The 115,343-nt window shown below is 72.4% G+C and carries 98 protein-coding genes and 1 pseudogene (1 of these 99 only partly in view); 48 read left to right on the top strand and 51 right to left on the bottom strand.

Translation table 11 applies throughout. From position 1 onward, the window contains the following. Positions 1-1,228 carry the 3' portion of a hypothetical protein gene (locus tag ACIBG6_RS12470; RefSeq protein WP_399222697.1) on the top strand. 98 nt of this gene lie to the left of the window's left edge, so the window shows 1,228 of its 1,326 coding nt (coding positions 99-1,326); the start codon falls outside the window, past its left edge; the stop codon is at positions 1,226-1,228. A gap of 147 nt (positions 1,229-1,375) precedes the next feature. Then, a complete protein-coding gene (locus tag ACIBG6_RS12465) occupies positions 1,376-1,600 on the top strand; it encodes a zinc ribbon domain-containing protein (RefSeq protein ID WP_399222539.1) in 225 nt (74 codons plus the stop codon). On the opposite strand, the gene ACIBG6_RS12460 is transcribed toward ACIBG6_RS12465, so the two are convergent. From ACIBG6_RS12460 to ACIBG6_RS12450, 3 genes are read right to left on the bottom strand one after another with little or no spacing between them, the layout of a single operon-like run. Continuing rightward, the gene (locus ACIBG6_RS12460; RefSeq protein ID WP_399222538.1) at positions 1,597-2,472 is read right to left on the bottom strand and encodes an HAD family hydrolase; all 876 of its coding nucleotides are present in this window, start codon (positions 2,470-2,472) and stop codon (positions 1,597-1,599) included. The two genes, ACIBG6_RS12465 and ACIBG6_RS12460, sit on opposite strands and share 4 nt — an antisense overlap. Before the next feature lie 26 nt (positions 2,473-2,498). Continuing rightward, the gene (locus ACIBG6_RS12455; protein ID WP_399222537.1) at positions 2,499-5,030 is read right to left on the bottom strand and encodes a phosphoribosyltransferase; all 2,532 of its coding nucleotides are present in this window, start codon (positions 5,028-5,030) and stop codon (positions 2,499-2,501) included. Between the two features lie 18 nt (positions 5,031-5,048). Continuing rightward, entirely contained in the window at positions 5,049-6,233 is a 1,185-nt protein-coding gene (locus ACIBG6_RS12450; protein WP_399222536.1) for an HpcH/HpaI aldolase/citrate lyase family protein, read from the bottom strand. A 186-nt stretch (positions 6,234-6,419) separates the two neighbouring features. Here ACIBG6_RS12450 and ACIBG6_RS12445 point away from each other — a divergent pair, with 186 nt between their 5' ends. Next, complete coding sequence (locus ACIBG6_RS12445; RefSeq protein WP_399222535.1) at positions 6,420-7,310, top strand: TerD family protein; 891 nt, start codon at positions 6,420-6,422, stop codon at positions 7,308-7,310. Positions 7,311-7,400: 90 nt separating this feature from the next. On the opposite strand, the gene ACIBG6_RS12440 is transcribed toward ACIBG6_RS12445, so the two are convergent. The 6 genes from ACIBG6_RS12440 to ACIBG6_RS12415 all read right to left on the bottom strand — a co-directional run bounded on the left by ACIBG6_RS12440 (position 7,401) and on the right by ACIBG6_RS12415 (position 11,802). Then, positions 7,401-8,138 (bottom strand): Tellurium resistance, encoded by a 738-nt coding sequence (locus ACIBG6_RS12440; protein WP_399222534.1) that lies wholly within the window; start codon positions 8,136-8,138, stop codon positions 7,401-7,403. 108 nt (positions 8,139-8,246) lie between these two features. Further along, positions 8,247-9,395 carry a DUF475 domain-containing protein gene (locus tag ACIBG6_RS12435; protein ID WP_399222533.1) on the bottom strand — a complete coding sequence of 383 codons (1,149 nt, stop codon included), beginning with the start codon at positions 9,393-9,395 and terminating at the stop codon, positions 8,247-8,249. A 29-nt stretch (positions 9,396-9,424) separates the two neighbouring features. Further along, positions 9,425-10,000 carry a TerD family protein gene (locus ACIBG6_RS12430; protein WP_399222532.1) on the bottom strand — a complete coding sequence of 192 codons (576 nt, stop codon included), beginning with the start codon at positions 9,998-10,000 and terminating at the stop codon, positions 9,425-9,427. Between the two features lie 83 nt (positions 10,001-10,083). After that, positions 10,084-10,659, bottom strand: a complete 576-nt coding sequence (locus tag ACIBG6_RS12425; protein ID WP_317594642.1) for a TerD family protein — start codon at positions 10,657-10,659, stop codon at positions 10,084-10,086. Positions 10,660-10,796: 137 nt separating this feature from the next. Continuing rightward, on the bottom strand, positions 10,797-11,255 hold the full coding sequence (locus ACIBG6_RS12420; RefSeq protein ID WP_399222530.1) for a peroxiredoxin: 459 nt from the start codon (positions 11,253-11,255) through the stop codon (positions 10,797-10,799). Positions 11,256-11,379: 124 nt separating this feature from the next. Further along, complete coding sequence (locus ACIBG6_RS12415) at positions 11,380-11,802, bottom strand: DUF3052 domain-containing protein (RefSeq protein WP_329623697.1); 423 nt, start codon at positions 11,800-11,802, stop codon at positions 11,380-11,382. A gap of 438 nt (positions 11,803-12,240) precedes the next feature. Here ACIBG6_RS12415 and aceE point away from each other — a divergent pair, with 438 nt between their 5' ends. Beyond that, the gene (gene aceE / locus ACIBG6_RS12410; protein WP_399222529.1) at positions 12,241-14,973 is read left to right on the top strand and encodes a pyruvate dehydrogenase (acetyl-transferring), homodimeric type; all 2,733 of its coding nucleotides are present in this window, start codon (positions 12,241-12,243) and stop codon (positions 14,971-14,973) included. A gap of 94 nt (positions 14,974-15,067) precedes the next feature. Beyond that, the gene (locus tag ACIBG6_RS12405; protein ID WP_399222528.1) at positions 15,068-15,892 is read left to right on the top strand and encodes a potassium channel family protein; all 825 of its coding nucleotides are present in this window, start codon (positions 15,068-15,070) and stop codon (positions 15,890-15,892) included. Here the strand turns inward: ACIBG6_RS12405 and ACIBG6_RS12400 are convergent. Together ACIBG6_RS12400 and ACIBG6_RS12395 are read right to left on the bottom strand one after the other, a co-directional pair. Then, complete coding sequence (locus ACIBG6_RS12400) at positions 15,873-16,271, bottom strand: peptidase inhibitor family I36 protein (protein WP_329623694.1); 399 nt, start codon at positions 16,269-16,271, stop codon at positions 15,873-15,875. The two genes, ACIBG6_RS12405 and ACIBG6_RS12400, sit on opposite strands and share 20 nt — an antisense overlap. 141 nt (positions 16,272-16,412) lie before the next feature. Beyond that, complete coding sequence (locus tag ACIBG6_RS12395; protein ID WP_399222696.1) at positions 16,413-17,906, bottom strand: MFS transporter; 1,494 nt, start codon at positions 17,904-17,906, stop codon at positions 16,413-16,415. Positions 17,907-18,203: 297 nt separating this feature from the next. On the opposite strand from ACIBG6_RS12395, the gene ACIBG6_RS12390 reads away from it, so the two are divergent. The 7 genes from ACIBG6_RS12390 (at position 18,204) to ACIBG6_RS12360 (ending at position 25,841) form a co-directional block, all read left to right on the top strand. Next, positions 18,204-18,890, top strand: coding sequence for a TetR family transcriptional regulator (locus ACIBG6_RS12390; protein WP_399222527.1), 687 nt, complete (start codon positions 18,204-18,206; stop codon positions 18,888-18,890). Between the two features lie 75 nt (positions 18,891-18,965). Then, on the top strand, positions 18,966-20,180 hold the full coding sequence (locus tag ACIBG6_RS12385) for an alpha/beta hydrolase (protein WP_399222526.1): 1,215 nt from the start codon (positions 18,966-18,968) through the stop codon (positions 20,178-20,180). A 74-nt stretch (positions 20,181-20,254) separates the two neighbouring features. Further along, the gene (locus tag ACIBG6_RS12380; protein WP_399222525.1) at positions 20,255-21,187 is read left to right on the top strand and encodes a DUF4429 domain-containing protein; all 933 of its coding nucleotides are present in this window, start codon (positions 20,255-20,257) and stop codon (positions 21,185-21,187) included. 67 nt (positions 21,188-21,254) lie between these two features. Beyond that, positions 21,255-22,652: a sensor histidine kinase gene (locus ACIBG6_RS12375; RefSeq protein WP_399222524.1), complete on the top strand. Its 1,398-nt coding sequence runs from the start codon at positions 21,255-21,257 to the stop codon at positions 22,650-22,652. Positions 22,653-22,749: 97 nt separating this feature from the next. Next, on the top strand, positions 22,750-23,430 hold the full coding sequence (locus tag ACIBG6_RS12370; protein ID WP_317594663.1) for a response regulator transcription factor: 681 nt from the start codon (positions 22,750-22,752) through the stop codon (positions 23,428-23,430). Positions 23,431-23,625: 195 nt separating this feature from the next. Then, a complete protein-coding gene (locus tag ACIBG6_RS12365) occupies positions 23,626-24,615 on the top strand; it encodes an alpha/beta hydrolase (RefSeq protein ID WP_399222523.1) in 990 nt (329 codons plus the stop codon). Further along, positions 24,612-25,841, top strand: coding sequence for an acyltransferase (locus ACIBG6_RS12360; RefSeq protein ID WP_399222522.1), 1,230 nt, complete (start codon positions 24,612-24,614; stop codon positions 25,839-25,841). Before ACIBG6_RS12365 ends, ACIBG6_RS12360 begins: the two co-directional genes overlap by 4 nt. A gap of 8 nt (positions 25,842-25,849) precedes the next feature. Here the strand turns inward: ACIBG6_RS12360 and ACIBG6_RS12355 are convergent, their stop codons facing one another. Both ACIBG6_RS12355 and ACIBG6_RS12350 read right to left on the bottom strand, forming a co-directional pair. Next, positions 25,850-26,878, bottom strand: coding sequence for an aldo/keto reductase (locus ACIBG6_RS12355; protein ID WP_399222521.1), 1,029 nt, complete (start codon positions 26,876-26,878; stop codon positions 25,850-25,852). Then, positions 26,875-27,282, bottom strand: a complete 408-nt coding sequence (locus ACIBG6_RS12350; protein ID WP_399222520.1) for a MerR family transcriptional regulator — start codon at positions 27,280-27,282, stop codon at positions 26,875-26,877. Before ACIBG6_RS12350 ends, ACIBG6_RS12355 begins: the two co-directional genes overlap by 4 nt. Before the next feature lie 66 nt (positions 27,283-27,348). Between ACIBG6_RS12350 and ACIBG6_RS12345 the strand changes: the two genes are divergently transcribed. Next, positions 27,349-28,167, top strand: a complete 819-nt coding sequence (locus ACIBG6_RS12345; RefSeq protein ID WP_399222695.1) for a serine hydrolase domain-containing protein — start codon at positions 27,349-27,351, stop codon at positions 28,165-28,167. A 38-nt stretch (positions 28,168-28,205) separates the two neighbouring features. Here the strand turns inward: ACIBG6_RS12345 and ACIBG6_RS12340 are convergent, their stop codons facing one another. From ACIBG6_RS12340 to ACIBG6_RS12320, 5 genes are read right to left on the bottom strand one after another with little or no spacing between them, the layout of a single operon-like run. After that, positions 28,206-28,871: a hypothetical protein gene (locus ACIBG6_RS12340; RefSeq protein ID WP_399222519.1), complete on the bottom strand. Its 666-nt coding sequence runs from the start codon at positions 28,869-28,871 to the stop codon at positions 28,206-28,208. 20 nt (positions 28,872-28,891) lie between these two features. Continuing rightward, positions 28,892-30,418, bottom strand: coding sequence for an ATP-binding protein (locus tag ACIBG6_RS12335; RefSeq protein WP_399222518.1), 1,527 nt, complete (start codon positions 30,416-30,418; stop codon positions 28,892-28,894). Positions 30,419-30,426: 8 nt separating this feature from the next. Then, the gene (locus ACIBG6_RS12330) at positions 30,427-31,110 is read right to left on the bottom strand and encodes a response regulator (RefSeq protein WP_399222517.1); all 684 of its coding nucleotides are present in this window, start codon (positions 31,108-31,110) and stop codon (positions 30,427-30,429) included. Between the two features lie 54 nt (positions 31,111-31,164). After that, positions 31,165-32,838, bottom strand: coding sequence for a murein biosynthesis integral membrane protein MurJ (gene murJ / locus ACIBG6_RS12325; RefSeq protein WP_399222516.1), 1,674 nt, complete (start codon positions 32,836-32,838; stop codon positions 31,165-31,167). Continuing rightward, a complete protein-coding gene (locus tag ACIBG6_RS12320; RefSeq protein WP_399222515.1) occupies positions 32,835-34,025 on the bottom strand; it encodes a lipid II:glycine glycyltransferase FemX in 1,191 nt (396 codons plus the stop codon). The genes murJ and ACIBG6_RS12320 overlap by 4 nt, the downstream gene beginning before the upstream one ends. 206 nt (positions 34,026-34,231) lie before the next feature. On the opposite strand from ACIBG6_RS12320, the gene ACIBG6_RS12315 reads away from it, so the two are divergent. Next, positions 34,232-35,437, top strand: coding sequence for an Ig-like domain-containing protein (locus ACIBG6_RS12315; RefSeq protein WP_399222514.1), 1,206 nt, complete (start codon positions 34,232-34,234; stop codon positions 35,435-35,437). A 4-nt stretch (positions 35,438-35,441) separates the two neighbouring features. Here the strand turns inward: ACIBG6_RS12315 and ACIBG6_RS12310 are convergent, their stop codons facing one another. Beyond that, the gene (locus ACIBG6_RS12310) at positions 35,442-36,140 is read right to left on the bottom strand and encodes a pirin family protein (RefSeq protein WP_399222513.1); all 699 of its coding nucleotides are present in this window, start codon (positions 36,138-36,140) and stop codon (positions 35,442-35,444) included. Between the two features lie 199 nt (positions 36,141-36,339). Between ACIBG6_RS12310 and fasR the strand changes: the two genes are divergently transcribed. From fasR to fabF, 5 genes are all read left to right on the top strand, one after another. Beyond that, positions 36,340-37,521: a fatty acid biosynthesis transcriptional regulator FasR gene (gene fasR, locus ACIBG6_RS12305; protein ID WP_317594685.1), complete on the top strand. Its 1,182-nt coding sequence runs from the start codon at positions 36,340-36,342 to the stop codon at positions 37,519-37,521. A gap of 89 nt (positions 37,522-37,610) precedes the next feature. Next, complete coding sequence (locus ACIBG6_RS12300; RefSeq protein ID WP_399222512.1) at positions 37,611-38,528, top strand: ACP S-malonyltransferase; 918 nt, start codon at positions 37,611-37,613, stop codon at positions 38,526-38,528. Positions 38,529-38,546: 18 nt separating this feature from the next. Then, on the top strand, positions 38,547-39,578 hold the full coding sequence (locus ACIBG6_RS12295) for a ketoacyl-ACP synthase III (protein WP_399222511.1): 1,032 nt from the start codon (positions 38,547-38,549) through the stop codon (positions 39,576-39,578). Between the two features lie 57 nt (positions 39,579-39,635). After that, positions 39,636-39,884 carry an acyl carrier protein gene (locus ACIBG6_RS12290; RefSeq protein ID WP_399222510.1) on the top strand — a complete coding sequence of 83 codons (249 nt, stop codon included), beginning with the start codon at positions 39,636-39,638 and terminating at the stop codon, positions 39,882-39,884. Between the two features lie 79 nt (positions 39,885-39,963). Continuing rightward, entirely contained in the window at positions 39,964-41,250 is a 1,287-nt protein-coding gene (gene fabF, locus ACIBG6_RS12285) for a beta-ketoacyl-ACP synthase II (RefSeq protein WP_399222509.1), read from the top strand. Between the two features lie 74 nt (positions 41,251-41,324). Here fabF and ACIBG6_RS12280 read toward each other — a convergent pair whose 3' ends face one another. Both ACIBG6_RS12280 and ACIBG6_RS12275 read right to left on the bottom strand, forming a co-directional pair. Next, entirely contained in the window at positions 41,325-41,561 is a 237-nt protein-coding gene (locus ACIBG6_RS12280) for a hypothetical protein (RefSeq protein WP_399222508.1), read from the bottom strand. A gap of 31 nt (positions 41,562-41,592) precedes the next feature. Further along, the gene (locus ACIBG6_RS12275; protein ID WP_384561553.1) at positions 41,593-42,087 is read right to left on the bottom strand and encodes a DUF3145 domain-containing protein; all 495 of its coding nucleotides are present in this window, start codon (positions 42,085-42,087) and stop codon (positions 41,593-41,595) included. A 259-nt stretch (positions 42,088-42,346) separates the two neighbouring features. Here ACIBG6_RS12275 and ACIBG6_RS12270 point away from each other — a divergent pair, with 259 nt between their 5' ends. Then, positions 42,347-43,267 carry an SGNH/GDSL hydrolase family protein gene (locus tag ACIBG6_RS12270; protein ID WP_399222507.1) on the top strand — a complete coding sequence of 307 codons (921 nt, stop codon included), beginning with the start codon at positions 42,347-42,349 and terminating at the stop codon, positions 43,265-43,267. Positions 43,268-43,325: 58 nt separating this feature from the next. On the opposite strand, the gene ACIBG6_RS12265 is transcribed toward ACIBG6_RS12270, so the two are convergent. Next, positions 43,326-45,812, bottom strand: a complete 2,487-nt coding sequence (locus ACIBG6_RS12265) for a glycoside hydrolase family 3 protein (protein ID WP_399222506.1) — start codon at positions 45,810-45,812, stop codon at positions 43,326-43,328. A 140-nt stretch (positions 45,813-45,952) separates the two neighbouring features. On the opposite strand from ACIBG6_RS12265, the gene ACIBG6_RS12260 reads away from it, so the two are divergent. After that, positions 45,953-46,528, top strand: coding sequence for a TetR/AcrR family transcriptional regulator (locus ACIBG6_RS12260; RefSeq protein ID WP_399222505.1), 576 nt, complete (start codon positions 45,953-45,955; stop codon positions 46,526-46,528). Positions 46,529-46,730: 202 nt separating this feature from the next. On the opposite strand, the gene ACIBG6_RS12255 is transcribed toward ACIBG6_RS12260, so the two are convergent. Then, complete coding sequence (locus tag ACIBG6_RS12255; RefSeq protein WP_399222705.1) at positions 46,731-47,135, bottom strand: hypothetical protein; 405 nt, start codon at positions 47,133-47,135, stop codon at positions 46,731-46,733. Here ACIBG6_RS12255 and ACIBG6_RS12250 point away from each other — a divergent pair. Both ACIBG6_RS12250 and ACIBG6_RS12245 read left to right on the top strand, forming a co-directional pair. Beyond that, complete coding sequence (locus tag ACIBG6_RS12250) at positions 47,049-47,858, top strand: LysR substrate-binding domain-containing protein (RefSeq protein ID WP_399222694.1); 810 nt, start codon at positions 47,049-47,051, stop codon at positions 47,856-47,858. The two genes, ACIBG6_RS12255 and ACIBG6_RS12250, sit on opposite strands and share 87 nt — an antisense overlap. Positions 47,859-47,865: 7 nt before the next feature. After that, positions 47,866-48,579, top strand: coding sequence for a carbon-nitrogen hydrolase family protein (locus ACIBG6_RS12245; RefSeq protein WP_399222503.1), 714 nt, complete (start codon positions 47,866-47,868; stop codon positions 48,577-48,579). A gap of 114 nt (positions 48,580-48,693) precedes the next feature. Here ACIBG6_RS12245 and ACIBG6_RS12240 read toward each other — a convergent pair. The 5 genes and pseudogenes from ACIBG6_RS12240 to ACIBG6_RS12220 all read right to left on the bottom strand — a co-directional run. Beyond that, positions 48,694-49,752, bottom strand: a pseudogene (locus tag ACIBG6_RS12240) (RNA-guided endonuclease InsQ/TnpB family protein); the annotation flags it as partial. A gap of 303 nt (positions 49,753-50,055) precedes the next feature. Continuing rightward, on the bottom strand, positions 50,056-50,871 hold the full coding sequence (locus ACIBG6_RS12235) for a pectate lyase (RefSeq protein ID WP_399222502.1): 816 nt from the start codon (positions 50,869-50,871) through the stop codon (positions 50,056-50,058). 12 nt (positions 50,872-50,883) lie between these two features. Beyond that, complete coding sequence (locus ACIBG6_RS12230) at positions 50,884-51,735, bottom strand: EI24 domain-containing protein (protein ID WP_399222501.1); 852 nt, start codon at positions 51,733-51,735, stop codon at positions 50,884-50,886. Positions 51,736-51,820: 85 nt separating this feature from the next. Further along, positions 51,821-52,243 carry an organic hydroperoxide resistance protein gene (locus ACIBG6_RS12225; RefSeq protein WP_399222499.1) on the bottom strand — a complete coding sequence of 141 codons (423 nt, stop codon included), beginning with the start codon at positions 52,241-52,243 and terminating at the stop codon, positions 51,821-51,823. 63 nt (positions 52,244-52,306) lie between these two features. Beyond that, positions 52,307-53,326, bottom strand: a complete 1,020-nt coding sequence (locus ACIBG6_RS12220; RefSeq protein WP_399222498.1) for an NADP-dependent oxidoreductase — start codon at positions 53,324-53,326, stop codon at positions 52,307-52,309. A 106-nt stretch (positions 53,327-53,432) separates the two neighbouring features. On the opposite strand from ACIBG6_RS12220, the gene ACIBG6_RS12215 reads away from it, so the two are divergent. Next, on the top strand, positions 53,433-53,873 hold the full coding sequence (locus ACIBG6_RS12215; protein WP_317594711.1) for a MarR family transcriptional regulator: 441 nt from the start codon (positions 53,433-53,435) through the stop codon (positions 53,871-53,873). 25 nt (positions 53,874-53,898) lie between these two features. Here the strand turns inward: ACIBG6_RS12215 and ACIBG6_RS12210 are convergent, their stop codons facing one another. Continuing rightward, positions 53,899-54,813 (bottom strand): hypothetical protein, encoded by a 915-nt coding sequence (locus ACIBG6_RS12210; RefSeq protein ID WP_399222497.1) that lies wholly within the window; start codon positions 54,811-54,813, stop codon positions 53,899-53,901. Positions 54,814-55,209: 396 nt separating this feature from the next. Here ACIBG6_RS12210 and ACIBG6_RS12205 point away from each other — a divergent pair, with 396 nt between their 5' ends. The 4 genes from ACIBG6_RS12205 (at position 55,210) to ACIBG6_RS12190 (ending at position 60,850) form a co-directional block, all read left to right on the top strand. Further along, the gene (locus tag ACIBG6_RS12205) at positions 55,210-56,271 is read left to right on the top strand and encodes a rod shape-determining protein (RefSeq protein WP_399222495.1); all 1,062 of its coding nucleotides are present in this window, start codon (positions 55,210-55,212) and stop codon (positions 56,269-56,271) included. A 70-nt stretch (positions 56,272-56,341) separates the two neighbouring features. Further along, positions 56,342-58,036, top strand: a complete 1,695-nt coding sequence (locus tag ACIBG6_RS12200) for a GAF domain-containing protein (protein WP_399222693.1) — start codon at positions 56,342-56,344, stop codon at positions 58,034-58,036. 122 nt (positions 58,037-58,158) lie between these two features. After that, positions 58,159-59,343: an MFS transporter gene (locus ACIBG6_RS12195; RefSeq protein WP_399222692.1), complete on the top strand. Its 1,185-nt coding sequence runs from the start codon at positions 58,159-58,161 to the stop codon at positions 59,341-59,343. Between the two features lie 61 nt (positions 59,344-59,404). Beyond that, positions 59,405-60,850 carry an acyl-CoA synthetase gene (locus ACIBG6_RS12190; RefSeq protein ID WP_399222494.1) on the top strand — a complete coding sequence of 482 codons (1,446 nt, stop codon included), beginning with the start codon at positions 59,405-59,407 and terminating at the stop codon, positions 60,848-60,850. Between the two features lie 89 nt (positions 60,851-60,939). Here ACIBG6_RS12190 and ACIBG6_RS12185 read toward each other — a convergent pair whose 3' ends face one another. From ACIBG6_RS12185 to ACIBG6_RS12170, 4 genes are all read right to left on the bottom strand, one after another. Then, a complete protein-coding gene (locus tag ACIBG6_RS12185; protein ID WP_399222493.1) occupies positions 60,940-64,638 on the bottom strand; it encodes a S8 family serine peptidase in 3,699 nt (1,232 codons plus the stop codon). A 164-nt stretch (positions 64,639-64,802) separates the two neighbouring features. After that, positions 64,803-66,065, bottom strand: a complete 1,263-nt coding sequence (locus ACIBG6_RS12180; protein ID WP_399222492.1) for an MFS transporter — start codon at positions 66,063-66,065, stop codon at positions 64,803-64,805. Beyond that, complete coding sequence (locus ACIBG6_RS12175; protein WP_399222491.1) at positions 66,062-66,508, bottom strand: GNAT family N-acetyltransferase; 447 nt, start codon at positions 66,506-66,508, stop codon at positions 66,062-66,064. Before ACIBG6_RS12175 ends, ACIBG6_RS12180 begins: the two co-directional genes overlap by 4 nt. A 35-nt stretch (positions 66,509-66,543) precedes the next feature. After that, on the bottom strand, positions 66,544-69,846 hold the full coding sequence (locus ACIBG6_RS12170; protein ID WP_399222490.1) for a BTAD domain-containing putative transcriptional regulator: 3,303 nt from the start codon (positions 69,844-69,846) through the stop codon (positions 66,544-66,546). Positions 69,847-69,970: 124 nt separating this feature from the next. Here ACIBG6_RS12170 and ACIBG6_RS12165 point away from each other — a divergent pair, with 124 nt between their 5' ends. The 3 genes from ACIBG6_RS12165 to ACIBG6_RS12155 are packed head-to-tail and all read left to right on the top strand — an operon-like array spanning position 69,971 to position 72,882. Beyond that, positions 69,971-70,747 carry an SDR family oxidoreductase gene (locus tag ACIBG6_RS12165; RefSeq protein ID WP_399222489.1) on the top strand — a complete coding sequence of 259 codons (777 nt, stop codon included), beginning with the start codon at positions 69,971-69,973 and terminating at the stop codon, positions 70,745-70,747. 45 nt (positions 70,748-70,792) lie between these two features. After that, positions 70,793-71,398 (top strand): NAD(P)H oxidoreductase, encoded by a 606-nt coding sequence (locus ACIBG6_RS12160; RefSeq protein ID WP_399222488.1) that lies wholly within the window; start codon positions 70,793-70,795, stop codon positions 71,396-71,398. Continuing rightward, positions 71,395-72,882 (top strand): MFS transporter, encoded by a 1,488-nt coding sequence (locus ACIBG6_RS12155; RefSeq protein ID WP_399222487.1) that lies wholly within the window; start codon positions 71,395-71,397, stop codon positions 72,880-72,882. The genes ACIBG6_RS12160 and ACIBG6_RS12155 overlap by 4 nt, the downstream gene beginning before the upstream one ends. A gap of 36 nt (positions 72,883-72,918) precedes the next feature. On the opposite strand, the gene ACIBG6_RS12150 is transcribed toward ACIBG6_RS12155, so the two are convergent. Further along, complete coding sequence (locus ACIBG6_RS12150) at positions 72,919-73,419, bottom strand: wax ester/triacylglycerol synthase domain-containing protein (protein ID WP_399222486.1); 501 nt, start codon at positions 73,417-73,419, stop codon at positions 72,919-72,921. Positions 73,420-73,539: 120 nt separating this feature from the next. Here ACIBG6_RS12150 and ACIBG6_RS12145 point away from each other — a divergent pair, with 120 nt between their 5' ends. From ACIBG6_RS12145 to ACIBG6_RS12135, 3 genes are read left to right on the top strand one after another with little or no spacing between them, the layout of a single operon-like run. Beyond that, the gene (locus ACIBG6_RS12145; RefSeq protein WP_399222485.1) at positions 73,540-74,820 is read left to right on the top strand and encodes a cytochrome P450; all 1,281 of its coding nucleotides are present in this window, start codon (positions 73,540-73,542) and stop codon (positions 74,818-74,820) included. Continuing rightward, a complete protein-coding gene (locus tag ACIBG6_RS12140) occupies positions 74,817-75,317 on the top strand; it encodes an NUDIX domain-containing protein (protein ID WP_399222484.1) in 501 nt (166 codons plus the stop codon). The genes ACIBG6_RS12145 and ACIBG6_RS12140 overlap by 4 nt, the downstream gene beginning before the upstream one ends. A gap of 41 nt (positions 75,318-75,358) precedes the next feature. Continuing rightward, a complete protein-coding gene (locus ACIBG6_RS12135; protein ID WP_399222483.1) occupies positions 75,359-77,011 on the top strand; it encodes a prenyltransferase/squalene oxidase repeat-containing protein in 1,653 nt (550 codons plus the stop codon). Between the two features lie 293 nt (positions 77,012-77,304). On the opposite strand, the gene ACIBG6_RS12130 is transcribed toward ACIBG6_RS12135, so the two are convergent. Then, positions 77,305-77,787 (bottom strand): MarR family winged helix-turn-helix transcriptional regulator, encoded by a 483-nt coding sequence (locus ACIBG6_RS12130; RefSeq protein ID WP_399222691.1) that lies wholly within the window; start codon positions 77,785-77,787, stop codon positions 77,305-77,307. A gap of 138 nt (positions 77,788-77,925) precedes the next feature. On the opposite strand from ACIBG6_RS12130, the gene ACIBG6_RS12125 reads away from it, so the two are divergent. The 4 genes from ACIBG6_RS12125 to fxsT all read left to right on the top strand — a co-directional run bounded on the left by ACIBG6_RS12125 (position 77,926) and on the right by fxsT (position 85,670). Beyond that, positions 77,926-78,342, top strand: coding sequence for an organic hydroperoxide resistance protein (locus tag ACIBG6_RS12125; RefSeq protein WP_399222482.1), 417 nt, complete (start codon positions 77,926-77,928; stop codon positions 78,340-78,342). Between the two features lie 115 nt (positions 78,343-78,457). Next, positions 78,458-80,014, top strand: a complete 1,557-nt coding sequence (locus ACIBG6_RS12120; protein ID WP_399222481.1) for a hypothetical protein — start codon at positions 78,458-78,460, stop codon at positions 80,012-80,014. Then, on the top strand, positions 80,011-81,117 hold the full coding sequence (locus ACIBG6_RS12115; protein ID WP_399222480.1) for an AAA family ATPase: 1,107 nt from the start codon (positions 80,011-80,013) through the stop codon (positions 81,115-81,117). Before ACIBG6_RS12120 ends, ACIBG6_RS12115 begins: the two co-directional genes overlap by 4 nt. After that, positions 81,117-85,670: an FxSxx-COOH system tetratricopeptide repeat protein gene (gene fxsT, locus ACIBG6_RS12110; protein ID WP_399222479.1), complete on the top strand. Its 4,554-nt coding sequence runs from the start codon at positions 81,117-81,119 to the stop codon at positions 85,668-85,670. The genes ACIBG6_RS12115 and fxsT overlap by 1 nt, the downstream gene beginning before the upstream one ends. A gap of 66 nt (positions 85,671-85,736) precedes the next feature. Here fxsT and ACIBG6_RS12105 read toward each other — a convergent pair whose 3' ends face one another. After that, entirely contained in the window at positions 85,737-87,074 is a 1,338-nt protein-coding gene (locus tag ACIBG6_RS12105; protein WP_399222478.1) for a cation:proton antiporter, read from the bottom strand. 293 nt (positions 87,075-87,367) lie between these two features. On the opposite strand from ACIBG6_RS12105, the gene ACIBG6_RS12100 reads away from it, so the two are divergent. From ACIBG6_RS12100 to ACIBG6_RS12065, 8 genes are all read left to right on the top strand, one after another. Beyond that, complete coding sequence (locus ACIBG6_RS12100) at positions 87,368-88,438, top strand: hypothetical protein (RefSeq protein ID WP_399222476.1); 1,071 nt, start codon at positions 87,368-87,370, stop codon at positions 88,436-88,438. Then, on the top strand, positions 88,435-89,535 hold the full coding sequence (locus ACIBG6_RS12095; RefSeq protein ID WP_399222475.1) for a caspase family protein: 1,101 nt from the start codon (positions 88,435-88,437) through the stop codon (positions 89,533-89,535). Before ACIBG6_RS12100 ends, ACIBG6_RS12095 begins: the two co-directional genes overlap by 4 nt. An 84-nt stretch (positions 89,536-89,619) precedes the next feature. Beyond that, positions 89,620-89,799 carry a hypothetical protein gene (locus tag ACIBG6_RS12090; RefSeq protein WP_399222474.1) on the top strand — a complete coding sequence of 60 codons (180 nt, stop codon included), beginning with the start codon at positions 89,620-89,622 and terminating at the stop codon, positions 89,797-89,799. A gap of 21 nt (positions 89,800-89,820) precedes the next feature. Further along, positions 89,821-91,857 (top strand): HEXXH motif domain-containing protein, encoded by a 2,037-nt coding sequence (locus ACIBG6_RS12085; protein WP_399222473.1) that lies wholly within the window; start codon positions 89,821-89,823, stop codon positions 91,855-91,857. 162 nt (positions 91,858-92,019) lie between these two features. After that, on the top strand, positions 92,020-94,077 hold the full coding sequence (locus tag ACIBG6_RS12080) for a phosphocholine-specific phospholipase C (RefSeq protein ID WP_399222472.1): 2,058 nt from the start codon (positions 92,020-92,022) through the stop codon (positions 94,075-94,077). Positions 94,078-94,527: 450 nt separating this feature from the next. Next, positions 94,528-94,983 (top strand): hypothetical protein, encoded by a 456-nt coding sequence (locus ACIBG6_RS12075; RefSeq protein ID WP_399222471.1) that lies wholly within the window; start codon positions 94,528-94,530, stop codon positions 94,981-94,983. Positions 94,984-95,030: 47 nt separating this feature from the next. Continuing rightward, on the top strand, positions 95,031-95,357 hold the full coding sequence (locus ACIBG6_RS12070) for a carboxymuconolactone decarboxylase family protein (protein WP_399222470.1): 327 nt from the start codon (positions 95,031-95,033) through the stop codon (positions 95,355-95,357). Positions 95,358-95,524: 167 nt separating this feature from the next. Then, a complete protein-coding gene (locus ACIBG6_RS12065) occupies positions 95,525-96,961 on the top strand; it encodes a DUF2252 domain-containing protein (RefSeq protein ID WP_399222469.1) in 1,437 nt (478 codons plus the stop codon). A gap of 21 nt (positions 96,962-96,982) precedes the next feature. Here the strand turns inward: ACIBG6_RS12065 and ACIBG6_RS12060 are convergent, their stop codons facing one another. Beyond that, complete coding sequence (locus ACIBG6_RS12060; RefSeq protein ID WP_399222467.1) at positions 96,983-97,540, bottom strand: potassium channel family protein; 558 nt, start codon at positions 97,538-97,540, stop codon at positions 96,983-96,985. Positions 97,541-97,792: 252 nt separating this feature from the next. Between ACIBG6_RS12060 and ACIBG6_RS12055 the strand changes: the two genes are divergently transcribed. Next, positions 97,793-98,209, top strand: coding sequence for an SHOCT domain-containing protein (locus ACIBG6_RS12055; RefSeq protein ID WP_399222466.1), 417 nt, complete (start codon positions 97,793-97,795; stop codon positions 98,207-98,209). 21 nt (positions 98,210-98,230) lie between these two features. Continuing rightward, positions 98,231-98,908 carry a GAP family protein gene (locus ACIBG6_RS12050; protein WP_399222463.1) on the top strand — a complete coding sequence of 226 codons (678 nt, stop codon included), beginning with the start codon at positions 98,231-98,233 and terminating at the stop codon, positions 98,906-98,908. A 200-nt stretch (positions 98,909-99,108) separates the two neighbouring features. Here ACIBG6_RS12050 and ACIBG6_RS12045 read toward each other — a convergent pair whose 3' ends face one another. The 14 genes from ACIBG6_RS12045 to ACIBG6_RS11980 all read right to left on the bottom strand — a co-directional run bounded on the left by ACIBG6_RS12045 (position 99,109) and on the right by ACIBG6_RS11980 (position 113,618). Continuing rightward, a complete protein-coding gene (locus ACIBG6_RS12045) occupies positions 99,109-99,672 on the bottom strand; it encodes a GPP34 family phosphoprotein (protein ID WP_399222461.1) in 564 nt (187 codons plus the stop codon). A 6-nt stretch (positions 99,673-99,678) separates the two neighbouring features. Beyond that, positions 99,679-100,842 (bottom strand): DUF6421 family protein, encoded by a 1,164-nt coding sequence (locus ACIBG6_RS12040; RefSeq protein WP_399222460.1) that lies wholly within the window; start codon positions 100,840-100,842, stop codon positions 99,679-99,681. 2 nt (positions 100,843-100,844) lie between these two features. Beyond that, positions 100,845-101,348 carry a rhodanese-like domain-containing protein gene (locus ACIBG6_RS12035; RefSeq protein ID WP_399222458.1) on the bottom strand — a complete coding sequence of 168 codons (504 nt, stop codon included), beginning with the start codon at positions 101,346-101,348 and terminating at the stop codon, positions 100,845-100,847. Further along, positions 101,266-102,237, bottom strand: coding sequence for an NAD(+) diphosphatase (gene nudC / locus ACIBG6_RS12030; RefSeq protein WP_399222457.1), 972 nt, complete (start codon positions 102,235-102,237; stop codon positions 101,266-101,268). Before nudC ends, ACIBG6_RS12035 begins: the two co-directional genes overlap by 83 nt. Positions 102,238-102,293: 56 nt before the next feature. Next, positions 102,294-102,620, bottom strand: a complete 327-nt coding sequence (locus tag ACIBG6_RS12025; RefSeq protein ID WP_399222456.1) for a hypothetical protein — start codon at positions 102,618-102,620, stop codon at positions 102,294-102,296. Positions 102,621-102,644: 24 nt separating this feature from the next. Further along, a complete protein-coding gene (locus ACIBG6_RS12020) occupies positions 102,645-103,880 on the bottom strand; it encodes an acetyl-CoA carboxylase biotin carboxylase subunit family protein (protein WP_399222455.1) in 1,236 nt (411 codons plus the stop codon). Positions 103,881-103,891: 11 nt separating this feature from the next. Further along, on the bottom strand, positions 103,892-105,214 hold the full coding sequence (locus ACIBG6_RS12015; protein ID WP_399222454.1) for an MFS transporter: 1,323 nt from the start codon (positions 105,212-105,214) through the stop codon (positions 103,892-103,894). A gap of 12 nt (positions 105,215-105,226) precedes the next feature. Beyond that, positions 105,227-106,477: an ATP-grasp domain-containing protein gene (locus ACIBG6_RS12010; protein WP_399222453.1), complete on the bottom strand. Its 1,251-nt coding sequence runs from the start codon at positions 106,475-106,477 to the stop codon at positions 105,227-105,229. A gap of 65 nt (positions 106,478-106,542) precedes the next feature. Beyond that, positions 106,543-107,877 carry an aspartate aminotransferase family protein gene (locus ACIBG6_RS12005; RefSeq protein WP_399222452.1) on the bottom strand — a complete coding sequence of 445 codons (1,335 nt, stop codon included), beginning with the start codon at positions 107,875-107,877 and terminating at the stop codon, positions 106,543-106,545. A 41-nt stretch (positions 107,878-107,918) separates the two neighbouring features. Beyond that, a complete protein-coding gene (locus ACIBG6_RS12000) occupies positions 107,919-109,286 on the bottom strand; it encodes an acetyl-CoA carboxylase biotin carboxylase subunit family protein (RefSeq protein ID WP_399222451.1) in 1,368 nt (455 codons plus the stop codon). An 8-nt stretch (positions 109,287-109,294) separates the two neighbouring features. After that, positions 109,295-110,734 carry a phosphoribosylamine--glycine ligase gene (purD, locus tag ACIBG6_RS11995; RefSeq protein ID WP_399222450.1) on the bottom strand — a complete coding sequence of 480 codons (1,440 nt, stop codon included), beginning with the start codon at positions 110,732-110,734 and terminating at the stop codon, positions 109,295-109,297. Between the two features lie 4 nt (positions 110,735-110,738). Beyond that, entirely contained in the window at positions 110,739-111,869 is a 1,131-nt protein-coding gene (locus ACIBG6_RS11990; RefSeq protein ID WP_399222449.1) for a fatty acid desaturase, read from the bottom strand. A 31-nt stretch (positions 111,870-111,900) separates the two neighbouring features. Then, positions 111,901-112,692 (bottom strand): hypothetical protein, encoded by a 792-nt coding sequence (locus tag ACIBG6_RS11985; RefSeq protein ID WP_399222448.1) that lies wholly within the window; start codon positions 112,690-112,692, stop codon positions 111,901-111,903. A gap of 92 nt (positions 112,693-112,784) precedes the next feature. Further along, positions 112,785-113,618 carry a methyltransferase gene (locus tag ACIBG6_RS11980; RefSeq protein WP_399222447.1) on the bottom strand — a complete coding sequence of 278 codons (834 nt, stop codon included), beginning with the start codon at positions 113,616-113,618 and terminating at the stop codon, positions 112,785-112,787. Positions 113,619-115,343: the final 1,725 nt, after the last annotated feature.

Genomic DNA, 115,343 nt, shown 5'->3' with positions numbered 1-115,343 from the left:
CGGGCGCGGGGAGGGCCAGCGGGCCGAGGCCCAGGCCGCCAAGGACGCCGCCGCAGCCGCCTTCTACGAGCTCGACACCGCCCAGCGCGGGTTGCGAATTTCCATCGAGACCATTACCGCCGCCGACAGTTCCCCCGACGCGCGCCACGCGGTGGAGGGCTTTGTGGCCCTCGGGCACCGGATCGACGAGGTCAGCCACCTCTACATCAGCGCCGTCGACGCCCATGACCTCGATCGTGACGAGCTCGACGCCGCCACCGCCGGGCGCGCCCGTACCGAACTGAGCGCCGCCAAGGACGAGCTGGACCGGGTGAAGGGCGAGCTCGACCGGTTCGAGCAGGGCCTCGCGCCGCTCCTCGACCGCGCCGAGACCCAGCTCGCCCGGCTCGTCCCCGCCGTCGAGCGGGCCCGTCAGGCGCTGCGCGGCGCGAGCGGCGCACTCGACGCCGTACGCGACGGGGGCCTGCGCGCCGACGACCTCGCCCTGCGGCTCGCCCAGCTCGGGCCCGAACTGACCCGGCTCAACGAAGGCGCCGGACGCCACGGCGTCGCCGACACCCTCCAGCGCGCCGACCGCGTCCTGCGGGACGCCGAGGCCGTGCGCGCCGAGGCCGAGCGGCTGCCGCAGCGCGCCGCCGAGATCGACCGGCGGCTCGTCTCCCTCCGTACCCGTACCGAAGCGCTGACCACCCGTACCGAGGGCGTCGAGCCGGTCCTCTCGGAGCTGCGGCGGCGGTTCTCCGCCGCCTGCTGGCAGGACCTCCAGCACGTGCCCGAGCAGGCCGCCGACACGCTCCGGCAGGCCGAGGAGCGGCTCGCCGAGGCCGCGAAGGCCCGTGCGGAGCAGCGCTGGCCCGACGCGACCTCCCTGCTCTCCACCGTCCGCGCGCTCCTCGACTCGACCGACGAGGCCGTGTCGGCGGCCAGGGAGCGGCTGCACCGCCTGGACGCCGTCGCGAAGGACCCGAAGGCGGAGACCGACCGCGCCCGGTTCGCCGTACGGGACGCCCAGCGGCTGGCGATGGCCGGGCGCAACACCCCCGACCCGCGACACGCCCGCCCGCTCGACCAGGCCGTCGCCCGGCTCGACCGGGCCGTCGGCACGCTGGAGGGCCGCCACCCGGACTACTGGCACTTCCTGACCGAGTTGGAGGCCGTCCGCGCCGACGCCGCCCGCGTCGTCGAGCAGATCCGGGAGGACCGCGGCACCGCCGCCGCCGGCCATTGAGTCTCCCGCGCGGTCTCGGTCGCCGAGCCCCGCCGCCGGACGCCGAGCCCCGCCGCCGGTCGCTGCGCCGGGCCCGGCGGGCGCGCGCCGAGCCCGTGGGGCTTCGGGGCACTGCCGTCCTCGACCTGCCGCCGCTAGCCTGTCCCCATGCCTCGTTACGAATTCCGCTGCCGCACCTGCGGCGACACCTTCGAGCTCAGCCGTCCCATGGCCGAGTCCTCCGCCCCCGCCGCCTGCCCCGCCGGGCACGACGACACCGTCAAGCTGCTCTCGGCCGTCGCCGTCGGCGGCAGCAGCAGCACCGCCGCCCCCACGCAGGGCGCGGGCGGCGGCGGTGGCGGTGGCTGCTGCGGTGGGGGCTGCTGCGGCTAGCCGGCCGCCGCCGCCCTGAAGCGGCGCAGGATCTCCTCCCCCGCCGCGACCCCGCGCTCCGCGAGGACGTCGAGGTGGGGGGCGGTCCACTCGCTCTCGGCGAGTTCGCCGTGGCCGGGGCGCCATGCCCGGTCCGCGGCCATCAACAGGTCGGCGTCGAGGAGCGAGTCCCCCGCCGCCAGGGTCAGCGTGGCGCCGATGCGGCGGGCGACCTCGCGGACGGCCGCGCTCTTGGTGAGCGGCTTCGGCACCGCGTACACCTTGCGGCCCTGGAGCGAGACGGTCCAGCCGCGCTCCCCCGCCCACGCGCCGAAGCGCCCCAGCCACTCCTCGGGGAGCCGCTCGCGCTCGACGACGAGGTAGGCGAAGAGGTCCTCGGCCACCCGGTGCTTGCGGACCCACGACAGGTCCGTGGTGGCGGTGAGGTAGGCGCGGATCTCGGAGAGCGGTGCGCATTCCTCGGCCAGCCGGTTCACCACCGTCGTGTGCCAGTCGCGGTCGGACACGCCGTCGACGAGGATGTGCCCGCCGTTCGCGCAGATCGCGTACTTCGGTGTGGCTCCCGGGAGTTGGATGCGCTGGTACTGCTTGCGCGTCCGGGTCGTGGTCGGGACGAAGACGGTCTCGCCGGTCAGCCGCGTGAGGAGGTCCGCCGCGTCCTCGGTCATGTAGGAGAGCGGCTTCGACTCGTGGACCTCGACGCAGAGCAGCCGGGGCGCCTGGGCGTCGGGCATGCCGAGGGCGAGCGCCGCGCTCGAGTAGATGAGGGTGCGGTCGAGGTCGCTCGCGACCAGCGTCGTGCTCGGAGTCGCACTCAGCGTCGTGCTCGGAGTCGCGCTCAGCGTCGTGCTCGGAGTCGTGATCGGAGTCATCCTCGGAGTCGAGTTCAGTGGCGTACTCACTGGGACACCACCGTCTTGCCGTCGGCGCCCGTCGCGCCCCTCGTGTACTGAGGGTGGATCAGACCCACGCAGGTGTACGGAAGTTCGTCGACCTCCTCGACCGGCACACCGCGCTGCTCGGCGAGCAGCCGGACGTGCGCCAGGTCCGCCCCGGCGCCCCGCTTGGCGAGGATCTTCCAGGGGACGCGGCGCAGCAGGACGCGGGTGGTCTCGCCGACGCCGGGCTTGACCAGGTTGACGTCGTGGATGCCGTACTCCTCGCTGATCCGTTCGACGGCGGCCCAGCCCTCCCAGGTGGGGGTGCGGTCGGCGGCGAGCAGTTCCTTGACGTCCACGTCGACGGTCTCGGCGACCTCGTCGAAGCGGGCGGCGACGGCGTCGAGGAAGGTGCCGGAGACATCGGCGCCGGCCAGTTCGCGGTAGAACTTGGCGCCGTGGAAGTCGTTCGGGCCGACGAGGTCGGAGCGGAGCACGGTGCGGGATATCAGGCCGGAGACCGTGGAGTTGAGGCAGGCGGAGGGGATGAGGAAGTCCTCGCGGGTGCCGTACGTGCGGACGCAGGAGCCGGGATCGGCGAGCACCGCGATCTCCGGATCGAAGCCGGGGACGCCGTCCGCGCTCGCCTCGAACTCCTTGACCGCCTGGGCGAGTTCGCGGGTGATGGCGCCCTTGCCGGTCCAGCCGTCGACGAACACGACGTCTGCGGGGTCGTGGTGGGCGGCGAGCCAGCGCAGCGCGTTGGCGTCGATGCCGCGGCCGCGCACGATGGAGACGGCGTAGTGCGGGAGGTCGAGGCCGTGGCGGGCCTGCGCCCAGCGGCGCATGAGGACGCCGACGGGGGTGCCGGCCCGCGCGAGCGAGACGAGTACGGGGGTGCGGCCGGGGTGCTCGGCGAGGACGGTCTCGGTGACGGTGCCGACCGCGCGGGCTATTCGGGCGGCGGAACCCTCCAGGGCGGAGTGGAAGAGGTCCTGGTAGCGGGCGCTGGGCTGGTACTCGACGGGGAGCGATTCGGCGTAGTGCGCGCCGCCGCTCTGGATGGCTTCCTCGCGTTCCTCGGTGGGCGCCTCCAGCTCGACGTCCGAGAGGTCCTGGAGCAGCCAGCCGACCTCCTCGGGCGCGTACGAGGAGAAGGCGGGGCCGCGGAGGGGCTCGGGCAGCATGGAGCTCCTTTCGGGAGCTTCGGAGACCGTGGGCGTGTACGAGGGGACGACCGCGAGCACGACGTGCGGGACGTGTGCGGCGAGCTGGGCCAGCAGGCCGTCCGGGGCGCGCAGCTCCGGGGTGTCGGCGGCGGAGTCGACGACGAGGACGACGGCGTCGAAGCCCGCGCCCGCCACGTTGTAGGCGTAGCGCTCGCCGGGGCCGTCGGCCGGGTCGTCGTGGGCCGGGAAGACGAGCCGGGTGCGTATCGCGTAGCCGGGGTCGTCGACGGCCAGGACCGGTGAGCGGGTGGTCGTGGAGTAGCGGACGTCGTGCCCGGCGTCCTCCAGGGCGCCGGCGAGGCGCAGCGGCGCGTACATCAGCTCCTCGAAGCCGAGTACGAGAACGCGGGGGCCGTCGACGGCAGCGGCGGCGGGGGCCAGGCAGGGGACCGTGTCGGTGACGGCGTGCTTCCCGGCGGCGGGCGCCTCCCGTGCCTCCAGGGCCCGCCCGAGGCACGCGGCCAGGCCCGGCAGGGCCGTTTCCAGGCGGTCGCGCTGCTCGGGCGTGAATCCGTGGCGCCCGCCGTCGGGCAGTCCCTTGGGCCAGCCGAGTGTCACCCGTACGGGGTCGGGCGTCGTCCGGGCGACGGCCGGCGGCGCCGCCCGCCCGGTCTCCGCGGGCGCGGACTCGTGCTCCGCCACCAGTGCCCGGCCCTTCTCCAGGACCCCTTCCGGGAGGCGTACGGTCCCGGCGGCCGCGGCGATCAGGTCGACGCGGGCGCCGATCTCCTCCGCGAAGGCGTCCAGGCGGCCGAGGTCGGCGCTGGAGCGCATGTCGACGAGGGCCACGACGACGTACCGCTCGCGCGGGTAGCGGGCGTGCAGGTCCCGGATCGTGTTGAGGACGGTGTTCCCGGTGGAGAACTCGTCGTCGACGAGGACCAGCGGCCCGCCGCCGGCGAGGAGCTTGGGGTCCTCGGGCAGCAGGAGGTGCGAGGTCGCGTGCGAGTGGGACTCCTCGAAGCCGCCCGCGGGCGCGACCCCGGCCACCGGCCGCCGGGTGGAGTGGAGGTACGGGGCGAGGCCGAGGCCGTCGGCGACGGCGTGCCCCAGCGCGGTGGCGGTCTCCGCGTAGCCGAGGACGACCGAGCGCGCCGCCTCCTCGTCGCCCAGGAGCTCGCGGACCCGTACGCCGAGGCCGAGGCCGGAGCCGTACACGACGGAGGGCCGCTGCGGCACGTGCTTGCCGAGCACGCTGGAGACGAGCAGGTGCGCCCGCTTGGGGTTACGACGCAGTGCGAGGCCCAACAGGGCCGGTAGCTCCTCGCCGCCGATCAGTTCGACGCCCAGTCGCTCCGCGACCCACGTTCCGGTCCACACCACGTCGTCGACGTCCTTTCGTCAGCCGGCAAGTCCGGCGGTGAGCAGATCCACGAAGCCGACGTCTTCCTTCGCGACGCCGAAGACCTCGGCGCGCAGGAGGATGCGTTCGGCCCACGCGCGATGCGGCTTCACTTCGTTCATCTTGTTCGTATACGCGGAGCGCAGCACCCCGCCGCCGCCCTGTTCGGGGCGCAGGATGTCCTGTGCGTCGCTCCACTCCTCGTGGCTGACCACGGAGAGGGCGTGCACCGGCACCACATGGGTGGGGTGGATGCAGGTCTTGCCGAGCAGGCCGTTCGCGCGGTCGAGCTCGATCTCGCGCAGCAGTCCGTCGAGGTCGTGCTCGATGAGGGCGGTGCGCAGGTCCTCGGCCCGGCCCTCCAGGAAGGGGCTGCGGCGCAGCTGCGGCTTGAACATGCGCTCGCCGGGCCGGAAGTACTCCCAGACGGGTCCGGTGACGGTGAAGCCGGTGCCGTCGGAGCGGCCGAGGACGTTGACGACGTCGGCGATGACGTGGGCGACGATCTTGACGTCGTAGGCGGTCATGTCGGGCGAGCGGCGCAGGCCGTAGGCCGAGCAGAAGTCGGTGACGCCGAGGCGCAGGGCGAGGACGCGGTCGCGGTACTTGTCGGTGATCGAGGCGATGCCCGCGAGGGTCTCGGCCCGCGTCTCCAGGTGGAGGAGCTCGGGCGACTCCAGGACGGGCATGGCGAAGAGGCGCCTGCCGCTCGTCCGCTCGGCCTGGGTGAGCGCTTCGAGGAAGGCGTGGCCGCGGGTCTCGGTGAATTTGGGCAGTACGAATCCGGACAGCAGCCGGACCGTCTCGCCGAGCCGGGCGACGAGGTCGGTGATCTGGCGCGGATCGCGGACCCGGATGAAGAGCAGGGGCACGTCCGTGGCGGTGTCGGCGTCCGTCACGGTCCCGGCGGCGAGGTCGGCGAACTGCCGGACGAGGTTGGTCTCGCCCTCCGCGACGTCGGCGTCGCTGATGGAGTCCTCCAGGCAGAGCACCATGGAGACCACTCCGCGCGCCGCCTGTTTGCGGATGTCGTCGGCCAGCCGCGGCCGGGTGGCCGGGCTGTAGAGCGTGGCACCCAGGGCCACGGCGAGCGTGCGCGCGGGCGAGTCGGCCGTGAACTCGGCCGGCTCGCTGTGGAACAACCCGGTCCGCGTTGCGGACGGGATGTGCCCGAAATGACGCATGTAAGTCCCCCGTCTGCCTCTCTGGGCCCTGACGACATGTGGCCGGTAATAGTACGTAGGTGCGGGTGTCCGTAGTTCCCTTCGTGCATGAAATTCAGGTAACTCGTCAGCATCCGTCATACCGTCCCGGTATCGGTGGCGCCCCCGCGTTGTCCGCGGGTCGGGCGGGAGGGCAGGATTGCGGTCATGACGCACGCGATGCTGAAGGGCTCCAACGTCCCTCTCGACACCGCGGCCGTACGGGCCGTGCTCTGCTGGACCCCGGGCCCCGGGGTCCCCGACGTGGATGCCTCTGCCCTGCTCCTGGGCGCCGACGGGCGCGTGCGGTCCGACGAGGACTTCGTGTTCTACAACCAGCCGCGCCACCCCTCGGGGTGCGTGCGGCGGCTGCCGAAGAAGCGGGTGGCCCAGGGGCTGACGGACACCGTGGAGGCCGATCTGGGCAGCCTGGCGGCCTCGGTCGACCGGGTGGTCGTCGCGGCCTCCTCCGACGGCGGCACCTTCCGGTCCGTCTCCGACCTGCGGATCCTGCTGTACGACGCGACGGCCGGACCGGACCGCGAGCCGCTGGCGCTGTTCGACGTGACGGCGGAGACCGGCGAGGAGACGGCGGTCATCTGCGGCGAGCTGTACCGGCGCGGGGACGCCTGGAAGTTCCGCGCGGTGGGGCAGGGCTATCCGACGGGCCTCGTCGGTCTCGCCACGGACTTCGGCATCTCGGTCGACGAGGACGCTCAGGAGGCGGCCCAGGAAGCCGCCCAGGAGGCCGCTCAAGGCGTCCAGGACCTCCCCGAGGCCCAGGAGGGCACGACCGCCGCCCCTGCCCCGGTTTTCCCCGTCGCCGGGGCGCCAGACCTCGACGCGACCGTGATCCACGCCCCCGTACCGCCGCAGCCGACGGTGCCGCCCGTACCGGACCGGGCGCCCGCCTACGGCTACCCGCAGCAGCCGGTGAACGCCCCGGCCCCGAACCCGGCTCCCGCCTACGGCTACCCGCAGCCCGTCCACCGGACGGACCCGCACGCGGCTCCGGAGTTCCGGATGCCGCCCATGGGCCCCCAGTTCGTCAGGCCCTGAGACCCGGGGGATCCCTGAGGCCCCGGGGATGCCTAAGGCCCCGGGGATCCCTGAAGCCCCGGGGTTCCCTGAGGCCGTGGGGAGCACCGGTCACGCCTTGGTCTTGTAGCCGCGCCCCCACTGGAGTCCCCAGCCGTACAGCCGGTCCAGTTCGGCCTGGAAGCCGTAGACGAACCGCACCTCGCGGCGGACCGTCAGGTCGCCCTTGACGTTGTCCACGGAGAAGACCGCGCAGGAGCGGGCCTGCGGGGCGCGCTCGTCGAGGTCGATCTCGATCCGGGGGCCGTTGCTCGGATAGAGCGTGATCTTGGCGTGCGTACGGTCGAAGGCCGGCGTCTGGTCGTAGATGTACACGAAGAACAGCAGGCGCTTGATCTCGTCCCGCTGGTCCAGGTTGACGAAGATCGTCTCCCCGGAGGAGCCGCCGAAGCGGTCGTCGCCGCTGAGCTTCACGTACGGAGCGCCGTTCAGGTCGCCGAAGAAGCCGCCGAGCGGCTGCACCACGCCCTTGCTGCCGTCGGTGAGCTCGTAGAGGCAGCCCAGGTCCAGGTCGACGTTGACCATTCCCTGGGTGTGCGCCTGGACGACCTCGGGCTTGAAGAGCTGGGAGGGGTTGCGGAGCAGCCGCCCGCTCTGGCGCGAGCGCCCTTCGAGGTCCGAGGTCCGCATCCGCCAGGAGAGGTTGACCCGGAGGTTGCCGGTCGCCGCGCCCTGCTTGGTCAGCGAGACCGACGGGCGCCTCTTCGTCAGGTCGATCGTGTTCGACGCGGCGCCGCCCATGTCGAACTGCGCCGCTCGCCCCGGAAACAGGTTGTCCCAGAAGGCCATGACGCCCCCACCCCCCACTGATCGCACACTCGTCACCGCGCACATGCCTGCGGGGCGGCCGGGTGCACCGACCGCCCCGCAGTGAAGCGTTCCTCGTTGACGAGGGTGTCACACCCCGGAGGAGACCTCTGTCTTGTCTCCCGCGCCGCCCGAGCCGCCCTCGGCCGCCGCGAGGGCATTGTTGCGCCGGACGGAGGACCAGAAGGACCAGGCGATGAGGGCGACACCGATGCCGCCGGTGACGATCTCGGGGATCTCGTAGCGGATGGAGACCATGAGGATCACGGCCAGGGCGCCGATCGCGTAGTGGGCGCCGTGCTCCAGGTAGACGTAGTCGTCGAGGGTGCCCTGACGGACCAGGTAGACCGTCAGCGAACGGACGTACATGGCACCGACGCCGAGGCCGAGCGCCATCAGGACGATGTCGTTGGTGATGGCGAAGGCGCCGATGACACCGTCGAACGAGAAGGAGGCGTCGAGGACCTCCAGGTAGAGGAACATGAAGAAGGCGGCCTTGCCGGCCAGCTGGACCGCGGAGACCTTCTTGCCGGTGCGCTTGGCCTCTTCCTCGGCCTCGTGCTCGCGCTCCTCTTCCTCCTCCAGCTTGTTCTCGAAGTAGCTGGAGAGACCGCCGACGACGAGGTACGTGATGAGACCGAAGACGCCCGAGAGCAGGACGGTCGACGCCGCGTCGATGTGCGTACCGCCGTGCTGGTGGGCCTGGGTCGCGAAGGTCATGGCGCTGATCGCCAGGACGATGAGGGCGATGCAGACCGACAGCATGTCGATCTTGCCGAGCTTGGCCAGCGGGCGCTCCAGCCAGCCGAGCCACTTGATGTCACGGTCCTCGAAAATGAAGTCGAGGAAGATCATCAGCAGGAACATGCCGCCGAAGGCCGCGATCGACGGGTGGGCGTCGGTCACGAGCTGCTCGTAGCGCTCGGCGTCGTTGAGAGCGAGATCGACGGCCTCGATGGGGCCGATCTTGGCGCTGATCGCGACGATCACGACGGGGAAGACCAGTCGCATGCCGAACACGGCGATGAGCACACCGATGGTGAGGAAGATCTTCTGCCAGAAGGCATTCATCTTCTTCAGGATTCCGGCGTTGACCACCGCGTTGTCGAAGGACAGCGAGATCTCGAGGACGCAGAGGATCGCGACGATCCCGAATGCCTCCCACCCCCCGTAGAGCACCGCTGCGACCAGACCGAGCGCAGTGATCGCGAACGACCAGCCGAAGGTTTTCAGAACCACTGTCTACCCCATCGTGAAATTACATGGCTTTACGAAACGTTGACCCCGAAGTCTAGAGCGATGCCCCGGAGCCCGGACGCGTACCCCTGACCGACGGCTCTGAACTTCCATTCGCCGTTGTAGCGGTAGAGCTCGCCGAAGATCATCGCGGTCTCGCTCGAGGCGTCCTCGGAGAGGTCGTAGCGGGCGAGTTCCTGACCGTCGAGCTGGTTCACGACGCGAATGAAGGCGTTGTTGACCTGGCCGAAGCTCTGCCCGCGGTTGTCGGCGTCATGGATCGAGACCGGGAAGACGATCTTGTCGCAGTGGGCCGGGACCTGGGTGAGGTCCACGATGAGGGACTCGTCGTCCCCGTCACCCTCGCCCGTGAGGTTGTCGCCGGTGTGTTCGACGGAGCCCTCGGGGCTGCGGAGCTGGTTGTAGAAGACGAAGTACTCGTCCCCCAGCACGCGGCCGGCCTGGCACAGCAGGGCGCTGGCGTCGAGATCGAAGGGGGCTCCGGTGGTGGAACGCGCGTCCCAGCCGAGCCCGACGAGGACCTTGGTGAGGTTGGGAGCGGCCTTGGTGAGGGAGACGTTGCCCCCCTTGGCGAGTGTGACACCCATGGTTGTGATTCCTCCCCGGTGGTGATGAGGCACGTCCGGCGCCGCACGGAAGGTGCGGCGCCGGACGGTTGGAACGGTTCGGCTCAGACGTTGACGCCGAAGTCCGCCGCGATACCGCGCAGACCCGAGGCATACCCCTGGCCGACGGCGCGGAACTTCCACTCCGCACCGTGGCGGTACAGCTCGCCGAAGACCATGGCGGTCTCGGTCGAGGCGTCCTCGGAGAGGTCGTAGCGGGCGATCTCGGCGCCACCGGCCTGGTTCACGACGCGGATGAACGCGTTGCGCACCTGGCCGAAGGACTGCTGGCGGTTCTCGGCGTCGTAGATCGAGACCGGGAAGACGATCTTGGTCACGTCGGCCGGCACGGTCGCCAGGCTGACCTTGACCTGCTCGTCGTCGCCCTCGCCCTCGCCGGTGAGGTTGTCACCGGTGTGCTCGACCGAGCCGTCGGCGCTCTTCAGGTTGTTGAAGAAGACGAAGTCCTGGTCGTTGCGGACCTTGCCCTCTTCGCTCACCAGGATGGCGCTGGCGTCGAGGTCGAAGTCCGTACCGGTGGTGGTACGGACGTCCCAGCCCAGACCGACGGTCACGGCGGTGAGGCCAGGGGCCTCCTTGGTCAGCGAGACGTTGCCGCCCTTGCTGAGGCTGACTCCCACGAGTCCCTCCATACGTTTTCAGGGGCAGCGCCCCAGTCGTGCGTTGGCATCGGATCAACGAGTGGATCCTAGTGACGGGTTCCCGGTCGAAACAGTCGATTCGCCCGGTGAATCCGAGGTGTCGGCCCGGGGCCGGCTCAGATGGCGTCGAGCGCCGTGACGTACTCGCCGAGGTCGCGGGCGTCCGGAAGGGCGTTCACGACGGTCCAGCGGACGACGCCCGCCTTGTCGATGATGAAGGTGCCGCGCACCGCGCAGCCCTTCTCCTCGTCGAAGACGCCGTACGCCCGGGAGGCCTCGCCGTGCTTCCAGAAGTCGGAGAGCAGCGGGAAGTCCAGATCCTCCTGGTCGGCGAAGACGCGCAGGGTGTGGATCGAGTCGTTGGAGACGGCGAGGAGCTGGGTGTCGTCGTTGACGAACTTCGGGAGGTTGTCCCGCAGCTCGCGCAGCTCGCCGGTGCAGACGCCGGTGAAGGCGAAGGGGTAGAAGAGCAGCACCACGGTCTTCTCACCGCGGAACTCGGAAAGCCTCACGGTGCGTCCGTGGTTGTCCTTCAGCTCGAATTCCGGGGCCTCGGTGCCGACCTCGATCGCCATCGCCCATGCATCCCTTCGCCGGAGCCCGGCCCAGATCTTGGGCCGAATCGGTGAGGCCCAGCGTACGGCCTGTGCGCGAAAGCCCCCGCCGGCGAACCGGCGGGGGCTTCTCGCTACACGGTGATCAGCGCTTGGGGGCCACCAGACGGGCGCCCGCCCAGTCCTTGGCGACGCTGATGCTCTTGGTCTGGGAGAGACCAGCAGTCTGCGCGGCATCGTTGATATCGCTCGGCTCGATGTAGCCGTCACGGCCGGTCTTCGGCGTCAGCAGCCAGATCACGCCGCCGTCCTCCAGAAGACCGATGGCGTCCACCAGTGCGTCGGTGAGATCGCCGTCCTCGTCGCGGAACCAGATGACGACGGCGTCGGCGACGTCGTCGTACTCCTCGTCCACGAGCTCGGCGCCGATGATGGACTCGATGCCTTCACGGAGATCCTGGTCGACGTCGTCGTCGTAGCCGATCTCCTGGACCACCTGGCCAGGCTCGAACCCCAGCCTCGCTGCCGGGTTGGTCCGCTCCTCCGCGTGGTCCGCGGTCGCGCTCACGGCTTGCCTCCTGCTCATTCGGAAAATGCTGTGGGCCACGCGTATGCGCGCGGCGCTGGCCGTAGTCCACACGTGCCGGGGCTCATCGCGCAAGTACTGGGCCCCGGAGACCGCCGAAACGGTGACGTTTGGGGCCGTCTCGCCCCAACTTCCGGCATGCTCCGACCGCCCTTCGTGATCAGTCCCACATGATTCATCCCGGTTTACGGACTTCTGAGGTTTCAGTCTGCCGAACGCCCGGACGAAACGCATGCGCGAGTTGAGCGTAAGGTTGCGATTTGAACACATCCGAACACGTGGAGGACACCGCGGACACCGCTGGGCACCTCGCAAGGGTTACCCCTCGGTAAATGTGACGTCTGGCGTCGACGGGGTACACGATGGACATCCCGACCACTTCGTGGCCCCGTGGGCACCACCGAACAGCGAAGGAAGAGCGTGGCTCCCGGATCCGATCGCAACCCGATCATCATTGGCGGCCTTCCCAGCCAGGTCCCGGATTTCGACCCGGAAGAGACCCAGGAATGGCTCGACTCCCTCGACGCTGCCGTCGACGAGCGGGGCCGGGAGCGGGCCCGCTACCTCATGCTCCGGCTGATCGAGCGGGCGCGCGAGAGGCGCGTGGCCGTTCCCGAGATGCGCAGCTCGGACTACGTCAACACCATCGCCACCAAGGACGAGCCGTTCTTCCCCGGCAATGAGGAGATCGAGCGCAAGGTCCTCAACGCCACGCGGTGGAACGCGGCCGTGATGGTCTCGCGCGCCCAGCGGCCGGGCATCGGCGTCGGCGGTCATATCGCCACGTTCGCCTCCTCGGCCTCCCTCTACGACGTCGGCTTCAACCACTTCTTCCGCGGCAAGGACGAGGGCGACGGCGGCGACCAGATCTTCTTCCAGGGGCACGCCTCCCCCGGCATCTACGCCCGCGCCTACCTCCTGGACCGGCTGAACGACACCCAGCTCGACGGCTTCCGCCAGGAGAAGTCGAAGTGCCCCGACGGCCTTTCGTCGTACCCGCACCCCCGGCTGATGCCGGACTTCTGGGAGTTCCCGACGGTGTCGATGGGCCTCGGCCCGCTCGGCGCGATCTACCAGGCGCGGATGAACCGTTACATGGAGGCGCGCGGCATCGCCGACACCTCCGCGTCGCACGTCTGGGCGTTCCTCGGCGACGGCGAGATGGACGAGGTCGAGTCGGTCGGCCAGCTGTCCATCGCCGCCCGTGAGGGTCTGGACAACCTCACCTTCGTCGTCAACTGCAACCTCCAGCGGCTCGACGGCCCGGTGCGTGGCAACGGCAAGATCATCCAGGAGCTGGAGTCGATCTTCCGGGGCAACGGCTGGAACGTCATCAAGCTGATCTGGGACCGCTCCTGGGACCCACTGCTCGCGCAGGACCGCGACGGCATCCTGGTCAACAAGTTCAACACCACCCCGGACGGCCAGTTCCAGACGTACGCCACGGAGACCGGCGGCTACATCCGCGACCACTTCTTCGGCGACGACCACCGGCTGCGGGCGATGGTCGACGGCATGTCGGACAAGCAGATCCTGCACCTGGGACGCGGCGGCCACGACCACAAGAAGATCTACGCGGCCTACGCGGCGGCGAAGGCGCACGCGGGCCAGCCGACGGTGATCCTCGCCCAGACCGTCAAGGGCTGGACGCTGGGCCCGAACTTCGAGGGCCGCAACGCGACCCACCAGATGAAGAAGCTGACGGTCGACGACCTCAAGCGCTTCCGCGACCGGCTGCACATCCCGGTGACGGACCGGCAGTTGGAGGACGGCCTGCCGCCGTACTACCACCCGGGCCGGAACTCCGAGGAGATCCAGTACATGCACGACCGGCGCAACGCGCTGGGCGGGTACGTGCCGACCCGTGTCGTGCGGGCGAAGCCGCTGGTCCTCCCCGACGACAAGACCTACGCGGCAGCGAAGAAGGGCTCGGGGCAGCAGTCGATCGCCACCACGATGGCCTTCGTCCGCATCCTGAAGGACCTCATGCGGGACAAGGAGATCGGCAAGCGCTTCGTGCTGATCGCCCCCGACGAGTACCGCACCTTCGGCATGGACGCCTTCTTCCCGAGCGCCAAGATCTACAACCCGCTGGGCCAGCAGTACGAGGCGGTGGACCGTGAACTCCTCCTCGCCTACAAGGAGTCGCCGACCGGTCAGATGCTGCACGACGGCATCTCCGAGGCCGGCTGCACGGCCTCGCTGATCGCCGCGGGCTCGGCGTACGCCACGCACGGCGAACCGCTGATCCCGGTGTACGTCTTCTACTCGATGTTCGGTTTCCAGCGGACCGGCGACCAGTTCTGGCAGATGGCGGACCAGCTGGCGCGCGGCTTCGTGCTCGGCGCCACCGCCGGCCGCACGACGCTGACCGGCGAGGGCCTCCAGCACGCGGACGGCCACTCGCACCTGCTCGCCTCGACCAACCCGGCCTGCGTCGCCTACGACCCGGCCTACGGTTTCGAGATCGCGCACATCGTCAAGGACGGCCTGCGCCGGATGTACGGCCCGGCGGCCGAGGACGTCTTCTACTACCTGACCGTCTACAACGAGCCGATCCAGCACCCGGCCGAGCCGGCTGACGTGGACGTCGAGGGCATCCTCGCCGGCATCCACCGCTTCAAGCCGGCCGAGGCCGGTGTGATCCCGGCGCAGATCATGGCCTCCGGTGTCGCCGTGCCGTGGGCGATCGAGGCGCAGCGGATCCTCGCCGAGGAGTGGAACGTACGGGCCGACGTCTGGTCCGCGACCTCGTGGACCGAGCTGCGCCGCGAGGCCGTGGCCGTCGAGGAGCACAATCTGCTCCACCCCGAAGAGGAGCAGCTCGTCCCGTACGTGACGCGCAAGCTCCAGGGCGCCGAGGGCCCGTTCGTGGCGGTCTCGGACTGGATGCGCGCGGTCCCGGACCAGATCTCCCGCTGGGTCCCGGGCCGGTACACCTCGCTGGGCGCGGACGGCTTCGGCTTCGCGGACACGCGGGGCGCGGCCCGTCGCTACTTCCACATCGACGCCCAGTCGGTCGTGCTCTCGGTGCTGACCGAGCTCGCCCGCGACGGCAAGGTCGACCGGTCGGCCCTGAAGCAGGCCGTGGACCGCTACCAGCTGCTCGACGTCGCGGCCGCCGACCCGGGCGCCGCGGGCGGCGACGCGTGACCCCGTAGCAAGCGGTACGTAGCACGGAGCGCCTGGTGAGGGGCGGTGGGACCGATGGTCTCGCCGCCCTTCGGCGTTCTCTACGATGCCCCGCATGAAGGTTCGCTGGAAGAGCTGGGAAAAGCGCACGCAGACACCCCTGCTGGTGCTGGCCGTGGCTTTCGGCATCGCCTATGCCGTGCCGATCGTGGCTCCCGATGCCGCCCCCTGGGTGCACCGGCTGTGCACCCATGTCGAGTGGGCGGTGTGGGCGGCCTTCGCGCTGGACTACGTGGTGCGGCTCGCCCTCGCCCCGGCCCGCTGGGCCTTCGTCCGCTCCCACCCCCTGGATCTGCTCGCGGTCCTGCTGCCGATGGTGCAGCCGCTGCGGCTGCTGCGGGTCGTCTCCACGCTCCTCCTCGTGGGCCGGCGTGCCCGGATGGCCCCGCAGATAACGCTCACCACCTATGTGGCGGGCGCGGTCGTCGGGCTGATGATGTTCGGCTCGCTGGCCGTGCTGCACGTCGAGCGGGACGCCCCGGACGGCAACATCAAGACGCTCGGGGACGCGGTCTGGTGGTCCTTCACCACGATGACGACGGTCGGTTACGGCGACCACGCCCCGACCACGGGTCTCGGCCGGGTCCTCGCGGTCGGTCTGATGCTGTCGGGCATCGCCCTGCTGGGTGTGGTCACCGCGAACATCGCGGCCTGGTTCATCGCCCGCTTCGACCGGGACGACGCGGTGGAGCGCCGGCAGACCGAGCTGCTTGAGGCGCTGACCCTGGAGGTGCGGGAGCTGCGCGCGGAGGTGGCCCGCCTCTCCCCGCCGGACGGCCCCCGGGCCATCCCCGCGCCCGCGGGCCCCGCCGAGCCCATGGCCCCCGCCGGACCCGTGGCTCCCGCCAGGGCTCCCGCCCCTACCGCTCCCAGAGCTTGAACGCTCTGACCTCGTAGGGCGTCTGCGGCACCCAGGTCCCCCGCCCCGGGTAGGTCTCGAACTCCCCCGCCTCCGCGCACTCCGCCGACTGGTACGTGGTGACCGGCCGGCCCGTGCGGTTCGCGAGGGACTGCGCCGAGGTGCCGGGCGGCAGGGCGACACAGCTGTCGATGTCGGTCGTGGCCAGCTCGTGGCTCTGGACCCGGCCCTTGAAGTCGGGCTTGGGCCAGAGGCAGAGCCGGCCGGGACCGCAGGCTCCGAGGGCGGTCCCGGACGGCGCGGCCGCCGCCGGGGCCGGGGCGACCAGGAGCCCGGTCAGAAGCGCGGTCAGGACGGCCGCGGCCGCCGTGGCGAGCGCGGTCTTCGTATACGAGTACATGCTGATGACCCCCCGTTTCGTCACTCTCTGTAATCACGAGCATGGCGGAGGTCACCCCACGACGGAAGAGGGGCCGCCCCCGTTCACGCGAACGGGTGACGGCCCCCTACGGGAACCCTGACTACGGCAATCCGACGGGCGTCAGATGTGACCGCCCATGCCGCCCGCCTCCGCGTTCTCGCCGCGCTTGGTGAGCATGGCGACGAGGGCCGCGACGACCGCGACGACACCGGCGACGGTGAAGGCCAGGCCCATGCCCTCCAGGAAGGTGTCGTGGATGACCCCGGCGACCTTGTCGAAGAGGTCGGGGGTCATCCCCGGCGCCTGGGCCAGCTCCGGCGGTGCCATGCCGAACCCGGCGGCCTCCTCCAGCTTCGGATCGGCCGGGACGGGGATGCCGGCCTCCTTCCAGTTGCCCGCGAAGGAGTCCGCGACCTTGGAGGACATGACGGCGCCGAGCACCGCCGTACCGAGCGCGCCGCCGACCTGCATGGCGGCCTGCTGCAGACCGCCGGCGACACCGGAGAGCTCCAGCGGGGCGTTGCCGACGATGACCTCGGTGGCGCCGACCATGACCGGGGCGAGGCCCAGGCCGAGCAGCGCGAACCAGAGGGACATCACGAGCGTGCTCGTACCGGCCGAGAGCGTGATCATGCCGAACATCGAGACGGCCGTGCAGACCATGCCGCCGACCAGCGGGACCCGCGGGCCGAACTTGGTGATCAGGGCGCCCGCCAGCGGCGAGGAGACGATCATCATCGCGGTCAGCGGAAGCAGGCGCAGTCCGGCGTCGATCGGGCCGAGCCCCTTCACGCCCTGGAGGTAGAACGTCACGAAGAACAGGCCGCCCATGAAGGCGAAGGCCATCAGGACCATCAGCACCACGCCCGCCGTCAGCGGGACGGAGCGGAACATGGCCAGCGGGATGAGGGGCTCCTTGGCCTTCGTCTGCCAGAAGGCGAAGAAGACGAAGAGCAGGACCGCGGCGACCAGGCAGCCCACGGTGTTGGCGCTCGCCCAGCCCCACTTGGCACCGGCGTTGATGAGGCCCCAGACCAGGGAGCCCATCGCGCCGGAGAGCAGCAGGATGCCGAGGACGTCGAAGGAGCGCGGCGCGTTCTCGGCGCGGTGGTCCTTGAGGATCACCAGGCCGAGCACGAGCGCGAGCACGCCCACCGGGACGTTGATGAAGAAGACGGACTGCCAGCTGACGTGCTCGACGAGGAAGCCGCCGAGGATCGGGCCGCCGGCCGTCGAGGCGCCGATGACCATGCCCCAGATGCCGATGGCCATGTTCAGCTTCTCGGCGGGGAAGGTGGCGCGCAGCAGACCGAGGGCCGCCGGCATGAGGAGGGCGCCGAAGACGCCCTGGAGGACACGGAAGGTGATCACGGCCCCGATCGAGTCGGAGAGGCCGATCGCGCCGGACGCGAGGGCGAAGCCCGCGATGCCGATGAGGAAGGTCTGCCGGTGCCCGAAGCGGTCACCGAGCTTGCCGGCGGTGATCAGGGCGACGGCGAGCGCGAGCAGGTAGCCGTTGGTGATCCACTGGAGCTGGTCCAGCGAGGCGCCGAGGTCGGCCTGGATGGCGGGGTTGGCGATGGCGACGATCGTGCCGTCGAGCGCGACCATCATCACGCCCGCGGCGACGCCGAACAGGGTCAGCCAGGGGTGGCCGCGCAGTCCCTTCGCCGGGCCCGGAACGGGTTCCCGGACGCCCCCTTGACCCTGCGGGGCCTTTTCCACGGTGGTCTGACTAGTCATGCGAACGAGGCTAATGTCAGCGACTGACAATTGACAAAGCGATTCACACGCCGGTAACTGTCACGTAGCTCACAGGTACCCTGACTCGGACGAAACGCCTGAAACGACGTCTGAGACGACACCAGTGACACGAGACCAGTGACACGACGCCAGAAAAGAGGATCCTCGTTGACCGTCCCCGCCCCCGGCCTCCGCGAGCGGAAGAAGCAGCGCACGCGCGACGCGCTGATCCGGGTCGCCCTGGAGCTCTTCACCACCCAGGGGTACGAGCGGACGACCGTCGACGAGATCGTCGATGCCGTCGAGGTCTCCCAGCGGACCTTCTTCCGCTACTTCGCCTCCAAGGAGGAGGTCGCCTTCGCCGTCCAGCACATGGTGGAGACGCTGTTCGTGAGCGCCCTCGGGCAGCGGCCGCCCGGTGAGGGTCCCTTCGACGCGCTGCGGCACGCCGTCCTCAGCGCCTGGGACCAGACGGGCGAGGCGATCGTCGAGGTCGTCCCCGTCGAGCTGTACCTGCGGACCTTCCAGCTGATCGAGTCGACGCCCGCGCTGCTCGCCGTCCACCTGCGCCGCTCGGCGGAGACCGAGGAGACGATCGCCCGGATCATCGCCGAGCGGGAGGGCCTCGACGTGGACGAGGATCCGCGCCCCCGGATCGCGGTGGCGGCGTTCAGTGGGGTGATGCGGGTGACGGGCCAGATGTGGGTCCGGGGGACGGACCAGAGCCTGGAGGCCATCCGGGCCCTCACCGAGCGTTACCTCGACCACCTCGGCCCGGCGCTCGCCCCGCACTGGCGGCCCGGAGCGGCCGGCGACGGAGCCCCGCAGGCCCCGGCGGCCGGCGACGCCCCGTAGGCGTCCCGTACCGCTCCGAAGTACCCGGCGCCAACCTTTGGGCCACCCGTGTGGACCCCCGTAGGGTGGCGGCCCGTGACCCCCGCCGACGCCTCGCCCACCCTCGCCGTGACGCGCACGCTCCTCGCGCTCGCCGTCGTGTTCGTGCTGCTCGCGACCACCGGATGGACCACGCTCACGCACCGGCGCGAGCCCGGGCCGTTCCGCGAGACCGCGCTCGCCGCGTGGGCGCGCGACCGCGTCGGCCATCACCCGCTGCCCGACCCGGCCGCCACCCCGGCCCGCACGGTCGCCGCGTTCTTCGCCCGGCTCGGGCCGGCCGGCGGCCTCCGGCTCGCCGAGCGGCACCCGCTCGTCGTCGGCAACCTCAACGGCGCCCCCGTCGCGCTCCGCTACCGCGCCAACCGGCTCACCCTCGCGCTGGCGCTCGCTGCCGAGCGGGGCAGGCTCGCCGACTCCCGGCTGTCCGCCGAAGGCCGGCACGAGGCGCGGCGCCGGGCCGACCGCTTCGCCTCCCTGATGCGGCCCGGCCGCCAGGTCCTCGCCTTCGACCCGACGGGCAAGGGACGCGCGGCCGAGGTCCTCGGCGACCTGGCGCGGGCCCGGCGGGTCTCGGTGATCGTGCCCGGCGTCGACACGACCCTCCTCACCTTCCAGAAGACCCACGGCCGGTACGCGGCTCCCGCCGGCATGGCCGAGGCGCTGTTCGCCGCCGAGCGGCGGGCCTCCCCCGGCGCGCGGGTCGCCGTCATCGCCTGGGCCGACTACACCGCGCCCGCCGGGGTCGGCGTCGACGCGATGACCGGCCGGCTCGCCGCGAACGGAGCCGTACGCCTCGTGGAGATGACCTCGGCGCTGCCCGGGAACGCCCGGGTGGCGCTCTTCTGCCACAGCTACGGCTCCGTCCTCTGCGGGCTCGCCGCGCCCCGGCTGCCCGCCCGGGTGACGGATCTCGCCGTGGCCGGCAGCCCCGGCATGCGGGTGGAGCGCGCGGCGGACCTCGCCACTCCGGCCCGGGTGTGGGCCATGCGGGACGCGGACGACTGGATCGAGGACGTGCCGCACGTGGAGGTGGGCGGGGTCGGGCACGGCGCGGACCCGGTGGAACCGGAATTCGGCGCGCGGCTGCTCTCGGCTGACGGAGCGGTCGGCCACGGCGGTTATTTCGAGCCGGGGACGGAGAGCCTCGGCAACTTCGCCGCGATAGGCGTCGGTTCGTACCAGGACCTGATCTGCGCACGTGCCGACAGCGCTTGCCACGACGGAATATCCGGCGCGGAAGAGGCCTGACGCGCGTAGATCACGGAATATCCCGACCTTTCACAGGGGCGACGCACGGGCACGCGCCGCTTACGATGAGGCGTATGGGTGATGTGCTGGCCGGAATTCATGCCACCTGGGAGTTCGAGAGCGATGCCCTCGTCATCCGCTTCGAACGGGGGAACCGCAGTACGCCGAAGCTCTTCAGCGCGCTACGCGAACGACGAGTACCGCACGAGGCGTTGGCGTCCGTGACGCTCACGCCGGGCAAGCGGGGCACCGTCGTGCTGCACGCCGTGCCCAGGCCCGGCGCCGATCCGCTGATGGAGGCGGCCGCGGGACAGCTCAAGGAGGTCTGCGACCCGTACCGTCTGGTGCTGCCGGCGGACCGGGAGACGCTCGCCGAGTACTACCGGGACGAGCTGCGGGCGCTGCTCCCCGCGGACGCGACGGACCCGAGGGACCCGACGGACCCGGTGGACCCGGCAGGGGCCGAGGACGCCGCCGCCGTGTGGCCCGCCGACGGCTTCCTGGTGGCCGCGCCCGCGGGACCGCTGTCCTTCAAGACGTACGACGGGAGGGCGAGCTTCGACGGAATGTCGGAGGTCGCTTTCCGCTGGTCCTGGACGGGCGCGTCCTCGGAGAAGTGGAAGGCCGGCGACCAGACCTTCTCGGTACGGGACCTGAGCGGCGTCGAGTGGCGCTCGCCGGAGGTCCTCGACGGGTACCTGCGGCTGGTCCCCCGGGACGGCGGCCCCCGGCCCGCCCAGCCCGACCGGGACCCGGCCTCGGTCGTCTTCGGCCTCGGCTACGGGCCGGTGCACGAGTCCCTCCCCTTCGCCGCGGCCGTCCTCGCGGCGATCCGGGGCAAGGACCGCGTGCCCGCCGCCGTCACGGCCGGCGCTCCGGACTCCGCGCGCCGCGACCCCGGGGCGGTCGCGGACAGGATCCGGCACCTGGGCGATCTGCACCGGGCGGGGCTCGTGACGGACGAGGAGTTCTCGGCGAAGAAGGCGGAGCTCCTCGCGGAGCTGTGAGCCACCCGCGGGCGGTGTCGTACGCGAGTGTCATACCCGGGTATCGGGTCGCGGCCCCCTCCCCGGTATGACGCCCGACGCCCCACCCGCTGCCTACCCTGGGCGGGTCATGGCTACCGAACAGCGGCACGAGCCGCACCTCCGCCGCCCCGGCCGCCTCCGCCGGTTCAGCGCACGGTCACGCGAGTTGTTCCAGGGCCTCGGGGCCGCGCTCACCACCCCGACCACCCCCGGCGCGCCCCTGCTCTCCGAGGCCTCGTCGCGGTGGGTGCGCCTGCTGCCGTACGTCGTCGCGCTCGCCTTCGTCTCCTCGCTGCTGCCCACCACGATCACCGTCCTCGTCGACGACTACGGCATCAACGGCGTCCTCGCCGGGGCCATCGCCATCGCCCAGACCGTGCCGCTGCTGCTCGCCGTCTCCCGCCCCCTCCAGGCCTGGTGGGTGATCTTCACCGCCGACGTGCTCGGCTCGCTCGCCCTCGTCCACTCGGACGGCGTCCACGCCGACCTGTGGCCCTGGACCCCGCCGGTCGTCATCGGCTACTGCGCGCTGATGGTCGCGCTCGGACTGCGCGAGTCGCGCCGGGCCCTGTTCGGGGTCTGGCTGGCGACCGGCGCCGCCGGGTACGTCCTGGAGCTCTTCCGGCCCGACGGGGACACCAGCGTCCACACGCTGCTGCTCGTCCTGAGCGGCGTGCTGCTGCTGCTCACCTCGGCCGTACGCGCCCGGGGCGACGCGCAGCGGCGGCTCGTCGAGCAGGAGATCATCAACGAGGCGGAGCGTTCCCGCCGCACGCTCCTGGAGGAGCGGGCGAGGATCGCGCGCGAGCTGCACGACGTCGTCGCCCACCACATGTCCGTGATCACCGTGCAGGCGGACTCCGCCCCCTACCGCATCCCGGACCTCCCGGACGCCGCCCGGGAGGAGTTCACGTCCATCGCGACGAGCGCGCGCGAGTCGCTGGCCGAGATGCGGCGGCTGCTCTCCGTGCTGCGCAGCGACGGAAGCGAGGGCGAGCGGGCCCCGCAGCCGGGGCTCGACCGGGTCCAGCAGCTGGTCGAGGCGACGGTACGGGCCGGGGTGCCGGCCGAGCTGTCGCTCGCCGCCGACCTGGGGGACGTACCGCAGGCGGTGGACCTGTCCGCGTACCGGATCGTGCAGGAGGCCCTCGCCAACGTCGTCCGGCACGCGCCGGGCGCCGCGACCCGGGTGTCGGTGCGGGCCTCGGACGACGGGTGGCTGACGGTCCTCGTCGTCAACGGGCCCGGTGAGGAGGCGGGTTCCGGGGTGGAGCGCGGGGCGGCCGGCACCGGGCACGGCCTCGTCGGGATGCGGGAGCGCGTACGGTTGACGGGCGGCTCGCTGGACACCGGGCCGCTGCCGGACGGCGGCTTCCGGGTGGCCGCACGGCTCCCGCTGACGGCGGACCCGGCACCCGAACCGGCCCCGGAACCGGCGCCCTGACCGGCGCCTGACCGGCTCCGGCGACGGCCTGGACCCCGACCCCGCCCCCGAGCCCGAGCCCGACCCTGACCTCGCCCCCGACCCCCAAGGACCCCGAGTGACCATCCGCGTGATCATCGTCGACGACCAGGCCATGGTGCGGGCCGGTTTCGCCGCGCTGCTCGCCGCCCAGCCCGACATCGACGTGGTGGGCGAGGCGCCGGACGGGCGGCAGGGCGTGGACGTGGCCCGTTCGACACATCCGGACGTCGTGCTGATGGACGTACGGATGCCGGAGCTGGACGGGCTCGCGGCGGCCCGCGAGATCCTCCACCCGCCGACCGGCGTCACGCACCGGCCGAAGGTGCTGATGCTGACCACCTTCGACGTGGACGACTACGTGTACGAGGCGCTGCGCGCGGGCGCGTCGGGCTTCCTCCTGAAGGACGCGCCGCCCGCCGATCTCATCGCGGCGGTACGGATCGTGGCGGCGGGCGAGGCACTGCTCGCCCCGTCCGTGACCCGCCGCCTCATCGCCGACTTCGCCGCGTCCCGGCCCGCCCCGCGCCGGGACACCACCGCGCTGCGCCTGAACGGCCTCACCCCGCGCGAGACGGAGGTCCTGGAGCTGATCGCCCGGGGCCTGTCGAACCAGGAGATCGCGGACCACCTGGTCCTCGCGGAGCAGACGGTGAAGACACACATCGGGCGGGTGCTCGCCAAGCTGGACCTGCGCGACCGCGCGCAGGCCGTGGTCTTCGCGTACGAGTCCGGCCTGGTGACCCCCGGCACGACCTGAGTCCGTCCGCCCACGGGACCGGGGGATATCCCCACCGGGAAATCCCCACCCCCGCCAGGGGGTCGGCTGCTCCTCCACCCCCTACCCCGGTATCAACCCGTGGTTGGCTCCCCGGTGTGACGTGCCGTCACCCGTCGTCTTCCTACCTTCCTCTCGCCGACGAAAGAGCGAGAACCGGAGAGGGAGGGCGACCCCATGCGCCGCTTTGCGAGGACCCTGACCACCGTGGCCGTCGTGGCCACCGCGATCGCCGGGACGGCCGGCTGGGCGTCCGGGGACGCCCAGGAGGCCGTCACCGGCGCCCCCGCCGGGACGGGGGCCTGGCGGGATGCGGGGCTGCCGGACCCCGAGCGGATGAGCCCTGACGAGACCGCGCGGTACTTCGCGGGACTCGCTCCCGTACGACGGAGTGAACTGGCCCGCACGCACCCCACGGTCGTCGGGAACCTCGACGGCGCACCCCTGGCCCTGCGGTACGAGGCCAACGACCGTGCCACGCACGGCCGGTTCGCCGGAGCGCGGGTCCTGGCGCACGATCCGCGCGGCCGGGGTCAGGTCGCCCTCGTGTACGGGGACCTGGCGCGGGCCGAGCGGGTCGCCGTGATCGTGCCCGGCTCCGACACCGACACCGACCACGTCACGCCGCTCGCGGACATGGCGCGCGCCCTGCACCGGGCGACCGGCGGCCGGACGGCGGTCGTCGCCTGGGCCGGGTACACCACCCCCGTCGGCGTCGGCCTGGACGCGGCCACCGGCCGGCTCGCCGAGGCCGGGGCGGACCGCCTCACCCGGTTCGTGGACGGTCTCGCGGCCGTCCGGCCCGCCAGGGCAGCCGAGCCGTCCGTGTTCTGCCACAGCTACGGCTCCGTCGTCTGCGGTCTCGCCGCCCACGACCTCAAGGCGAAGGACCTCGTGGTCTTCGGCTCGCCCGGGATGCGCGCGGAGAACGTCGCCGAGCTCGGCACCTCCGCCCGCGTCTGGGCGGCGAAGGACCCCACCGACTGGATCGACCGGATCCCGAACGTCGAGGTCGCGGGGCTCGGACACGGCGCCGACCCCACCGACCCGGCCTTCGGGGCCCGTCGGGTCCCGGCCGAGGACGCCACCGGCCACGGCGGCTACTTCGCGGCCGGCACCAGCTCCCTGCGCACGTTCGCCGCGATCGCCGCGGGAGACGTCCGATGAGCACGCTGACGACGACGGTCCGCAAGACGGCCTCGAAGACGGTCTCGACGATCGAATCCGGGACTCCCGCCCACCGCGACCGGGCGATCGACGGGCTCCGCGCCCTCGCCCTGCTCGCCGTGCCCACCGGGCACTGGCTCCTCGGCGGCTTCACCCTCTCCTCCGACGGCGCGATCCACAACGCGAGCCCCCTGGGCACCTTCGCCGGGCTCGCCCCGGTCAGCTGGGTCCTCCAGATGCTGGGAATCTTCTTCCTCGTCGGCGGTTACGCCTCCGTCCTCTCCTACCGGCGGCGGAAGGGCTCCACGGGCGAGTGGCTCAAGGGGCGCCTCGCCCGGCTCGGCCGCCCCGTGCTCGGCGTCACCGCCGTGTGGGCGGCGCTGCTCCCGCTGCTCCACTTCGGCCTCGGAGTGCCCGTCGACAGCCTGCGGACGGCGTCCACACTGGTCGTCCAGCCGCTCTGGTTCGTCGGCGTCTACACGGTGGTCACCGCGCTCACCCCGTACTGCGTCCGGGTCGCCCGTCGCCTCGGGGTCTGGGCGGCGGCTCCGCTGTTCGCCTCGGTCGCCGTCGTCGACTTCCTCCGCTACGGGCCGTACGCCGACGCCGTGCCGTCGTGGCTGAGCCTCCTGAACATCCTGCCCGGCTGGCTCTTCGCCTATCAGCTCGGCGTCTCGTGGGGCGAGGGCCGGGTCACCCGGCGCCACGCCTGGGCGCTGCTGCTCGGCGGTGCCGCGCTCTTCACCGCCCTGCTCGTCTGGTTCGGCTACCCGGCGTCCATGGTCGGCGTCCCCGGCGAGGCCCGCACCAACTCGCACCCGCCGTCGCTGCTCGTCCTCGCCCTCGCCGCCGCCCAGAGCGGCGCCGCGATCCTCCTCCGCGGCCGGCTCGGCCGGCTCCTGAAGCGGCCCGCGCTGTGGGCGCCGGTCGTGGTGGTCAACCTGTCCGCGATGACGATCCTGTGCTGGCACCAGACGGCGATGCTCGCGGCGGCGATCCCCGGCTCGTACCTCGGGGAGATCCCCGGCCTGGTCGGCACGCCGGACTCGGTCGGCTGGATCCTGGCCCGGCTGGCGTGGATGCCGGTCTTCGCCGGACTGCTCGTCCTGATCGGGCGGTTCGCGCGGGGCTTCGAGTCCCCGTGGGCGAAGACCGGGCCGGCCCGCCGCGTCCTCGCGGGGCTGCTTGCGGCCGGCTTCGGGGTCTTCGCCCTGGGGCTCGCGTGAGCGAGGCGTCAGACCTCGCGGGCCAGGGAGGTGGCGCTCATGTCCGGGTACCGGTCGCCCGCCACCAGGGCCGCGATCGGCTCCAGTTCGGCCAGCTCGGCCGGGGTGAGCGTGATCCGGGTGGCGGCCGCGTTCTCCTCCAGGCGGGAGCGCTTGCGGGTGCCGGGGATCGGGACGACCGTCAGGCCGTGCACGGCGGACCGCTGCTGCACCCAGGCGAGGGCGATCTGCGCCGGAGTGGCGCCGTGCGCGGCGGCGACCTTCCGGACCGGGTCGAGCAGGGCGGCGTTCCGCTCCGCGTTCTCGCCGGTGAACCGCGGCTGGTACTGGCGGAAGTCGCCGCCCGACAGGTCCTTGGCGGCGTCCGCGAACGCCCCCGTCAGGAAGCCCCGGCCGAGCGGCGAGTACGGCACGAAGGTGACACCGAGCTCGGCGGCGGCACCGACGGCGCTGCGCTCCACGTCCCGGGAGAAGAGCGACCACTCCGACTGGAGGGCGGCGATCGGGTGCACCGCGTGGGCCTCGCGCAGCTCGGGCCCGGTCACCTCGCTCAGCCCCAGGAAGCGGACCTTGCCCTCCTGGACGAGCTCGGCCATGGCGCCGACGGACTCGGCGAACGGGATCTCCGGGTCGCGCCGGTGCATGTAGTAGAGGTCGATCGTCTCGACGCCGAGGCGGCGCAGGCTGTCCTCCGCGGCCCGCTTGATGTACGCCGGGTCGTTGCGGACGGCGCGGTACGACGGGTCGTCGGCGCGCCGCTCGATGGCGAACTTGGTGGCGAGGGTGATCTCGTCGCGGTGGGCGGCGACGAAGGGCGCGAGGAACTCCTCGTTGGCGCCGTTCCCGTAGATGTCGGCCGTGTCGATCAGGGTGACGCCGGCCTCCAGGGCCGCGTCGAGGGTGTCGCGCGCGGCGGCCTCGTCGGTGTCGCCGTAGAACTCGCTGATGCCCATGGCACCGAAGCCCTGGACGCCGATCTCCGGGCCGCGGCCGCCGACGGCCCGGCCGCCGAGCCGTACGGTGTCGATCCTGGTCATGTGGGTGTACCTCCGCAGACGGTCCCGTAATGGCTGATCTTGATGTCGAGCACGGCGAGCGTGTCCTGGAGCTCGGTGATCCGGGCGAGGACGTCCCGCCGGGTGGTCTCCAGGAGCTCGCGCCGTTCGTCCCTGGTGTGATCGCCCTCGCGGACGAGTTCGGCGTACCGGACCATGTCGGCGACCGGCATGCCGGTCAGCCGCAGCTTGCCGACGAAGCCCAGCCAGCCGAGGTCGCGCTCGCTGAAGCGGCGCTGCCCGGTGTGCGAGCGGTCGACGTGCGGCATGAGGCCGATCCGCTCGTACCAGCGCAGGGTGTGCGCCGAGAGGCCGGTCAGGGCCGCGACCTCGCTGATGGTGTAGCTCGTGGCCGTGCTGGTGGCCGTGCTCGCGATCACGCTCATGCCCCCACGCTAAAACGTTGGAGTGCACTCGAAGCAAGTAGGCTCGGCCCCATGCAGAGCAGCAGCGTGCCGAGTCTGGCGTCGATCGAGAACTGGCCCGTCCCCACCGCGGCCGCCGCCGTCGTCCGGGCGGACGGCACCCTGGCCGGGTCGTACGGCCCCACCGGGCGGCGCTTCCCGCTCGCCTCGGTCACGAAGCCGCTCGCGGCGTACGCCGTCCTCGTCGCGTTCGAGGAGGGGGCGATCGACCTCGACGAGCCGGCCGGGCCCGAGGGCGCGACCGTCCGCCATCTGCTCGCCCACACGTCGGGGCTCGCCTTCGACGAGAACCGGGTCATGGCGGCGCCCGGCACCCGCCGGATCTACTCCAACACCGGTTTCGAGGCGCTCGGCGACCACGTCGCGAAGGCGACCGACATCCCCTTCGCCGAGTATCTGCACCAGGCGGTCCTGGAGCCCCTCGGCATGGTCGCGACGACCCTGGAGGGCTCGCCCGCCAAGGACGGCGTGTCGACCGTCGACGACCTGGTGCGGTTCGCCGCCGAGGTGCAGGCGCCGCGGCTGCTCGACGCCCGGACCGTCGTCGACGCGATGACCGTCACGTACCCCGGTCTGACCGGCATCCTGCCCGGTTACGGGCACCAGCGGCCGAACGACTGGGGGCTCGGCTTCGAGATCCGCGACGGCAAGTCCCCGCACTGGACGGGCGCCACGTCCTCGCCGCGCACCTTCGGGCACTTCGGTCAGTCGGGGACCTTCCTGTGGGTCGACCCGGACGCGCGCGCCGCGTGCGTGGCCCTCACGGACCGGCCGTTCGGGCCGTGGGCGGTCGAGGCCTGGCCGCCGTTCACGGACGCGGTCCTCGCGGACCTGCGCGCTTCCTGACGCGCTTCCTGACGCTCTTCCTGATCGGCACGACACCCCTACAGGGTGTCGCCGCAGGTGGTCGGGGGCAGGGCTCCGTCCGCGCCGGTGACGGCCACCTCCGCCAGGCCGAGCCGGTCCTCCGCGTAGGCGGTCGTGCACACCAGCTGGCGGACGGCCGTCGCCGGCAGGTCGGTGACCTTGAACGGGGCCCGCAGGCGCAGCAGGCGGCGGCCTTGCGTGCCGCCGGACTTCTCCACCTGGACGTGCGGGACGCCGGCGCCGCGCGGCAGGGCGGTGGTCAGGCCCGCGGCGGCCTCGGCCTGGTTCGGTCCGGCGAGGAGCGCGGCGAGCACCTTGTCGCTGACGACGCGCGACGCGCGCAGGACGGCCTCGTCGACCTCGTAGCCGGGTCCGAATCCGTCGTAAGGGACCTGATCGTCTCCCGGGTGGCCGGACGCGAACGTGGTCTCCGGGCCCCCGAACCCGACGTCACGGGCCACCGGCATGGAGCGCCCGTCCGGGCCGACGAAGTACAGCAGCATCCGGGACTCCGGGTTCGGCGCGACCAGGACGGTCGCGGCGCCGCCCGCCTCGACGACGTCGCTCCCCTGGATGCCGCACGCGGTCAGCGACAGGAGCCCGGCGAGGGCCGCGGCGGCGGCCCGGCGGCGGGTCACGGCGGCCGGCCTGCGAGGCCCGGCGGCCGGCCGGCGGCGGGTCACGGCTGCTGTCCTGTGGCGGGTCACAGCGGCATCCGCACGGTGAAGACGGCACCGCCGTCGGGGTGGTTGGCGGCCTCCACGGTGCCTCCGTGCAGGTGGACGTTCTCCAGGGTGATCGCGAGGCCGAGCCCGCTGCCCGCCGAGCGCGTCCGGGCCTGGTCCGCCTTGTAGAAGCGGTCGAAGACGTGCGGCAGGACGTCCGGGTGGATGCCAGGACCCCGGTCGGCGACCTCCGTCACGAAGTGGTCCCCCTCCTCGTACACCCGGACGGTCACCGGCGCCCCGCCGTGCCGCAGGGCGTTGCCGACGAGGTTGGCGACGACGACGTCGAAGCGGCGCGGGTCGAGGCGGGCCCTGATGCCGGGGGCGAGGTACGGGACGACGGACGCGGGGTCGGTCCAGTGCCGGTTCTGGAGCGTCTTGCGGACGCAGTCGGCGGCGTCGACCTCGTCCGTGTGGAGTTCGGCGGCGCGCGCGTCGAAGCGGGAGATCTCCATCAGGTCCTCCACGAGGACGGCGAGCCGGCCGGTCTCGGCGCTGACCAGCCGGACGGCGCGGGCGGTGTCGCTGTCGAGCGTCCCGGCGTCGGCGTCCTCGTCGAGGACCTCGGTGACGGCGAGCATGCCGGCCAGCGGGGTGCGCAGTTCGTGCGAGACGTCGGAGGCGAAGCGGCGGGCGCGGGCCTCGGCGCTGCGGAGTTCGGCGACGGACCGTTCGAGCTCGGCGGCGGACTCGTTGAACGTGCGGGCGAGGTCGGAGAGTTCGTCGCTGCCCTTGGCGTGGATCCGGGTGTCGAGCCGGCCGCGGCCCATGTTGTGGGCGGCGATCCGCAGCTCCCGTACGGGGCGGAGGACGCCGCGCGACGCGATGAGCGCGGGGATCAGGGCGATGGCGAGGGCGGGCAGCGCGCCGTCGCGGGCGGCGGTGACCATGGCCTCGACGTTCGCCTCCTCCTCGTCGAGTTCCAGGACGGCGTAGTAGACGAGGCCGGTGGGCTGAGGTCTGTCCTCGGCCGAGAAGGCGTAGAAGGCGGCGGGGACCGCCATGGTCAGGTACGGGGTGCCGTTCTTGACGACGCGCTGGAAGGTGCCGTGCGGGGCGGCTTCGGACGCCTTGGCACGCGCCCGCAGCTCGGGGGTGATGACGGAGGAGGTGGGGCGGTCGGTGGAGGAGACGCGGAGGGTGCCGTACTCGGTGTAGACGCGCCAGGGGCGGGGCTTGCCCTGGCCGGCGATCTGGAGGGCGTGACTCCGCAGGGTCTCGGCTTCGAGGGGCAGGGTGATGTTGAGTGCCTCGACCTGCTCGCGGAAGGCGGAGACGGCGGTGTTCTGGGTCTGCTCCAGGATGGCGTTGCGGGCGGCCCGGTAGGTGAGGGCGGCGGTGGTGCCGCAGCCGACGGCGGCGACGAGCAGGAACGCGAGGACGAGCCGGGTGCGCAGGCCGAAGGGGCGCGGTCGGGGGCCGCGGGCCCGCCGCCGCCGGCGGGGGGCCGGCTCGGGTCCGAGGGCCGCGGACTGCTGGTGCCCGGCCTCCGGTGCCGGGCCCACACGCGTCTTCACAGGGGTCCGAAGCGGTAGCCGAAGCCGCGCAGGGTCTGGATGTAGCGGGGTTCGCCGGGGGTGTCCTCGATCTTGTTGCGGAGGCGCCGGACGCAGGCGTCGACCAGTCGGGCGTCGCCGTGGTAGCTGTGCTCCCAGACGTGTTCGAGGAGCTGCTGTCGGCTGAAGACCTGCTCGGGGGCGGCCGTGAGGTGGAGCAGCAGTTTCAGTTCGGAGGGGGCGAGGGCGATGCGTTCCCCCGCCTTGGCGACGGTGAGCCCGGCCCGGTCGACGGCGAGCTGCCCGTGGAACTCGACGCCCGGGCGGCCCGCGCCGGGCTCCTCGATCCGCCGCAGCACGGCCCGTATCCGCGCCTCGATGACCTCGGTACGGGCGGGCTTGACGATGTAGTCGTCGGCGCCGGCCTCCAGGCCGATGACGACGTCGAAGTCGTCGCCGCGGGCGGTGAGCATGATGATCGGCAGCTGGCTGCTCTCCCGGACGCGGTGGCAGACCTGGACGCCGTTCATGCCGGGGAGCATCAGGTCGAGGAGGAGCAGGTCCGGCCGGAACTCCCCGAGGGCGGCGAGTCCCGCCTCCCCGGTGGCCGCGGTCCGCACCTCGTGCCCGCGGCGGCGCAGCCCGAGCTCGACGCCCTCGCGGACGGAGGGGTCGTCTTCTATGAGGAGCACGCGGGGCATCTGTGGAGTATCCCAGGGTCGTTCGGAGCCTCCCCGGGGCGGGGGGCGGTGAGGTCAGGCCCGGTTGGTGAGGGCCCGGAGGCGGGTGGTGCCGGTGGCGAGGAGGGCCTGTACCTCGACGAGGCGGAGGGGGCGGGCGAGCAGGGCGAAGACGGCGAGGACGGCGAGGCCGCCGGCGAGCCCGGCGACGACGGCACCGGCCGCGCCGGTCAAGCCGGTCAGGTCGGTCAGATCGGCGACGAACAGGCCGTACCCGGCAGCGGGCACGGCGGCGACGAGGAGCCGCGCGAGCGCGGAGCCCGCGCCGCCGCTCTCCCCGGGGGTCGCCCCGCCCGCGGTGCCCCGCAGCCGGCGCCCGAGGACGTACGCGGTGAGGGCCCAGCCTGCCCACAGGGCGAGCGAGTAGCCCGCGGCCATGCCCGCGACGGCCCAGTGCGTCGGGAGGTAGTGGTACGCGGCCAGGGAGAGCCCGGCGTTGAGGCCGGCGATCACCAGATTGAGGAGGAACGGCGTCCGGGTGTCCCGCAGGGCGTAGAAGGCACGGGTGCACACGTACTGGCCGGAGAGGGCGACGAGGCCGGGCGCGAAGGCCATCAGGATCCAGGACATCGCGCGGATGTCGTCGCCGTCGGTCGCCCCGTACCGGAAGACCACCGTCATCAGCGGGACGGCGAGGGCGAGGAGCGCGCAGGCCGCCGGGACGACCGCCGCCGCGCTGGTCCGCTGCGCGTAGGCGACGTCCCGGCGGACGCCCGCGAGGTCGCCGTCGGCGGCGGCGCCGCTCATCCGGGGCACCAGCGCGGTGACGAGGGAGACGGTGATGATGCCGTGCGGGACGGTCCAGAGCAGATAGGCGTTGTTGTACGCGGCGAGGCCGCCGCCGCCCGAGGTGTCGGAGCCGGCGGAGGTGGCGACCCAGGTGGTCACCCAGTACGCGCCCTGGTTCGTGAGGACCAGCAGCACGAGCCAGCCGGCGGCGCGCAGCGGCGCGGCGAGGCCGCTGCCGCGGAAGTCGAGGCGGGGGCGCCAGCGGAAGCCGGCGGCGCGCAGCGAGGGCACGAGGGCGAGGGCCTGGACGGCGATGCCGGCGGTGGTGCCCCAGCCGAGGAGGGCGGTCTCGCCGGAGGTGAGCTCCCCGCCGTCGCCGACGACGAGGAAGAGGCCGAAGACGGCGACGAGGACCACGTTGTTGAGGACCGGGGTCCACATCATGGCGCCGAACCGGCCGCGGGCGTTGAGGACCTGGCCGAGGAGGGTGAAGAGGCCGAGGAAGAAGATCTGCGGGAGGCAGGCCCGGGTGAAGGCGACCGTCATCTCCCGCTGCGCGCCGGTGTAGTCGGTGTACGTGTCGACGATCAGAGGCGCCGCGAACACGGCGGCCGCCGTGAGGACGGTGAGGGCGAGCGCGCAGAGGGTGAGGAGCCGGTCGGTGTAGGCGACGCCGCCGTCCTCGTGTTCCTTGGCGGCCTTGACCAGTTCGGGGACGAAGACGGCGTTGAGGGCGCCGCCGAGGAGCAGCATGTAGATGATGGTGGGGACGGAGTTGCCCACCGCGTAGCCGTCGGCGACGAAGCCCGCGCCGAGCGCGGCGGCGACGAAGGAGGCCCGGACGAAGCCGGTGACGCGGGAGACGAGCGAGCCGGCCGCCATGAGCGCGCCGCTGCGGAGCGCGGAGGGGGCCTTCGTCTTCGGGCGCTCTGCGGTGAGCGTGGCGGCCGGGCTCGTCACCGGCGGGCCAGATATGCCTGGAAGGCGCGGAACAGCGCCTGGTTGGTCGTGCCGTGCATCGGAATCTCCCACTCCCCCAGCGTCTCGACGACCTGTCCGCCCGTGCCGAGCTTCCAGCGCAGGAGCCCGTGGGCGCGGTCGCCCGGATCGAGGGTGGAGGGTACCCCGCGGAGGTCGTAGACGGCGGCGCCGAGGGCGTGGGCGTCGAGCATCATGCGCCACTGGAGGGCGTTGGAGGGGCGGACCTCGCGGCGGTGGTCGGCGGAGGCTCCGGTCTGGTACCAGACGCGGGCGCCGACGGTGACCATGGTGTGGGCCGCGAGTATCTCGCCTTCGTGGCGGGCGAGGTAGAGCCGCATGCGGCCGGGCTGTTCGGCGTTGAGGACGGCGTACTGGCGCTCGTAGTAGGCGAGGGAGCGGCCGAGGCGGAAGCCGTCGCGCTCCTCGGTGATGCGGAGCAGCCGGTAGAACTCGGGCAGGTCGGCGGCGGAGCCGATGGTGATCTCCACGCCGGACTTGCCGGCCTTGCGGACGTTGCGCCGCCACTCCTGGTTGAGGCCCGACCAGAGGTCGTCGGTGGAGCGGCCGGCGAGCGGGACCTGGAAGACGTGCCGGGGCTGGGCGTCGGCGCCGTTCTCGGAGTCGCCGCCGCACTTGCGCCAGCCGCGGGCGCGGAGGCGTTCGGCGACGACGGTGCCGAGCGGGTCGACCTCGTCGGCGAGGACGTCGGCGAGGCGGCGGCCGGGGCCGGTGGCGGCCTTGGCGGTGGCGGCGCTCCAGCGGCGGTACGCGGGCCCGGGGCCCATGCGTACGGCGAAGACGCCGGAGGCGCGGAGGTGCGCGAGGAGCGGGGCGAGCCAGCCGTCCATGTCAGGGTCGGACCAGTCGGCGACGGGTCCCTCGGGGAGATAGGCGAAGTACTTGCGGGTGCCGGGGAACTGGCGGAGCAGGACGAGGGCGACGCCCGTGAGTTCGCCGGACTCCGGCCCCCAGCCGACGAGTTGGTGGCTCCACCCGTCCTTCACCTGTGCCCAGGAGGGGAGTTGGAGAAAGCTGGGTCCGTCCGCGCCGGTGGCGCGGGAGGCGAGGAACGCGCGGTACGTCTCGGGGGTCACGGGGCCGAGCCTGACCGGGCCCGCGGGGGCGCGGCGGTCGGTGGGTGCGGCCGTCACGAGCAGCGCTGACACAACGGGAGCCTCCTGGTTCCGCCCCTCGGTGGTGGGGCGCACAGCAGGCTCACAGCCGAATTCGACGGAAGCGCACGGTCATTGTGACCGGACGGTGACCGTTCCGCCGCAGGCCTTGTCATACGGGTCTCCGGCGGCCCGCGGGACGGCCGGGCGGCTTACAGTCCGGAACATCCCACCTTCTTCCCTCACCGCGGAGGTCTTCCGTGCTGCCGATACGCACGTCGTCATCGACCCGCTCGACCCGTCCGTCCCGTTCCGTGCTCGCGGCCGTCGCGCTGGGCGTCTCGCTCACCGCCTGCTCCGCCCAGGCGGCGAGCGGCCCCGGCGGCTCGTCGACGTCGCAGGCCCCGACATCGGCGGCGTCCCCGGCGCAGGTGACGGTCGTGGACCCGGTGGCCGGTCGGCCGGTCTCGGTGACCGCCTCGGGCGGCACGCTCGCGACGGTGAAGGTCGCCGACGCGGAGGGCGTGGTCCTCACCGGGCGTACGAGTTCGGGCGGGACGAGCTGGACGTCGGACCGCAAGGCGGTGCCGGGCACCTCGTACACGGTGGAGGTGACCTCCCGTACCGCCGACGGCAAGGAGGCCACCACCCGGTCCTCCTTCGCGACGCCGGAGCCGGAGGAGGTCAACAAGCTGACCCTGGCGCCCGGCAAGAACACGACGGTGGGCGTCGGGCATCCCCTGTCGATCGTCTTCGACCTGCCGGTGACGCGGAAGGCGGACGTGGAGCGGCAGCTGAAGGTCACCACGTCGAACGCCACCGAGGGCTCCTGGGGCTGGGTGAAGGACTACTCGGGCCGTGACCGGGCGGACTGGCGACCCCGGGAGTACTGGAAGCCGGGCACGAAGGTCACCCTGGAAGCGGACCTCGACGGCACCGACTCGGGCGGCGGCTGGTTCGTACGGGACTACAGGACCGGCTTCACCGTCGGCGCCGCGCAGGTCGTCAAGGTCGACCTGGACCGGCAGAAGCTGACCCTGGAGCGGGACGGTCGCGCGGTGCGCACGATCCCCGTCTCCGGCGGCACCCCGGGCGGCGACAAGCGGTCCTGGCGGGGCACGGCCGTCCTGATGGCGAAGGAGGGCACCATCAACATGAACTCGGAGACGGTGGGCCTCGGCGACGCCTACGACAAGATGGTCGACTACTCGATGCGGCTGACCTGGTCGGGCATGTACGCGCACGCGGCCCCGTGGAACGCGGCGTACTTCGGCAAGGCCAACAAGAGCTCCGGCTGCATCGGCATGAGCGACGGGAACGCCTCGTCGTTCTACGCCCAGGTGAACGTCGGCGACCCCTTCGAGATCACCGGCCGCGACACCAAGGGCACGGTCGCGGAGGGCAACGGCTACGGGGCGTGGAACCTGAGCTGGGCGCAGTGGAAGGCGAAGAGCGCGCTCGCCTGAAGGCTCAGCCCAGGCCCTTGCGCCAGTCCTTCATCTCCCAGATCAGGGCCTCCGCATCGGTCGTCGCGACGAGGGTGCGGCCTTCGGCATCGGTGATCCGGGCGGCGTCGCCGGGACCGAGCTCGCCGCCGTCACCGTCGCCGTCGCCGTCGCCGTCGCCGTCGAGCCGGACCGTCCCCCTGACCAGGTGGACGTACGCGAAGTCGGCGGCCGGTACGTCGGTGCGCTCGCCGGCCGCCGTACGCAGGACGTGCAGCCGCGCGTCCGCCTCCGGCAGGTCGTACGCGCCGTCGAGCGCGCGCACCACCTCGTACGTGGGCTCCCCGCCCGGCACCAGCGGCGCGAGCCACATCTGCACGAAGACCAGGGGCACGTCGGCGTCGTTGCGCTCGACGTGCCGGACGCCCCCGGCGGAGCCGAGCCGCTGCAGGTCGCCGGGGCGGACGACCGTGGTGTGACCGGCCGTGTCGTGGTGGGTGAGCTCGCCCTCGACGACCCAGGTGACGATCTCGGTGTGGCTGTGCGGATGCTCGTCGAAGCCCGCGCCGGGCGCGAGCCGCTCCTCGTTGCAGGCGAGGAGCGCGCCGAAGCGGAGGTTGTCGGGGTCGTAGTGCGACCCGAAGGAGAAGGCGTGCCGGGTCTCGATGCCGGCCGTGGAATCCCCTCCGGGGTACCGCGTGGCTGCCCGCTGGATACGCGTCACGCCCTTACGGTATCCGGCACGGGCCCCGGGCCCCGTCGGGACCGCCGGGCCCCGGGCCCCGTCGGGACCGCCGGAGCGTGACCGGCCCCGCATCCGGCCCGGTCGCCGGGGTCGGAGCCCACTCCGACCGGCCGGGTCGCCGCAGGCGAATCCGCCCCGCCCCCGCATGTCGGCGCCCTGATAAGGCAGTCTTGTCCCCGTGCCAGAACCCACGAACGCCGCTCATCCGCACGCCGCGACCCTGAAGCGCCTCGAACAGTCCTCCGGGAGGCTCGCCGCCGGCGCCATCGCCCGCATGGACGAGACGCTGCCGTGGTACCGGGCGATGCCGCCGGAGAACCGTTCGTGGATCGGTCTGGTCGCCCAGGCCGGTATCGCCGCGTTCACCGAGTGGTTCCGGCACCCCGAGACGCCGCAGGCGATCTCGACGGACGTCTTCGGTACCGCGCCCCGCGAGCTGACCCGGGCCATCACCCTGCGCCAGACCGTGGAGATGGTCCGCACCACGATCGAGGTCATGGAGTCGGCGATCGACGAGGTCGCCGCCCCCGGCGACGAGTCCGTGCTCCGGGAGGCGCTGCTCGTCTACGCCCGGGAGATCGCCTTCGCCACCGCCCAGGTGTACGCGCAGGCCGCCGAGGCCCGGGGCGCGTGGGACGCGCGCCTGGAGTCGCTCGTGGTGAACGCGGTGCTCTCCGGCGAGGCCGACGAGGGTGCCGTCTCCCGGGCCGCCGCCCTCGGCTGGAACTCTCCGGATCACGTCTGCGTGATCCTCGGCACCGCCCCCGACGGGGACAGCGAGCTGACCGTGGAGGCGATCCGGCGGGCCGCGCGGCACGCCAAGCTCCAGGTCCTCACCGGTGTCCTCGGCGACCGGCTCGTCGTCATCGCCGGCGGGAACGACAATCCGCTCGCCGTGGCGAAGTCGCTGATCGGCCCGTACGCGCAGGGGCCGGTCGTGGCCGGTCCCGTCGTCCCCGACCTGCTGGCGGCGACCCGCTCCGCGCAGGCCGCGGCGGCCGGTCTCAAGGCCTGCACCGCCTGGCAGGACGCGCCCCGTCCGGTCCTGGCGGACGATCTCCTCCCGGAGCGCGCCATCGCCTCCGACCCTTCGGCCCGCGACCAGCTGGTGGAGGAGATCTACAGACCGCTGGAGGAGGCGGGCTCGGCGCTCCTGGAGACGCTGAGTGTCTACCTGGAGCAGGCGAGCAGCCTCGAAGGCGCGGCGCGGATGTTGTTCGTGCACCCCAACACCGTGCGCTACCGGCTTCGACGTGTGACCGACGTCACCGGGTGGTCACCCTCCGATGTCCGCTCGGCGTTCACGCTGCGGATCGCACTCATTCTGGGGCGCTTGGCCGACGGGGATACCCAGTCCTAGACTTTTGTCGAAGACCAACAATTCCCCCGACGGTTCTTCGTCCTTGTCCTCACGGGCGCCGGGAGCCGTCCGCAAGAGAGAGTGTGAGGGTGCTCGTACTCGTCGCTCCCGGCCAAGGCGCCCAGACGCCCGGCTTCCTGACTCCCTGGCTCGAACTCCCCGGTGCCTCCGACCGCATCGCGGCGTGGTCCGAGGCCATCGGGCTCGACCTCGTTCACTACGGCACGAAGGCCGACGCGGACGAGATCCGTGACACCGCCGTGGCGCAGCCGCTGCTCGTCGCCGCCGGCCTGCTCTCGGCGGCGGCCCTCGGTGACGTGACGCCCGGCGTCGTCGCCGGTCACAGCGTCGGCGAGTTCACCGCCGCCGCGTTCGCGGGCGTCCTCGACGACACCGCAGCGCTGCGTCTCGTACGCACCCGTGGTCTCGCGATGGCCGAGGCCGCCGCGGTCACCGCGACCGGCATGTCGGCGCTGCTCGGCGGCGACCCCGAGGTGACCGTCCCGCACCTGGAGAAGCTCGGCCTGACCGCGGCCAACGTGAACGGCGCGGGCCAGATCGTGGCCGCCGGCACGCTGGAGCAGCTGGCCGCCCTGGACGCGGACAAGCCGGAGGGCGTGCGCCGGGTCGTGGCGCTCAAGGTCGCCGGCGCGTTCCACACGCACCACATGGCGCCCGCGGTGGCGAAGCTGGAGGAGGCGGCCGCCGAGCTGTCCCCGGCGGACCCGGCCGTGACGTACGTCTCCAACAAGGACGGGCGGACCGTCGCCACCGGCGCCGAGGTCCTCGCGCGCCTGGTCGGCCAGGTCGCGAACCCGGTCCGCTGGGACCTGTGCATGGAGACCTTCCAGGAGCTCGGCGCGACCGCCCTGATCGAGGTATGCCCCGGCGGCACCCTCACCGGCATCGCCAAGCGCGCCCTGCCGGGCGTGGCCACGGTCGCCCTCAAGACCCCCGACGACCTCGACGCGGCCCGTACGCTCATCGCCCAGCACGCGGCCGTCTGAGAAGGAGTGTCGAGAAGCATGTCGAAGATCAAGCCCAGCAAGGGCGCCCCGTACGCGCGGATCCTGGGTGTCGGCGGCTACCGTCCGACCCGGGTCGTGCCGAACGAGGTGATCCTCGAGACGATCGACTCGTCCGACGAGTGGATCCGCTCGCGCTCCGGCATCTCCACCCGCCACTGGGCCTCCCCGGAGGAGACCGTCACCGCCATGTCGGTGGAGGCCTCCGGCAAGGCCATCGCCGACGCCGGTATCACCCCGGAGCAGATCGGTGCCGTCATCGTCTCCACGGTGTCGCACTTCAAGCAGACCCCGGCCGTGGCCACCGAGATCGCCGACAAGGTCGGCGCCGGGAACCCGGCCGCGTTCGACATCTCCGCCGGCTGCGCGGGCTTCGGCTACGGCCTGACCCTCGCCAAGGGCATGATCGTCGAGGGTTCCGCGGAGTACGTCCTCGTCATCGGCGTGGAGCGGCTCAGCGACCTGACGGATCTGGAGGACCGCGCGACGGCCTTCCTGTTCGGCGACGGCGCCGGTGCCGTGATCGTCGGCCCCTCGGACGAGCCGCACATCGGCCCGACCGTCTGGGGCTCCGAGGGCGACAAGTCCGAGACGATCAAGCAGACCGTGCCGTGGAACGAGTTCCACGTCGGCGACGTCTCGAAGCTGCCCCTCAACGAGGCCGGCGAGATCAAGTTCCCCGCCATCACGCAGGAGGGTCAGGCGGTCTTCCGCTGGGCCGTCTTCGAGATGGCGAAGGTCGCCCAGCAGGCCCTGGACGCCGCCGGCATCACGGCGGACGACCTGGACGTCTTCATCCCGCACCAGGCGAACATGCGGATCATCGACTCGATGGTGAAGACTCTGAAGCTGCCGGAGCACGTCACGGTCGCCCGTGACGTGGAGACCACCGGCAACACCTCGGCCGCCTCGATCCCGCTCGCAATGGAGCGGCTCCTGGCGACCGGAAAGGCGAAGAGCGGCGACACCGCGCTCGTCATCGGCTTCGGGGCGGGTCTCGTCTACGCCGCGACGGTCGTTACCCTCCCCTAGGCACCCGGATCCTTCCGGAAGCCCTTTTACCGAAGCAATCACAGAAGGAGCGCCACCATGGCCTTCACCCAGGAGCAGGTCGTCGAGGGTCTCGCTGAGATCGTCAACGAGATCGCCGGCATCCCGACCGAGGACGTCCAGTGGGACAAGTCCTTCACCGACGACCTGGACGTCGACTCCCTGTCCATGGTCGAGGTCGTCGTCGCCGCCGAAGAGCGCTTCGAGGTCAAGATCCCGGACGAGGACGTCAAGAACCTCAAGACGGTCGGCGACGCTGCCGACTACATCCTGAAGCACCAGGCCTGATTCGGCCCCTGCTGACTCGGTCCGCCACCCGGCGGTGGCGCCGTATTCCGACCATCACACACATGGAGAACGAATTCCTGTGAGCTCGACCAATCGCACCGTGGTCGTTACCGGTATCGGCGCAACCACACCGCTGGGTGGCGACTCCGCGTCGACCTGGGAAGGCCTTCTCGCGGGGCGCTCCGGCGTGAGGCCCCTGGAGGGCGAGCGCTTCGCGGAGCTGCCCGTCAAGATCGCCGCGTCGATCGCCGTCGAACCCGGTGACGTCCTGCCCCGCCCGCTCGCCCGCAAGCTGGACCGCTCGGCGCAGTTCGCGCTGATCGCGGCCCGCGAGGCCTGGGCCGACGCGGGCTACACCGCCCCCGCCGGCGCTGAGACATCAGACGCTGACGCGTCGGGCGCCAAGATCGCGCCCGAGCGGCTCGGTTCCGTCATCGCCTCCGGCATCGGCGGTGTCACCACGCTGCTCGACCAGTACGACGTGCTGAAGGAGAAGGGCGTTCGCCGCGTCTCCCCGCACACCGTGCCCATGCTCATGCCGAACAGCCCCTCCGCCAACGTGGGTCTGGAGGTGAACGCCCGGGCGGGCGTCCACACCCCGGTCTCCGCGTGCGCGTCGGGTGCCGAGGCCATCGGCTACGCGGTCGAGATGATCCGTACCGGCCGGGCCGACGTGGTCGTGGCCGGCGGTACCGAGGCCGCGATCCACCCGCTGCCGATCGCCGCCTTCGCCAACATGATGGCGATGTCCAAGAACAACGACGAGCCGACGAAGGCCTCGCGTCCGTACGACACCGGCCGGGACGGCTTCGTCCTCGGCGAGGGCGCGGGCGTCGTGATCCTGGAGTCCGAGGAGCACGCGAAGGCGCGCGGCGCGCGCATCTACTGCGAGGTCCTCGGCCAGGGCCTGTCGGCCGACAGCCACCACATCGCGCAGCCCGAGCCGACCGGCCGGGGCATCGCCGCCGCGATGCAGAACCTGCTCGACTCGACGGACCTCAAGCCGTCCGAGGTCGTCCACCTCAACGCGCACGCCACGTCGACGCCGCAGGGTGACGTCGCCGAGATCAAGGCGCTGCGGAAGGTCCTGGGCGACGACCTCGACCACGTCGCGATCTCCGCGACCAAGTCGATGACCGGTCACCTCCTGGGCGGCGCGGGCGGCATCGAGACCGTCGCGACGGTCCTGGCGCTCCACAACCGCCTGGCCCCGCCGACGATCAACCTCGACGACATGGACCCCGAGGTCGACGCGGACATCGTCCGCGGCGAGCCCCGCGAGCTCCCCCAGGGCACGATCGCCGCGATCAACAACAGCTTCGGCTTCGGCGGCCACAACGTGGTCCTGGCGTTCCGCACGATCTGACGTCACGTCTGATCCACGCCTGACGACGAAGGCCCGCCCCCGGCACCGGGGGCGGGCCTTCGTCGTGGTCCGGGTCAGCGCAGGGCGAGCGCGGCCGGTTCGCCCGCGACCAGGACCTGGTTGAGGACGACGCGGCCGCCGGGCGCGGCGGCGAAGGCCATCAACTGGCCGTCGTCCTTGTGCACCCCTGCCGGCCGGCCGTCCTTCAGGGCGTGCGCGACGAGCCGGTTCGGCGTCGTCGCGGCGCTCTCGGCGAAGGTGACGAGGAGGCCGTCGCGTACGACAGGCCGGACGGTGCGGCCGTCGCCCACGTCCCCTTCTACGACGCGCGGGTGAAGCCCATCAGACGACCTGGTGAAGCCAGCGGACCGGGGCGCCCTCGCCCGCGTACCGGAAGGGCTCCAGTTCGTCGTCCCAGGGCTTGCCGAGGAGTTTGGCGACCTCGGCCTCCAGCTGTGTCTCGCCCTGGAGGGAACGCGCCAGGGCGGCGCGCAGCCGGTCCTCGGGGATCAGGATGTCCCCGTGCATGCCGGTGACGGCGTGAAAGATCCCCAGGTCGGGGGTGGCGCTGTAGCGCTCGCCCTCGGCGGTGGGGCAGGGTTCCGCGGTCACCTCGAAGCGGAGCATCTGCCAGCCGCGCAGCGCGGAGGCGAGTCTGGAGGCGGTGCCGGTCTGCCCCTTCCAGGAGAACTCGGCTCTCCAGGTGCCGGGGGACGCCGGCTGGCGGATCCAGTCGAGCTGGACCCGCACACCGAGGACACCCGCGACCGCCCATTCGACGTGCGGGCACAGCGCGCGCGGTGCGGAGTGTACGTACAGGACTCCACGTGTCGTCACCGGGACCTCCAGTGTGGGACGAGGTTCGCCTTCCCAGCGGCCTCAGTTAACAGCATCCGGGAGTAAAACGTCGCAAACCATCAAAAAGGGGACAGTATGTGACGTGAGGTAATTTACCGGAGCCCGTCGGCGAAGGCGCCTCTGGTTCGACGGGGGAAAAGCTACCGTGCCGCACCGTCATCGGTGTGACGTACGGTCGGTCCGGAAGCCGGTGGACACGAACCTTTCACCCGGCAGGACGCCGAAGGAGGGCCCGGGGATGCGCGGTCGAGGCACTTTCCGTACCGCACGCCGTGTCACTTTCCGTGCCACGGCGGCGCTGTTGTGCGCGGGGGTTCTCTTCGGCTGTACGGCCGAAGGGCCTGACGCGGTGGCTCCGGTTCCGACGCCGACTCCGAAGTCCACGCCGACTCCGAAGCCCGCGCCCAGTCCGACGTCCCTGTGGGACGTCTCCCCCGGCTCCGTCGCCGCGGTCGGCGATTCCGTCACCCGCGCCTTCGACGCCTGCGCGGTCCTGGCGGACTGCCCCGAGGTGTCCTGGGCGACCGGGACGGACAGGGCCGTCAACAGCCTGGCGCTGCGGCTGCTCGGACCGGAGAAGGTGGCCGCCCGCAGCTGGAACCTGGCGCGGACGGGGGCGCGGATGGCGGAGCTGCCGGAGCAGATGGCGGGGGCGGCGGCCGAGAAGCCGGAGCTCGTGACGGTGATGATGGGCGCCAACGACGCCTGCCGGCCCACGCCGGAACTCATGACCCCGGTCGCGGACTTCCGCTTGTCCTTCGAGACGGCGCTCGCCCGGCTGCGGGCGGGCGCGCCGAAGGCGCAGGTGTACGTGTCGAGCGTGCCGGACCTGAAGCACCTGTGGTCGACCGGGCGGCTCAGCCCGGCGGGTCTGAGGGCGTGGAAGCTGGGGATCTGCGGCTCGATGCTGGCGGACGCGGAGGACCTGGGTCCGGCGGCGGAGCGGCGGCGGACGACGGTGCGGGCGCGGGTGGTGGCGTACAACAGGGTCCTGGAGGAGGTCTGCGCCGAGGACGAGCGCTGCCGGTACGACGACGGGGCGGTCTTCGGTTTCCGTTTCGACGGCGGGCAGTTGAGCCCGTGGGACTGGTTCCATCCGAGCAGGGACGGCCAGGCGCGGCTCGCGGAGCTCGCGTACCGGCGGATCACGAAGGAGTGAGGAGCCCCGGGACGGTTGTCAGGTGCCGTCCCGGGGCCCGGTCGGGGGGATCGCGCGGTCAGATCTCCAGGGTGGCGGTCAGGCGCGCGTCCGTCAGGGAGTGCGCGGCCACGACCTCGTAGAGGCCGGGGACGAAGGCCCAGTCGTTCTTCTCCTCGTCCCAGATCTCGAAGGCGCGGCGGGGCAGCGCGATCTCGGTCTCGACGGTCTCGCCGGGCGCGGCCTCGACGCTCGCGAAGGCGACCAGCCAGCGCACCGGGCGCTCGTGGGTCGCGCTCTGCGCGCCCATCGGCACAGTGGCGGCGGGCGCCAGGTAGATCTGGACGACCTCGCGGCCGGTGCGGTCGCCGGTGTTGGTGAGCCGGACGGTGACCGTCTCCTGGCCGGCGGTCAGGGAGTCGTACGCCCAGGTGGTGTAGCCGAGGCCGTGGCCGAAGGCGTACGCGGGGACGGCGCCGGCCTTGTCCCAGGCGCGGTAGCCGATGAAGACGCCCTCCGTGTAGTCGAGGGCGCCCTCGGTGGGGGTGACCTCGGTGACGGGGACGTCGGCGAGGACGGCGGGCCAGGTGGTGGGGAGGCGGCCGCCCGGCTCCTCGGCGCCGGTGAGGACGTCGGCGAGGGCGTCGCCGCCCTCCTGGCCGGGGAACCAGCTGAGCAGGATCGCGGCCACGTCCTCGCGCCACGGCATCTCGACCGGGGAGCCGGCGTTGACGACGACGACGGTGTTCGGGTTGGCGGCGGCGACGGCCCGGACGAGCTCGTCCTGGCGGCCGGGCAGGGCGAGGTCCTTGCGGTCGAAGCCCTCGGACTCGACGCGCTCGGTCGTGGCGACGACCACGACGGCGGTGTCGGCGGCGCGGGCGGCCTCGACGGCTTCGGCGATCAGTTCGTCGGGGTCACGGCGCGGACCGAGGTGGACGAAGGAGAACATGACGGCCGCCAGCGGGGCCGCGAACTCCTTGCTCAGGGTGTGGCGCAGGGAGACCTCGACGGTCTCGCCCGCGGTGAGCGCGACCTTGGCGCGCTCGACCGGGGAGCCGAAGAAGGCCTCGAAGGGGTCGCTCTCGGGGCCCATCACCTGGACGCCGTCGAAGACGGTGACGCCGCCGACGGAGAGGGTGAAGGCGCCGAGGCCGCGGGTGCCGAAGGCGTGCTCGCCGGATTCGCGCGGGGTGAAGGTGCCGAGGACCTCGATGGAGGCGAGGGTGTCGTGGGTGACGCCGGCGGGCAGGTCGTCGCCGATCCACTGGACCTGGCCGTTGGGCAGGGAGCCCTCGCCGAGGAGTCGGCCCTCGGCGTCGCGGCAGCGGGCGCGGAGGGTGAAGCCCTGATCGGCGGGGGCGAGTTCGTCGCTGGGGTCGGCGCCGATGGTGAAGGTGAGGGCGCCGTCGGGCAGGGCGGCGGTGAGGCCGGCGAGCGGGGAGACGATGTGCTCGGGGAAGACCTGGGCGGAGCCGCCCCCGAGGACGCGGGCGTCGCGGGCGCCGGCGCCGGAGAGGGCGACGGTGCCGCTCTTCAGGGGCAGGGCCGCGTTCTCGTTGCGGACGAGGACGAAGCCGCGGCGGGCGATCTCGCGGGCGAGGGCGTCGCCGTCGATGGCGGCCGGGTGCTCGGTGACGACCGCCGGGGCGCCTTCAAGGGCGCCGACGCGGGCGGCGAGCCGCAGGACGTTGCGTACGGCCGCGTCGACGGTGGACTCCTCGACCTCGCCGGCGCGGACGGCGGCGGCGAGGGCCTCGCCGTAGACGGTGACGGGGCCGGGCATGGCGACGTCGAGGCCGCCCTCGATGTCGCCGGTGGTGGAGCGGGCGGCCATCCAGTCGGAGACGTTGTAGCCGTCGAAGCCCCACTCGCCGCGCAGGACCTCGTTGACGAGGTGGCGGTGTTCGGTCATCGTCACGCCGTTGACCTGGTTGTAGGCGGTCATGATGCCCCAGGGGTGGGCGTTCTTGACGATGGCCTCGAAGGGGGCGAGGTAGAGCTCGCGGAGGGGGCGCGCGGCGATCTTGTTGTCGACGGTGAAGCGGTCGGTCTCGGCGTCGTTGGCGACGAAGTGCTTGACCGTGGTGCCGACGCCGCCGTCCTGGACGCCCTGGACGTAGCCGGTGCCGATCTCGCCGGTGAGGTACGGGTCCTCGCTGTACGCCTCGAAGTGGCGGCCGCCGAGCGGCGTGCGGTGCAGGTTGACGGTGGGCGCGAGGAGGACGTGGACGCCCTTGCGGCGGGCCTCCTGCGCGAGGAGGCGGCCGGCGCGGCGGGCGAGCGCGGGGTCCCAGGCGGCGGCGAGCGCGGTCGGCGACGGCAGGGCGACGGACGGGTCGTCGGCGGTCCAGCGGACGCCGCGGACGCCGATGGGACCGTCGGACATGACCAGGGAGCTCAGCCCGATCTCCGGCAGCGCGGGCAGGGACCACATGTCCTGGCCGCCGAGCAGCCGGGCTTTGGTGTCCAGGTCGAGCTCGGCGAGCGCCGCCTCGACGGCCGCTTCCCTGATGGATTCGGCGCTGATGTTCTCCGCGCCGATGCCCGTGGTCGTCTCCGCCATGGCCGTACCTCCTCATTGACGTACCCCGATGGCCCCATCGTGCACCCACTTACCTGTAGATCGGTAGGTGACGTTATGATTCCGTTATTTTCGGCGGAGCGGTACGGTCTCGGGAAGACGTCAGGAGAGGGGCCGAGGCGATGGTGCGGGCCAGGAGCGAGGAGCGACGCGTGGAGATCCTGCGCGCCGCTCTCGAAGTGATCGCCGAGCGCGGCTACCGGGGCGCCACCCTCGGCTCCGTCGCCGAGCGCGTCGGGCTGACCCAGCAGGGGCTGCTGCACTACTTCCCGACGAAGGAGGCGCTGCTCATCGCGGTCCTGGAGGAGCGCGACCGCTGGGACACGAGCGGCGGCCGGGACCGCGAGAACTGGCGGCTCGACCTGATGGAGTCCCTCGTCGAGTACAACGCGATGCGACCGGGGATCGTGCAGACCTTCTCCGCCCTGCTCGGCGAGAGCGTCACGGACGGGCACCCGGCGCGGGAGTTCTTCACCGAGCGGTACGGGCAGGTGCGGGCGAGCATGGCGGACGTGCTGCGCCTGGAGTTCGGCGAACGGCTACCGAGCGGGCTCACCCCCGAGGAGGCGGCGCCGATCCTGACGGCGGTGGTGGACGGGCTCCAGTACCAGTGGCTGCTCGACCCGGCGGCGGTGGACATGCCGGCCGCCTTCCGGGACTTCCTGCGACTGCTGCGCGGGGAAACCCCTCAGGCCTGAGCCGGGGTTCGGGTGCGGGGCCGACGGGATTCGAACCCGCGAGACTCGACCGCCAGGTCCGGCGACCGGCCGCTCTCCCCGGGCGTGAGGACCTCCACCACCCGGCTCCGCAATCGACCGTGCTCTGCCACGGCCCCGCACCCTCGCGGGACCGCGCGATCCCGCATGCACCGGAGTGTAGGGGCCCAACACCGGTCGCCCGCTAGCGGATTACGGCCGCCAGGTCCCGGTCGCGCAGGGCCGGGTCCGCGGTCAGGGCCGTGTGGACGGCCTCCAGGACGGGCAGTTTCGCGGCCGCCGTGGCCAGGGCGACGTCCTTCGCGGCGAGCGCGACGGGGAAGTGCACGCCCGTGGCGGTGGCGCGGCCGACGGCGCCGGCGAGCGGGCCCGCGGCGAGGGTGCGCAGCGCGAGTTCGCGGGGCAGACCGAGGGAGCCTGCGAGGGCCAGCGCCTCGCCGATGAGGGCGCCGCCCGCGCCCTCGGCTACACCCAGTCCGCGGTCTCCCGCCAGGTCCAGTCCCTGGAGGACGAGACGGGTGCGGCGCTGTTCGAGCGGCTGCCGCGCGGGGTGCGGCTGACGGAGGCGGGCCGGGTGCTGCTGCCGCACGCCGAGGCGGTGCGCGACCGGCTGGTCGCGGCCCGGGCCGAACTGGAGGCGCTGCGGACCCTGGAGGGCGGGCTGCTCCGGCTCGGTTCGTTCTCCAGCGCCAACGCGGCGCTCGTCCCCCGCGCCCAGGCCGCCTTCCGCACCCGGCATCCGGGCGTGGCCGTCACCCGCACCGAGGGCCCGTCGGTGAAGCACCTGGCGCAACTCGCCGCCGGGGAGCAGGACCTGACGGTGGTCAGCCCGGCCCTCGGCACTCCCCCGCCGGAGGGCGTGACGCTCCAACACCTCCTCGACGAGCCGATGCTGGTGGCCCTGGAGCGCGGCCATCCGCACGCGGGGCGGCGGGCGGTGCGGCTTGCCGAGCTCGCCGACGAGGAGTGGATCGTCGGTGCCGAGCGCCTGGAGGACACCCTCTTCCGGCCGGCCGTCGCCGCCGGGTTCCGGCCGCGCACCGGACTGATGGCGCACGACTGGATCGCCAAGCTCGGGGCGGTCGCCGCGGGGCTGGGCATCACCCTCGTACCGGCGCTCGCGGCGGCGGCCGTACGGCGGGACGTCACGCTGGTCACGATCCACCCGGACGACGTCCCGTACCGCCGGATCTGCGCCGCGACCCCACCGGTCCCGACCGTGGCGGCGACCGCCTTCCTGGAGCAGCTCCGGGAGACGGCGGAGGCACTGCGGGGCTCCCGGGGGTTCCCGCGCGGCGGGCGGGCGGGATGATGGGGGCATGATCGTCGCAGCCACCCAGTTCGCCCCGGTCGCCGGGGACATCGACGCCAACGTCCGTACGATCGCCGGGCTCGTCCGGGCCGCCGGGGCCGAGGGGGCCCGGGTGGTCGTCTTCGCCGAGCTCTGTCTGAGCGGGTACGAGCCGTCCCTGATCCGGGACACGCCCGGCCTCGTCCTCGCCGAGGACGACCCCCGGCTCGAACCCGTACGGGAGGCCTGCCGGGAGGTCTCGGCGGCGGCCGTGGTCAACGGTCCTGTGCGGACGGCCGACGGGCGGACCGGGGTCACCTCGCTGGTCATCGGGCCGGACGGCGGCCTCCTCGCCCGTTACGACAAGCAGCACTTGTACGGGATCGAGGCGGAGGTCTTCGCGCCGGGCGCCGTCGACGGGCGTTTCGCGCTCGACGGGGTCCGGTTCGCCCTGGCCACCTGCTACGACAACCGCTTCCCCGGGCTTGCCGAGCGGGCCGTCGCCGACAAGTGCACGGTGTATCTGGCGAGTTCGGTGCTCTCCGCCGACAACGACTCGTTCGAGACGGTGTATCCGGTGCGGGCCCGGGACTTCGGCCTGTCCGTGGTCCTCGGCAACGCCCTCGGGGCCAACGAGGACGGGGTGGCCGTCGGCCGGGCCGGGACCTGGGGCCCGGACGGCGAGCGGCTCGCGGACGCGGGCGGGTCGGAGCCGGGGTACGTACTCGCCGAGGTCGGCTGAGCACGAGGAAACCGGGCGGCCGTTGATCCGTGGTACGGGGCGCTCAGGCCCAGCGCGTACGCACCGGAGCCGCTGCAGTATGGACCACGTACCGGTATTGACTTCCGCTCCCCCCTAAAGGGCGGGGATTCCTGCCACGGTCGGCTGACCGTCTCGGTGGGTTCCTGCTTCGCCGCGCTGTGCCGGTACGCGTACCGGTCTTACCTGCGCTCGACAGGCTGACACCGCCAGTCCGGCGGCCTTGGCGATGTTGATCGCCGCGTTGATGTCCCGGTCGAGGACGGTTCCGCAGCCCTGGCACTCCCACACACGGATGTGCAGGGGTTTGGGACCGTCCTTGGTCCCGCATACGCAGCAGACCTGGATGGTGGGCTCGAAGCGTCCGATACGGATGAAGGTCCGGCCGTACAGGGCGGCCTTGTACTCCAGCATCGTCACGAACGCGGCCCATCCGGCGTCGTGCACGGACTTGGCCAGACGCGTACGGGCGAGCCCATTCACCGCCAGGTCCTCCACGGCCACCGCTTGGTTCTCGCGGATGGCCTTCGTGGAGAGCTGGTGGTGGAACTCACGCCGCGCGTCGGCCACCCGCGCATGCGCGCGGGCGACCTTGACTCTGGCCTTGTCCCGGTTGTTCGAGCCCTTCGCCTTACGGTTCAGGTTCCGCTGGGCCTTCTTGAGCTTCTTCTCCGCCCGCCGAAGAAACCGCGGAGCGTCGACCTTCGTACCGTCCGAGAGGACCGCGAAGTGCCCGAGCCCCAGGTCGATACCGACGACCGGTTCCACCTCCGGCAGCGAGGCCGGATCGGTCACCACCACGAACGACGCGAAGTATCGCCCGGCCGCGTCCTTGATCACCGTCACCGTGGACGGCGCCGACGGCAGTGCACGGGACCACTTGACCCGCACGTCCCCGACCTTCGGGAGCGACAGATCCCCGCCAGGAGTGATCTTCCACTTCGCGTTCGCGGTGAACCGGACAGCCTGCCGATCGTCCTTCCGGCTCTTGAACCGGGGTGCGCCCATTCGCGGGCGCTTGCCCTTGAGGCCGTCGAAAAAGTTCCGGTACGCGGTATCCAGGTCCCGCAACGACTGCCGCAGGACGACGGCCGAGACCTCGCCGAGCCAGGACCGTTCGGCGGTCCTCTTCGCTTCGGTGATCAGCAGGGTAGAGGCGCAAGGAGTACCGGAGCTGCATGACGATCACCGTACGATCACCGCCCCACGATCCGGCACCGGAACATTCGTTCCAGTTGTCACCGTGCGTTCGGCTTCCACATACTGTCCAGCCTGCGACTCACAGCACTCCTCAGGATCGCTTCATCACTCGCTGCGGCACCGGGTGGCCGACCGGAAGATGCACTACGACCTGATCGCGGCGGGCTCGCCTCCTGCCGCGACTGGTGGGCCGCGCGGCCCGAACTGCACCCGGTCCTCGAAGGCTGAGGAGCCCGAGGACCGGGGGCTGTCGCCGGATCAGTCGTAGGAGAGGTCTCCGGCCGCGTAGCGGCAGGTGGTGCCGTCCGGTCCCGTGCCGATCTCCTTCGGCTCCTTGCCGGTGTCGTTGCCGGTGAAGCGGGTGCACGGTTTGATCTTCTTCTTGGCGTCGCCGTGGATCCGGACGTTCCGCAGGCTCGCGGTGTCGCCGTAGTTGGCGTTGACGCCGACGATCGACTTGCCGGGCGTGGTGATGTCGACGTCGTTGATCAGGATCGTGCGGGGGTACTGCTTCTTGCAGTTGCCGCAGGAGCGGACCAGCTTGCCGAAGTCGGAGACCTGGAACTTGGTCACGACCAGCTTGCCCGCGCCGTTGAACTGGAAGACCTTGTCGGACGCGCCCTTCGCGCCGCCGCCGTGGACCGCGTACACCGCCGTCTTCGCGGTGCCCTTGAAGGTGGCGGCGTCCTCGCCGACGTTCTCCCACCAGACGTTCTGCAGGGTGCAGCTGCCGAGGCAGTGGACCCCGTCGGCGGCGGGGGTGCCGATGATCACGTTCTTGAGGGTCGCGCCGTCCTTGAGGACGAAGAGCGGCTGCTGGCTCTCGCTCTGCCCGTCGGAGCCGAGCTCACCGGTGCCGGAGAAGCGCTTGAGCTTGCCGTCGTAGGTGCCCGAGACCTCGATGGTCGTGGCGACCGGCGTACTGCCCTTGGCCTGCGGCCAGGCGGCCGCCGTCGCCGCGCCCGCGGGGGCGAGCAGGGTGGTGGTGACGATGGCCGCGCCGGTGATGCCGAGGGCGCTCAGGCCGCCGACGACCGCGCGGCGGCGGCCCGTCTTCCGCTTGTGTGACGTCATGGTGCTCTTTCCTCAGTGGGGGAGGTGCTGCACCCCCTGGTCGCCACCGGAGGACGGAAGGTTGCCGCGCTCTTGATCATTTCCCTGGGAGTCGCCTCGGGAGTCGCCGTCCCGATCCCCGCCGGCCGTCTCGCCGCGCAGGTCGCGGGCCATGAGGGTGGCTCCGGCGACGGCTCCCGGCATCAGGAAGACCGCGACGAACGGCACCAGGAAGGAGAGGGTCAGCGGCACGCCGAAGCCCAGGGTGACCATGCGGCGGCCGCGCAGCAGCGCGAGACGTTCCTTGAGCTCGACGCCCCGGCGCTGGAGGGCGACGGACGCGAGCTCCTGGGTGAGGAAGAAGCCGGAGACGCAGAAACCGAGGACGGGGACGACGGTCTGGCCGATCACCGGGATGAAACCGCAGGCGAAGAGCAGGATGCCGTAGAACGCGACCCGCAGCAGGACCCGCAGGCTGTCGCGGGCCGAGATCCACAGCTCACGCCAGAGCGGCAGCCCGGACTCGGGCACGTCGCCGCCCTCGCTGCGGTCGACCTCCTCCGAGAGGGACTCGTAGAAGGGCTGGCCGACGAGAAGGGTCACGGCGGTGAAGGTGATGACCGCGAGGAACAGCCCGAAGGCGAAGACGAGGCCGGTGACCGTGCCCCGGAAGATCCCGCGCCAGGGCGAGGTCCAGTCGTCGGCGAACGGCGTCACCCAGGCCGCCAGGTCGTCGGCGCCGTAGCCGAGGCCGACGAGCGCCCCCACGTAGAGCACGAGGGTCACGAGCCCGGGCAACAGCCCGAATCCGAACCACCGTCCGTGCCGGCCGACCCACTTCTGGCCCTGTACCAGGTATCTGAAACCCACCCCGAGATCACGCATGGGAGTCACCCTACTGAGGAACGCGGTGAGGGCCGCACCCCGGTCGGTCGGGGTGCGGCCCTCACTCAGTGTGCGGGTCCGAAGCTCAGACGGCGAGCTCTACGGTGATGTTGCCGCGGGTCGCCTTCGAGTACGGGCAGACCTGGTGGGCCTTCTCGATCAGGCTCTTGGCCGTCTCGGCGTCCACGTTCGGGATGGTCGCCGAGATCTTGACGATGATGCCGAAGCCGTCGTCGTTCTTGCCGATGCCCACCTCGGCGGTGACCGTCGAGCCCGAGATGTCGGCGCTCTCGTTGCGCGCGACGACGCCCAGCGCGCCCTGGAAGCAGGCGCTGTAGCCGGCCGCGAAGAGCTGCTCGGGGTTCGTGCCGGCGCCGGAGCCGCCCATGGCCTTGGGCGGGTTGACGACGACGTCGATCTGACCGTCGTCGGTGGCGACCCGGCCGTCCCGGCCGTTCTCGGCGGTGGCGACGGCGGTGTAGAGAACGTCGGAGTGCTGAATGGACATGCTGGTCATTCCTTCGTCAGTTCGCCGCGACTCGCGCCCACGATCGCGACGGCTGAGGGAAGCCTAGCGGTTCACCGAAACGATCATCTTTCCGGTGTTGTCCCCGCGCAGCAGTCCGAGGAAGGCGTCCACGCCGTTCTCGATGCCGTCGACGAAGGTCTCGCGGTGCTTCAGCTCGCCGGAGCCGAGCCAGCCGCCGACCTCCTGGACGAACTGGTTCTGCAGGCCGTAGTGGTCGCCGACGAGGACGCCCTGGAGGCGCAGCCGCTTGCCGATGATCATCGCCATGTTGCGCGGGCCCGCGACCGGCTCCGTGTCGTTGTACTGGGCGATCATGCCGCAGATGGTGGCGCGGCCGTGCACGTTGAGCGAGGAGATGGCGGCTTCGAGGTGGTCCCCGCCGACATTGTCGAAGTAGACGTCGATGCCGTCCGGGGCGGCCTCGCGGAGCTGGTCCTTGACCGGGCCGTTCTTGTAGTTGAAGGCCGCGTCGAAGCCGAGCTCCTCGACGAGGAACTTCACCTTCTCGTCGGAGCCCGCGGAGCCGATGACCCGGGAGGCGCCCTTGAGGCGCGCCATCTGGCCGACCTGGCTGCCGACGGCCCCGGCCGCGCCGGAGACGAAGACGGTGTCGCCCTCCTTGAAGGAGGCGACCTCGAAGAGACCCGCGTAGGCCGTGAGGCCGGTCATGCCGAGCACGCCCAGGTAGGCGGAGAGGGGGGCGAGCGCCGGGTCGACCTTGGTCGCGTGCTGCGCCGGGACGTCCGCGTACTCGCGCCAGCCCAGACCGTGCAGGACGTGGTCGCCGACGGCGAAGCCCTCCGCGTTGGACGCGACGACCTCGCCGACCGCGCCGCCGTCCATGGGCTGGTCGAGCTTGAACGGCGGGATGTACGACTTCACGTCGTTCATCCGGCCGCGCATGTACGGGTCGACGGAGAAGTGCAGGTTGCGCACGAGGATGCGGCCCTCTGCGGGCTCGGCGACCGGGGTCTCGCGCAGGGCGAAGTCCGCGGCGGTCGGCCAGCCGTGCGGACGGGCGACGAGGTGCCACTCACGGCTGGACGCGGGAAGAACGGACATGAGCACGGCCTCCAGATAAAGCTTCAGAACACAAATGATTCACTGACTGAAACAACCATGCGCCTTGATATTTCATGTTGTCAAGTATCCGGGTAGGATGAAGCCCATGGCCACCTCACGCACGGACCCCCTGACCCTCGAAGTCGTCGAGCTGATCGGCACGGTCGTGGCGCGCTACTACGAGGAGTACGAGCAGGCGGCCGCTCAGCACTCGCTGACCGGCGCGCAGGCCAGGGTCCTCGGGCTGCTCTCGCTCGACCCGCTGCCGATGCGACGGATCGCCCAGAAGCTGAAGTGCGAGCCGTCCAACATCACGGGGATAGTCGATCGCCTGGAGGCCCGCGGCCTGGTCGAGCGCCGGCCCGACCCGGACGACCGGCGGGTCAAGCTGGCCGTCCCCACGGACGAGGGCCGGGACACCGCCCGGCGGCTGCGCGAGTCACTGGACTTCGCCCGCGAGCCCCTCGGCGAACTGACCGAGGTCGAGCGGACCCTCCTGCGGGACCTGCTGAAGCGGATGCTCGGCGAGGACGCGGTGCAGGTCTAGGAGAGTCCAGGGGCTCCGCGCGTCCTCAGACGCACCACCAGAGGAAGCGGGTGCATTCCGGCGTCGGGGTCGGGGTCGGCGTGGGGCTCGCGGGCGGCGCCGCCGTCACCGTGCCGGACGGCGAGCCGCTCGGGGTGGGCCCGGTGCCCGTGGGCGTCGCCGTCGGCGTGCCCGAGGCGGTCGGCGTGCCGGGCTGCGTGACGTCGGGCGTGGCGGACGGGGACGCCGTGCGCGTGGGCGTCGGCGATTCCGCCGGGTCGCCCCCGGGCCCCTCCCCCGTACCGGAGCCGGAGCCCGAGCCGGATCCCGATCCCGTGCCGGATCCCTTACCGGAGCCTGAGCCCGAACCCGTACCGGAGCCCGAACCGGAGGCGGATCCCGAGCCGGATCCCGAGCCGGATCCCGAGCCCGTGCCCGATCCCGTGCCCGATCCCGCGTCCACCTGATGCTCGCGGGTGGGCGCGTTCGTGCTCGGGGCGTCCGTGACCGCGGACGGGCCGGAGCCGTCCGGCGGTGCGGCGCTCTCGGTGGTCTCGGCCGGGGTGGGCGGCGACGAGGTCTCGACGACCTCCTGCTCCTGCACGGCCGTGGCCGCGCCGCTCGCCTCCGGCTCCTCCATGGCCAGCTGCACCACGCCCAGCGTCCCTGCCGCGAGGACCAGGCCCACCGTCCCGAGGAGCGCCGTACGCCCCCGGCGCGCCCGCGCCCGTCTGCTCCCGCGCGACGCGGACCGGCCCCGCGCGGCGGTACGGGCGGCGCGGCGGCCACCCGTGGCGGGCCTCGGCGGCTCGACGACGTCCAGTTCGTAGACGTACTCGGGCTCGGCGGGCGGAACGGGTACGTGGGGGGTCTCGTACCGCAGTTCCTCGACGGGGGTCCCGCACCCGGCACAGGCGAGGGCCCCGTTGAGATGCCGCCGGCACGCGTGGCAGTAGTCCATGGGGCCCGCAGGCTATGCGGCGCGATGCGGCGGCAGGTAGGCGCGGAAGTGAGGATCCTGTGAGGAAACCGCAGGTCGTCGGCGGTGCGTCGCGATTCTCCCGCTTCGGTAAGGATCGTCTCGGACCACACCGGGGCCTCTTCCGCCGCTCGCCCGGCGCCCGTCCGGCTGCCTCCCGAGGCCCGTTCGGATGCCTTCCGACGGCCATCCGGGTGTCTTCCGGAGCCCGTCCGGGTGCCTTCCGCGCCGCGCCGCCGCCACCGCCGCCGTCCCCCGGGTGACCCCGGGCGGCGCAGCCCAGCGCGCGCCTGGCCCAGGGCGGTCGCACGATGCGAACAGGACCGCGCAACGCGAAACACCTCGCCCGTGCCAGCACCGCATTCCGGAGGATCCGCCGTGACCGTCAGCCTTGAGCAACTGCGCCGTTGCCATGTCGCCGTCGACCTGGGGGCCGCACGCACCCGGGTCTTCGTCAAGGGCGCCGGACTCGTCGTCGACGAGCCCAGCGTCGCCGCCGTCAACACCCGTACAGGAGCGCTGATCGCCGTCGGCGCGCTGGCCGAGAAGATGACGGGCCGCACCCCCGACTACATCCGGGTCGTCCGCCCCGTCTCCGGCGGCACGGTCGTCGACATCGAGATGGCGCAGCGGATGCTCCGCCACCTCCTGGGCGAGAAGCTGCGCCGCCAGCTCCGCCGCAAGCCGCGGCTGCGCGCGGCGGCCTGCACGCCCCACGACAGCGACCCCCTCGCGCAGCGCGCCGCCGTGGAGACCCTCGTCGGTCTCGGTGCGCGCCGGGTCGAGCTGGTCGACACCCTGATCGCCGCGGCCGTGGGCTGCGGCCTCCCCGTCGAGCAGCCGACCGCGACCATGATCCTGGTGTGCGGCGCGGCGACCACGCAGGTCGCGGTGCTCTCCCTCGGCTCGATCGTGACGGCCGAGCGGATGCCCATCGGCGGCGACGCCATCGACCACGCCGTCATCCAGCACCTGCGCCACCACCACGAGCTGATGCTGCCGAGCCAGTCGGTGCGCCCGCTCCAGCTCGCCCTCAGCGGCAACGGCCTGACGCCGCACGGTCCGGCCTCTACGGAGATCCACGGCCGGGACGTCGCCACGGGCCTGGCCCGCTCGGTGATCGTCGACACCGCCGCCGTACGGGAGGCGATCCACACCCCGCTGACGGCGGTCCTCGACGGGATCGGGAAGGTGCTGCGCGACTGCCCGCCGGATCTGGTGGCCGACCTCGCGGACCGCGGGATCATGATGGTCGGCGGCAGCGCCCTGCTGCCGGGCCTCGACCAGATGCTGCGCGAGGCGACCGGCATGCCGGTGCACATCGCCGAACGGCCCGACGTGTGCGCGGTCCTGGGTCTCGGCGCGATGCTGGAGGGCAAGGTCCAGCCGATGGTCCTCGACCCGCTGTCGGTACGCGACCCGCTCGCCGACGACGTCTGAGCCCTCGAACCAGCGCTCGAATGAGCCCTCGAAATCGCCCGATTCGTATGACGATGAGACCATGACGATCATGGACGAAGCCGAGCACGAGGACGTGGACGGTGCGGTCGAGGGCGGTGTGGACGAGGACGGTGCGGACGAGGACGGTGCGGACGAGGACGGCGCCCGACTGCCCCTGCTGCTCGAAGCGGTCCTCAGTGTCGGTACGGATCTCGAACTCCACGCCACCCTCCAGCACCTCGTGGACTCGGCGACCGAGCTGACCGGGGCCCGCTACGGGGCGCTCGGCGTCGTCGACCCCGAGCGCAACCGGCTCACCGAGCTCTTCACCTCCGGCATGACCGAGGAGGAGCGGCAGCGCGTCGGCCGTCTCCCCGACGGTCACACCGGGCTGCTCGGAGTCCTGACCCGGGACCCTCGGCCCCTGCGGATCGACGACCTGACGGCCGATCCGCGCTCGTCCGGAGTCCCCGAGGGCCACCCGGAGATGCGTTCCTTCCTCGGCGTCCCGATCCGGGTGCACACCCAGGTCTTCGGCGATCTGTACCTCACCGAGAAACGGAAGGGAACGTTCACCGAGCAGGACCTCGCCCTCCTCCGGGTCCTCGCCTCCCAGGCCGGGATCGCCATCGGCAACGCCCGTCTGTACGAGACGACCCGGCAGCGCGAGCGCTGGATCGAGGGCGCGGCGGCCGTGACCACCGCCCTCCTCACCGGCGAGTCCGCCGCGAACGCCCTGATGACCGTCGCCGAACAGGCCCGGATCCTCGCCGACGCCTCGGCCGGTGTGGTCCTCCAGCCCACGCCGGAGGGCGGGATGGAGATCGTCGCCGCCTCGACCAACGACGACCCCGGCGATCTGGTCGGCACGACGATCGCGCCCGGCTCCCCCGTCCTCGTCCAGCTCCTCGGCGGGGAGCCCGTCTTCGTGGAGGACTCGGCGACGGATCCCCGGATGACCACCCATGTCCGGTCCCGTTTCGGCCCGTCGATGATGCTGCCGCTCCAGAGCGGCGGGAAGCTCATCGGCACCCTTGCTCTCCCCCGGCGGCGCGGCGGCTCGCCGTACACGGCGGTGGACCGCCTGCTGGCCTCGCAGTTCGCCTCGCAGGCGGCGCTCGCGCTGGTCCTCGCGGGCGCCCGGCACGACCGGGAGCGGCTGGCGGTGTACGAGGACCGGGACCGGATCGCGCGGGACCTGCACGACCTGGTCGTCCAGCGGCTGTTCGCCACGGAGATGATGTTGGAGTCGACCCGCCGGCGGGCCCTCGGCGCGTCCGGATCCGGCGGCTCCGGCCCGGGCTCCACCGGCTCCACCCCCGGCTCGACTCCCGGCTCGCCCCCTGACCCCACCCCGGACTCCACCCCCGATTCCAGACCCGACTCCGAAGAGAGCCTGCTCCTCGGCCGGGCCGTGGACGAGCTGGACTCGACGATCCAGGAGGTCCGGACGACCATCTTCGCGCTCCAGCAGCCGCCGGCGGACGCACCGACCTCCTTCCGCGGCCGGGTGCTGCGCGAGACCGGCGGGGCGGCGGCCCTGCTCGGCTTCCAGCCGTCCGTGCACTTCTCGGGCGCGGTCGACACGCTCGTGGAGGACGCGGAGGCCGGGAAGCTCCTCGCCACCCTGCGCGGGGCGCTCGCGGCGGCCCACCGGCGGTCCGGGATCAGCGCGATCACGGTCGAGGTGACGGCCGGCGGTGACGGCGTACGGCTCCGCGTCGAGGACGACGGGACCCCGCCGACCACGGTCGTCTGGCCGTAGCGGCGTCAGGGCTGCCCCGTACGGAGCAGCCCGGCGCGCCGCCACCCCCCGTCCGGATCTTGACTGGAGGCGTGGACACCGAGACCAAGACCCCGACCGCGGCGGCCTACCGCAATCTGGTGATGGCCACCATCGGCTTCACGCTCACCTTCTGGGCGTGGGACCTGATCGCGCCGATCGCCAGCTGGTACGGCGAACGGCTCGAACTCAGCTCGTTCCAGCAGTCGCTGCTCGTGGCGGTGCCCGTCCTGGTCGGCTCGGTCGGCCGCATCCCGGCGGGCGCCCTGACCGACAAGTACGGCGCGAAGCTGATGTTCCCGGTCGTCTCGGCGCTGACGATCATCCCCGTCCTGCTCCTCATCGTCGCCAAGGACAGTTACGCCCTGATGCTGGCCGTCGGCTTCCTCCTCGGCCTGGGCGGCACGACCTTCGCCATCGGCATCCCGCTGGTCAACTCCTGGTTCCCGCCCGCCAAGCGCGGTCTCGCGCTCGGCGTGTTCGGCATGGGCATGGGCGGTGTGGCGCTCTCCGGCTACTTCACGCCGCGGATCGCCGAGCACGGGGAGAACCTGCCCTTCATCGTGGTGGCGATCGCGCTCGCCGTGTACGCGGTGCTGGCCGCGGTCCTCATCACCGACCGCCCCGACCGGCCCGTGCCGACCGCCTCCCTCGCGCAGCGGCTCGGCTCGGCGGGGCGGCTGCGGGTGACGTGGGAGCTGTCCGCGCTGTACGCGATCGGCTTCGGCGGCATCGTCGCGTTCGGCGTCTACCTGCCGACGTACCTGAAGACCTGGTACGAGCTCGACCCGACGGACGCGGGCACGAAGGCCGCCGGCTTCGCCCTGGTCACCGTCGTTTTCCGGCCGATCGGCGGCTGGCTCTCGGACCGCGTGCACCCGGCGATCGTGACGTCCGCCGCGCTCGGCGTGGTCGCCCTCTTCGCGATCGTCCAGGCCTTCGACCCGAAGCTGAACCCGGGCGGCACGATCGCCCTGCTCGTCATGGCCGCCGGTCTCGGCACGGCGAGCGGGTCCGTCTTCGCCCTGGTCTCCCAGGTCACACCGCAGGCCCAGGTCGGCAGTGTCACCGGCATCGTCGGCGCGATGGGTGGCCTCGGCGGCTTCGTGCCGCCGCTGGTGATGGGCGCGATCTACAGCGCCAAGGACTCGTACTCGATCGGCTTCATGCTCCTCTCGGACCTGGCGCTCGCGGGCTGTGTGTACGCGTACGGGCGGATGCGCGGGATCCGGCCGGGCGGGGACGAGCCGGAGCCCGAGCCGGCGAAGATCACAGCCCGGCGGCCCTGACGGGCGGGCAGAATTCTCCCGGCAACCCTCGACCTCGACATCGACCCGAGGAGTACGACCGGTGAGTGCGCTCTTCCCCGCCCTGGCGGTTCCGTCCGACCGGCCCGCGCTGCGCTGCGGCGCGGACACGCTGACCTACGCCGGGCTGGCCCGCGCCGCCGGTTCCCTCGCGGTACGGATCGGGGGCGCGGACCGGGTCGCCGTCTGGGCCACGCCGAGCGCGCACACGGCGGTCGCGGTGGTGGCCGCCCTGCTCGCGGGCGTGCCCGCCGTACCGCTCAATCCGCGCACGGGCGAGCGGGAGCTGGCGCACATCCTCGGCGACAGCGCGCCGGGCGCGGTGCTCGCGGGTCCGGGGGACGTCCTGCCGGCCGGGCTCGCCGCGCTCCCCCGGATCGACGTGGAGCTCACCGCGACCACGGGGCCCGCGGTGTCCGAACCGGACGACGCCGAGTCCCCCGCGCTCATCGTCTACACCTCCGGCACCACGGGCCCTCCGAAGGGTGTCGTGCTCTCCCGGCGGGCGATATCCGCGTCCCTCGACGCGCTGGCCGAGGCCTGGTCCTGGACGGCGGACGACGTCCTCGTGCACGCGCTGCCGCTGTTCCACGTCCACGGTCTGATCCTCGGGATCCTGGGCCCGCTGCGGCGGGGCGGCGAGGTCCGGCACCTGGGCGCGTTCTCGGTGGAGGGCGTGGCGCGGGAGCTGGGGGACGGCGGCACGATGCTGTTCGGCGTACCGACGATGTACCACCGGATCGCGGACGCCCTCGGCGAGGACGCCCGGCTCGTGGAGGCGCTGGCGGGGGCGCGGCTCCTCGTCTCGGGGTCGGCGGCGCTGCCGGTCCACGACCACGAGCGGATCACGGCGGCGACGGGCGGGACGGTCGTCGAGCGGTACGGGATGACCGAGACGCTCATGAACACGAGCGTGCGGCCGGGCGGCGAGCCCCGGCCGGGAACCGTCGGGACGCCGCTCGCGGGCGTCGACCTGCGGCTGGTGGACGAGGACGGTTCCGTGCTCGGCGGCTACGACGCGGAGACGGTCGGCGAGGTGCAGGTCCGCGGCCCGAACCTCTTCTCGGGCTATCTGAACCGGCCGGACGCGACGTCGGCGGCCTTCGACGGCGACTGGTTCCGCACGGGTGACATGGCGGTCCGCGAGGCGGACGGCGCGGTGCGTCTCGTGGGCCGCAAGGCGACCGATCTGATCAAGAGCGGCGGCTACAAGATCGGGGCGGGCGAGATAGAGAACGCGCTCCTCGACCACCCCGGCGTGCGGGAGGCGGCCGTCACGGGCGAGCCGGACCCGGACCTGGGCGAGCGGATCGTGGCCTGGGTGGTGCCGGCGGACCCGTCGACGCCCCCGGCGGAGGCGGAGCTGGCCGACCACGTGGCGGCGCTGCTCGCCCCGCACAAGCGGCCCCGGGTGGTGCGCTACCTCGACGCGCTCCCCCGCAACGACATGGGCAAGGTCCTGAAGAAGGCGCTCCCGGAGGCGCGTTGACCAGGCGTGCCGACCGCATGCGTCGAGCACGTGTGAGGCCGGGCCCCGGCTCACAGGGGTCCGGCCTCACACGGTCTACGGGGTGGTGACTACTTCACGCCGAGCGCGCGGATCAGCTCCTGCGTGACCGTGCCGCCCTGGTCGTCACTCGCGCCCGCCCGCAGCGAGACGGAGGCCGCCCCGGACGGGACCCGCAGCTCACCGCTCCAGGAGGCGCCGCGCCACGAGGGCTTGAGGGCGACCTTCGTCCAGGTCTTGCCCTCGTCGTAGGAGACGTCCAGGGTGCCGCCGGTGATCGTGCCGGTGCCGGCCGCGCCCTCCACGTACTCCGCGAAGGTCCGGACGGACAGCCGGCTGCCGGCCCGGACGTCGCCGTTCAGGTCGGTGTCCAGGTCGAAGCCGAGGTTGAGCATCGGCAGGTAGGTGATCCGGTCGGCCGGGGTCTCGGCCGAGCGGAAGGTCCACTCGGTGTGGCCCTTGGTCGCGAGCCGCCAGCGGGCCGGGTCGAGGGTGGTGTCGGTGACGACCTTGTAGGTCGCCTCCTCGGCCGGGGCGTCCCAGGCGTAGGCGCCGGAGCTCATCTTGCGGTCGACGCGGGTGCCGTTCACGTACACCTCGGTGTACTGGGTCATCGAGTCGTCGTTCCACACGTTGCCGAAGCCGGTGTGGTCGGTGCCCGAGTCGCCCCAGCCGGGGGTGTTGAAGCGCAGGTCGTTGCCGGAGCGCTGCTGACCCCAGCCGAGGCCGGTGCCGAGCCACGGGTGCCAGACGGGGCCGAACCAGTCGAGGTCGACGCGGCTCCCGCCCCGGTAGGACGGGGTGCCGCCGCGCTCCTCCAGGGAGTCCCCGAGGTCGACGGACTCGTGCCAGCGCTGGCCGGTACCGGTGGAGACGTACTCGGTGCGCTCGACGGGGAAGGCGATCCACTCCTTGAAGCCGAAGCCGATCGGGAAGGTCTCGGTGATCGAGTAGCGGAACTCGCCGCCCAGCTCCGCGCGCTTGGTCGGCGCGTGGAAGGTGGAACCGATCGTGGCCAGTTCGTCCTCGTCGGGCCGGAAGACCAGGTCCGTGCCGATGGCGCGGGGGTGGCCCTCGGAGAGGTCGTACGTGTACGGGGTGAAGCGGGTGCCGGTCAGCTCGACGCGCTTGCCCCGGGCCGCGCCGGCGGCCAGCCGCTGGGCGTCGGCGGTGTCGACGGTGGCGACGGCGAGCGGCCGGTCCTCGTAGTCGGCGGTGCCGAAGTACTTCATCAGCCGGCCGGGCTGGTCGTCGGTGACGAACAGGGCCTTGGCGCCCGCGTCCTGGGCGGTCTGGGCGAGCTGCTTCGGGTCGGCGCCGGCGGTGAGCCGGACGAGGACGGCCTTGCCGGTGACGTCCTTGCCCGTGTACTCGGCGGGGGTGCCGGTGCCCGCGTCGACGAGGCCGAGGCGGTGACGGCCTTCGAGGAGGGCCCCGCCGCCCTGCGCGGTGGCGCCGGAGAGCCGGACGCCGTCGACGCTCGCCTCCAGCATCGGCTTGCCGAGGCGCCAGACGGTCCGGTACTCGAAGGTGCCGTTCGTGACGGGCGCGGTGGGCGCGGCGAAGAGCGAGTCGTACGTCATCGGGACCTGGACGACGTCCGTGTAGGAGGTCCCGTTCGCCTTGCGGTCGTACTCCATGAGGAGCTGCCGGGTCTCGGTCCGCTTCTCGACCTCGGCGCGGATCTCGCGGAGCTGCCGTCCGTCGAGGGTGATCTCGCGGTCGCGGTCGAGGACGACCTCCGGCGAGGCGAGGAAGCCGAGGCCGAGGGAGTCCTTCCCGTGCGAGCCGCGCACGTCGAGGAAGGAGTCGACGGTGTACGTGCCGGGCTTGAGGCGCAGTTCGACGGTGCCGGACTCGCCGACGGTCGCCGGGAAGGGCTGCTCGCCCTGGGCCAGCTTCTTCATGCCGAGGTACGCGGAGGTGGGGGCGCCGTCGCGGTCCTTGACGTGGACGGTGAGGGTGTAGCGCTCCTCCTCCTTGACCAGGCCGAGCGCGGTGTGCGCGACGGACGTGCCGCCGGCGGTGGCGGTGATCCGGCCGGAGGACTGCCCGACGGGGGCCTTGGTGCCGTCGCCCGTGACGGTGGTGCTCGCGGAGCCGTGGGCGGGGACGGTGAGGGTGGTGTCGGCGAGGGCGGCGACGCCGGCCGGCATGCCCTCGACGGCGAGGTTCAACTCGACGGGGCTGTCGGAGTGGTTGGTGTACGTGACGGTCTTCGTGACCGGCTCGCTCTCCTCGTAGGGCCAGGAGACGAAGCCGAGGTCGGCGGAGCCGGTGGCGGTGACGTTCGCGGAGATCGCGGCGGCGACGTCGACCCGGCCGGCGCCGAGGGCGTACGAGGAGGCGTCGAGCGTCTTCGACGAGGACATGAGCGCGTTCTTGAGCTGGGCGCCGGTCCAGTCTGGGTGCTTCTCGGCGAGCAGCGCGGCGACGCCGGCGATGTGCGGGGTCGCCATCGACGTACCGCTCATGGCGGTGTAGAGGCCGCTGCCGGTGACGAGCTGGGAGCGGGCGGCGAGGATGCCGACGCCGGGGGCCGAGAGGTCGGGCTTGAGGGCCTGGTCGCCGTGGCGGGGGCCCTGGCTCGTGAAGTAGGCGGCCTCGTCGGCGGAGTCGACGGCGCCGACGGTGAGCGCGGAGTCGGCGGCGCCGGGCGAGCCGATGGAGCCGGGGGCGCCGGAGTTGCCGGCGGCGATGACGAAGAGGGCGCCGGTCTCGGCGGTGAGGGTGTTCACGGCCTGGGCCATCGGGTCGGTGCCGTCGCTGGGCTCGCGGGAGCCGAGGCTCATCGAGACGATCTTCGCGTCGATGTCCTTGGCGGCCCACTCCATGCCGGCGATGATCTGCGACTCGGTGCCGGAGCCCTCGTCGCTGAGGACCTTGCCGACGGCGAGGGTGGCGTCGGGGGCGACGCCCTTCTCCTTGCCGTCGGAGCCCGCGCCGCTGCCGCCGACGGTGGAGGCGACGTGCGTGCCGTGGCCGTTGCGGTCGGCGACCTCCTGGCCCTCGATGAAGGACTTGCTCTCGGCGACCCGGCCGCCGAGGTCGGGGTGGGCGAGGTCGGCGCCGGTGTCGAGGACGGCGACCTTGACGCCCTTGCCGGTGAGCCCGGCCTCCCAGGCCTTCGGGGTGCCGATCTGGGCATTGGAGTCGGCCATGGCGGCCTCGACCTTGCCGTCGAGCCAGACCTTGGCGGGGGCGGTCACGGCCCGCTGGGTCTTCTGCGCGGTGAAGCCGCGCCAGAAGGCGGCGGGGTCGGTGGCGGTGACGGCGGCGCCGCCGACGCTGGGGAGGGCACGGACGGTCTCGGTGCCGCGCGGGGCCGGGGCGGCGGCCCGGGCGGTCTTGGCTCCGTACGTGACGATCAGCGGCAGTTCGCCGGTGATGCCCTGCTCGACGAGGCCGGTGACGTCGAAGAGGCGGGGGTCGAGCGCACCGGAGGCCACGTAGGGGGCGGCCTCGTCGGGAACGACCGTGACGCGTCCGTCGACGATCCGGCTGCGTATCGCGCCGGTGGCGCCCTCGGCCCGGTCGACGGTGACGGTCTGCTTGCCGCCACCGAGGTCGGTGAGGGTGACGCGGTCTCCGGTGACGAGGGAGACGGTGGCACTCGTGCCCGCACCCTTGGCCCCGGTGAAGGTCGCGGGTACGGGGGTGGTGGTGCCCGGCGCGGCGGCGGTCTGCCCGGCCGAGAGCATCACGAGGGAGATGCCGGCGGCGAACAGCCCGGCCCTCCCTCTGCCGAAGGGGGTGATCCTCGACGTCATCGACGAACTCCTCGCGGACCCGGGGTCGGGGGTGTTTCCGGGTGCCGGGAGGAGTCTTGGCCTCCGGGGCGGGAGTTGACTCCGTTCCTTCCTGGCGGTTATGTGCCGTGGCGGTCAACCGCCAGGTCAGGAGGGTGAGTTCGGGGTGAAACCCGCCCGGAGCCTCACGGAGTGGGGTCCAGTGCGTCGTACCGGCGGAAACGGCGTCCGTAGAGGGCCAGGACGCCGACGGCGAGGACGCAGGCGATCCCGCCGCCCGTGATGGCGACGGCCGGGGAGGTCAGATCGGCGACGGATCCCGCGAGGAAGTCCCCGAGCCGGGGCCCGCCCGCGACGACCACGATGAAGACGCCCTGGAGCCGGCCGCGCATCTCGTCGGGCACGGCGACCTGCATGATCGTGTTCCGGAAGATCATCGAGACGGTGTCGGAGTACCCGGCGAGGACGAGCAGCAGCAGCCCGAGCCAGAGGTTCCGGGTCAGCCCGAAGACGGCGATGGCGGTGCCCCAGCAGGCCACGGCGATCAGGATCGCCTGCCCGTGGTGGCGGATCCGGCCCTGCCAGCCGGAGAGGACGCCGCCGAGGAGCGCCCCGAACGCGGGCGCCGCGACGAGGAGTCCGGTGGTCTTCGCGTCGCCGCCGTACCAGAGGACGGCGACGGCCGGGAACAGGGCGCGGGGGTGGGCGAGGATCATCGCGCAGAAGTCGGAGAAGAACGTCATGCGCAGGTTGGGGCGGGTGGCGAGGAAGCGCAGACCGTCGAGGACGGAGGCACGCTTGCTCCCCTTCCGGTCCGGGAGCATCGACGGCAGCCGCCACATCGCGTAGAGGCTCGCGGAGAAGGCGAGGGCGTCGACGAGGTACGCCGTCTGGTAGCCGGCGACGCCGACGATCAGGCCGCCGAGGCTGGGCCCGACGAGCATGCCGAAGGTCATCACCATCGAGTTGAGCGCGTTGGCGGCGCGCAGCTGCTCGGGAGGCAGGAGCCGGGGGATCATCGAGGTGCGGGCGGGCGCGTTGAGCGCGGCGCACACGGCCTGGAGGGCGACGATCCCATACAGGAACCAGACGCGGTGGAAGCCGGCGAACGCGGCGCCCGCGAGGGCTATCGACAGGACGGCGGAGCCGAGGGCGCTGGCGAGGCCCAGCTTGCGGCGGTCGACGGTGTCGGCGACGGCGCCGCCGTACAGGCCGAAGACGACGAGCGGCACGAGGGAGAAAAGACCGACGAGCCCGACGGAGAAGGGCGAGCGGGTGATGTCGTACACCTGGAGGGAGACGGCGAGGGCGGTCATGCCCTGGCCGACCCAGGAGACGGTGCTCCCGAACCAGAGGCGGCGGTAGTCGGCGGAGCTCCGCAGCGGGGTGAGGTCGGCGAAGATCCGGCGGCGGGTGGTTTCGTCCTGTGGCTTCTCGGTGGTGGTCACGCGACGTCGTACCGCAGCTCGGGGCGGGCCCAGTGGATCCGTCCGGCGGGCGGGAGGATTCCGGTGCGGACGGCGCCGGTGCGCAGGTAGAACTCCTCGGCGGGCGGATGGGCGACGACCCGCACGGCCTGGAGTCCGGCGGCCCTCGCCTCCCCGGTCATGTGCTCCATGAGCAGCCGGCCGATGCCGAGGCCCTGGGCGCTGTCGGCGACGAAGGCGAGGTCGAGTTCGGCCTCGTCGACGAGGAGGGCGTAGAAGCCGAGCACCCGGCCGGTCCCGTCGACGGCGACGAAGACGGGGTGGTGCTCGATGTACGCCCCGCCGACCTGGTACCCCTCCACCATGGCCGCGTAGTCGCCCCGGTAGGCGGCGGAGGTCCGGACGAGCCGGGTGAGCCGCTTGGAGTCGTCGGCGTCGGCGCGCCGGATGGTGATGTCGGGCATGGGGTGAGTATAGGAACGGAAAGCGCGGTGACTCCTTACAGTTTCGTGGCTTCGGACACGGCGCTGTCGTGCGTGAGGCTCCCGCCGTGGGCGAAGGCCGTGGCGAAGGCGGCTTCGCCGAGGGCGGCGCGGGCCGCCGCCTCCGTACGGTCGACGTCGGCGCGCTCCGCCGGGGGCAGCGGCGCGCCCGTCGAGGAACGCAGCGCGGCCGCCGCGCCCAGCAGGAGCGCGGCGCCCCGGGCACGGCCGGCCGGGGCGTGCGCGGAGGCCAGGCCTTCCAGGGCGAGCGCGACCGCCCTCGGATCGCCCGAGGTCAGCGCGGTCCCGTACCCCTCCTCCTGGAGCTTCAGGGCTCCCGCCAGGTCGCCGCGCCCGAGCGCCGAGAAGCCGAGCTCGGCCAGGATCAGGGCGTTCGCGGAGTCGAGACCGACCGCCCGGTGCCAGTCGAGGACCTCCCGCATGTGACGTTCGGCCTCCGCGAAGAGGCCCTCGCGGCGGGCGCCCAGGCCGAGCCCGAGGACCGCGTTGATCTCGCCCGCGCGGAAGCCGACCTCGGCGGCCCGGTCCCTGGCGGCCTCGTGATAGGTCCGGCATGCGGCGAGATCGCCCCGGAGGAGGGCCGTGCGGCCGAGCCCGGCGAGCAGGTCGGGCACCTCGGTCGTCAGACCGAAACTCTCCGCCGCCGCGAGACCGGCCCGCTTGAGCCGGTCGGCGCGCTCGTACTCGCCGTGGATCTCCGCGACGGTCGCGAGCGGGTACACGGTCCACAGCCGGGAGCACGCGTCGCCGAGCTCGGCGAAGAGCGCGTCCGCACGGGCCGCGTCGGCTTCCGCGCCCGCCACGTCACCCCTGAGCAGGAGCTGTACGGAGCGGTCCGCGAGCGCCGCCGCCTCGCCCCACCGGTCGCCGTGGGCCCGGAAGCCGTCGAGGGCGCTGCCGGTCAGCTCACCGCCCTCGACCTGACTGCCGGTGCCGCAGAGTGCGTGCGCGAGGAACCAGCGGGCCCAGGGGCGGCCGGTCGCGTCCGCCGCGTCGTACGCCGCCAGGGCCTCCGCGATCCGGCGGCGCCGGTCCGTCCCGTCGCCGCCCATGACGGCGAGCCCGGTGCGCCAGACCCCCACGCGGGCGCGCGGCACGGCGAGCCCCGGCGCGTCGTCGGCGCCGCCGTCCGGGTGTGCCCGCAGCGCCGCCGTCGCCGAGCGGAGTGCCTCGCCGAGCCGCCCGCGCATGATCCAGTACCAGGCGAGCGCGTCGACGAGCCGGAGCGCGGCCCCCGCGCTCGCCCCCGCGCTGCCGGTCGTCGTGAGCGCCCGGTCCAGGGCCGCCCGCAGGTTCGGGGTCTCGGCGTCGAGGTGGGCGAGGCGGCGTCGCTGGTCGGGGCCGCGCAGGGCGGGCCCGGCCTCCTCGGCGACGCGGAGGTAGTACGCGAGGTGGCGTTCCCGTACGGCCTCGGTCTCGCCCTCGTCCCGCAGCCGTTCGAGGCAGTACGCGGCCACGGATTCCAGCAGCCGGTAGCGCGGGCCGTCCGGTCCGTCGACGGCCACGACGAGCGAGCGGTCCACGAGCCGCGCGAGCAGCCCGAGCACGTCCCCGGCGACCACGTCCCCGGCGACGACGTCTCCGTCCGCCGCGCTCTCCCCCGCGCAGACGGACTCCGCCGCCGCCAGGGTGCAGCCCTCCGCGTGGACGGCGAGGCGGCGCAGTACGGTCCGCTCCGGCGCGCTCAGCAGGTCCCAGCTCCAGTCGATGACCGCCCGGAGCGTCGCCTGCCGGGCGGGCGCGCCGCGCAGCCCCGAGTCGAGCAGCCGGAACCGGTCGTCGAGCCGTTCCAGGAGCCCGTGCACCCCGAGGGCGCGGACGCGGGTCGCGGCCAGCTCCAGGGCGAGCGGGATGCCGTCGAGGCGGCGGCAGATTCCCCGTACCGCCTCCTGGGCAGCCGCGTCGAGGGTGATGCCGGGCGAGGAGGCGGTCGCGCGGGCCGTGAACAGGGCGACCGCGCCGTCCGCGTCGAGCGGTTCCACCGCCCACAGCGTCTCGCCCGCGAGCGCCAGCGGCTCCTGGCTCGTCGTCAGGACGACGAGGCCGGGGGCGGCGCGCAGCAGGAGTTCGGCGAGGGACGCGGCCTCGTCGACGACGTGCTCGCAGTTGTCCAGGACGAGCAGGGTGCGTCGCCCGCGCAGGACCTCGGCGAGCCGCTCCGCCGTGGTGGGCGGCCGTTCCCCGTCGGGCCGCAGCCCCCACACCCCGTCGTCGCGGAGTTCGAGGGCGGCGGCGACGACCTCGGCGAGCTCGCCGCCCGCACCGGCGAACTCGACGAGCCACGCGCCGTCCGGGAACGCCTCCTCCACCTGCCGGGCCGCCTCGACGGCCAGCCGGGTCTTCCCGACGCCGCCGGGTCCGGTCAGGGTGACGAGCCGCCGCTCGCGCAGCAGTCCGGTCACCTCCGCCACCGCCTCGTCGCGGCCGACGATCCCGCTGAGCGGCACGGGGAGGTTGCCCCGCGCGGACCCGCCGACGACCGCCGGGCCGGGCGCAGACGCGGATCCCGACACCGGCACGGCCGCCGACACGGGCAGCGACACGGGCAGCGACAGATCGGCGTCCTGCCGCAGCATCGCCGTGTGGAGCGCGGCGAGTTCGGGGCTCGGGTCGAGCCCGAGCTCGTCGGCGAGGAGGGCGCGCAGCTCCTCGTACCCCGCGAGCGCTTCGCTCTGCCGGCCCGCGCGGTACAAGGCCCGCAGCTGTACGGCGCGCAGGCGTTCGCGCAGCGGGTGGCGGGCCACGAGCTCCGCCAACTCGCTTGCCACCATGTCGTGTTCGCCCAGTTCGAGGCGGGTCTCGGCCAGCGTCTCGCGCGCGGAGATCCGTTCCTCCTCCAGGCGGTCGGCCGCCGCCCGGGCGAAGGGCTCGGCGGCGAAGTCCGCGAACGCGGGCCCCCGCCACAGGCCGAGGGCCTCGCCGAGGAGCTCCGCCCGGGCGCGCGGCGCGGCCGTGTCCCGGGCGCGGGCGGTGAGCGCCGCGAACCGGTGGGCGTCCAGGGCCCCTTCGGGTACGGCGAGGAGGTAGCCGGGGGCGCGCGTGACGACGAGCTCGCGCCCTCCGGGCTCGGCCTCGTCGAGGGCGCGGCGCAGTTGGGAGACCTTGGCCTGGAGGGCCCGCAGCGGGCTGCCGGGCGGTTCGTCGCCCCACAGGTCGTCGACGAGCCGGTACGCGGCGACCGGCCGTCCCGCGTCGACGAGCAGGGCCGCGAGCAGGGCCCGCACCTTGAGCTCCGGCACCCGGACCGGCCGCCCGTCCTCGGTCCGTACGGACGTCTCCCCCAGCACCGCGAATCGCATGCGGCCACCGTAACCCGGCCCGAACGAGGCCCGAACAGAACCCGAGCCGGACCCGAACGCCCGCCCGGCAGAGTCATCCCTGTCAGCAAGAAACCGCAGAACAGACGCCTACCGGGAGCCGGACATGAGCAGCGACGCCACCCACACCACCGCCCGCACCCTCGCCGGCAAGACCGCCCTCGTCACCGGCTCCAGCCGGGGCATCGGCCGGGCGATCGCCCTCCGCCTCGCCGCCGACGGCGCCCGCGTCGCCGTCCACTACGCCGGCAACGAGACGGCGGCGAAGGAGACGGTCGCCGCGATCGAGGCGGCCGGCGGCGCCGCCTTCGCGATCCGCGCCGAGCTGGGCGTCCCCGGCGACGCCGAGGCCCTGTGGAAGGCCTTCGACGAGCACGCCGACGGCCTCGACATCCTCGTCAACAACGCCGGGATCTCCGGCCCCGGCCTGATCCACGAGGTCGAGGAGGCCGACTACGACCGGGTCTTCGCGGTCAACGCCAAGGCGCCGTTCTTCATCATCAAGCAGGGGCTCGGCCGGCTGCGCGACGGCGGCCGGATCGTCAACATCTCCTCCGGGGTCACCAAGGTCGCCTTCCCGGGCATGACCTCGTACGCCGCGTCCAAGGGCGCCGTCGAGGTGCTGACCCTGACGCTCGCCCAGACCCTCGGCTCCCGGGGCATCACGGTCAACGCGGTCTCCCCGGGCACGATCGAGACCGACATCCACCCCTGGATGGCCGACCCGGCCGCGAAGGCGCACGCCGCCGGGTTCTCGGTCTTCGACCGGGTGGGCCAGCCGGAGGACGTCGCCGATGTCGTCGGCTTCCTCGCCTCCGACGCCGCCCGCTGGGTGACCGGCCAGAACATCGACGCGAGCGGCGGCTCCGGCCTCGGCATCTGACCCGGCCCCGCCCACCCGCCCCCATTCATGTGAAGGATCCCCGCCGTGACCCGCCATACCCTCCTCGTGCACGCCCACCCCCGCTCCGACTCGCTCACCGCCCAGGTCGCCGACCTCGCCCACGCCCGGCTGAAGGACGGGGGAGGGACCGTCGACGTACTCGATCTGTACGCCGAGGACTTCGACCCCGTCCTCCGCCCGGCCGACGAACCGGACTGGGAGGACCGGGAGAAGCGGTACTCGCCCGAGGTCCACGCCCACATGGACCGCATCCTGGCCGCCGGCGACATCGTGATCGTCTTCCCGGTGTGGTGGATGGCACCGCCCGCCGTCCTCAAGGGCTGGATCGACCGGGTGTGGAACTACGGCTTCGCCTACGGCCGCAGCAAGCCCCGCCTGGCCGCCAAGCGGATGCTGTGGCTGGCCCTGATGGGCAACCCCGCCGAGGAGATCGAGCACCTGGGCCTGTCCACCGTCCTGGACACCCAACTGCGCGTCGGCGTCTCGGAGTACTGCGGGATCAAGGACTCCTCGGTACGGATCGTCTACGGCACCGAGCTGTCCGGTGTGGCGAAGGACCTGCGCCCGGAGCGGGTCCGGGCACTGCTCACCGAGGCCGGCACCGCGCTGGACGGAGGACTTCCGCGATGACCACGACCCAGACGACGTCCCAGCCCGAGGCGGCGCCCGCGAAGGCCGGGGCCCGCCAGTGGCTCGGCCTCGCCGTCCTCCTGCTCCCCGTCACCCTGATGACGGCCGACCTCGGGGTGCTGTGGCTGGCCACCCCGTACCTCTCCGCCGATCTCCGGCCCAGCGGCGCCCAGTTGCTGTGGATCACCGACATCTACGGCTTCCTCACCGCCGCGACGCTCGTCATCATGGGCACGCTCGGGGACCGGCTCGGCCGCCGCAGGCTCCTGATGGCGGGTTCGGCGGGCTTCCTGCTCGCCTCGCTGCTCGCCGCGTACGCCCCGGACGCCGGGACGTTGATCGCGGCCCGCGCCCTCCTCGGGGTGGCCGGCGCGGCGGTCCTGCCGTCGACGCTCGCCCTGATCAGCCATATGTTCACGGACGCCCGGCAGCGGGCCACGGCGATCGCGATGTGGGTGACCGCCCTGTCGGTCGGTCTCGCGATCGGGCCGGTCATCGGCGGGGTGCTGCTCGCGGCCTGGTGGTGGGGGTCGGTCTTCCTGATGGGCCTGCCGGTCATGCTGATCGCGCTGGTCACGGCCCCGCTGCTGCTCCCCGAGTACCGCGACCCGAAGCCGGGGCGGCTCGACGCGGTGAGCGTGGTCCTGTTCCTGCTCGCGGTGCTGCCGCTGGTGTACGGCGTGAAGTCGCTGGCCGCGCACGGCCCGACGGGGGAGGCGGCTGTCGCCTTCGCTCTCGGCGGCGCCTTCACCGTCCTCTTCGTCCGCCGGCAGAACCGGCTCGCGACTCCGCTCCTGGACCTGCGGCTCTTCAGGAACAAGGCGTTCACGGGTGCGCTGCTCGCCCTGCTCCTGGGGATGACCGCGCTGAACGGCGTGGAGTACCTGATCCCGCAGTACCTCCAGTCGGTCGCGGGCCTCTCCCCGCTCGACGCGGGGCTGTGGCTGCTGCCGGGGGCGGCCGCCCTGATCGCCGGTTCGCAGCTGACGCCGTTCGTGGCCGCCCGGGTCCGCCCGGCGTACGTCCTGGCCAGCGGGCTCCTCGTCTCCCTCGTCGGGTACGCGGTGGTCGCCCTGGCCTCGGGGGTGACGGTGGCCGCCCTGGGCCTCGCCGTGATCATGTTCGGCGCGGCGCCGATCAGCGTCCTCGGCACGGCGCTCGCGGTGGGCGCCGCCCCGCCGGAGAAGGCGGGCGCGGCGGCCGCGACCGGGCAGACGGCCTACGACCTGGGCCTGGCCCTGGGGATCGCGGTGACCGGCAGCGTGGCGGTGGCCGTCTACCGTACGGAGATTCCGGCGGACGCCCCGGCGGCGGCCCACGAGAGCCTGGGCGCGGCGCTCACCCTGGCCGACGAGGGCCTGATCGCCCAGGCCCGGGAGGCGTTCACCACGGCCCTGCACACGGCCTCGGCGCTCAGCGCGGGCTTCGCCCTGGTGACGGCGGTCGTGGTCCTCGCCCTCCTGCGGGGCGTCCCCCGCACATGAGCCCCCGCAGTACCCGACGGGGTCGGCCGGACGGCATCAGCCGCCCGGCCGGCCCCGTTCACCACATCCCCGCGGCCGGAAGGAGAGGGGCCGGGGGCGTGGGGCCTCGTCGGGGCCGAGGAGCCGCTCCAGGGTCGCGACGGCGGCGGCGCCGTCCTGGAAGGCGTGGTGGGCGCGGTAGCAGAGCCCGTATCCGCCGCCGACCCGGCGGACGAGCCAGACGCCCCACAACGGCCGGTCGCGCGGGAGGGGTTGCCGCAGGAGTTCGGCGAGGACGGCGGCCGGGTCGGCGGAGCCGGGCAGCTCGTACAGGTGACGGTCGGGGTCGAAGCGGGGGTCGGGCTCCCAGTGGGGCCGCCCGGGGCGTCCGGCCAACCGGTGGGCGAGCTCGGGAAGTCGGGCCACGCGTCGGCGCAGTTGCTCCGACACCTCTTCCCTGGAGGGTGGTTCACCCTCCAGGGTGACGAGCGCGCCGAGGTGGAGCGCGGAGTCCGTGGCGTGGAGCGCCGCCATGTCGAGGGAGAGCCGGTCGAGCACCGAGAGGGGAACTCCCCGGGAGGGCCGGGGAGATGATCTGACGGGCGAACGGGCGGAAGATCGCGCAGGATCTGAAGATCGCACGGACCGCTACGATACGTCATCATGCAATCGCAATGCGTGACGGATGGCATGCTTCCCGACGTCCTCGACGACGCCGTCGTGGCGGCCTGGTCCGCCTCCGGAGCCCCGCTCGTCGACCTCCTGCGCCAGGCCCGGACGCCGGGCCGGCTGACCGGCTTCCGCCGGGGCGGCAGGGCGGCGGTCCTGGTCACGGAGCCCCGGCACGTGCACCAGGTCCTCGGTGTCGGCGGCGACCGGTACGTGAAACGGTCGCACCGGGCGAGACCCCTCATCGGCGACGGGATGCTGACCGCCACGGGCGAGGCATGGCGGTCCCAACGCCGCCTTCTCCAGGCGATGTTCACCGGCCGGGGCATCCAGCGCTGGGAGCACCACATCGTCGCGGCGGCCGACCGCGTCGTCGTCCGCTGGGCGGAGCGGGCCCGCCGGGACGAGCCGACGGACATCGCCGAGGACACGCAGTTCTTCACCGTCGACACCATCTGGCGCTCGCTGACCGACCACCCCCTGGACCAGGAGACGTACGTCGACCTGGCGGCCGTGCAGGACATCGTCGCGGCCCTCCCCGCCGACGTGGGCGGCTCCGCCGCGCTCCCGCCCGACGTGGAGACCGCGCTCGCCGCCCTGGACGAGCGGATGCACCGGGCCATCGCCCAGGCCCGGGCCCGCCACTCGGCCGCCAGGCGCAGCAGCGACGGCAGCGGCAGTGGACCGAGCGTCCTCGACCGGCTCCTCGACGCGGCCGAGACGGATCCGGCGTACACGGACCGGCTGATCCGCGACGAACTCGTCACGCTGCTCGTCGCCGGATACGAGAGCAGCGCCCGCACCCTGACCTGGGCCTTCGTCCTCCTCGACCGGCACCCCGACGTCATGGAGCGGGCCGCGCACGACCCGCGGGCCGTCGAGGCGGTGCTCCACGAGACGCTGCGGCTCTACCCCACGGGCTGGCTGCTCCCGCGCCACGCCCCGGTCGACGAGACGCTGGACGGCTGGCGGATCCCCGCCGGTACGGACCTCCTGGTCTGCCCCTACCTCACCCACCGCGACCCGGAGGTGTGGCCCGACCCCGAGACCTTCGCCCCGGAGCGCTTCCCCGCCCGGACGCCGCTGCCGCCGGGCGCGTACCTCCCCTTCGGCATCGGCCCGCGCGCCTGCCTCGGCACCCGCTTCGCGATGCGGGAGATGGAGACGCTCCTGGGCGCGCTCCTCTCCCGGTTCACCGTCGAGACGACCGAACCGGCGGGCGAACCGGTCTTCGGCATCAACCTGCGCCCGGCCGGCCCGCTGTTCGCGCGCGTCCGCGAGCGGTCGTGAGCGCGCGGCCCTCCGAGCGCGTCGACTACGTCGACCCAGGGGACCGGGTGGTCGCCCAGGGCGGGCGGGCGACCGGGAACCCGTCCGGCCTGCTGCGGCGGTACGCGGCGACCGTCTGCACCGACCACGCCGACCGCGTCCTGCTGTACCGGCGGACCGCCTCCGCGCCCGCCTATCCGGACCACTACGACGTGCTGGTGGGCGGTGCGGTGCGGGCGGGCGAGGCGTACCGCTCGGCGGCGCTGCGGGAGCTCCGGGAGGAGCTGGGCTGGGCGACCGCGCCCGGGCTCGCCGAGGCGTACCGGATCCGCGTCGACGATCCGCACGGCGACTGCTTCCTGACGGTCCACCGCTGGACCGTGAACCGCGCGCCCCGGCCCGACCCGGCGGAGATCGCCTGGTGCGGCTTCGTCACGCCGCTGTCGATCCTGACCGGCGGGTACACCCCGCTGGTCCCGGCCGGCGCGGAGGCCGTCCGCCGCCTCTTCCCGTTCTGACCGATATCCCTCTCGTACGACACCGACGAAGGACCCCCACGATGCCGACGTCCTGCGCGCTGCCCTTACACGGCGCTTCCCTCGCCGTCCCGGGCGCGCTTCCCCCGCTCCGCCACCCGCTCCGGGCCGGCCCCGAGCGCCCCGAGCTCGACCGGGCCCGGGCCCGGCTGGCCACCCGGCTGCTGGCGGCGGCCGGTTCCGACGGCCTGCTCCGCGCCTCGTGCGACAGCCGGACCCTGGAGTCCGCGCTGGCCCTGCGGCTGCTCACGGTGACGAACGTCGACCCTGACGCCCAGGAGCGGCTGACCCGCTATCTGAAGACCTCGGTGGACGAGGGCGCCCCCGACCCCGTGCAGGAGGCCGCGGCGCGTGCGGCGCTCGGCGAGTACGTGGACGGGCGGGCCGCGCTGAACCGGCTGCTCGGCGGCTTCGACCACCACCACACCGCCGGGCGCAAGCGCCTGATGTTCCGGACGGTCCTGGCGGAGCTCGGCGCCCACCCGTTCCCCGAACTCGCGTCTCCCGAGCCGGACTTCGATGCGCGCGGCCAACAACGGTGGCTGGTCACGGAGATGGCCGCGCTGAAGACGCTGTACGCCTTCGGCACCGGTGTCCCGCACCTCGTCACCGAGGACGACTGGCGGGCGCTGGCGCCCTGCTCGCTCCCCGGCCCACCCCCGTACGGCAACCATCTCGCCCGGATCCTCGCCCTGTTGGCGCTCCGACACCGGCCCCGGTACGCGGCGCCCGTCCGCGCGCGGGCGCGGGAGGTGCGGACCTGGCTGCGCGGGGACGGCGGACTGCCCTTCATCACGGGGATGGACGTCTTCGCGACGGCGACCGGCGGTCTCGCGCTCGCCGGGGCGGGCGCTCCCGCGCACACGCTGCGGGCCCTGGCCGCCGCCCTGGCCGAGCGGCAGAACCCGGACGGCGGCTGGGGGTTCGACCGGGGCGTGGGGCAGAGCGACGTCGACGACACCGCGTACTGCGTGGAGTTCCTGCGGGCCTCGGCCCCGGAGCGGAGCGGCCCCGCGGTGGCGGCGGGCGAGCGGTACCTCCTCGACCGGCAGGGCGGGGACGGCGGCTTCCCGACCTTCGAGCACGGCACCGCCTCCGAGGTGGCGATAACGGCGGCGGCCGTGAACGCGCTGGCCCCCGAGGCCGCTCACCGGCCGGCGGTGGAGGCCGCGGTCCGGTTCGTCGCGGCGCGGTACGAGGGAGCCGGGGCGTTCGAGCGGAGCTGGAGCCTCAACGAGAGCAACGCCCTCTTCCGTACCGTCCTGGCCTGCGACTCCTTCCGCGCCGTCGCCCCGCCCGGGCACGCCCTGGGGGCGGGGGTCACGCGGGCACGGGCGCGGGCCGTCGCCCGGCTGGTCGTGACGCAGAACGCCGACGGCGGCTGGGGGCACGTGCCGGGCGACCCGAGCGACCCGATCAGCACCGCGTACGCGCTGATCGCCGTCTCCCGGGGGCGCGACGGAACGGCCACGCCGTGCGCGCCGACCGCCCTGGGGGCGACGGAGCGCGCGGTACGCCACCTCCTGGAGCGGCAGCGACCGGACGGCGGCTTCGTCTCCCGGCCCGACCAGGCGGGGCCGCGGCCCCTCGCGTACCACGTACCGCTCCTGACGGACGTCTGCGTCCTGCTCGGCCTCAACCACGCGCGCGCCACCGCCCCGGACACCGCCCGCTGAACCACCTCCGGCGCCGCGAAGGCGCCATGACCTTCGACGAAGTCGACGTGACCCGTCGACGAAGGGCGTGACCGGGTACCTGCTGGGCGCGGCGGAGGCGGCGCTGACGGTGCTGTCGGTCGCGGAGAGCACGGTGCCGCCGACCGCCGACTTCACGGAGCCGGGCGAGGGCGTCGACCTCGACGTGCCGACCACCGTCCGGTCGTCCCGGATCGGGCTCGCCGTCTCCACGTCGGTGGGCTTCGGCGGGCACAACGCGGCCCTGGTGATCACACCCCCTCAGGGCGGGCGGATCAGGTGCAGGAGGAGAGGGCGTCCGGGTCGACCGCGTCGAGCCGGACGGCCAGGGCGTCGAGCCGTTCCCGCAGGTCGCGGATGTCCTCCAGCGGGAGCCCGGTCGCGGCGGCGATGCGGCGCGGGACGCCGAGCGCCTTCTCCTTGAGCGCGGTCCCGTCGCCGGTCGGCCGTACGGTGACGGACCGCTCGTCCTCGGGGCTGCGCCGGCGCTCGACGTATCCGGCGGCTTCGAGCCGCTTGAGCAGCGGGGACAAGGTCCCGGAGTCGAGCCGCAGCCGCTCGCCGATCCCCTTCACGGGCAGTTCGCCGTGCTCCCAGAGCACGAGCATGACGAGGTACTGGGGATAGGTGAGCCCCAGCTCCTTGAGGGCCTCGCGGTAGACGCCGTTGAAGGCGCGGGTCGCCGCGTGCAGCGAGAAGCAGATCTGGTGGTCGAGCCGGAGGAAGTCCTCGTCCGGGACCGTGTCGAGCGTCTCCATGGATCCAGGCATGGCTCCAGGATACGCGAGGACACCTCACACGCGATTCAGTTGTGCACAACTGAATAGTGCGCTACTAATGGAGTCACGCCCCAGGGACACCGCCCGAGGGCCCCCGAGGACAGGAACGGAAGAACCATGGACGCGATCTACACCGCAGTCGCCACCGCCAACGGCCGCGAGGGCCGTGCCGTCAGCTCCGACGGCCACATCGACCTCCCGCTCGCCCACCCCCAGGCCCTCGGCGGCAACGGCCTGGGCACCAACCCCGAGCAGCTCTTCGCCGCCGGGTACGCGGCCTGCTTCGCCAGCGCGATGGGCGTCGTCGCCCGCCAGGAGAAGATCGACGTCTCCGAGGCCTCGATCACCGCCGAGGTCTCCATCGGCAAGGACCCGGCCGACGGCGGCTTCGGCCTCGCGGTGATCATGCGCGCCGAGTTCCCGGACCACCTCCAGGGCGAGGCGGGCGCGACCCTCCTGGAGAAGACCCACGCCTTCTGCCCGTACTCGAAGGCCACCCGCGGGAACATCACGGTCGAGCTGGTCGTCGAGTAGTCCGGACGGTTCCGGGGGAGGGAACCCGAGGGAACCCGCGTACAGGGTGGCGACGCGTCAGGCCCGCGCCATACCCTGGACCGGGGGACGGCAGTGCCCGAACCACCCATGTCCGATGGGAAGTCGGGAACTTCGGATCCGTTACGGGGGGCCATTGTTCAGCGAGAGCCATGTCGCTCATCCACCGGCACTCGAGCACGCGCTGGTGGATCAGATGTGCGCGGTGACGGGACTCGACACCCCGGACGGACGCGATCTCCTGATCAGCATGCTGGCCGGCCCGTTACCCGAACTGGGCAACGTGCGCCGGCACGGCCGGACCCGGCTGGACACGCTGGAGATCGTCCGGGCCTGCCTGCGGGAGCCGCGCGGACTGCCCGAACTGCTCGCCACCCTGGACGTCTACGCCCCCGGCTCCGCCCCCGTACTGAGGATCAAGGAACTCGTCACCGCCCCTCCGGTCCTGGCGGCCCTGCCCGACGCGGAGTTACGGGAGGTCCGCGCACTCCTCGCCCGCGTCGACCACCTCGACGCACACGGTGAGCTGTACGCGGCCGCCGGCGACCTCCCCCTCCCCCACCGCCCCGTCGACACCCTCGGCGAGGCGTTCGACTTCCTCAGCAGGGCCAACGCCCGCCCCGACGGCCTGCTCCCCACCATGGTGCTGGTCGAGCACGTGGCCACGGCCCTCGACCGGTCGCCCGCCCACCGGCAGACCGCGTCCGGTCTGCGCGAGTGGAACGACGTCCAGGCCGCCAAACTGGGCCTCGCGGTACCCCTGGACGCCGTACGCGCGGAGAGCACCCGGGGCCCGGCCGCACAACCAGCTCCCGCCTGTCTCGTTGTGCAGGTGTGCACACACGGAATGAACCCCGACCGGTATCTGCTGTCCCACTGGCGCCAGATCCGTCCGGGGCCGTGGCGGCCGGAGCGCGGCGAGGACCGGGTCGTCTCCCTGGCCGAGGTCGGGCCCGCGGTGGAACAGCTCGTCTACCGGGCGGAGAACGACTGGGCGGGGCGCCCCGGGAAACCGGTGCTGGAATTCGTCCTCCCCTTCCACCTCCTGAACCATCCGATGGAATGGCTGCCGCTCGGCTCCCAGTCCTCCTTCGCGAGCGCCCTGTGCCTGAGCTATCCGGTCGTGCTGCGCAGCCTGGAGCGCATGCGGGCACCGCAGTTCCACCGGCGGTGGCACAACCGCTGGCAGCAGATGCAGGACAGCCACGACACCGTCTGCCACTGGGACACGGCGGGCAAGCGCGGTCACGACCAGGTCCAGTGGAACAGCAGGCTCACCGCCGACGAGCGGCTCGTCGCCGTCGCCCTCGGCGCTCCCCCGGTCCAGGGCCCCGGCGGCAGCCGGGACTCACTGGAGACCGCCCTGCGCGCCGGGGTGCCGATGGTCGTGTGGGACCGCCGCCCCGGGGCACCCGCCGACTTCCGCAAACGGGCCAAGAAGCTCGTGAAGGGTAGGCCGGTCGAGCTGCCGCAGCGCGTCCAGCAGCTGCGGAACGAGGCGGCCACCGCCGCCGCCGCACAACGGGACGTCCACGTGGGACGGCATGTCGCCGTGCTCTTCGACGACCCGAACCGCATCGTCGACTGGTCCGGGTCGCCGGGGGCCGACACCGGGAACGTACGGGGCGGACACGACGACGAGGGGGAAACATGAGCGGGGTCCAACATCCGGTCGAGAGCGGTCGCGACGGCGGGCACGTCAGCAGCCGCAGCTGGTGGATCTACCGGGGCACCGGGCAGCCACTGACCGACATCCGCCTCGGCGACATCCTGCCGCCGCCACCCGGCTGGCGGGACTTCGACGGCGGCCCGGTGCTGCCCCCCGTACCGGCCGAGAACGCCGAGAGCGACCGGCGCCTCGGCGCGGTGAGCCGCGCCACGCCCCGGCAGGACGCGCACGACATCGACATGATCAACACCGCGCTGCTGCTCCGCAGGCCCCTGCTGGTGACGGGGCGGCCCGGCATCGGCAAGTCCACCCTGGCCTACCTCGTCGCACGCGAACTGGGCCTGGGCCGCGTCCTGCACTGGGGCATCACCTCCCGCAGCACCCTGCGCTCCGGTCTCTACGAGTACGACGCCATCGGGCGGGCCCAGGCGTCCCTGGGGCGCGGCCGGCTCGGCCTGCCGGTGCCGCTCCAGGCGACCGGGAGCGGCCCGGAGGACGGCGCGGGCGGGGCGAGGATCGGGGACTTCGTCCGGCTGGGCCCGCTGGGCACCGCCCTGCTGCCGTACGAACTGCCCCGCGTCCTGCTCATCGACGAGCTCGACAAGAGCGACATCGACCTGCCCAGCGACCTCCTGCACGTCCTGGAGAACGGCTCGTACGACATCCCGGAGCTGGTCCGCGCCCGCCATCAGGAGGGCGAGGCACGGGTGTTCACCGACGACCCCGACCAGACGGTCACCGTGACCGACGGGCGGGTGAAGTGCCGGGCCTTCCCCTTCATCGTGATCACCAGCAACGGCGAGCGCCAGTTCCCGCCGGCCTTCCTCCGCCGCTGTGTCCGGCTGGACGTCTCCCCGCCGCGCGAGGACCAGCTCGCCGCCATGATCGCCGCACACTTCCGGGACCAGGGCGGCCGGCCCGACGCCATGATCCGGCAGTTCATGGAGCGCAGCCGGGAGAACGGCGGACTGGCCACGGACCAGCTGCTGAACGCGATCTTCCTGCGGACGGCGGGCGTCCGGGAGGACGACGAGGCATGGGGCGAGCTGCTGGACGCGCTCTGGCGTGAACTGTCGGGAGCCCCCTGATGGACGACGAAGCCCGTCCGAATCCGGAGGCCTTCGAGGTGGCCGAGGCGCTGTGGCTGCACGCGTACCAGACGCTCGCGGCCCGGCTGCCCCCGTCCACCGACCCGCCACGCCCCCGGCCGACGGTGCCACCCGGGCTCTCCGGGCTCTCCGCGCTCTCCGGGCCACTCGACAGCTACGGGCAGCTGCCCGAAGACCCCGGCCTGCCCGAACCCCACGGCCACGGGCCGGCAGAAGGCGACGGGCCGCCCGAAGACCGTGCGACGCCGCCGGGCGAAGCGCCCGGCGGCACGGCGGCCGCCACCGGCGGGGACCTCGCGCCCGGGGTGTCCGGCGTGTCCGGCGCCGTCCGCCCGTCGTCGTTCCCGGGCGGCCCCGGGCGGCTCCCGACCGGGGGTGCGCCGGTCTCCGCGTACCCCCTCGCGGGGGACTTCCAGGACGTGTACGTCCGGGCCGGGCCGGCCCCCGACCTCCGCGACGCACCCGGCATAGGGCGCTGGCTGCGGCCGCTGAGACAGGTCGTGCCCTCGGCGTCCGAGATCGAGCTGGACGAGGAGGCCACGGCCGAGCGCGCCGCCGAGTACGGACTGTGGATGCCCCACGTCCGGTCGGCGGACGAGCGCCGCTTCGACCTGGTGCTGGTGGTCGACGACCACGTGACCATGTCGATCTGGGAGCAGACGGTCGCCGAGTTCACCGCCGTGGTGGAGCAGTCGGGGGCCTTCCGGGACGTCCGGGTCCGCCGCCTGGGCGTGCGCGAGACCGCCACGGGCGAGGAGGCGGTGCTGCGCGGCCCGTACGCGGACGGTCCCGTCGGTGACCCCGCCGAGCTGCTGGACAGGACCGGCCGCCGGATCGTCCTCGTCCTGACCGACGCCCTGGCCCCCCTGTGGCGGGGCGGGGCGGGGCTCAAGGCCCTGGAGCTGTGGGCGACGGCCGGGCCGACGGCGATCGTGCACCTGCTGTCCCAGCGGGACTGGCACCGCACCGCCCTCACGCCCCGCCGGGCCCGGATCCGCGGCCCGCGCTCGGGCGCCCGCAACACCGAACTGTCCGTGCGCTTCCCGGAGGAGGTGTACGACCCGTTCGATCCGCCGCCGGGGACCTGGCGGGTGGCGGTTCCCGTCCTTGAGCTGGACGCCGACTGGCTGGGCCGCTGGGCCGCGCTGGTGGCCGGTACGGAGCCCGGGTGGACCGACGCGTCCGTACTGCTCCTCGGCGCACCCGCCCCGGCCGCGTGGGAGGACGAGGACGAGGACGAGCCCTCGGCACCGTCGGTGCAGGAGCGCGTCCGCCGCTTCCGCAGCCACGCCACGCCCACCGCCTTCCGGCTGGCCACCCATCTGGCCGCCACGGTCCTCGAACCCCGCCTGGTGCGGGACGTCCGGCGCACGCTCGTCCCGGAGGCCCAACCGGCCCATGTGGCCGAGCTGTTCCTCAGCGGCCTGGTCGAGGAGCTGCCGTCCGAGGAGCCGCGCGGTGCCGCCTTCCCGACGCCGTTGGACTTCGTCGACGGGGCGCGTGAGGCCCTGCTGTCCAGCGCGATGCGCGGGGACACCGCGCGCGTGGTGCGCTCGATGTCCGACTTCTACGGCGACCGCTTCGAGGCCGCCCGGGGACTCCGGGGCGCCCTGCTCGCCCCGGAGGACGCACCCGACCCGCCACTGACGGAGGAAAGCCTTCCGTTCGTCCGCGTCGAGCTGGCCGTGCTCCGCGCCCTCTCCGGGCCCTATCTGCTCCGGGCGCACCGGATCAGCGCGGCCCTGGAGGGCGGTTCACCGGGAGCGTCGCTCGTACCGAACGCTCCGTCATTGGTCCACGATATCCGTCATACACACGAAAATTCCGACACGGGCGGCCTTGCCATGACCGACACCACTGCCAGTCAGCACCAGCGCGAAGACGGAGGGGCCTTGAACGGGACCCCAGTCCAGTCGATTCCTGGCCCGAGTCCCGACGGGCAGTCGGACACCGGGACGACTCCTGCCCACGGCACGCCGATCCCCGGCCCGGCCGCACCGCAGCCCCAGCCGCAGCCGCAGCCCCAGTCGCACCCGCGCCTCTCCGTACCCGCCGTCTGGGGCAACGTCCCCCCGAACAACCCCAACTTCGTCGGCCGGGAGGACCTCCTCACCCAGGTCCGCGAGCAGCTGCTGACGGGTGACACCTCGGCGGTGCTGCCCCACACGCTGCACGGCATGGGCGGTGTCGGAAAGTCGCAGATCGCCATCGAGTACGTCTACCGGTACGCGTCCGACTACGACATCGTCTGGTGGATCCCCTCCGAGCAGCCCACGATGATCCTGACCGCGCTCACCGAACTCGCCCAGCGGATGGGCCTGAACGCGGGCAGCGAGGCCAACCGTGCCGTGCCCGCCGTCCGTGAGGCGCTGCGCCGCGGCGATCCCTACAGCAGGTGGCTGCTGGTCTTCGACAACGCCGAGAACGTCGAGGCCGTGCGCCCCTACTTCCCGACGGGCGGCACCGGCAAGATCCTCATCACCTCCCGGAACCAGGAGTGGGACCGGGTGGCCCGGACGCTCTCCGTCGACGTCTTCTCCCGCGAGGAGAGCAAGTCACTGCTCCGCCGCCGAGCCCGCGACCTGACCGACGAGGACGCCGACAAGCTCGCCGAGGCCCTGGGCGACCTGCCGCTCGCCATCGAGCAGGCGGCGGCCTGGCAGGCCGTGACCGGCATGGCCGTACCCGAGTATCTGCGCCTGATCAAGGAGAAGATCGCGGAGCTGATGCTCGAGCTCGTCCCGTCGCCGGACTACCCCATGTCGGTGGCCGCGGCCTGGGACGTCTCGCTGCGCCAGCTCGAACAGCGCAACCCGGCCGCGCTCCAACTCCTCCAGGTCTGCTCCTTCTTCGCCCCCGAGCCGATCTCCCGCTCCCTGTTCAACAACTCGCGGAGCACCACGATCGCCCCCGAGCTGGACGACGCCCTGCGCCATCCGATCAAACTCGGCCGGGCCATCCGGGAGATCAACGTCTACGCCCTGGCCCGCATCGAGCACCGCCACGACACCATCCAGCTGCACCGACTGGTGCAGGCCGTGCTGGTCAACCGCATGTCGCCGCAGCAGCAGGCGGACATGCGGCACGGCGCCCATCTGCTCCTGGCCGACGCCAACCCCAACAGCCCCGGCTCGCGCGAACTCTGGCCGCGCTACCAGGCGCTGCTCCCGCACGTGGTGGTGTCCCGGGCCGTGGAGTGCGAGTCGCCCTGGGTACGCGGCCTGGTCCGCGGCATGGTCGAGTTCCTCTACGTCTGGGGCGACCACAAGGGCTCGGCGGCGATGGCCCGCGAGGCGCTGGAGATGTGGACCGAGAAGTTCGGCGCCGAGGACCAGCAGACGCTGGAGATGGCGAAGTGGCTGGCCTTCATCCTGCGCGTGCTCGGTGAGTACCAGGAAGCCGCCGCCATGATGCAGCGCACGGCGGACACGTACATCCGGACCGCGGGCGAGGACGACGAGGGCACCCTCGACGCCCTGATCCAGCTGTGCACCGGTCTGCGACTGCGGGCCGAGATGGCACGCGGCCTGGAGATCAACCGGTCGGTGTACGAGCGCTCCCTGCGGGCGTTCGGCGAGGACGACCCGGCCACCCTCCGCGCGGCCCACAGCCTGGGCGTCGGCCTGCGGCTGATGGGGCTCTACCGGGAGGCGCGCGTGTACGACACGGAGACGGCCCGGCTGCGCGCCCTCAACCTGGGCGAGAACCACTTCGACACCCTGAACACCCTGAGCGGTCTGTCCATCGACATCCGCGAGACCGGCGACTACCTGGAGGCCGCGGCCCACCAGGAGGACGTCTACGCCCGCTACCTCGCCGCCTTCGGCGAGGACACCCCCACCAGCCTGGGCTGCGGCCGCGTCCTCGCGGTGTGCCGCCGCCGCGCGGGGGACCACGACGGGGCGCTGGCGCTCAGCGAGACGGTCTGGTCGAAGTTCGTGAACCGCTACGGCCCCGACCACCCGGACGCCGTCGCCTGTGCGGCCAACCTCGTCGTGGACCTGCGGCAGGACGGACAGCTGCGGCGGTCGCGGGAGCTCGGCGAGGCGAACGTCGAGCGCTACGCGGCGAAGCTCGGGCCGAACCACGCCTACACCCTGTCGTCCCGCACCAATCTCGCCATCACCCTGCGGCACCTCGGGGACCTCGACGCCGCCGGGGAGCACCTCGACGCGGCCCTGCCGGGAATGCGCGAGTCGCTGGGCGACACGCACATCCTCACCCTGACCACGGCCATCGGCGCGGCCAGCCGGTACGCCGCCGAGGGACGTCTCGCGGAGGCCCTGGAGCTGGACGAGGAGACCCTGGAGATCCTGACCCGGGATCACGGCGAGGACCACCCGACGACGCTTGCCTGCGCCACCAACGTGGTCCTGGACCTGCGGGCGCTGAACCGCGACACCGAGGCCACGGCCCTGCACACCGAGACCCTGACCCACTACCGCCGCCGGCTCGGCGAGGACCACCCGGCGGTCGCCGCCTCGGCGGCCGGACGGCGGGCGGACGTCGACATCGCCCCGGTGCCCTTCTAGGGCCTGTGCCTTGCTGGGTCGGCCGGGTCCTGGACCCGGCCGGCCCACTCGGGCTCGGGACGTCTTCTACGACCGCGGCGCCGCTTCGGCGCCCGCCGCGGACACCGGTCCGGAGTCCGAGCCTGCGTCCGGCCCTTTCAGGATCTCCGGCGACTTCCCCCTGCCCGAAGGGCGACCGGCGTCCGGACGGCGGCGCAGCAGTCCGATGAGCGGACCGGCGGCGGCCGTGGTGAGGAGCGCCATCACGACCAGCAGCGCGTAGAGCCGGGGACCGATCACCCCGGTCGCCAGACCGACGTTGAGCACGATGAGTTCGGTGAGGCCGCGGGTGTTGAGCAGGACGCCGATCAGCAGCGAGTCCCGCCAGGGGATGCGGACGCCGCGGGCCGCGAGGGTGCCGGCGGCCACCTTGCTGACCACCGCCGCGGCGCATATCACCGCCAGGAGCAGCAGGTCGGAGCCGTGCAGCCCATCGAGCGCGACCGCCATCCCGGAGACCGCGAAGAACACCGGGAGCAGCAGGCCACCGGCGTCCTGGAGCGGGCGGAGCAGGCTGCCGTCCGGGGAGCCGTCGGGCCGGCGGGGCATCACGACCCCGGCGAGCAGCGCGCCGAAGATGACGTGCAGCCCGAGTGCGTTGGTGGCCCAGGCCGATGCCAGCGCCACGGAGACGGCGACCGGGACCTGCTGGGCCACCCGGGTGCCGGGCCGGTCCTTCCACCAGGCCAGCAGGGGTCGTACGGCGAAGAGCATCACGAGGACGTACACGGCAAGGAGGGCGGCCTTGACCGCCCAGGACCGCAGCGAGCCGTGCGCGCCGCCGACCAGGACCACGGCCAGGACGGGCCAGCTCAGCGCGTCGATGACACCGGCGGCGGCCATCGCGACCGTGCCGGGCACGCTCCCGGCCAGCCCTTGGTCCTTGATGATGCTCGCGAGGACGGGCACCGCCGTGATGGACAGGGCGACCGCCATGTAGAGGACGAAGGTGGTGTCGACGGGACGCCCGCCGTTGACCGAGGCGAAGGCCTCGGGGAGGAGCAGGACGAGTCCGGCGCCCATCGCCATGGGGACGACGAAGCCGCCCAGGGAGACGGCGGCCACGGCCCGCTGACCGCGCAGCAGGCCCAGGTCCAGTTCGTAGCCGACGGCGAAGAGGAAGAGGACCAGGGCGACTTGGGCCAGGGCCGTCAGGATGGGCTGGATCTCCGCCGGGAAGAGGGTCTCGTACACCTGGCCGGGTAACAGGCCCAGGAGGCTGGGGCCGAGCGCGATGCCCGCGAAGAGCTGGCCCACGACCGGTGGTTGACCGAGCCTGCGCGCTGCCGCACCCAGGGCGGAGGAGGTCGCGATCACCACGGCGAGGGCTGCGACGACATGCGTGACGACGGAGTCCGAGCTCACCGGCATTCCCCTTCTGGCATATGCCGCCCACTGTGGCACAGCCCCTACGGAGTGTAGCCGCCATCCATGCAAGTGGCCTATCGTGGAAGCCGTTTGGCGTATGCCGCCACGAACGGGGGGTCAGCATGACGACAGTGCTGTTCGTACACGGCACGGGAGTGCGCGAGCCGGGATTCACCGGAACCCTGGAGCTGGTACGGGCGGGATTGCTGCCCTTACGGCCCGAAGTCGCCGTTACTCCCTGTTATTGGGGTGAAAGCGCGGGATCGGCACTGCGTTCGAACGGAGCCTCCGTGCCGGGGTACGGCACCGGGCGCGGGCTGACGGCGGCGGGCGCCCCGGGAGCGGAGGCGGAAGGTCCCGACGAGGACGTCGAGTTCTGGGGGCTCCTCTACCTCGATCCGCTGCTCGAACTGCGCCTGCTCGCCTCGGAGTCGGCCGCCCGCACGGAGCTCGCCCCGGGCTCCCTCCCGCCGGGCGAGGCCCTCTCCTCGGCGGCCCAGTCCCTCACCGGGGACGCCCGTCTGCGCGAGCTGCTCGACGCCGCGGGGATCGGCGAGGAGTTCCCCGCCTCGGTCGCCGCCGTCCTCACCTCGCCGGACTGCCGGCAGTTCCTGCGCTCCCCCGCCGCGAGCGACGAAGTCGGCGCGCTGGCACGGGCGTTCACGGCCGAGGCGGTACGCCGCCGGGCCGAGCGGCAGGGTGCGGCGCAGGCCTTCGACGGCACCGCCCGCGACGAGGCCGTCGCCCGGATCGTCGCCCTGCTCCCCGGCGACCCGTCCGACGGGGCTGACGGTTCCGACGGGCCAGGGACGCATCGCGGCCCGGTCACCCGGCGGGTCAAGAAACTGGCCGGACGCCTGGCGCTCGGCCTGGCCTCCGCCCAGGCGGTCAAGCGGCGGTCCGCGCTCACCGACGCGGCGCATCCGGCGGCCGGGGACGTCCTGCTCTACCTGTCCCGGGGCGACGCGATCCGCGAGGTCGTCGCGGAGGCGGTCCGGGCCGCCGAGCCGCCGGTCGTCCTGCTCGCCCACAGCCTCGGCGGCATCGCCTCGCTGGACCTGCTGGTGCTGCGGGCGCTCCCGGAGGTCGAACTGCTCGTCACCGTCGGCTCGCAGGCGCCGTTCCTGTACGAGCTGGGGGCGCTGCCGAGCCTGGAGCACGGCAGCCCGCTGCCCGAACACGTACCGCGCTGGGTGAACGTGTACGACCGCCGGGATCTGCTCGGCTACGTCGGCGCGGGCGTCTTCCCCGACCGGGTCCAGGACGTGGCCCTCGACAGCCGCCAGCCCTTCCCCCTCTCCCACAGCGCCTACTGGAGCAACCCCGAGCTGTACCGCCTCCTCGCGGAGGAGCTGCCGTGACCGGGGCGCGTCCGGAGCGGACGTACGCCGTCGTCGTCGGCGCGGAGCGCTACGCGGCGGGACCGTCCTGGGACCTGCCGGGGCCCGCCGCCGACGCCCGGCGCTTCACCGACTGGCTGCGCGGACGCGGCGTGCCCGCGGCCAACGTCTTCCTGCTGCTCGATCCGCTGCCCGGCGCGGGCGGACCCGAGGTCGACGTCGCCGCCGGCACCGCCGGGCGGGAGGCCGTGCAGGAGGTGCTGACGCGCCGGCTGCCGGCCCTGGAGGGCGACCTCCTCTGGGTGTTCTGGGGCGGCCACGGCGTCACCGACCCGCAGGGGCACCGCAGGCTCTTCTACGGCGACGCCGGCCCGGACGACCGCCGGAACCTGGACCTGGACGCCTGGCTGACCGCCTTCACGACCGATCTCCTGCCGGGCTTCCGGCGCCAGATCTGGCTGGTGGACTCCTGCCAGACCTTCGTCGAGGACCTCGGCTTCGCCCGCGCCCTGCCCACCGAACTGCCTTCGGGCGGCGAGCGGTTGCCGGGCCGGGAGCAGTTCGTCCTGCTGGCCTCCGGCCCGGGGCAGCGGGCGGTCAACGATCCCGTACGGCAGACGGGAGCGTTCTCCCGTGCCGTACTGGCCGCCCTGACCTCGTCGGACGGCGGCGCGTGGCCGCCCGACATGAACGGGGTCGCGGACACCGTCCTCGGGGAGTTCACCGGGCCGGGACAGCGGCCCACCTCGCTCTGGCACCGGTCCTGGGCGGGCGACGAGCGCCGGCTGGAGTTCCCCGCGACTCGGCGCCTGGAGGAACCGGTGACGGACGCCGGGCTCGCCGAACTCATCGGCCTGCTCGCCGGTTGGCCCAGCATGGCGGACCGGGACCACCGGCAGCTCGTCCTCGGGATGCTGCCCCCCGACCTCGCCGGCGCGATCCCCCGCATGGGGGCGCCGCGCCCCGACATCATCAGCATCGTACGGACCTGCCGGCGCCACCCGGGGGGTCTGGCCGCCCTCGTCGACGCGCTCTCGCTGCTCGAACCGGGCTCCCTGGAGCAGCGCGAGCTGAAGGACTGGGCCGACCGCCGGCTGACACCGGGATCCGGCGGCTGACCGGGCTGATCACGCTCTTCCCGAACCCCTGTGGCTGCGCCATCATGAAGTCAACGGGGTTCACGGCTGCTAGGGGGATGTCGCATGCACACGTCCGACGAGTACATGGGATCCGAGCTGTTCGATCTCAGCGACGTCCCGCTCTCCGCCCTCCGGTCGCAGAGCCCGAGCCTGCACGCCCGCTCGCTGGAGCGGCTGCTCCGTCAGGTCGAGCGCCCGCGGGTCAACTTCGCCACCGACGGTGCGCCCGGGCGGGCCGACTGACGGTCCCCGGGGAGGAGATCCGTGCAGACCGACGGACGACACGAACCCGCCCGTAGCGCGCACCATCTCGTTCCCTCGGCTCACTTCGACGCCCTGGCCGCGGGCCGGGGCGACGCCGGCACGATCCGCTTCCTGCGGACCACCGAGTACAGCAGGCGTCTTCTGCTGCTGCGGGCCCTGCTCGACGCCGTCGCGGAGACGCCCGGCGCGCTCGGCCCGCTGCCGGACGTGGACAGCGTGTGGGACACGCTGACGGCCGCGCAGGAGCGCGCCCCGGAGGACTTCGGGGAGCTGCTGCTGCATCCGCAGGTCGGGGTCTGGCTGGGGCACGGGCTGCGGCGGCTGCGGCGGACGGCCTGGGGCGACGGACCGCTCTGGACCGACCTCGGGCACGTCTTCACGGTGTGCGCCGTCGCCGCGCAGCGCACGGGGCTGCCGCTGCGCACCACCGTGCCCCTGCGGGACGGCAGCGTCATGTTCCCCACCCTCGGACTCGCCCGGCTGCCGGACCGCCCGCGCTGGGGAACGGCGGAGGTCGTGGTGGAGGCGGGTCGGCTGAGGGTCGACCCGTACGGGGCGGGCGTCGGTCCGCCCGACCCGCCCGGCGGCGACGCCCCGGGGTGGCAGGAGCCGCACCGGTTGCACGCACGCGTGGCGGGGCGGCCGGTGGGGGTGTGGCTCGACGACATCGACCCCTACCGGGACCTCAGCGAGCCGCTCCCCGCGCACCGCCTCGACCCGGACGAGACCGCCCGCTGGCGGGAGCGGTTCGGCCTGGCGCTGAGCCTTCTGGAGGACTGCGACCCGGAGACGGCCGCGGCTGTCGCGGAGGGCTTACGCAGCATGACGCCCGTGCGGTCGTTATCGACCGGGGCGGTGCTCAGTGCCTCCTCCGGTGACGCGTTCGGCGGCCTGCTGACCTCGCTGCCGCCCGATCCGGTCACCTTCGCCGTCACGCTGGTCCACGAGTTCCAGCACACCAAGCTGGGTGCGCTGCTCCATCTGCTGACGCTGGAGCGGGACGACGACGTCGAGCGGCACCACGCCCCCTGGCGGGACGACCCCCGTCCCCTGAGCGGCCTGCTCCAGGGCGCGTACGCGTTCCTGGGGATCACCGACTTCTGGTCCCGCCGCCTGGACCGGACGCCCGCGGCCGAACGGGCGTCGGCCGAGTTCGAGTTCGCCCTCAGCCTGCGCCAGACGCGGGAGGCCGTCGAGACCCTCGGCGCCGATCCCGCGCTGACCGCCCACGGACACCGGTTCCTGCGGGGCATGGCCGCCCGGCTGCCCGCCTGGACGGCCGACAGCCGGGTCCGGCCGGGCATCGCCGCCATGGCCGCGTTCGCCGCCACCGACCACCGCACCGAGTGGCGGATCCGGCACCTGGTCCCCGCCCCGGACGCCGTACGCGCCCTGGCGAGGGCCTTCGTCACCGGCGCGGCGGCCGACTGCCGAGGCGTCGAGTCCTCGGTCGTCCCCGACCTCACGACCCGCTGGTCCCACACCCGCACCCGCCTGATCCGCCACCTCCTCGACACACCGGACTCCGGCGACCCGCCCGGCCACTCGGACCGCCCGGCTGACCTGCTCGGCCGCCCGGCTGACCTGCTCGACCCCTCGGCTGACCTGCTCGGACGCTCGGTTGACCTGCTCGGACGCTCAGGCGACCTGGCCGGCCCCTCCGGCGGCCCGCGCGGGCCCTCCGGCGGCCTGGCCGGGCCCTTCGGCGACCTGGCCGGGGCCTTCGGCGACCTGGCCGGGGCCTCCGGCGCCGAGCGTGCTCTCGTCGCCGGGGACCCCGCCGCGGTGGACGCCTACGCGCGTCTCCTGGCCGAGGATCCCGAGGACCCCGAGGCGTGGACCGGACTCGTGATCGCCCTCGCCCTCGCCGACCCCGCCGCCCGCCCGCTGCTCCGGCGCCCCGAGCTCCCCCGGGCCGTCCACCGTGAGCTCCGCGTCATCGGCACGACGGCCGACCCGCGGCGACTGGCCCGCTGGCTGGCCGCGGGGGTGGTCGACGTGGCGGCCGGCGGCGGGTCGGCGGACAGGGGCCGCTGAACGTGTTCGCCTGCCGTACGGCGGGCAGCCATGAGGCGGCCTCCCTGACGTGGGCCGCGGGCGCTCTCCTTGGGGCGCCCGCACGCCGGTTCCGGCCGACCGCGCGCGTACCCGTACCCGTACCCCCACCGACCGCTCGCACCCCCGAGGAGAACTCCCCCCATGACCGACATCGATCGTCGACGGTTCCTCCAACTCACCGGCGGTGCCGCCGCGTTCACCCTGCTCTCGGAGAGCATCGCCCGCGCCGCCGCCATCCCGGCGCAGGGCTCGACCGGCACGATCCAGGACGTCGAGCACATCGTCGTCCTGATGCAGGAGAACCGTTCCTTCGACCACTACTTCGGGGCGATGAAGGGCGTGCGCGGCTTCGGCGACCCGCGTCCCGTGACGTTGCCGAGCGGGAAGCCGGTCTGGAACCAGTCGGACGGTTCGAAGGTCACCCTGCCGTTCCGGCCAGAGAGCGCCAAGCTCGGCATGGAGTTCCTCCAGGGCCTCAACCACGACTGGGCGGGCGGGCAGAAGGCCTTCAACAAGGGCAAGTACGACCAGTGGATACCGGCCAAGACCAAGGCCACGATGGCGTACCTCACCCGTGAGGACATCCCCTTCCACTACGCGCTCGCCGACGCGTTCACGATCTGCGACGCCTACCACTGTTCGTTCATCGGCTCCACCGACCCGAACCGCTACTACCTGTGGAGCGGTCACACCGGCAACGACGGCACCGGCGGCGGCCCGGTCCTCAACAACGCCGAGGCGGGCTACGGCTGGAAGACGTACCCCGAGCGCCTGGAGGCGGCCGGGGTCTCCTGGAAGGTCTACCAGGACACCGGCGACGGGCTGAACGCCGCCGGCTCCTGGGGCTGGATCAACGACGCGTACCGCGGCAACTACGGCGACAACTCGCTCCTCTACTTCAACACCTACCGGAACGCCCAGCCCGGCAACCCGCTCTACGACAAGGCCCGCACGGGCACGAACGTGAAGAACGGCGACACCTACCTCGCCGACCTGCGCGCCGACGTGCAGGCGGGCCGCCTGCCCAAGGTCTCCTGGATCGCGGCGCCCGAGGCGTTCTCGGAGCACTCCAACTGGCCCTCCAACTACGGCGCCTGGTACATCGCCCAGGTCCTGGACGCGCTGACCTCGAACCCGGACGTGTGGGCCCGTACCGCCCTGTTCATCACGTACGACGAGAACGACGGCTTCTTCGACCACGTCGTCCCGCCGTACGTCCCGGCCTCCTCCGCGCAGGGCCTGTCGACCACACCGACCGCGCTCGACCACTTCCCCGGGAAGACGGGGTACGTCGCCGGTCCCTACGGCCTCGGCCCGCGCGTCCCGATGATCGTCGTCTCCCCCTGGTCCACCGGCGGCTACAGCTGCTCCGAGACCTTCGACCACACCTCGGTCATCCGCTTCATGGAGCAGCGCTTCGGGGTGCAGGAGCCCCAGATCTCCCCGTGGCGGCGGGCCGTCTGCGGCGACCTGACCTCCGCCTTCGACTTCACGCGGACGAACACCCAGGCCGCCCCGCTGCCGTCGACCGCCGGCTACTACCCGCCGGACCGCGACCGCCACCCCGACTTCCTCGCCACCGCCCCGGCCGTCGGCGCGATGCCCCGCCAGGAGCCGGGCGCCAAGCCCACCCGGCCCCTGAAGTACGCCCCGTACGTGGACGGCAGCGCGGACACCACGGCCGGCACCTACCGCCTCACCTTCAGCGGAGGCCCCTCGGCGGGCGCCCAGTTCTACGTGACCTCGGCGAACCGCACGGACGCCCCCTGGACGTACACGACCGAGGCGAACAAGTCCCTCTCGGACACCTGGAACACCAAGTACTCCAAGACCCTCACCGACCTCACGGTCCACGGCCCCAACGGCTTCCTCCGCCGCTTCCGCTCCCCCGGCAAGACCGCCGTCCCCGAGGTCACCGCCCGCCACAACGCCACCACGGGCAATCTGGACCTCACGTTCACCAACGCGGGGACGGCCGACGCCCGCCTCACCGTCACCCACGCCTACGCCGGCGGCCCGCGGACCGTCACGGTCCCCCGCGGTGCCACCGTCACCCACACCGTCGACCTGAGCACGAGCCGCGCCTGGTACGACGTGACGGTCACCTCGGACACGTCCGCCGACTACCTCCGGCGCCTCGCGGGCCACGTGGAGACGGGCGCGCAGGGCGTCACGGACCCGGGCATCCTGACGTACTGACCCGTACGCCACTCCGCCCGCCCGCCTATCGAGCGGGCGGGCGGGGTGGCGGTCGGAGCGTGATCAGGACGGCCGAGACGGTGCTCATCACGATCCGTCCGGCGCGGGATCCCTTCCGGCCCGACGGCGACGGAGTGTGAGGAGCGGCGTCGGGCGGCTGGGGAGGCCGGGGCGGCTCGGGCGGCGTACTCATGACACCCCCGGGGCGGCTGCAGAGAAGATACCGACACCCCGGTAGGCACTCACCGTGGCGACCGCCGCACTCCGAGCTACTCCACTGAGGTGCGAGCCGGCCCCGGACAGGGCGGTCACGCCGCCGTCGAGCACGCTGCCCCGGCGACCGTGATACTCGAAGTGAGGCACCTAGGCCCGACATTCCCGAGGAGGCGCCAGCAGGTCCACGGCCGAAGGGATGCCCGGCAACGCACCGCGAGCTGCGAGGTGACTTCTATGAGTCAGCAAACACCGGCCGGAGGACAGTGGCAGAACACCGGCCCCGCGCCAGGGAACGCGCACCGGTCCGGAGGCGGCGGCATGGCCGGCGGGGGCACCGTGTTCGCCGCGGTGCTGATGTCCCTTTCGGGCCTCCTGGCCGTATTCCAGGGCATCGGGGCCATCGCCAAGGACGACGTGTACGCACGCGTCGGCGATTACGTCTTCGAGTTCGACCTGACGGCCTGGGGCTGGATCCACCTCATCCTCGGGATCATTGTCATCCTGTGCGCGGTGGGCCTCTTCATGAGCGCGAACTGGGCGAGGGCGACGGGCATCACCCTGGCCTCCCTCAGCGCGATCGCCAACTTCCTCTGGCTGCCGTACCAGCCGTGGTGGGCGCTCGCCATCCTGGCGATCGACGTGTTCATCATCTGGGCGCTGTGCGCGAGTTGGACGCACACCACCGATTGACGGTCTCGACGCCCCACCCCACCACACCACTCAGGAGGACATACGACATGTCCACCGCATCGGAAACCCCGGTCCTGGACACCCTCGCCGCCATGACGATCGACTCGATGGAACGCTGCGGCCTGGCTCCGGACATGCTCATGGTCGCGCGGATGGCGGCCCTCGCCGCCTCGGACGCGCCTCCGATCTCGTACGCGGCGCACATCGAACTCGCCATCGAGACCGGCATGACCGCCGAGCAGCTGCAGGACGTCCTGGTCGCCATCGCACCGATCGTGGGCACCGCCCGCGTCATGACGGCGGCAGGCAACATCTCCGCGGCACTCGGCATCGCCATCGCCGTCGCGGATGCCGAGATGGAGGACGAGGGCTGAGAGCCCGCCCCACCACCCGGCAAGCCCACCCCCACCCGACAGCGATGCCCGGCGCGGCCCCCACCGGAGAAGGCGAGAAGGCGATGGAGCCGCCTCCGGTCGCCTGACCCTCGCGCCGGGCATTCCCACGGCCGACGGCCTGCACAAGGGCCAGGCAGGAGGGCCCCATGGCCCAGAAGACGACCACGGCGGCGGCGATGCGCGCGGCACGCCACGCCACGCCGGAGGAGCGTGCGGCGCTCGGCAAGGAAGCCCGGCGCCGCTCGCCCCGGTCGGGCCACGCCGAGTACCGGCCCTCCGCCGACAGGCCCGACCCGCTGACGATCCTGGAGGCGCAGTCGGCGGCACGGGTCCCCGAGCTCGTCCCGATCCGCTACGCCCGCATGACGGAGTCCCCGTTCCGCTTCTACCGCGGCGCCGCCGCGATCATGGCCTCCGACCTGGCCGCCACACCCCGCTCAGGGCTCACGGCCCAGCTGTGCGGGGACGCGCACATGCTCAACTTCCGTCTCCTCGCCTCACCGGAACGGCAGTTGATGTTCGACATCAACGACTTCGACGAGACGCTGCCGGGCCCCTGGGAGTGGGACGTCAAACGGCTGTCGGCGAGTTTCGTCATCGCCGCCCGGGCCAACGGCTTCGACGACGCCGAGCGCGCCCGCATCGTCCGGCACACGGTCCGTTCCTACCGCGAGACGATGATCCGCCTCGCGGACATGCGCACCATCGACGTCTGGTACGCGAAGATCGACGCGGACCGCCTTGAGGCCCTGGCCACGGACCGGCTCCACAAGCGCGGACGAAAGAACCTGGCCCGCGCCATGGCCAAGGCCCGCACCCGCGACAGCCTCCAGGCGTTCGACAAGCTCACCGAGACCGTCGACGGCCGGCCCGTGATCGCGGCGGATCCCCCGCTGCTCGTTCCGGCGAGCGACCTGATGCCCGACGTCGAGCGCACCGCCCTCGAACGTCAGTTCCGCGGCCTGATCGAGCGGTACGGCAGCACCCTGCAGTCCGATCGGCGCACACTCCTCGCGGACTACCGCCTGGCGGACGTCGCCCGCAAGGTGGTCGGCGTCGGCAGCGTCGGAACCCGCTGCTGGATCTTCCTGCTCCTCGGCCGGGACGACCAGGACCCGCTCTTCCTCCAGGCCAAGGAGGCGGACACCTCCGTACTCGCCGAGCACGTCGGCGCGAGCGCGTACCGCAACCAGGGTGAGCGCGTCGTCTCCGGCCAGCGGCTGATGCAGGCCACCAGCGACATCTTCCTCGGCTGGGAGCGCGTGGACGGGATCGACGGCAAGCGGCGCGACTTCTACGTACGCCAGTTGCGCGACTGGAAGGGCATCGCCATGCCGGAGCGGATGAACCCCCGGCGCATGGAGGCCTTCGGGGATCTGTGCGGGGTCACGCTGGCGCGGGCGCACGCGCGGTCGGGCGACCGGATCGCGATCGCCTCGTACCTGGGCAGCGGCACGTCGTTCGACCGGGCCATCGCGACATTCGCGGAGGCCTACGCCGACCAGAACGAGCGCGACCACCAGGCCCTGGTCGACGCCGTGGTCGCGGGCCGGCTGCCCGCGGAGGAGCTGCCGGGGGCCTGAACCGGAGACAGGCGGACCCGGTCACCGCTCGGGGGGCGGGCCGCCGTCCTCATCGCCCGTCGCCTCGATTTCCCGCAGGCGTCGGCCCTCCTGGACCGCCCCCAGGAGGAAGCGGGCCGCCACGCCGATCAGCAGGAAATTGGCCGTCATCTGTGCCGTGGTCAGCAGCCGGGCGAGTTCCGTGCGCGGGGTGATGTCACCGAAGCCGACCGTGCTGAACACGGTCATCGCGAAGTAGAGGGCGTCCGTCCGGGACATCGTCTCGCTGAAACTCCCCGGTGTGCTGCGCTCCAGCAGGTAGTAGGTCGCGGCGAACAGGAGCACGAAGAACGGCAGCGCCGCCGCCACCGCCGCGATGGCCCGGAGCCCCGGGCGCGCGGAACGCATGATCGTGTGCACCTGCCAGCCCAGGAGCAGCCCCACCAGCAGGACGCCGACGACGAGCACCGCCACGGTGCGCACGGTGAAGGCCGAGTCCAACGGCAGCAGGTAGTAGGCGGCCAGGAGGGCCGCCACCGTCAGGACCGCACGCACCCCGGTGAGCAGGGCCGACCGACGGACCCCCGGATTCCCGTCCACTTTCCCCGTACCCCTCTCGTGCTACGCCCCTGCCAGAGGGCGGTCACTGTCCCAGGCGATCGCGGCGCCGTGCGGCAGGCGCACCGGGAGGTCACCGGACCGGCGGTACGTGCTCCGTCGCGCGTCCGGAGCGCCCGGAGCGTCCGGAGTGCGGCGCGCTCGGCCGCGGCGCACTCTGGAATCAGTTCGTCACGCCGGATCGCGGCACCCGGAAGGGCAGCCGCGACCGTCACGACCGGCAGGAGATCGGCCATGAAGGACTCGATGGTGACCCTGGCAGTGGACTACCCGCTGCTGAACATGTTCTGGACCATGCTGATGATCTTCCTCTGGGTCCTCTGGTTCATGCTGCTGTTCCGCATCATCGGCGACATCTTCAGCGACGACGAGCTGGGCGGCTGGGGCAAGGCGGGGTGGACCGCCTTCGTGATCCTGCTGCCCTTCCTGGGCGTGTTCGTCTACCTCATCGCCCGCGGGCGCAGCATGGGCGAACGCGAGCTGAAGCGGGTCCGCAAGAACGAGGAGCAGTTCCGCTCGTACGTACGCGAGACCGCCTCGACCGGCGGCGGCCAGGCGGACGAACTGGCCAGGCTCGCCGAGCTCAAGGACCGCGGCGCGATCACGGAAGCCGAGTTCGCCCAGGCCAAGGCCAAGGTCCTCGCGACCTGACCGGGTCCGCGGTGCGCGCCCGTGATCCTCGACCTGTTCCTCATCGGCGCGGCCATCGCGCTCTACCCCCTGCCGGTGATGGCCTTCGTCCTGGTCGTGTCCGCACCCCGCGGGGTGTACAAGGGGCTGGCCTTCATCATCGCCTGGCTCGCCTGCCTGGTGGCCGTGATCGGCATGGTCCTGCTCTTCACCGACGGGCAACCGCCCGCACCCCGCTCCCCGCCCTCGGTCGCGGCGCTCGCGGCCACCCTGGTCATCGGCGTGGGCCTGATCGTCTACAGCGAGCACAGGCGCCGCCGAAGCCGCCGCGCCGCGTCCGCCTCGGACGAGGACCGACCCAGAAGTGCCGGCGGCAGGTCACTGACCTCCCGGATGGACCAGGCCACGGGATGGTCCGCGGCCGGACTCGCCGTACTCCTCCAGCCCTGGGGAATGGTCAGCGCCGCGGCCGCCACCGTCGTGAAGGCCGACCTCTCCCACGTGGAGTCCTTCCTGGCGCTCCTCGGCTTCTGCGTACTGGCCACGGCCGGCCTGCTGGCCATGGAGCTGTACATGGTGTTCGCGCCGGAGAAGGCCCAGCTCAGCCTGACGAGGCTGCGCGCGTGGCTGGAACGCCACAAGGACCCGGCGATCGTCCTGATCTGCCTGGTGCTCGGACTGTGGCTGGTAGGCAGGAGCCTGTACCAACTGACGGGCTGACTCGACGACACCTCGCCCCAGCCGCCGGAGGAGCTCGCGCGCTCCTCGCACAACCCCGTTCCGGCTGCGCCTCACCCCCACCTACTCGTCCTGGATCAAGGTCTGGAGCGACGACGCCCGGCCCTTCGAATGGACCGGAACCGCCGACCAGACCTCGACCGCGTCTGCCGCTACTGCGACAGGATCTCCGAACCAGGTCACTAGCCAGGGAAGGCCAGCACGAACCAGGCCGCTGACGTCGCCGACGCCACCGCGTCCGTGATCGGGTCCGGGGCCGGGGCCGGCCCCGGTGGGCCGTGCGCCGGGCCGCGCGGCTGGATCGCCCGCAGCAGCGCGGCCACCACCTCGTCGCGTGGCACCGCATCAGGCGCGCCGGTGCCCAGGAACTCCCGTACGGGGAACAGCCCGAGCACTCGTCGCCGCACCTGCACGAGCAGCCCCTGGCTGATCAGCTCCGCCCGGGTCAGGTCGAGCAGCTCCGGGCCCAGCCGTTCGATCCACTCCCGTGGGCCGAGTGCGCGCTCGGCGAGAAGCAGGTGCTCGAGGAGCAGGTCCGCCACGGGGTCGGGGCAGCGTTCCGCGCCGCGGGCGAACACCGCGTCGGGCGACACGGCGATCCGTCCCGCGCGGGCGAGCTCGTGGAGCGCCGCTCCCACCGTGGCGAAGCCGAGTTCGGTCTGCCGCCACGACGAGCGCAGCGGGCCGCCGCTCGCCGCCAGCACCAGCTCGGCTGCCAGGGACCTGTGTCGGGTCGGTCCGGCCACCGCCGGTCAGACTCCGAGCCGCTGCTTGACCTCGGCGAAGAACGGGATGTGCCGGTAGTCCCCCGCCTCCTCGTCGTGATCGGTGAACTGGTTGGTGAACTCCAGGAGAGCGGTCCGCACTTCGGCCAGCGGCTGGGTGCGGATGCGCTGCTCGATCGCCTGGATCTCGCCGAGGAACCGCGCCAGCACCGCGGGCAGGTCGGGCAGCAGGTGGATCCGGTCGTCCCGCAGCGCGATGCCGCCGTGCTCCGACAGGTAGTTGAAGAGCAACTGGGAGGCGACGGCATCGTAGTTGGGGCGCGGAATCCCCTCGACGGCGTACCGCAGCAGTCGTTCGGCGAGGATGTACTCGTACGCCGCGCGCGCCGAGTCGGCGGGGAGTTCGGGGTCGTTCAGGCACACCAGCATGGAGGAGACGTCGACGCGGAGCTCTTCGAGGCCGGCGAGCGGCTTGAGCTTCTTCGCGTGCAGGTAGTCCGGGATGGGCATGTCGCCCTGCCGGTGGTGGTATTCGTGCAGCCGCACCCACCAGGAGGAGGCCGCCTCGACGACGTCGTCGTCGGCACCCTGGATGCGCGGGAAGCTGCCGGGCGCCATGACCTCGTCGATCATCTTGCGGGTGATGCGGTTGTGCCGTTCGACGAACTTGTTGATGAAGTAGAAGATCAGGTCGTCGGGGTCCTGCCGGCCGTCGATGTGGTTCTCCGGGAACAGGGCGACGACCACCCGGGAGTTGAACCCGTCCGAGCAGGCGGTGATGTTGACCGGCATGGTGTTGCTGCCGTAGCGCCGGGCGAGGTGCGGATCGGTCGGCAGCGTGTCGTACGTCAGGTAGTCCAGCGAGAGCCGCGGGAAGTACGAGGCGTTGAAGAGCGAGAACAGGTGATGGTCGCGCTCGGCGTTGATGTGCTCTTTGGTGCGTAGCAGGCGCGGCGGGCCGTCCGCGGAGGAGGCGTCGCCGGGCGCGTCCGTACCCGTGTCCCTCCGCGCGTCGGCCCGGAGGTCGGCCATGAACGCGCGGACGACCGGCTGATGGCGCAGGCGCTCGGACGCCTCCAACTGCTTCAGCAGGTCCGCGAGGAACTCCGGGTCGGTGACATCGGTCCCCTTGGCGATCCGGCCGCGTATCTCGTTGACCTCGTCGATGACCAGTTTGATCTCGTTCGACACCGCTACCGCCTCGTCGTCGTGGGATGGTTCTGCCGTTTCCAGTACTCCAGGCCGCCGATCATCTCCTTGACCCGGAATCCGGCCGCCGCGAGTCTCGCGGCGGCCCTGGAGCCCGCGTTGCAGGCCGGGCCCCAGCCGTAGGTGACGTAGACCGGATCGGGGTCGAGCCCGCTCAGCACGGTGTCGATCAGTTCGGCGTGGGGCAGGGAGAGCGCGCCGGGCAGGCACTCCTCCTCGTACGCCGCCGTCGTGCGGGCGTCGACGAGGACGAAGCCGCCGACGCCCGCGGCGAGGTCGTGGTGGACGTCGTAGGGGTCGGTCTCGCAGGCGAGCCGGGCCCGGAGGAAATAGCCGAGGGCTGTTTCGGGGTCGGCCGCGGGAATTCCGAGGACGCGGGAGCCGGTCTCCGGTCCCGGTGTGACGTCAGCGTCCGGCCGGGCTCCGTTCTGGGCTCCGTGCGCGCCCTCGGGCGGTGCTTCCTGCGTCGTTCTCGTCGGTGTTCTCATCCGTGTTCTCCGCAATCCAGCTCTCGATGAGGAGCTTTCCGATGGAGTCCGGCCGGTAGCCGTGGCCGGCCTCGATGTGTGTCCGCAGTTCGGCGGCGGTGAACCAGCGGGCCTCGACCAGTTCCTGGCCGTCGACCGCCGTGGTGTCCGCGACGGCCTGGGCCCGGAAGCCGACCATGAGCCCGGCCGGGAACGGCCAGGCCTGGGAGCCCTGGTAGGCCACGTCCTTCACGACGGCGCCGGCCTCCTCGAAGACCTCGCGCCGTACGGCGTCCTCCAGGCTCTCGCCGATCTCGACGAATCCCGCGAGGGTGCTGAAGGCCTCCGGTCCGGCCCCGGCGTGCCGGCCGAGCAGACAGCGCCGGGGCGCGCCGGCGTGCTCGACCAGGACGATCACGGCCGGTTCGATCCGGGGAAAGAGCAGCTTGCCGCAGGCCCGGCAGACGCGCAGGTGGCCGCCGTCGCGGCTCTCGGCGGCTCCGCCGCAGGCGCCGCAGAACCGCTGGTTGCGGTTCCAGTGGGTCAGGCCCCTGGCGTACGCCAGCAGCCCCGCCTCGTCGACGCCGATCGTGGCCACCAGGGCGCGGACGTCCCGCACCGCGTCCGCGCCGGCCAGGGCGAGAGCCTCGTCCTCCGGCAGAGCCGACAGGTCGGCCGCGAGGACGGCGGCGTCGCCGTCCAGACCCAGGAACACCGGCTCGGTGGCCGCGTCGAGCAGCGCCCTCGCCCCGGCCGCCCCGGTGATCACCGGCGCGCCGTCGCGCACCAGGCACTGGTCGCGCCAGAGCGGCACGACACGGGTGCCGGGCCGCTCGGCGAGCGACGCGATCCAGGCGGTGTCGGCGCGCCGCTCGCCGGCGCGGTCGAGTTCGAGTCGGGCGTAGTGCATGGTGGAGCTCCCGTCGTCGCTGCCCGGCAGGGGCCGGGGCCCAGGGCGTGGCCGGCTCACACCTGGCCGCCACGCCCCGCGACGGAACGGTCCCCGAGGGCGGCGCCGAGCAGCGCGAACTCGCCGGCCAGGTCGTCCGGGCAGTCGCCCAGAAGGTCGGCGACAGCGTCCCACACCACCCGCGCGGCTCTGACCAGCAGAACATCCTGGCGTGGCGTCAGGTGGTAGTGGAATCCGAGCATCTCCAACGGCGCGGCCACCGCGACCAGTACGTGGTCCGGGAGCTCCAGCAACCAACGGTCGAACTGGTCCGCGTCGACGATCCGCGCCACCGCGGCGCTGACGGGTTCGATGTCGACGTCCTCACGTTGTCTGCGGGGCATGACGGTCCTCCCTCTCCGCGTGCGCTAGTTCTCGTAGCGGATGGGCTCGTACGAGGCGAGTCGTTCGAAGTCCCGGTAGAGGGCGGCGTAGTCGTGGTTGCGCACCAGGAAGGTGCCGCCGTTGTCGATGAGCGAGGCGCCCTGCTTGATCTCCTCCCCCACCCGTACCTTCCACTTCATCTCGACCTCGCTCTCCACGTCGGGGAGCACCAGTTCGGAGACGATGCCGGGGCGCTTGGGCAGGACGGCGTCGAAGCAGTACATCTGCTCCTGGTCCCAGGGCCGGCTCGGCAGGCCGGCCTCGATCTCGAAGGCCAGGTTGAGCAGCGCGACGGCGTAGTTCTGCTGCATGGCGGCGAGCCCGGCAAGGCCCTTGAAGCGCGCCCCGACCTCCAGGAAGACCAGCTCGTCGTCCTTGGTGTGGAAGAGCTCCAGGTGGCTGGCGCCGTCCAGCTTGCCGAGCGCGTCGAGGACCTTCTCGGCGAAGGTGATCATGCGGGGCACCCGCGGGTCGGAGTCGATGAGGTTGATGTCGGCGTTCACCTTGCCGCGCTGCACCTCGGTGGAGTTGACCAGGTACTCCGTCACCCCGCCGAAGACGGTCTCGCCGTCCTTGACGACCAGGTTGACGCTGAACATGGTGCCGTCGATGTGCTCCTCGTACTCGTAGCTGCGGCCGAGGTCGCGCGGCAGGGCGAAGAACTCCTCCGGCTGGAAGATCTTGTAGACGCCGTCGGCGGAGGCGGCGTCGACCGGCTTGAGGACGAAGGGCAGGCCGACGTCGGCGACGATCCGGTCCAGACAGGCGGCCGGGTCGGCGGCGAAGGCCCCCTGGTCGAACAGGCCGAACCGGGGCACGCGCAGTCCGGTGCCGGCCAGCTTCTCCTTCATCAGGCACTTGTCGCGGTAAGGCAGGAGCTGCTCGTAGGTGGGTCCGGTGAGGCCGAACTCCTCCCGCAGCTCGGCGGTGAGCAGCAGGTTCCGCTCGTCGAAGCAGTGCAGGGTGAGGTCGCCGGGGCCGGTCTCGGCCGCCAGCTCGCGGACGAGCGCCCGGGTGGCGGCCGGGTCGACGATCGACGACTCGGTGTACGAGGGCTCCGCGAGGCCGCAGGGCACCACGTGGATCCGGTGGAAGTAGGCCCGCTCGGTCTCCGAGACGTTGGCGCTGTCCTGTTCCGAGAAGATGCCCACGAACCGGACCTGGTCCGGCGCCACGAGCAGATCATGGCGGAACACCCCGAAACCGCGGGTCGAAATCACGGCGACTGTCCTCATGCGGGCTCTCCGATCGTCGATGGGGTGGGGGCTCGCCGTTCCAGTGCCAGCAGCAGCGGGATCGCCAGCAGGCTCAGCCCAAGCAGGAAGAGCATCGGCAGGATCTCGCCGCGGGCCAGCAGGAAGGTGAGCAGACCTGGCGCGGCGATCTCGCCGACGGTCCAGGACAGTTGGTACGTGGCCAGGTAGCGGCCGCGGATGTGGCGGGGGGCCATCGAGACGCTGAGGGTCTCGATGGCGGGGAAGGCGATGACCTCGGCGAGGGTGAAGACCACCATGGCGAGGAACAGTCCGAGGTAGGTCACCGCGTCGGGGGCCGCGTACAGCAGCGCGAACAGGCCGAAGGCGGCGGCGTTGAGGACCGAGGCCAGCATGATGGCCCGGGTCATCCGGACCCGCTCGGTCCGCTTGGATACCAGGGTCTGGGTGAGCGAGACCTGGACCGCGTTGACCACGATGAGGGCGCCGGCGGTCCAGGCCGGCAGCTCCAGGGCGTCGACGATGTAGATCGCCAGCAGCACCTTGATGAGCATCTGGCCGAAGACCAGGGTGGCGTTGACGCCGATCAGCAGGGTGTACGAGAAGTCCCGCAGGACCGTGGCGTATCCGGCCCGGGGCGGCGCCGCCTTTCCGGGGGCCGGCGCCTTTCCGGGGGCAGGTGACGCGGCCGGTTCGACCGGTGGGGCGGATGTCTCCGGTGCGTCCGGTTCGTGCGGCGCCGGCCGCCACAGGAACAGCAGGGTCGCCGCCAGGACGTAACTGGCCGCGTTGCCGATCACGATGGCGTGCAGGGCGGGGCCCTCGCCCAGCGTGAAGGCGAAGGCGGCCAGCGCGCCACCGATGGCCATCGCCGTGTTGCGCAGGGCCGTCATGAACCCGAACCAGCTGGTGCGCCGGTCCTCGGGCGAGGCCAGCACCACCAGACCGCTGCTGGAGGTCCAGTACGTCGTGTGGCCCACCTGCACCAGGAAGACGACCACGACGATCTGCCAGACCGAGTGGGCGAGCAGGAAGCCGAGGTATCCGGTGACCGACACGAGGTTTCCCCACGCGGCCGTCTTGCGGGCGGTGAACCGGTCGATCAGCGGGCCCACGACGATCGACGCGGGCAGCGCGAGCAACCGCGCGACGGTCATCGCGGCGCCGATCGCGGTGACCGAGATCGAGGTCGTCCGGGCGAAGTACACGAGCGTGAACGCCATGATCAGCCCGGTGCCGAGGCTGTCGATCAGACTCGCGGAGACAAACCGGCCGTTTCCCGTCAGCCGCGGGATGCCGAGTCGTTGCCAGACCGACTCGGGTGCAAGGGTGGTGGTCACTGTCCCGCCCGCTCAGCCCGCGGCGGGCCGGGTGACGATCCGCACCCGGCCGATCAGCTCGTCGATGCGGGCGATGGCGGCCGCGGTGGTGTCGGCGGTCACCAGCACCTGGACGTGCCGGCCGAAGTTGTCCGCCATCGGCTCGATCTCGTCGCCGGGAGCGATGTGCACATCGACGCCGAACACGCCCTCCTCGGCCCGGAGTTCCTCGACGCCTTCGATGGACTCGACGATGCCGGGGAGGCCGTTCACCCACTTGGTCACCGAGCCGAGGACCGGTTCCGGCCGGCCGGTCAGAGCGGGCAGCCGGCGCAGCGGCCAGCCGGAGGCGTACCGCTCCATGTCGAAGCCGTGGGTGACCGCCATGAAGTCGAGCAGCCGGTCACCGGCCACCCGGTCGTGGCCCTCGATGACCCGCGGGCCCTTCGAGGAGAGCTTGATCTCGGTGTGGCCGACGCCGTCCTTGAGGCCCATGGCGGTCAGGAAGCCGACCACGTGGTCGACGATGGTGGTCTCGGCCTCGTCGGTGAGGATCGCGGGAAGGGCATGGCCCATCTCGACGCAGCCGTCGTGGAACTTGTCGGTGATCGAGACGACGACGTGCTCGCCGTCGAAGGAGAAGGACTCGGCGCTGTACTCGACGCCGTCGATGTACTCCTCGGCGATGAACCGGTCCACCGGGTAGAAGGTCGCCATCGGCAGGTCGGCGCGGCCACGCAGGCCGGTCAGCTCCGCCCAGGCCTCGTCGACCTCCGCCGGGTCGTGGATCACGGCGATGCCCCGGCTGGCCGTGCCGTCCAGCGGCTTGACGATCACCGGGAAGCCGTACCGCTCGGCGAAGTCGCGGACGTCCTGCGCCGAGGAGACCTCGGCGCAGCCCACCGACTCGAAGCCGGCCTGGTGCAGCCATTCGCGCATCCGCAGCTTGTCGTGGAAGCGCCGGGCGACCTCGAAGGAGGTGCCGCCGAGTCCGAGCATGTCGTTGACGCGTCCGACCAGTTCGGTGGCCTGCTCGACGAGGGTCATGACGGCGGTGAAGCCGTACGCCTCGTGGGCGGCGAGGACCATCGGGCGGGTCACCTCCCAGTCGAGGTAGTCCACCAGGAGGAGGGCGTCCGCGGTCTCGGCCTGGCCGGGCAGCAGCCGCTCCTTGTGCTGGAGGAACACGACCCGCAGGCCGAGTTCCTTGGCCTTCTGGAGGGCTTCCAGCCGGCCCCCGATGATCAGGATGGTGCCGGGCCCGTCCGGGGCGGTGCTGTCCACGTCGCTACTTCCTTCGGTCGTCATGAGGTCACGCGCCATGCGGTCACGCGCCATGCGGTCACGCGTCATGCGGTCGCCGCCACGGGTGCGGGCGCGGCGCCGGCGGGGCCTCGGCGCATGCCTTCCGCCTCGTCGTAGAGGGCCTCGACGACGATCTCCAGGCCCTGGATCAGGCTGCTGTCCGCGGCGGTCAGCGGCGGCAGGATCTTGACCACCTCGCTGTCCCGGCCGCAGGTCTCCACGATCAGCCCGCGCTCGAAGCAACGCCGGGAGATCTTCGTGCCCGCGATGCCCGACGCGCTCAGGTCGATGCCGAGGATCAGACCGCGGCCGCGCACGGTCGCGGCGAACCGCGAGACCACCTCGCGCTGGAGGAAGTCGACGACCAGCTCGCCCTTGCGGTGCACCTCGGCGCCGAACGCGGGGTCCGCGCCGTCCGACCAGTACGTGCGGACGGCCTCCGCGGCCGCGACGAACGCGAGCTGGTTGCCGCGGAAGGTGCCGCTGTGCTGGCCCGGCTTCCACACGTCGTACTCGGGCTTGATCAGCAGCAGGGCCATGGGCAGGCCGAAACCGCTGATCGACTTGGAGAGGGTGATCAGGTCCGGGGTGACGCCGGCCCGTTCGAAGGAGAAGAACGCGCCGGTGCGGCCGCAGCCGACCTGGATGTCGTCGACGATCAAAAGCACCCGGTGGGCGTCGCACCAGGCCCGCAGGCCGGTGAGGAACGCGTCCGGGGCGACGTACACCCCGCCTTCGCACTGGACGGTCTCCAGGAGCACCGCGGCCGGCTTCTCCATGCCGGAGCTGGAGTCGCCCACCAGCCGGTCGAGGAGGTCGAGGCTGTCGAACGGCCCCATCGGGGATTCCGGGTAGGGGACGTGGGTCACGCCGGTGAGGGTGGGGCGCAGGCCCTGCTTGTAGAAGTCGGCGCCGACCGCCGCGAGCGCGCCGGTGCTCATACCGTGGAAGCCGCCGCCGAAGGCGATGACGTTCGTGCGGCCGGTGACCAGCCGGGCGACCTTCAGCGCGGCCTCGACCGCGTTGGTGCCCGACGGGCTGCAGAACTGCACCTTGTGGTCGAGGCCGCGCGGCCGGAGCACCCGCTCGCCGAAGACCTCCAGGAAGTCCTGCTTGGCGGTGGTGGCCAGGTCGAGGGCGTGGGCGAGCCCGTCGCGCTCCAGGTAGTCGATGAGGGCGCGCTTGGCGAAGCCGGGGTTGTGGCCGTAGTTGAGGGCGCCCGCGCCGGCGAGGAAGTCGAGGTAGCGGGTCCCGTCGGTGCTCACCAGGAACTCCTGGTGAGCGCTCTCGAAGGTGGCGGGGAAGGACCGCACGTACGAACGGACCGCCGATTCACGGTCTTCGAACAGCGCGGCCGGGCCGGGACCTTGGGTGGTCATGGTTGCCTTTCCTGCCTCTCTCGCGGTCGGCTCGGTGTCGGTCACGGCTGCCGTCCGGCGGCGGGTGTGACGGGTGCGACGGGTGCGGCAGGGGCGTCCGACGCGTCCGGCACGGGCAGGTCCTGGCCGATGTACGGGGAGTGGGCGACGGTGTTGTGGGGGCTGTCGCCGAGCCGGATCCCGTTGACGACGACCTCGCGCCGCGCGGCGAGGCCGAGGCGGTGTGCCTCCGGGGCCGTGTCCGCGGTGACGATGAACATGCCGACGGCGTCGAGCTGGTCGGCGCGCCCGCTGAGCCGTTCCCCGGGGGTCTTGGTCGCCCGGGCGGCGATGCTGCCCTCGGGGAACTCGATGGTGCGGAACTCGGTGGTACCCGGCGGGGGCATCACCACCATCTCGACGGCGTACCGGGGCGGCCGCCGGGTGAAGCCCAGATCCGGTGCCGTGCCGCAGCCGATGTCGACGAGGACCTCGGCGTAGTCGAGCCCGTACGCCTCTCCGATGGACACCGGGGAGGCGAAGCCGGCGGGGCGCGGGTTGAAGTCGATGAGTTCGGCCGTGCCGTCCTCGGCGACCATGAACTCCAGGTGTGTGCCGCCGTGGTGGAAGCCGAGGCAGGCGTGGACCGCCCGGGACAGGGCGGCGAGCCGCACCTGGTCGGGGTGGTGGTAGGGGGTCTGCATGCCCTGCTCGACCACCGGGTCCGAGGCCAGCACGTACCGGCCGGTCAGGGTCACGAAGCCGACCTCGCCGCGGTGCACCACGGACTCGACGGACAGGAGTTCGCCCGCGGCCTTCTCCTCCAGGACGAAGCCGCCGTGTGCCCGGATGTAGTCGCGCATCAGCGGGTTGACGACGTCGGCGGTCCGGACTCTTTCGGCGAGCGCGTGCAGTTCGGTGGTCGACGCGACCTCGAAGCAGAGTGCGCTGCCGGTGCCGTTGGCCGGCTTGAGCACGGCCGGTCCGTCGAAGCGCCAGCTGTCCCAGGTCAGGGCCTCGTCGAGCGGGACGCCGCGCAGGGCGGAGAGCCCGGCGTCGTAGAGCGCCGTGCGGACCCGGGTCTTGTCGAGGATGCCGAGGAGCGTGTCCGGGTCCGTGGTCGGCAGTCCGGCGAGCTGCCGCAGGGCCGCCTGGTGGGGCAGGGCCGGTTCGAGCATGCTGTGCGTGCCGACGACCTCGTACCGGCTCGCCACGTCCTTCAGTACGCCGTCGAGGGCGGCGGCGTCGGACCAGGAGGCGACGGTGACGACCTCGTCGACGAGTCCCGGTTCCACGGTGAACGGGCCGGTCGCGCAGAGCGGGTTGTGGTTGAGGGCGACGATGTCGAAGCCCCGGGCCTTCGCCGCCCGCGCGGTGTAGAGCATGGCGTTCATCAGCTCGAAGAGGACGAACGCTTTTCTGCGTGGCATGGGTGTTCTCATTTCCTGGCGTCGGCGTGCGGGGCGCGGACGGCATCGGCGCGCGGGGCCGCGAGGGCGGGGGCGGGGGCGGGGGCCTGGGCCGGGATCGGTTCGGCCCCGATGTCGGTGCGGTAGCGCATGCCGGGGAATCCGACGTGCGCGATCCGGCTGTAGGCCCGCTCGCGTGCCCCGTCGAGGGTGTGGCCGGCGCCGACGACATGGAGCACCCGGCCGCCGGTGCTCCGTGGCGTGCCGGCGGCGTCGCGGCGGACGTTGGCGCAGAACACCAGGGTGTCGTCGGCGACGTGGCCGCCCGGGCCGTCCGTGGAGTCGTACGGCGCCAGGCCGTGGACGGGCTGTCCGGTGGCGAAGGGCCCGAACGGCCAGCCGACCAGGGCGTCCGGGTCCCCCGGGTCCAGGCAGCCCTGCACCAGCGCGACCGAGCACCGGGCGAGACCGTCCGCGTCCAGCCGCTGCCGGCCGAGGTCGCGGGCGAGCACGGCCCGGCACAGGGCCAGGAAGTCGGTGCGGACGCCGGGCAGGACGACCTGGGCCTCGGAGTCCCCGAACCGCGCGTTGATCTCGATGACGACCGGGCCCCGCGCGGTCAGCATGGCCCCGATGTAGACGAAACCGGTGAAGTCGAGGCCGTCCGCGGCGAGTCCGCGCAGCAGCGGGTCGACGAGCGTGCGGCGCAGTTCCTCGCGCAGAGCCGGGGTGTCGTCCGGGTGGGGCGCGATGGAGCCCATGCCGTCGCAGTTCTTGCCCGCGTCGGCCTCCAGGGTTCGCTTGTAGTCCATCGCGGTCGGGAAGAGCAGTGCGCTGTCGCCGTCGAGGAGGGCGAACACCGAGATCTCCCGGCCGACGAGGCGCTCCTCGACGACCAGCCGCAGCTCGCCACCCGGTGCGGCGGCGGCCTCGGCGGCGAACCGGTCGACGGCCGCCACTGCCTCGGCGGCCGAGTCGCAGACCACCGAGCCGTCGCCGTCCGGCGTGAGCCCGTCCGTCTTGACGACGACCCGGTACGGGACGGCCGCCAGGAACTCCTTCGCCTTCGCGGCGTCGCTGAACACCTCGAACTCGGCGACCGGGATGCCGTGGTCGCGGCAGAACTCCTTGCCGCGGGCCTTGCTGGACTCCAGGGCCGCTGCGGCGACCGTGGGTCCGATCACCCGGTGGCCGGCCCGCCGCAGCTCCTCCACGTACCCCTGCGAGAGGGCGTCGATGTTCGAGACGAAGACCAACTCGACGGGGTGCTCGGCCAGGAAGTCGAGGGCGGTGGCCGGATCGGTCAGGCTGACGGAGCCCGCCGGGACGATGCGCGGGTGGTCGATCGCGTCGCAGCCGGGGCCGTAGTAGACGGTCACGTCCGCGTTGGTGCGGGTGAACAGCTCGCAGATCGCGTGGCCGCGTCCGGTGCCGTCCACCACGAGGACCTTGTCGGTTGCTGAGGTCACGGGGTCACCCCGCCCTGGTCGCGGCGATCGGCGCGGAGGGCGCGGCGGTCGTCCAGTCGCGGACGCTGTTCCCGACGTACACGTGGGTGAGCAGGCCGCCCCACGCCTCGAAGTAGCGGTCGGCGTTCCCGGTCGCCAGGTCCTCGTTCCGGATCCAGGAGGAGTTCGCCCAGTCGACCTTCGGACGTACGTGGTGCAGGTCGTGCTGCACGGTGTCGCCGACCAGGACCCACATCCGGTAGGGCGCGTACAGCAGCACCATCCGCAGCCACCAGCCGGTCCAGGCGCCCCAGCGTCCGAGGGCGCCGGCGCCGGTGGTGTCCGGGACGGGTGTGCCGCAGAACCGGCCGAAGGTGAGCTGGTCGCGCTGGGCCTTGGTGAGCCGCTCGGCGTTGTCGTGGAACCACCAGCGGTGCTCGCTGAGCGTGTAGAGCAGCGTCTGGTTCTGGAAGAAGAAGGTGACGGGCAGGAACCAGAACAGCAGCCACTGCAGCCACCAGCCGGTCAGCGCCAGGAACGAGACGGTGCCGGCGAGGTACGCGTACGCCATGGCCATCCGGTAGAGCGGGGACCGGCTGAGGAAGTTGCCGCGGATCCTGCTGGACAGGAAGCCCCAGTGGTGGCTCGGGGAGAACACGGCCTTCAGCAGGTAGCGGCGGAAGTCCCGCCGGGTCATGCCCGGCCGCGCCCCGGTGCTCTGCAGGTACAGCGTGTCGCCGTCCTTGAGGGAGCAGGGGAAGGCGTGGTGGGTGAGGTGTTCCTGGCGGTTGCCGTCGTACGGCGGGCGCCAGAGCAGGGTGGTGACGATCTCGCTGACGACCCGGTTGCCGCCGGTGGAGGCGGTGAACATGCGGTGCAGCGTCTGGTGGACCACGACGACGTCGAGGCGGCGCATGCCGCCGGCGATGGTCGGCCAGGACAGCAGGACCAGCGGGACCAGCAGGTACCAGGGCCGGGTGAGTCCGTACGCGCCGAGGGCGATGCCCGCGGTGGTCTGGACGACGCCGGCGATCAGGGCGAGCGTGGGGCGCCAGCGCACCCGCAGTTCGTCGCCGGCAAGCGGGACGCCGGTCAGCCAGGTCAGGAAGGGCTGCAGGAAGCGCGGCAGGCCGCGCATCGTCTCTCGTGGTCGCATCGACGGCTCCTCGGCGGGTGGCCGGGGCGGTTCAGCCGACACTTCGGGGGTCCCGGACGCCACCGAAGAGGGTGTCGTTGGTCTCGTGCGTCATGGGCCTGGTCAGGTCGTCGGTGCTGGCCAGGGTCATGTTGACGATGGTGCGCCGGCCCTCGCCGCGGATCGGGTGGACGCGGTGCATCGTGGTGTTCGTCTTCACGACGTACGCGTCGCCCGGCTCCAGGGCGTAGGAGCGCACCTGGCTGCTGATGAGGGCGCCGTAGACGTCCGGGCTCTCCTTGTCCCAGGAGGTGTGGGGGACGGCCTGGACGAATCCGCCCTCGGTGTAGTGCGGCGCCTCCAGGACGAGGATGATCCCGTAGGTGAAGTCGTCCCAGTGCCAGCCGTGGGTGTCGCCCGACTTGCCGAGCCGGCTGATGACGTAGTGCTCGCCCGCGTAGGGGCAGGAATGCACCTGCTCGCCCACGACGTCGCCGACGAATTCGATGAGTTCGGGAGAGAAGTAGAACGCGTCGATCAACGGTCCTTCGTCCTTGATCACCGGTTGCCCGACCGTGGTCATGCTGCGGGGCGTGTTGTCGGTGATTTCGAAGACGAGATCATGGCTGACGCCGTAGCGCTCCATTATGGCGCAGGCCTCGTCCTTGATCGGCCCGAAGAGTTCCGGCGGGCAGAGCTGTCGGAGCGGGACGATGTGCTCCGTGTCGAACTGCTCGCGCAGTGCGGCCATCCGGTCGGTGTCGAAGGCTTCCGCGAAATGGCGGGCGAGCAGCCCGTTCACTTCGGGCGCCGTGACGCGCGACGTGCTTCCCTCGGCGTTCATCTCAGTCCCCTGTTGGTGTAATGAGAGTGGGTGCGGGTGTACGTGCGGTGCGTGCGTACGAATACGCGCGGTGCGGGTGGCGCGTACGAAGGTCAGACCGTTTCGGCGGCGGAGGACCGGCGGAATTCCAGTGCGTGCACCGTGAACCGCTCGCCCTCGAAGTCGGCACTGCCGAGAGCGCGCTGGGCTTCGAGGATTCCGAGCATCGTCTCTTTGTGCTCGGCATAGGCCAGCAACGGAATGTCCATCTCGCACACTTCGAGGGCGCGCCACTCGTACCCGCGCCGCTCCAGTTCCGTGATCGTGCGCGGCACGTCGGCCAGCGAGGAATGCGCCATGATCATGCGGCCGCCGGGCGCCAGGAGATCGTCGACGCGGGCCACGACCGCGTCGTACAGCGCGCGGCCGTTCCGACCGGCGACCAGGGCCGTTTCGAGGCCGTTGTCGGTGGCGTAGCTGGGGTCGTACGGCAGGTGCGGCGGGTTCGTGACCACGAGGTCGAACTTCCGGTCCGGCGTGTACGTGGCGAGGTCGGCGGTGACACAGGACAGCCGGCCGACATCGAGGCCGTTGCGCTCGACGTTGGCCGTGGTCTCGGCCTCCGAGGCCCCGTTGATGTCCAGCGCGGTCACGTGCGCGGCGCCGGCGGCGAGCAGCGCGACCGTGTACAGGCCGGATCCGCAGCCGATGTCGAGTGCGCGGACGCCCTGGAGATCCAGGCTGTGCTCGCCGTCGAGGGCCGCCACCAGACTCAGCCCGCAGTCGGTGGGGAACAGGACCTCCGTCGGGTCCGTGACCTCGATCCGCAGCTGCCTGCCGCGGAACTCGAAGATTCCGTACGTCGGCCGGGCGGCCCACAGTGAACCGTTTCCGCCGCTGGGCAGGACACGCTTCCGGGTGAGCACGTTCGTGGGGGCATGGGTCATCTCAGCCGTAGACCTTTCACATCTGTACGGGCAGCCGGACGGAAGGCGCCGTCGTCCACGGCGCTTCCGGGCAGGAAAGGGAGAATTACCGGATCAGGGCACGTGAATACGGCACCAGGGCAGGCAAATAGTCCGGCTCGGCGCATGGGGATTTCACGGGCCGGGATACGCGGAAACATCCCGGGGTACCGGACAACGGTCCGGAAAAGGAGAAGTCGCCTACGGGGGCGACTGTCAGAAGACCGCCGGCTGGTTCACATCACAGGCCGCTGCGGAGCGGCGGGGACCAGCGGGGTGCAGGTGGGGGGAGAATGAGCGAAGAGGGTAGCGGATCGAGACGACCACATACCCACCCTCTTTCGGGTGTCGACACAACGTACTGCCTCCGGCTGGCGGGTGAACCGTATTCGCAACCTGCGAGGAGGGGTGTTCCTCCGCAGGGAGTGGAGCAGTATTTCGAGGAGCGGCCGAGCATGGTGTGCACGACCTCGCACAAGCTAATGATCGAAAACGGGGTGCGTCAACCTCCGTGACCTCGCAATTTTCTTACCCTAGAGTCGAGTTGGTAGGGGAATCAACAATTCCGGCCGCTTGTCCGTCCACCACCCCCGCCAAGCCGGGCATTTCGGACCACCTCTTGATCGACAAACGGACGGCCCGCCCACGAACACCGTCGCCGCATGCGCCTAAACCTCAGAACCCGATCGGAATTCGGCCATTTACGCGTGCCGATCACGCCCTCCCGGGCAGAACTGGACCGGGGGTGGCATCATGCCGACACAGCCGTGGTGGTTCGCCGGAGCCGCGTGCGCGCACCTGGCCGCGGCGGGTGGCTGTGACGAACGCGCGCGCCGGAGCGGTCCGATCGGGCCGGCTCGCGGTGACGTCACGGTCGACCAGGTCCGGCAGCCGGGGCGCCGACGGCTCCGGGACCGCGGCGCGGCGCCGCCGCGCCGACGGATTATGAGTCCTTTGGGGATCTTGGCGGCCCTTGGTTTTTGATGCCGAGGATTGACGTATCGCCCGGTCAAGCAGGGTGGAGGGGTCCCCCTCTTCCCTACCCTTGTCCGTCCTTTCCTGTCCTTGTGTCCGAACGCCGTCCAAACCCTGCCCCATCCGGGGCTACTCGGCGGGCCGCCCGAGCGTCGCGCCAGCTCAGCGAGCGGCTTTGGACTCGCGCGCGACGGATTCACATGCCAACGCTCAGAGGCTCCGCCCCCGTGCTGGGGGCGGAGCCTCATGGCCGTTTCGTCGGCCCTACATCTGCCCTCAGGTTATCGGGCTCGACCTCCTACACCGAGAGGAGCTGCACGTGCCACCCGCCGCGAACGCGGGGACCTAATACCAGCGCGGCCGCGGAGGCAGCCATGCTGCCGGTCCCGCATGGCGGGGAAGCGCGTGGCCCAGAGCATCGTCAAGGCTGCCCGGCAGGAAGTCGGCCCCCCACGGGGGCTTGCCCTCGTCGTGGTCGTCGTGACCGTGACCCTGCTCGCCCTCGTGGGGGCCGTGACCCTGCTCGCCCTCGTGGGGGCCGTGGTCGCCCTCGTGGTGGCCGTGGTCGTGATCAGGCCTTGCGGGTCCGGCGGGTCCAGTAGGCCCCGTGGGTCCTGCGGGTCCTGCGGGTCCGGCAGGGCCGGCAGAACCGGTGGGTCCGGGTGCACCGGTCGGGCCGGGTGCTCCGGTGCTGCCGTCGGGTCCGGGTGCACCGGTCGGGCCAGGGCTACC

It is taken from the genome of Streptomyces sp. NPDC050842 (assembly GCF_044456565.1).
In the GTDB taxonomy this organism is placed as follows: domain Bacteria; phylum Actinomycetota; class Actinomycetes; order Streptomycetales; family Streptomycetaceae; genus Streptomyces.
Note: the sequence above shows the minus strand (reverse complement) of the source record. Positions and strands in the feature narration are given on the sequence as shown.

Coding starts and splice junctions, on each gene's coding strand:
- ACIBG6_RS12465 (WP_399222539.1), top strand. CDS start 1,376: ATGCCTCGTTACGAATTCCGCTGCCGCACCTGCGGCGACACCTTCGAG.
- ACIBG6_RS12460 (WP_399222538.1), bottom strand. CDS start 2,472: ATGACTCCGATCACGACTCCGAGCACGACGCTGAGCGCGACTCCGAGC.
- ACIBG6_RS12450 (WP_399222536.1), bottom strand. CDS start 6,233: ATGCGTCATTTCGGGCACATCCCGTCCGCAACGCGGACCGGGTTGTTC.
- ACIBG6_RS12445 (WP_399222535.1), top strand. CDS start 6,420: ATGACGCACGCGATGCTGAAGGGCTCCAACGTCCCTCTCGACACCGCG.
- ACIBG6_RS12440 (WP_399222534.1), bottom strand. CDS start 8,138: ATGGCCTTCTGGGACAACCTGTTTCCGGGGCGAGCGGCGCAGTTCGAC.
- ACIBG6_RS12430 (WP_399222532.1), bottom strand. CDS start 10,000: ATGGGTGTCACACTCGCCAAGGGGGGCAACGTCTCCCTCACCAAGGCC.
- ACIBG6_RS12420 (WP_399222530.1), bottom strand. CDS start 11,255: ATGGCGATCGAGGTCGGCACCGAGGCCCCGGAATTCGAGCTGAAGGAC.
- ACIBG6_RS12405 (WP_399222528.1), top strand. CDS start 15,068: ATGAAGGTTCGCTGGAAGAGCTGGGAAAAGCGCACGCAGACACCCCTG.
- ACIBG6_RS12400 (WP_329623694.1), bottom strand. CDS start 16,271: ATGTACTCGTATACGAAGACCGCGCTCGCCACGGCGGCCGCGGCCGTC.
- ACIBG6_RS12395 (WP_399222696.1), bottom strand. CDS start 17,906: ATGATGGTCGCGCTCGACGGCACGATCGTCGCCATCGCCAACCCCGCC.
- ACIBG6_RS12380 (WP_399222525.1), top strand. CDS start 20,255: ATGGGTGATGTGCTGGCCGGAATTCATGCCACCTGGGAGTTCGAGAGC.
- ACIBG6_RS12375 (WP_399222524.1), top strand. CDS start 21,255: ATGACGCCCGACGCCCCACCCGCTGCCTACCCTGGGCGGGTCATGGCT.
- ACIBG6_RS12365 (WP_399222523.1), top strand. CDS start 23,626: ATGCGCCGCTTTGCGAGGACCCTGACCACCGTGGCCGTCGTGGCCACC.
- ACIBG6_RS12360 (WP_399222522.1), top strand. CDS start 24,612: ATGAGCACGCTGACGACGACGGTCCGCAAGACGGCCTCGAAGACGGTC.
- ACIBG6_RS12355 (WP_399222521.1), bottom strand. CDS start 26,878: ATGACCAGGATCGACACCGTACGGCTCGGCGGCCGGGCCGTCGGCGGC.
- ACIBG6_RS12350 (WP_399222520.1), bottom strand. CDS start 27,282: ATGAGCGTGATCGCGAGCACGGCCACCAGCACGGCCACGAGCTACACC.
- ACIBG6_RS12330 (WP_399222517.1), bottom strand. CDS start 31,110: ATGCCCCGCGTGCTCCTCATAGAAGACGACCCCTCCGTCCGCGAGGGC.
- ACIBG6_RS12295 (WP_399222511.1), top strand. CDS start 38,547: ATGTCGAAGATCAAGCCCAGCAAGGGCGCCCCGTACGCGCGGATCCTG.
- ACIBG6_RS12290 (WP_399222510.1), top strand. CDS start 39,636: ATGGCCTTCACCCAGGAGCAGGTCGTCGAGGGTCTCGCTGAGATCGTC.
- ACIBG6_RS12270 (WP_399222507.1), top strand. CDS start 42,347: ATGCGCGGTCGAGGCACTTTCCGTACCGCACGCCGTGTCACTTTCCGT.
- ACIBG6_RS12265 (WP_399222506.1), bottom strand. CDS start 45,812: ATGGCGGAGACGACCACGGGCATCGGCGCGGAGAACATCAGCGCCGAA.
- ACIBG6_RS12260 (WP_399222505.1), top strand. CDS start 45,953: ATGGTGCGGGCCAGGAGCGAGGAGCGACGCGTGGAGATCCTGCGCGCC.
- ACIBG6_RS12245 (WP_399222503.1), top strand. CDS start 47,866: ATGATCGTCGCAGCCACCCAGTTCGCCCCGGTCGCCGGGGACATCGAC.
- ACIBG6_RS12235 (WP_399222502.1), bottom strand. CDS start 50,871: ATGACGTCACACAAGCGGAAGACGGGCCGCCGCCGCGCGGTCGTCGGC.
- ACIBG6_RS12230 (WP_399222501.1), bottom strand. CDS start 51,735: ATGCGTGATCTCGGGGTGGGTTTCAGATACCTGGTACAGGGCCAGAAG.
- ACIBG6_RS12225 (WP_399222499.1), bottom strand. CDS start 52,243: ATGTCCATTCAGCACTCCGACGTTCTCTACACCGCCGTCGCCACCGCC.
- ACIBG6_RS12220 (WP_399222498.1), bottom strand. CDS start 53,326: ATGTCCGTTCTTCCCGCGTCCAGCCGTGAGTGGCACCTCGTCGCCCGT.
- ACIBG6_RS12215 (WP_317594711.1), top strand. CDS start 53,433: ATGGCCACCTCACGCACGGACCCCCTGACCCTCGAAGTCGTCGAGCTG.
- ACIBG6_RS12210 (WP_399222497.1), bottom strand. CDS start 54,813: ATGGACTACTGCCACGCGTGCCGGCGGCATCTCAACGGGGCCCTCGCC.
- ACIBG6_RS12200 (WP_399222693.1), top strand. CDS start 56,342: ATGGACGAAGCCGAGCACGAGGACGTGGACGGTGCGGTCGAGGGCGGT.
- ACIBG6_RS12195 (WP_399222692.1), top strand. CDS start 58,159: ATGGCCACCATCGGCTTCACGCTCACCTTCTGGGCGTGGGACCTGATC.
- ACIBG6_RS12185 (WP_399222493.1), bottom strand. CDS start 64,638: ATGACGTCGAGGATCACCCCCTTCGGCAGAGGGAGGGCCGGGCTGTTC.
- ACIBG6_RS12175 (WP_399222491.1), bottom strand. CDS start 66,508: ATGCCCGACATCACCATCCGGCGCGCCGACGCCGACGACTCCAAGCGG.
- ACIBG6_RS12170 (WP_399222490.1), bottom strand. CDS start 69,846: ATGCGATTCGCGGTGCTGGGGGAGACGTCCGTACGGACCGAGGACGGG.
- ACIBG6_RS12165 (WP_399222489.1), top strand. CDS start 69,971: ATGAGCAGCGACGCCACCCACACCACCGCCCGCACCCTCGCCGGCAAG.
- ACIBG6_RS12155 (WP_399222487.1), top strand. CDS start 71,395: ATGACCACGACCCAGACGACGTCCCAGCCCGAGGCGGCGCCCGCGAAG.
- ACIBG6_RS12135 (WP_399222483.1), top strand. CDS start 75,359: ATGCCGACGTCCTGCGCGCTGCCCTTACACGGCGCTTCCCTCGCCGTC.
- ACIBG6_RS12130 (WP_399222691.1), bottom strand. CDS start 77,787: ATGGAGACGCTCGACACGGTCCCGGACGAGGACTTCCTCCGGCTCGAC.
- ACIBG6_RS12125 (WP_399222482.1), top strand. CDS start 77,926: ATGGACGCGATCTACACCGCAGTCGCCACCGCCAACGGCCGCGAGGGC.
- ACIBG6_RS12120 (WP_399222481.1), top strand. CDS start 78,458: ATGGGAAGTCGGGAACTTCGGATCCGTTACGGGGGGCCATTGTTCAGC.
- ACIBG6_RS12115 (WP_399222480.1), top strand. CDS start 80,011: ATGAGCGGGGTCCAACATCCGGTCGAGAGCGGTCGCGACGGCGGGCAC.
- fxsT (WP_399222479.1), top strand. CDS start 81,117: ATGGACGACGAAGCCCGTCCGAATCCGGAGGCCTTCGAGGTGGCCGAG.
- ACIBG6_RS12090 (WP_399222474.1), top strand. CDS start 89,620: ATGCACACGTCCGACGAGTACATGGGATCCGAGCTGTTCGATCTCAGC.
- ACIBG6_RS12080 (WP_399222472.1), top strand. CDS start 92,020: ATGACCGACATCGATCGTCGACGGTTCCTCCAACTCACCGGCGGTGCC.
- ACIBG6_RS12075 (WP_399222471.1), top strand. CDS start 94,528: ATGAGTCAGCAAACACCGGCCGGAGGACAGTGGCAGAACACCGGCCCC.
- ACIBG6_RS12070 (WP_399222470.1), top strand. CDS start 95,031: ATGTCCACCGCATCGGAAACCCCGGTCCTGGACACCCTCGCCGCCATG.
- ACIBG6_RS12065 (WP_399222469.1), top strand. CDS start 95,525: ATGGCCCAGAAGACGACCACGGCGGCGGCGATGCGCGCGGCACGCCAC.
- ACIBG6_RS12055 (WP_399222466.1), top strand. CDS start 97,793: ATGAAGGACTCGATGGTGACCCTGGCAGTGGACTACCCGCTGCTGAAC.
- ACIBG6_RS12035 (WP_399222458.1), bottom strand. CDS start 101,348: ATGAGAACACCGACGAGAACGACGCAGGAAGCACCGCCCGAGGGCGCG.
- nudC (WP_399222457.1), bottom strand. CDS start 102,237: ATGCACTACGCCCGACTCGAACTCGACCGCGCCGGCGAGCGGCGCGCC.
- ACIBG6_RS12025 (WP_399222456.1), bottom strand. CDS start 102,620: ATGCCCCGCAGACAACGTGAGGACGTCGACATCGAACCCGTCAGCGCC.
- ACIBG6_RS12005 (WP_399222452.1), bottom strand. CDS start 107,877: ATGACCACCCAAGGTCCCGGCCCGGCCGCGCTGTTCGAAGACCGTGAA.
- ACIBG6_RS12000 (WP_399222451.1), bottom strand. CDS start 109,286: ATGCCACGCAGAAAAGCGTTCGTCCTCTTCGAGCTGATGAACGCCATG.
- ACIBG6_RS11990 (WP_399222449.1), bottom strand. CDS start 111,869: ATGCGACCACGAGAGACGATGCGCGGCCTGCCGCGCTTCCTGCAGCCC.
- ACIBG6_RS11985 (WP_399222448.1), bottom strand. CDS start 112,692: ATGAACGCCGAGGGAAGCACGTCGCGCGTCACGGCGCCCGAAGTGAAC.
- ACIBG6_RS11980 (WP_399222447.1), bottom strand. CDS start 113,618: ATGACCCATGCCCCCACGAACGTGCTCACCCGGAAGCGTGTCCTGCCC.